Genomic DNA, 115,343 nt, shown 5'->3' with positions numbered 1-115,343 from the left:
TCATGACCAATGCCCTGCCTGTCATGTATCCGGATTCCAAATATGCAGACTGTATGCCAATCGGAAGCCTCGATGTAATCAACAATTTCCCTTATCAGGACATCCGTGACTACTATGCGAAATGGTACCGTCCGGACCTGCAAGGTATCATGATTGTCGGCGACATCAATGTAGATGAAATGGAAGCAAAGCTGAAAAAGGTATTTGCAGACGTGAAAGCTCCGGTGAATCCGGCTGAACGTATCTACTATCCGGTAGCAGACAATCAGGAACCGCAAATCTTTATCGGTACGGACAAGGAAATCGAAACTCCTTCCATCAGCTTCTTCTTCAAGAGCGAAGCCTTCCCGGATTCACTGAAGAATACAATCAACTATTACGGCATTCAATACATGATTAGCATGGGAGTTACAATGCTGAACAGCCGTTTGGCAGAAATCCGTCAGCAAGCGAATCCTCCTTTTACAGGTGCAAGTGCAGGTTATGGCGACTTCTTCGTAGCCAAGACCAAAAATGCTTTCGGAGTAGACGCCAGCAGCAAAATCGATGGTATCGAACTGGCCATGAAAACGATTCTCGAAGAAACTGAACGCGCACGCCGCTTCGGATTCACCGAAACTGAATATGACCGTGCCCGTGCCAACTATCTGCAACGCGTAGAATCTGCTTACAATGAACGCGAAAAGATGAAAAACGACACTTATGTCAACGAATACATCAGTAACTTCCTTGACAATGAACCGATGCCGGGCATTGAATACGAATATGCTATGATGAATCAGCTGGCTCCAAACATTCCGGTAGCGGCTATCAATCAAGTGATGCAACAGCTGATCACTGACAACAATCAGGTAGTACTGTTGGCAGGTCCGGAGAAGGAAGGTGTAAAATACCCGACGAAAGAAGAAATCGCTGCTTTGCTGAAACAAATGAAATCTTTCGATCTGAAGCCTTACGAAGACAAAGTTTCTAACGAACCATTGCTGAAAGAAGAGCCGAAAGGCGGAAAGATCGTTTCTGAAAAAGCCGGAGATATTTACGGAACAACAAAACTTGTTCTGTCCAACGGTGTGAAAGTATATATCAAAACAACCGACTACAAAGCTGACCAGATTCTGATGAAAGGTACCAGTCTTGGTGGTAGCAGCCAGTTCCCCGACAAAGAGATTCTGAATATCTCTCAAATCAACAGCGTAGCAATGGTTGGTGGTATCGGTAACTTCAGCAAAGTAGATTTGAGTAAAGCACTTGCAGGCAAACGTGCTTCTGTAGGAGCCGGTGTGAGCGCAACAACAGAAACGGTTTCCGGTAGTTGTTCTCCGAAGGACTTTGAAACAATGATGCAGCTGACTTATCTGACTTTCACTGCTCCCCGCAAGGACAACGAAGCATTCGAATCATACAAGAACCGCATGAAAGCCGAATTGCAGAATGCTGACGCTAATCCGATGACCGCATTCAGTGATACAGTCTCTTATGCATTGTACGGCAATCACCCACGTTCTTTCAGCATGAAAGAAAACATGGTGGACAAGATCGACTATGACCGTGTAATGGAAATGTACAAAGACCGTTTCAAAGATGCGAGCGACTTTACATTCTACTTTGTAGGAAACATTGATGTTGAGAAAATGAAACCGATGATCGCCAAATATCTGGGTGGTCTGCCATCTATCAATCGCAAAGAGACTTTCAAAGATACGAAGATGGAAATCCGCAAAGGTCAATACAAGAACGAGTTTGCCAAGAAACAAGAAACACCGATGGCAACCATCATGTTCCTGTTCAACGGTACTTGCAAATATGATTTACGCAACAACCTTACTCTCAGCATCCTCGATCAGGCATTGGATATGGTTTACACCGCAGAAATCCGTGAGAAAGAAGGCGGTACTTATGGCGTAAGCTGCAGCGGAAGCCTCACCAAATATCCGAAAGAACAACTCGTGCTTCAGATTGTATTCCAGACCGATCCGGCCAAGAAAGACAAACTATCGGGCATCGTCATCGAACAGTTGGAAAAAATGGCCAAAGAAGGTCCGTCTGCCGAACACATGCAGAAGATCAAAGAGTATATGCTGAAAAAATACAAAGACGCCCAAAAGGAAAACGGCTACTGGCTGGGCAATCTGGATGAGTATTTCTACACAGGTATCGATTATACAAAAGACTATGAAACGTTGGTCAACAGCATCACAGCAAAAGATGTACAGGAATTCCTTGCCAAGCTGATGAAACAGAACAACGAAATCCAAGTCATCATGACCGTACCTGAAGAAGAAGCTAAATAAACTTTTATAGCATACCAACAGTATGATGATATTTAACGAATTACGCAAACATGGACGGCTCGCCTCCAAACGGCATCCGATGTATGAAAAGAACAAAGTTGCCAAAATATTCGGATATATCGGGGTTGCTTTTTGGGCAGGATACCTGATATTCTTCGGTACGACGTTTGCATTCGGTTTTGCAGATATGGTTCCCAACCGGGAACCATATCATGTAATGAATGCCGTTGCCCTGATATTTATTCTGGCACTTGACTTCCTCTTGCGTATTCCGTTCCAAAAGACACCGACGCAGGAGGTAAAACCTTACCTCCTGTTGCCGGTTAAACGAAATCGGATCATCGATTTCCTGCTTATCCGTTCGGGACTTAGTCTGTTCAACCTGTTCTGGTTGTTTATGTTCGTCCCCTTTTCCTTCATTACCATTACCAAATATTTCGGTATCTCAGGTGTACTCACCTATCTCATAGGCATCTGGCTTTTGATCGTTGCCAACAATTACTGGTACTTGTTATGTCGCACACTAATCAATGAACGTATTTGGTGGGTGCTGCTTCCCATCGCTTTCTACGGTGGACTGGGCTGCCTTGCCTTTATTCCCGAAGACAGTCCCCTGTTCTACTTCTTTATGGACCTGGGCGACGGATATATCAACGGGAATATTCTCTGTTTCCTCGGTACCATTCTTGTCATAGCCATCTTATGGCTGATTAACCGCAAAATCATGTCCGGCCTCATCTACGCCGAATTGGCAAAAGTAGATGATACCCGCATCAAGCATGTTTCAGAATACAAATTCTTCGAGCGATACGGAGAAGTTGGTGAATATATGCGGTTGGAATTAAAAATGCTTTTGCGCAACCGGCGTTGCAAAGGTGCATTGCGCAATGTTCTCCTTGTAGTCATCGCCTTCTCCTGCATACTTAGCTTTTCAAGCCTTTATGACACGAGCACCATGACTACCTTTATCTGTGTTTACAACTTTGCCGTATTCGGCATGATCATCCTTTCGCAACTCATGTCCTTCGAAGGCAATTACATCGATGGACTAATGTCCCGCAAAGAATCCATCATGAGTCTGCTGAAAGCAAAATATTATATCTATACTATCGGCGAGATCGTCCCATTTGTCCTGATGATTCCCGCCATTGTAATGGATAAAGTTCCCTTACTGGGTATCTTTGCCTGGTTCTTCTATACCACCGGTTTTATCTATTTTTGTTTCTTCCAACTGGCTGTTTACAATAAGCAGACCGTAGCACTGAACGAGAAAGTGACAAGCCGCCAGACCAACAGCGCCATACAAATGGTTGTCAACTTCGGAGCTTTCGGTATCCCGTTGATCCTGTATTCTGTGTTGAATGCGTTTCTGGGTGAAACGGCCGCCTACTCTATCCTGTTCGCCATCGGGCTTGGATTCACACTGACTTCTCCGCTTTGGATCAGAAACGTCTATAAGCGTTTCATGAAACGGAGATACGAGAATATGGAAGGCTTCAGAGACAGTCGCCAATAAGAGATTTACGATTGAACCGATTAATCATTTACGATAAAAATACCAAGACAATGATAAGCATCAATAATCTTCAAAAGAAATTCGGCGAAAAGTTAGCCGTGAACATAGATCACTATGAAATCAATCAAGGCGATATGCTCGGATTGGTAGGAAACAACGGTGCCGGTAAAACAACACTTTTCCGGTTGATGCTCGACTTACTGAAAGCGGATAATGGGAATGTCGTCATTAACGAAATTGACGTCAGTCAAAGTGAAGACTGGAAAAACTTCACAGGTGCTTTCATTGACGATGGATTTCTGATAGACTACCTTACCCCGGAAGAGTATTTCTATTTTATCGGGAAAATGTACGGACTGAAAAAAGAAGAGGTGGACGAACGCCTTCTGCCGTTCGAACGTCTGATGAGCGGAGAAGTGATCGGACAAAAGAAACTGATCCGTAACTACTCAGCCGGTAATAAACAGAAAATCGGCATCATCTCCGCCATGCTTCATTATCCTCAGTTGCTGATACTCGACGAACCGTTCAACTTCCTCGATCCCAGTTCGCAATCCATTATCAAACATATGCTCAAAAAGTACAGCGAAGAGCATAATGCAACTGTAATCATTTCCAGCCACAATCTGAATCATACGATAGATGTATGTCCGCGTATTGCCCTGCTGGAGAATGGCGTCATCATCCGGGATATTATGAATGAGAATAATTCAGCTGAAAAAGAACTGGAAGACTACTTCAATGTAGAAGAATAAAGTTACTTATAATTTTACGATATACGAAAAGAAAGATAGCCGATGGGAGTGAACTTCAAACTAATCTTCATACTGACAGGACTGATCTTTATCCTTAGTTCCTGCCGCACGTCTGCTCCCCGTCTGGATTACCAGGCACTGGCACGCGCCTCCATCCTGCTGGGCGTGGACATCAATATGGAAGATAACCACAAACTCTATCTGGAATCGGCCGAATGGATTGGTGTTCCTTATCGTGGAGGCGGCGATTCAAAACGCGGTACCGACTGTTCGGGACTCACCTACCAGATATACCGGAAAGTATACCGTACTCAGGTTCCGCGAAATACCGAAGACCTGAGAAAAGAAAGTACCAAAGTCGCCAAACGGAATTTGCGAGAAGGCGATCTGGTATTCTTCAGCAGTAGCCGTTCCCGAAAAAAGGTAGCTCACGTAGGTATCTATCTCAAAAATGGGAAATTCATTCATGCCAGTACCAGCAAAGGAGTGATTGTCAGTCGACTGAGCGAAGACTATTACACCAGACACTGGATATCCGGAGGAAGAATACGCTGATTATCAACTTAAAAACATATAGAATCATGAAATCGTTTATTGGAGCAGTCATATTTATCTGCGTAGCGTTAAGCGCAAACGCACAGCTTTTATGGAAAGTATCTGGTAACGGACTTAGCAGCCCTTCATACATTATGGGGACTCACCATCTCGCTCCGTTGAGTGTCAAAGACGGCATTACCGGACTACAGAAAGCGATGGATGAAACACAACAGGTATATGGAGAACTGAAAATGTCGGATATCCAGTCTCCGGCCACCATCCAGAAGATGCAGAAAATGATGATGATAGAAAGCGATACGACTCTGACTACCCTCCTCTCACCGGAAGATTACGAAACCGCTAATAAATTCTGCAAGGAGAACCTGATGATGGACCTCAACATGGCACCCAAAATCAAACCGGCTTTCTTACTGAACAACATAGCAGTAGTGGCGTACATCAAGCACATCGGAAACTATAATCCGCAAGAACAGCTCGATACTTATTTCCAGACTCAGGCAACACAAAAAGGAAAAAAAGTGGATGGACTGGAAACTCCGGATTTCCAGTTTAACCTGCTATACAATGGAATTTCCCTGCAACGCCAAGCCCAACTGCTCATGTGTACCCTCAATAACATCGACAAAGAGGTGGAAAGCCTCAAAAGACTGACAGATGCCTACATGAAACAAGATTTGGAAACCATGTTGAAAATCAACGAAGAGCGTAAAGGAAATCAATGTGATGCACTTCCCACAGAAGAAGATGCCCTAATTTACGACCGCAATAAAACATGGGCACAGAAACTACCGGCTATCATGAAAGCCGCTCCTACCTTCGTTGCAGTCGGCGCTTTGCACCTGCCGGGTAATAAAGGCTTATTAAGCTTACTGAAAAAACAGGGATATACAGTAGAAGCAGTAAAATAATGAATTATAAAACTTATTTATTCGATTTCGACTATACACTAGCCGATTCATCACGGGGTATCGTTACTTGTTTCAGAAATGTACTTAATCGTCACCAATATACGAATGTCACTGACGAAGCGATCAAACGTACCATTGGTAAAACATTGGAAGAATCTTTCAGCATACTGACCGGAGTCACCGACTGGGAACAGCTCACCGCTTTTCGACAAGAGTACAGACTGGAAGCGGATGTTCACATGAACGTGAATACCCGCCTTTTTCCTGATACACTCTCTACTCTGAAAGAACTAAAAGAGCGAGGTGCCCGCATCGGCATTATCTCTACTAAATACCGTTTCCGTATACTTAGTTTTCTGGATGAGTATCTGCCGGAAAACTTTCTCGACATAGTGGTAGGCGGAGAAGATGTACAAGCTGCCAAGCCTTCACCGGAAGGAATAAAATTCGCTCTCGAACACTTGGGCAGGACTCCGCAAGAAACCTTATACATCGGAGACAGTACTGTGGATGCCGAAACAGCACAAAATGCGGGAGTAGATTTTGCAGGTGTCCTTAATGGAATGACTACCGCTGACGAACTCAGAGCATATCCGCACCGGTTTATTATGGAGAATTTATCCGGTTTGCTATATATCTGATTATCTTCTGTTACAACAGCAAAAAAATAAAGGAAATATTTGTCTGAAACAAATAAAAGAAGTACTTTTGTGCCCGATTATTCCGCAACGGGTTCGATAAAGAGCTCTTTAAGTGATTAAAGACCACCCGCCGGAGCTAACTTATACATTATATATAAGATGTACGCAATTGTAGAAATTAACGGTCAGCAATTTAAAGCAGAAGCTGGTCAGAAACTGTTCGTTCACCACATTGAAGGTGCAGAAAACGGTTCAACTGTAGAATTTGAAAAAGTTCTTTTAGTAGACAAAGACGGAAACGTAACTGTAGGTGCTCCGACTGTAGAAGGTGCTAAAGTTGTTTGCCAGGTTATTTCAAACTTGGTTAAAGGTGACAAAGTTCTTGTATTCCACAAGAAAAGAAGAAAAGGTTACAGAAAACTGAACGGTCACCGTCAGCAGTTCACAGAGTTAACAATCACAGAAGTAGTAGCTTAATCATTTAAAAAGTAAGAAGAAATGGCACATAAAAAAGGTGTCGGTAGTTCTAAGAACGGCCGCGAATCACATAGCAAAAGATTAGGCGTTAAGATATTTGGTGGTGAAGCTTGCAAAGCAGGTAATATTATCATTCGTCAAAGAGGTACTGAATTCCATCCGGGTGAAAACATCGGAATGGGTAAAGACCACACTCTTTTCGCTTTAGTAGATGGTACAGTTAAATTTAAAGTAGGTAGAGAAGACAGAAGATATGTTTCTATCATCCCTGCTGAAGCAACAGAAGCATAACCTGTACAACTGAAAATATTCAAGAAAAGGAGATGTAATCCAAAGGATTGCTTCTCCTTTCTTTTTTTATGCAGATTTTCATTGCTCGCTTATTCGTTTTTTCTTTATCTTTGTAGCCTTAATAAAGAAAGTTCATAAAAAGTATAGATATGCTTACCATTAAACAAATTACAGAAAATACAGAAGCGGTACTCCGCGGACTGGAAAAGAAGCATTTCAAGAATGCAAAAGAGACGATTGATGAAGTCATCGCTCTCAACGACAAGAGACGTACTACGCAAAACCTATTAGATAAGAACCTGGCAGAGGTTAATTCACTTTCCCGCACGATCGGTCAGCTGATGAAAGAAGGAAAGAAAGAAGAGGCCGAAGCTGCACGTGCACGTGTTGCCGAACTGAAAGAAAGCAACAAAGCGCTGGACGCTACCATGACACAGGCTGCTACAGACATGCAGAATGTACTTTATACGATCCCCAACATTCCTTATGACAGCGTACCCGAAGGCGTAGGTGCCGAAGACAATGTCGTAGAAAAGATGGGAGGCATGGAAACAGAACTTCCCAAAGATGCACTGCCTCACTGGGAACTGGCTAAAAAATACGATTTAATCGATTTCGACCTAGGTGTAAAGATTACAGGTGCAGGCTTCCCCGTATACAAAGGAAAAGGTGCCCAACTGCAACGTGCCCTGATCAACTTCTTCCTGGACGAAGCACGCAAATCCGGATATACTGAAATCATGCCGCCGACAGTAGTCAATGCCGCTTCAGGTTATGGTACAGGCCAGCTTCCCGACAAAGAAGGACAGATGTATCATTGCGAAGTAGATGATCTCTATCTGATCCCGACAGCCGAAGTACCTGTCACTAACATCTACCGTGATGTTATCCTGGAAGAAAAACAGTTGCCGATTATGAACTGCGCATACACACAATGTTTCCGTCGCGAAGCCGGTTCTTACGGTAAAGACGTACGCGGGCTGAACCGTCTGCACGAATTCTCCAAAGTAGAATTAGTGCGTATCGACAAGCCGGAACATTCTAAAGAATCCCACCAGCAAATGCTTGACCACGTAGAAGGCCTGTTGCAGAAACTGGAACTTCCATACCGTATACTCCGCCTTTGTGGTGGTGATATGAGCTTTACTGCTGCGCTTTGTTTCGACTTCGAAGTATACTCCGAAGCACAGAAACGCTGGCTGGAAGTAAGTTCCGTATCTAACTTCGACACTTACCAGGCCAACCGGCTGAAATGCCGCTACCGTAGTGCAGAAAAGAAAACAGAACTCTGCCATACGTTAAATGGATCAGCACTGGCACTACCACGTATCGTCGCCGCTTTATTGGAAAACAATCAAACCCCCGAAGGAATTAGAATTCCTAAAGCATTGGTTCCATACTGCGGTTTCGACATGATAGACTAAGAAACTTTCTACTCCTGTAAGGATGAGATATCTCTGCCCCTTACAGGAGTTTCCTTTATTAACCTTTAACACATTTACCCCCATGACAAAAAACACAAAAAGTTTCGTATTGCCATTGGCATTCATTGGCGTTATGTTCTTTTCACTGGGCTTCGCCCTTGGTATCAACTCAGTATTAGTCCCCGTATTGAAGGGATCACTGGAAATCAGTTCGGCCGAATCATATCTGATCATTGCCGCCACTTTCATCCCGTTCCTTATTTTTGGTTATCCGGCAGGCCTTACAATCAAAAAAATCGGATACAAACGAACAATGGTCCTTTCATTCCTTATGTTTGCCATAGCCTTCGGACTTTTCATACCATCGGCAAGTTATGAAAGTTTTCCTCTGTTTTTATTGGCTTCCTTTATCAGCGGAAGTGCCAACGCTTATCTGCAAGCTGCTGTAAACCCGTATATCACGATTCTGGGACCGATAGACAGTGCTGCCAAACGTATCAGCATTATGGGTATATGCAACAAACTCGCATGGCCGATTCCTCCTTTATTCCTGGCTTTCCTAATCGGAAAAGAAGTGACCGATATTACAGTAGCTGACCTGTTTCTGCCATTCTACGTTATTATCGCCGCATTCATCGCACTAGGTATTATCGCATACATGGCTCCCCTACCGGAAGTCAAAGCCGTCGGTGAAGACGACAGCGAAGAGGCAGCCGAAGCCTGTCCGTACGCCGCAAAGAAAACCTCCATCTGGCAATTCCCGCATTTATTATTAGGATGTCTTGCTCTCTTCTTATATGTAGGTGTAGAAACCGTATCACTGGGTACATTAGTAGATTATGCCACCAGCCTTCATTTGGAAAATGCAGCAATGTATGCCTGGATTGCTCCGATAGGCATTGTGATCGGTTACATCTGCGGCATCATCTTCATCCCTAAATATATGAGCCAGGCTACAGCACTGAAGATTTGTTCAGTGCTGGCTATCATCGGTTCCGTACTAGTAGTACTTACACCTGCCGATATATCCATCTATTTCATCTCATTTATGGCATTGGGATGTTCTTTAATGTGGCCTGCCCTATGGCCTTTGGCTATGGCAGATTTAGGAAAGTTTACCAAATCCGGTTCATCTCTTCTGATCATGGCAATGGCAGGCGGTGCTGTTATTCCGACCTTATTTGGCTATCTAAAAGACATTTCCGATATTCAGAAAGCATATTGGATTTGCCTTCCCTGCTTCCTGTTTATTCTATATTATGGGGTAGCCGGATACAAAATCAGAACGAAATAAATAAAGATATTCACATGGATATGGAAAGTCACTCATCAAAAGAGTGACTTTTCTTTTTATATTTCGTAAATAAGCCGTATCTTTGCCGAAATTTATAACATTCTGATAGCAGTTACGTAATAATACCAACAAATTAATTAGATAATGAACAAAATCATTAGCAAAGAACGCTTTTCTGAGAAAGTGTTTAAACTTGAAATTGAAGCTCCTTTAATTGCTAAATCCCGCAAAGCCGGCCACTTCGTCATTGTACGTGTAGGCGACAAGGGAGAACGTATGCCTCTGACGATTGCCGGTTCTGATTTGAAGAAAGGCACCATCACTCTGGTGATACAGGAAGTCGGGCTCTCCTCTACCCGTCTTTGTGAATTGAACGAAGGTGATTATATCACTGATGTAGTAGGTCCGCTCGGACAAGCTACTCATATTGAGAATTTCGGAACAGTTGTTTGTGCTGGTGGTGGTGTAGGTGTTGCTCCGATGCTTCCTATCGTACAGGCTTTGAAAGCTGCCGGAAACAGAGTGATCACTGTATTGGCAGGACGTAACAAAGACCTTATCATTCTGGAAAAAGAAATGCGCGAAAGCTCCGATGAGGTGATTATTATGACGGACGATGGCTCTTACGGGCGTAAAGGTCTGGTAACCGAAGGCGTGGAAGAAGTCATCAAACGTGAAAAGGTAGATAAATGCTTCGCCATCGGCCCTGCTATCATGATGAAGTTCGTTTGTCTGCTGACAAAGAAATATGAGATTCCTACCGACGTTTCATTAAATACCATCATGGTAGACGGAACCGGCATGTGTGGTGCTTGCCGTATCACGGTAGGAGGAAAAACGAAGTTCGTTTGTGTTGACGGTCCCGAATTCGACGGTCATCAGGTGGACTTTGATGAAATGCTGAAACGTATGGGTGCGTTCAAAAAAATTGAGCGTGAAGAGATGAACAAACTCCAGCCCGAATGTGAAGCAACGAAAGAGATAGATGAGAAAAGCCGCAACGCAGCCTGGAGACAGGAACTGCGCAAATCGATGAAACCGAAAGAACGTACAGCTATTCCACGTGTCGAGATGAACGAACTCGATGCCGAATACCGTTCACATAGCCGCAAGGAAGAAGTAAACCAGGGTCTGACCGCTGAGCAAGCAGTTACAGAAGCCAAGCGTTGTCTGGACTGCGCTAACCCTGGATGTATGGAAGGGTGTCCGGTAGGCATCGACATTCCGCGCTTCATTAAGAACATTGAGCGTGGCGAATTCCTCGAAGCAGCCAAAACACTGAAAGAGACAAGTGCGCTTCCGGCAGTATGCGGTCGTGTCTGCCCACAGGAAAAGCAATGCGAATCCAAATGTATACACTTGAAGATGAATGAAAAACCGGTAGCTATCGGTTATCTGGAACGCTTCGCTGCTGACTTCGAACGTGAAAGCGGACAAATTTCAGTACCTGTCATTGCCGAAAAGAACGGCATCAAAGTGGCGGTGATCGGTTCGGGTCCTGCCGGATTATCATTCGCAGGTGATATGGCAAAATACGGTTATGATGTAACAGTATTCGAGGCACTCCACGAAATCGGCGGTGTATTAAAATATGGTATTCCGGAATTCCGTCTGCCAAACAAGATTGTAGATGTAGAAATAGACAACCTCGTTAAAATGGGCGTTACTTTCATCAAAGACTGCATTGTAGGAAAAACAATCAGTGTGGAAGATTTGAAGGAAGAAGGTTTTAAAGGAATATTTGTCGCTTCCGGTGCCGGTTTGCCTAACTTTATGAATATACCGGGCGAAAACTCGATCAATATCATGTCTTCCAACGAATACCTCACTCGTGTCAATCTAATGGATGCTGCGAGCGAAGACTCTGACACTCCGGTAGCTTTCGGCAAAAATGTGGCTGTCATCGGTGGTGGTAATACTGCTATGGACTCTGTCCGTACAGCCAAACGCCTGGGTGCTGAACGTGCTATGATCATCTACCGCCGTTCGGAAGAAGAAATGCCTGCACGTATCGAGGAAGTGAAGCATGCCAAAGAAGAAGGAGTCGAATTCCTGACATTGCACAATCCGATTGAATATATTGCCGACGAACAAGGTTGCGTGAAACAGGTCATTCTCCAGAAGATGGAATTAGGAGAGCCGGATGCTTCCGGACGTCGCAGTCCTGTAGCCATTCCGGGAGCTACGGAAACAATCGATATCGATCTGGCCATCGTCAGTGTCGGTGTATCTCCGAACCCGATTGTTCCAAGTTCCATTAAAGGACTGGAATTAGGACGCAAAGGAACCATTGCCGTAGATGACAACATGGAATCATCTATTCCGATGATCTATGCCGGCGGAGACATTGTGCGCGGAGGAGCTACCGTAATCCTTGCCATGGGAGATGGCCGTAAAGCCGCCGCTGCCATGAATGAACAACTGCAAAGCAAGTAAAAGGACAAGCTTATTATAACAGAAAGCCCCGTCTGCTGAATGCAAACGGGGCTTTCTTATCACAAGATACTTCTTACTTCACTACGCTATTCGTCGCAGGGTCCGGGAAAATCACGGTCGGTTTAAACGACTTCGCTTCCTCAAAATCCATCAATGCGTACGACATGATAATCACAATATCATCCGGTTGCACCTTGCGGGCGGCAGCACCGTTCAGACAAATCTTACCGGAACCGCGTTCACCTTTGATTATGTAGGTTTCAAAGCGTTCGCCATTGTTGTTATCAGCGATGTACACTTTTTCTCCCGGAATCATGTTGGCAGCATCCAGCAGGTCTTCGTCAATCGTGATACTACCCATGTAGTTCAAATTTGCCTCTGTGACACGTGCACAATGAATTTTCGACTTCAACACTTCAATCATCATAAGGTTTCGTCTTTTTTTAATTTAGATTTCTTTATACTTGATATTATCAATCAGTCTGACCTCTCCGCAGAACACTGTGATACAGCCTACTACATACAGAGAATCCTCCCAACTGCTTACCTTTTGCAGCGTGTTTCCGTCAACGATTTCAAAATACTCCAAACGCAATCCCGGAGCATCCTCTATCGCTTCTTCTACCATCTTCTGCGTCTCACTCACTGTATGAGATGCTGCAAAGGTACGACTTTTAAATAATGTCTGAGAAATATTTAAAGCATTTTCACGTTCTCGTGCTGATAAACGTTTATTCCGACTGCTCAGAGCCAATCCGTCCTCTTCACGAACGATAGGACAACCTACAATTTCCAGTTTATAATCCATCTGACGAACCATCTCCCGAATAATCGCCAGTTGCTGGAAATCTTTCTCTCCGAAATAAGCACGATCCGGTTGCACCGCGTCAAACAACTTGCTGACAATCTGGCAAACTCCGTTGAAATGTCCCGGACGGAAAGCCCCTTCCATCACCGTATCCAACGGAGCATAGCTGAATTCACGCGTATCCGGCTGTGGATACATCTCTTCTACCGAAGGAGCAAAGGCAAATGCTGCCCCGCAATCTTCCAACAAGCGGCAGTCAGCATCCAATGTACGCGGATACTTTGCTAAATCGTTTTTATCGTTAAACTGAGTGGGATTTACAAAAACACTCACTACTGTTACACCATTCTCACTTACGCTGCGCTTTACCAGTGATGCGTGTCCTGCATGTAAAGCACCCATTGTGGGTACCAGTCCTACCTTCTTACCCTGGGCTCTCAGTGCCGTCAATTCGGCCTGTAAGTCCTTGATAGTGTGTATTACTTTCATTTTTGTTAATTGGTTTATGTTTTGGTCGTTTGCAAAAACTCTGCAAAATAAACTAATATTTGCCACATAAAGAAAGAATATGGTATTTAAAGTTCCTTTTTTTTGCTATCTTTGCAGAATATTATAGTGAACTATTGTTATTATGACAAAGGCGAATAAAGTTTTATTTATTACTCAAGAGATTACACCTTACGTTTCAGAATCCGAAATGGCCAATATAGGTAGAAACCTTCCACAGGCAATACAAGAAAAAGGCCGTGAAATCAGGACATTTATGCCTAAATGGGGAAACATTAACGAACGCAGAAATCAACTGCATGAAGTAATTCGCCTCTCCGGTATGAACCTGATCATCGACGATACTGATCACCCCCTTATTATAAAAGTTGCTTCTATTCAATCCGCACGTATGCAGGTATATTTCATCGATAATGATGATTATTTCCAGAATCGCTTGCAGACAGCGGACGAAAATGGTGTGGAATACGATGACAACGACAGTCGTGCTATCTTTTATGCACGCGGTGTGCTGGAAACAGTGAAGAAGCTTCGCTGGTGTCCCGACGTTATCCACTGTCACGGATGGATGACGGCATTGGCTCCTCTTTATATTAAGAAGGCCTACAAGGACGAACCATCGTTCCGTGATGCCAAAGTTGTATTCTCGGTATATGAAGATGATTTCAAGAATACGCTCAGTGAGGACTTTGCAACCAAACTGATGTTGAAAGGCATCACCAAGAAGGATTTGGCTGGTTTGAAGGAACCGGTAGACTATGCGGCACTTTGTAAACTTGCCGTTGATTATTCTGACGGAATCATACAAAACAGCGCAAAGGTAGACGAATCAATCATTGAGTACGCCCGCCAATCAGGCAAACTGGTACTTGATTATCAGGATCCGGAAAACTACGCAAACGCTTGCAACGAATTCTACGATCAGGTATGGGAAACCACTACAAATAAAGAAGAAGAATAAAAATCTAGATACGACAATCATGAAAGCAAAATATGCCTTGATAGCTTTACTGGCAATCACATTTTTCGGATGCGATGATAATACAGGCGGACTGGGATTAGGAATGTTCCCGGGCAATGACCAAAATATCAAAGGAAAGTTATCCACGTTTGATGTAACTACTGAATCTGTTAAGACAGGTGACATTTATGCGAAAACTAACATCGGTTATATTGGCAAATTCACTGATGAAACATTTGGCACTTATCAGGCTGGATTCTTGGCTCAGCTAAATTGTCCGGATGGACTAACTTTTCCTGAACCATACAAAGAAGTTACAGATGCAAGTGGTAATGTTATTTCAGCCACAGGAAGAATGGTTGTCGATGATAAAGATCCAGAAAATAAAGATGTTACTTTTATAAAAGACGGAAATCAAATCATAGGAAACATACGTGCAGTCGAACTCTACCTGTGGTATGACAGCTACTTTGGAGACTCATTGACAGCTTGTAGATTAAGTGTATATGAACTGGGAGGCAATGGGAAAGAGACATTAAATCTTGATAATGCTTACTATACCGATATTAACCCTGAGGATTTTTACGATAGTCAGAATATATTAGGAACCAAAGCATATACAGCCGTAGATCTTTCAGTAAAAGATTCTATTCGTAACCTAAGCACATATGTTCCAAGTGTGCATATTGCTTTCAAAGAGGATATAGCAACAAGAGTAGGTGGAAATATTTTAACTGCGGCAAGAAAAGCTAAAAATGCTGATAAGGAATTCAATAGCCAATTATTCAGAGAAGCTTTTCAAGGAATCTACGTTAAGAGCGACTATGGTGATGGAACTGTACTCTATATAGATCAGCCACAAATGAATGTAGTATACAAATGCTATGCAACAGATTCTATTACCGGAAAAAAATTACAGAAGAAAGACGGAAGTGGTAAGGACTCTACTTATTACTCTTATCGTGTGTTTGCTACAACTCGTGAAGTAATCCAAGCCAATCAATTAAAGAATGATCCCGAAAGGATAGATGCATTAATTAAGGAAGATAAAAACACTTATTTAAAGAGTCCGGCAGGTATTTTCACCGAAGCTACACTACCCATTTCAGATATACAAAACGAATTGACAGGCGATACCTTAAATGCAGTAAAACTGACATTCACTAATTACAATCAAACAGGTGATAAGAAGTTTGGTATGGCTATACCATCTACTGTAATGCTTGTACGTAAGAAATTCCAGGATAGCTTCTTTAAAGACAATAAGCTGAGCGATGGTGTATCTTCTTATCTAACTTCACACACAAGTAGCACGAACCAATATGTATTCAGCAACATCACCAAATTGGTAAATGCTTGTATTGCAGAAAAGGAAGAGGCTAAAAAGAATGCTGGTAGTTCATGGGATGAAACTAAATGGTTACAAGAAAACCCTGATTGGAACAAAGTAGTCCTTATACCTGTACTTGTGACTTATGACTCTTCAAATACTACAACTGGTCAAGCTAATATTATTAGAATACAACATGATTTAAAACCAGGTTATGTACGGCTGAAAGGTGGAAGTCTAGGCAAAACAAATCCTGATTACAAGTTGAAACTTGAAGTTATTTCTACAGACTTCGGATTAACAACTAAGTCAAACTAAAAAGATATATAAAATAAACAGCGCGGGTTACTTCGGTAATTCGCGCTGTTTTTTTATATGTACCTGTACCTTCCAATATATAAAAAAACAACCGTGAGGTGATTCCCATCTCCCCACGGTTACAACCAGTTAATTTATTATTATCTTATTCTTCTTTCTTTGCAGTAGCTTTCTTGCGAGTAGCTTTAGCTACCGGTTCCTTTTTCGCAGCTACTTTCTTGGTAGCTTTTGCAGCTCCTTTTTCAGCTTTTGCCTGCCATTTGGTTACTTCCTTTTGCAGTTCGGCTATCTCCTCACCCTGATTCTTAATAGTAGTCAGCAGAGAGTTAAGCTCTTCATTATCTACATCAACAGGATACAGTGAATCTACTCGTTTGATAAAGTCGCCCAAGATATTCATGTAGTTAGTGAAGGCATCGTAAGGAGAGTCATAGATGCCACGATTCAGCCAGATACCTGTATTCTTGGTAGTCATGAAACGGAAGTTGTTGCTGGCTTGCAGATAATCCCAGTCCTGCTTGATACGACGGTCGTCACACAGGTGAACACGTTCTGCTACGCTATACAACTTGTTGAAAGCCTCACGCTGCAGGATATTACCCAGCCAACTGCTTGTATCTCTTTCTTCGTCCACCCATGACATTGGATAAGGAACATCCAGTTGAGATACAGATTTCAATTTAGATACAATCTCTGTTGGAGTAGAGAACGTGATACCCTTTGATTTAGCACATTCGGGCAATGCTTTCAGGAATTCCAGGATATTGGAAGAAAGCGGCTGAGCCATACCCAATGCACTTAATTCCATAAAGATATTAATCACTTGCTCTTCTTGTGGCAACGCATCAATCCAGTTAATATACTTATCAGCAAATAATGGATATTCCGGCCATTCCGAATTGGAGAAACGCAATCCTATATCATCAGAAAGTTTAAAGTCTCTCAACAGCAATTTGAGACTTGGAGCCTGATTGCAGTGATATACATAGTGCGGGCTCTTCCATCCCAATACATGTTTTGCACCTTCCGTCAGCATTCCCTTAAAGCCCATAGAAGCTACCAGTCCACCTATTTCATCCGAATAAATCAAGCTGGAATTGCGGAACACCTTCGGTTCTTTGCCAAACATCTGTTTCATTTTATCACGCTGGCGAAGCACTTCTTCACGGAAGCAGTCTTCGTTAGCCAAAGATGACAAGCCGTGTGAATAAGGTTCGCAAAGGAACTCACAACAACCGGTATCATTCAACTGATGCAGCAAGTCAATCACCGCCGGAGCATGAATTTCAAGTTGCTCCAATGCCACACCGGAAATAGAAAGCGCCACTTTGAAAGCTCCTCCCGAGTTTTTCACCATCTCGATCAACGTGCTGAGAGCAGGTATATAAGATCGTTCGGCAACCTCATTCATACCGGTTTCATTTGCATAGTCATCATAGTAATAATGATCGGTGCCGATATCGAAAAAACGGTAGCGTTTCAAGTGTATAATCTGATGTATTTCGAAATAAAGACAGATCGTTCTCATAGTCTATATCATTTTATTGTTTACCATAATTTTTAATAACCTCATCATAGATACCGCGAACTTTATATCCCACGTTCTCCCATTTAATCTCATCCACTTCTTTCTTACCCTCTTCTTTCAGGTACTCGTACATAGCCGGGTAAGTACAGATAGAATAAATGGCATCCGCCATAGCGTGAATATCCCAGTAGTCAGTTTTAATACATTTATCCAAAATTTCGGCACAGCCGGATTGCTTGGATATAATGGAAGGTACACTGCATTGCATGGCCTCCAACGGAGAGATACCGAATGGCTCAGATACAGAAGGCATAATGTATACGTCACTGGCTTTCAGCACTTCGTACACCTGCTTTCCTTTCATAAAACCGGGGAAATGGAAACGGTCCGCAATACCGCGTTCGGCTACCAGACGAATCATTTGATCCATCATATCACCACTACCGGCCATTACGAAACGGACATTGCGCGTACGGTGCAATACCATTGCTGCAGCTTCTACAAAGTATTCCGGTCCTTTCTGCATGGTAATACGTCCCAGGAAAGTAACGACCTTTTCGCTCGGATTCTTTTGAGGAACAATATCCTGTATCTCTTGTGACAAAGGAGAAACGGCATTATGCACAGTAGACACCTTCTTCGGGTCCTGGAAATACTTATGGATCACAGTCTGACGGGTCAGTTCGCTCACACACATGATGTGGTCGGCATTGTCCATACCATTCTTCTCAATGGCATACACTGTCGGATTGACATTGCCGCGACTACGGTCGAAATCAGTAGCATGCACATGGATCACCAATGGCTTACCAGATACTTGCTTGGCATGTATCCCTGCCGGATAAGTCAGCCAGTCATGAGAATGAATGATATCAAACTCCTGCTGACGTGCTACCACCCCGGCAACGATCGAGTAGTTATTGATCTCTTCGTGCAGGTTGTCCGGATAGCGTCCGGAGAACTCGATACATCCCAGATCATTCGTATTGAGATAGTTGAAGTCAGCGTAGATATGATCGCGCAAGTCATAGAACAATTGCGGATCCATATAACTGCCTACGCGTCCTTTCACATAGTCCCAACCGACATTTTTCCACACTACCGGCGTGCTGTTCATGCCGATAATTCTTAAAAAGCTCTGATCTTCGTCTCCCCATGGTTTGGGAATACAGAATGTAATCTCCAGATCATCCTGCTGAGACATTCCTTTTGTCAGACCATAACTGGCAGTCCCTAACCCTCCTAAGATATGCGGGGGGAACTCCCATCCAAACATTAAAACTTTCATTTTCGTTCCTCCTCTTTTTAATAATACTTAGACAGTAGCTTTAGAATACGCAGTACTTCGGCGACATTCATGGCAAACGATACAGCTCCGCGTCCTTTAAAAGGCGGATTACCATCGAAAAGTTCAGGCAACGAACTGATACAATGAATTGTCAGTTCATCTTCGAGACCAATAAGCTGGCGTTCAATGAACGACAGGCCACTCATCTTATAAATTCGCAGATAGGCTTCCATATAGAATCCCATCAGCCAAGGCCAGGCTGTGCCTTGGTGGTAAGCGTAGTCACGCTGTATCTGAGGACCAACATAGTTAGGGTTATAGCCCCCGCTCTTCGGACTCAAGGTACGGAGTCCCTTGGGGGTGAGCAACTCTTTGGTTGCGATGTCGAGCACTTGCTTCTTTTGTGCCCGGTCCAACGGAGAATAATCGAATGCTACGGCGAATATCATGTTGGGGCGTACGCTCCAGTCCATCATATTTCCGTCTACATAGTCAAGTAAATATCCATATTCGTTGCGGAACACTTCGATAAATGATTTTCCCGTCACTTCCGCCTGTGCGTCAAGCGCATCGGCCAAAAGAACGTTTCCATCTTCACGAACCAGATCGGCAACGAAACGAAGCGCATTATACCACAAAGCATTAAATTCTACGATATATCCCGTACGGGGAATCACCGGATGTCCGTTTACGGTGGAGTTCATCCACGTAATCGCCTTATCGGTGCCATTGGCATAAAGCAGACCGTTTTCATGCAGGAAGAGGTTCTCATGTTTCCGCTGACGGATAAATTCGATGATATCTTTCAGCAGTTCGCCATATTTCTGACGGCATTGTTCGCGAGAGGTCTCCTTGGCATACTGTTGCAAAGCCCATACGGCCCAAAGCAGTACATCCGGATGCTCCATCTCGTAAATCTTGTATCCTGCCGGCTCATCATTGATGAAGCTTCGAATCGCTTTTTCCGCTGTCTTCATCACATCTTCAAACTGATCCACCTCGTCCAGCGCAAGTGTCAGTCCCGGCAAGGATATAAACATATCGCGGGCACGGCACTTGAACCACGGGTAACCGGCAAGGATATAATGTTCTCCTTCCTGCTGGTTGTGGAACTGATGGGCTGAGTTTTTCAGACAGTGATAGAAGCTATCGCGAGGCGTACGGTCAGCCACTTCGGCTTCGAACGTCTGCTTCAGTCTGCGCGGAGTAACTTCGGAAGTACCCGCAGAGAAAACGATGCTTTCTCCTTTCTTTATATCCACTTCAAAATATCCCGGAACATAGAGGTCTTCATTGAAGTCGTAGCCTCGCTCTTGTTCTTTCGGATATTCGAATCCACGATACCAGTCGGGCTGGAAATGGAACTCACAAGCCTTGTTCAACTGCATGAACAGTTCCGGATAACCGGGATACATACAAGTCTTGATACCATTTTCCACAAGCTGATAATCGCGGCTTGCCTGCGCATTCTCGTGAGTGTACTCTCGCACGCTCCGGAAAGCGAGGAACGGTCGGAAGCGCAAAGTCGTCGCCGAATGTGCGTCCAACAAAGTATAACGAATCAGGATTCTGTTTTCATGATGTACAAAGATTTTTTCTTTGCGTAACACTACTCCTCCAACACGGTAAGTTGTCGCCGGGATATGCTCACAATCGAATTCACGGATATACTTATGTCCATTCGGACTAAAGTTGTTTCCCTGATATTTATGCAACCCCAAGTTAAACTCAGCACCATGTTGAATTACCGTTTCATCAAGAGAAGATAGCAGCACATGATTTTCATCGTCGATATTGGGAACAGGAATTACCAACAGTCCGTGATATTTGCGTGTGTTACAATCAACAATCGTTGTACAATGATAAGCTCCTGCTTTGTTCGTCCGGAGAATCTCCCTTTGGAGACTTTCTTCCAGATTCGTCATGAGGGTCTTGTCAAATCGTAAATAACTCATAGTTGTGCATTATTTAAAGGTTAATTATTGGTCACTATATTCCTTATATATATCTATTGCTGTTCTGTATATATACCAGCCTGAGCATTGTATATATAGGTATAATGCCCAAATGTACAAATTCTAGATAAAAACAAAAATAAAAAGGCTTTTTATTTTCAGTTTTTGTGCAAATATTCGTAGTATTGCGTAAAATATCTAAAGAATAGAAAGTAATGAAGCGAGATATTCAGCGTATCATGCTGGCTACAGCGGTGCCGTTGTTCCTAATTTTTATCCTATTTCTGCTAAAGATCGTTGAAGTCGGCATGGACTGGGACTTCTCTCACATGGGAATATACCCTCTGGAAAAGCGAGGAATAACGGGTATTCTGACTCATCCGCTGATACACAGCGGGTTCAGCCATTTGCTGGCCAATACGTTGCCGCTATTTTTTTTATCATGGTGCTTGTTCTATTTCTACAGGGGGATAGCCGGACGTATTTTTATGATCATCTGGATCGGAGCCGGACTGCTGACCTTCATTATCGGCAAACCGGGATGGCACATCGGTGCCAGCGGACTGATTTACGGACTTGCCTTCTTTCTTTTTTTCAGTGGTATCCTGCGGAAATATGTTCCTCTGATTGCCATCTCACTGCTTGTCACCTTTTTGTATGGAGGAATCATCTGGCATATGTTCCCCTACTTCTCTCCCGCCAACATGTCATGGGAAGGACATCTCAGCGGAGGAATCATGGGAACACTCTGTGCATTCGGTTTCTTGAATCACGGGCCTCAACGACCAGAACCTTTTGCGGACGAAACGGATGAAGAAGAAGAGGAATCTCCGGAAGAAGATATCAACAATACAACCGACTCTACGGATATTACCTCATAAATCCCGGTTACGACTTATGCAATGCCTCAATCAGCAAGGTGATATTAGCAGTAAACAACCTTACTGAGATAGCGAGCAGGATGATACCGAAAAACTTACGGATGATATAGATCCCCCCTTTCCCGAGGAAACGTTCCACACGTCCGGTCATGCTTACTACAAAGTAGACCCATAGCATATTCAGTATCAAGGCAATAATAATGTTAACACTGGCATATTCGGCACGAAGCGAAAGAAGCGTAGTAAAAGCTCCGGCCCCTGCCAGCAGCGGGAAGACAAGCGGAACGAGTGTCGCTTCCTTTATCGGCCCCTGATTTTTGAAGATTTCTATATCCAGAATCATTTCCAGAGACATGAGGAAAATAACGAATGCGCCCGCCACGGCGAATGATTCGATATCTACATGAAAAAGTTTCAGCATCATATCACCCGCGTAGAAGAAGCCTATCAGTAAGGCAAAGGAGATGACAGTAGCCTTTGTTGCATTCACATCTTTCCCCTTTTCCTTCAGGTTAATAATAATAGGTATAGAACCGATAATATCTATTACTGCAAAAAGTACGATAAACGCACTGATCATTTGCTGCCAATTAAAACCCGTGAACATAATTCCTCCTTTTTTTTGCAAATATACTCTATTTTTATGCATTCAAACAATAAAAAAAACAAAAAGAAAGGGGATATGTGGATAGCAGTGTTGTATTATGAGTAAATTTGTACGATTAATAAGAGATTACAACGTATGGAAACAATGTTCGATACTTTGCTCCAATTACCTTTATTTCAGGGGCTTTGTCATGAAGATTTCACTAGTATTCTGGATAAAGTCAAGCTGCACTTTATCAAACATAAAGCTGGGGAAACCATCATAAAGAGTGGTAATCCCTGTACCCAGCTTTGTTTTCTGTTGAAAGGTGAGATTTCTATTGTCACCAATGCAAAAGAAAACATTTATACGGTCATCGAACAAATCGAAGCTCCCTATCTGATAGAACCTCAGTCTTTATTCGGTATGAATACCAACTATGCTTCTTCTTATGTGGCACATACGGAAGTGCATACTGTTTGTATCAGCAAAGCATTCGTACTCAGTGATCTGTTCAGATATGATATTTTCCGCCTCAACTATATGAATATCGTCAGCAACCGGGCGCAAAATCTCTATTCCCGTTTATGGGATGAACCCACGCTGGATTTAAAAAGCAAAATTATCCGTTTCTTTCTGTCACATTGCGAAAAACCGCAAGGGGAAAAGACTTTCAAAGTAAAGATGGACGATTTGGCGCGTTGTTTGGATGATACTCGATTAAATATTTCTAAAACACTGAATGAACTACAGGATAATGGTTTAATCGAGTTGCACAGAAAAGAGATCCTGATTCCGGATGCTCAAAAACTACTTTAAGAGATTGACAGTTTGGGTAGAACAATCTAATATATATAAGGTAGAAAAAAGTCAAAAGAACAGTCTTCTAATTATTTTCAAAGGAAAAATCGACCTAATTATTTAAATTAATTGCATTACTTTTCATCCTGGAGAGCAATAGAGACCTTATGCCAAATTGAATAATTTTGAAGAAGTCGTAATAGGACTTGGTATTTTTATACCCCAAAGTATATTTTCTACTGTTTCCATAGGCTATTCAAAGGTTATTAAGTGCATGTACTATTCTAAGACGGTGTAAAGTTATTAATAAAATCGAAAAATACAATATCTTTTTTATTTTAATTATCAACAAACACCATTTTTTTAGAATCTCAATTCTACTATATAGTTCATAAATTGTCATCCCAAGCATTCATCAACCAATTAATCAATTATATATAAGACACTTATATACACACATACCAAGTCCTATTACGACTTAGCCCCAATTAATCAATATGATTACAACCTTAAATTAACATTTATGAAAACTCTTAGCAACAGCCCTCCGCCTTTCAAAATCGGAGAATTTGATCTCATTCTTTACTTTTATTTCAGCACAGATCAGAATAGGTATAATATGTATTCTGAGTTCATTATCAACTTCAATACCCCCAATTTAAGAAGATGAATAATAGCAGTCAAACACACCCATATATTTTCAAACTTACTCATACATACAAAAACAAACGTATACCCCTTGTATGCATACCCTAGTTCTACCCACATAGTAGACACACAAGAGTAGGTTTCCCTATCACTTTTTTTTAACCAATCTAATTATTAACCTTTTATCACAGAAAAACAATGCGAAAAAGAAGAGTTTATTGGACGCTGTTCATTACAGCTTTCGCGTGGTTAGCTTCCTGTTCAGATGACGACATCAATGGAAGCAGCGGGTTCAACCCAAACCAGCCTATTGAGATTACAGAATTTTATCCTGATTCCGGAGGTATAGCCACTCCGATGATCATCGAAGGCCGCAACTTCGGTACAGACACCACTGGCATGAAAGTCTATTTTGAAGATGTAGACGGGATCAGACATCCTGCCGGATTAGTCAGCAGTAACGGTAGCAGAATCTATGCATTTGTTCCCAAAGGACTCACCTTCAAAAGAGAGATGAATATTCTTGTAGAAAGAAGAACGCCCGACGGTCAAGAATACATAGGCAAAGCACCAGACCAATTCCTATACAAGACACAAACCAGTGTTAGTACGGTAGCAGGACTTGCATCACCGGACAATAATATAAACACCGTTGGTGGTGACCTTGCCACATGTACTTTCTCCTCTCCTTTCTATCTCTGTATAGACGGTGAAGACAATATATTTGTGGTAGACCGTAAAGGAGACAGTGGAAAAGACAAACAACCAAACACAACCTGCCGTAATGAAAAAGGTGAAGGCGTAAACGGAAACATTTCAATGATTTCCATCGCCAGCAATTCTTCCATTGTATTAAAATATGGAACTGCATATATTAATGCACCGGCTTATTCTGATGAAAAAGATGTTGAAGCTGTTTACATTCCGGATGATGCCGGCATGAAATATTATGATATGCAAAAACTTCTAAATTATGTTCCCCGATATAGAACAGTCTTGAAATCAGAAGAACTCAGCACCGTAGACGAAAACAACTGGAAGCATTGCTTTGTAATCAACAAGCTGGATCATATGATCTATACGGTCATGTGGAAAGGGCAATTGGTTCGAATCAATCCTAAAAACCGTACAGCAGAAATTTTGCTAAAGAAAATATCTAATGTAGCAACAGGCGACGGCGGCAAAGCAGGAAGTGACTCCTATATCGCATTCAGCCCTATTAAAGGAGAAGAAAACGTACTCTATGTATCTCTTGCAGATTTTCACCAGATTTGGAGAGTGGACGTATCCAAGATCACTCCGGAAGATAAAGACACTTATAACGGAGAATCATACGCAGGAAAAGCAATCTACGAAGGAGTTATGAACGGGAAGGGCTGGGAAGACGGCTTGCTGAAGAACGCCAAATTCAGACACCCGCGCCAGATTTGTTTCACCGACGACGGAAAAATGTACATTGCTGACAGTGGTAATTCCTGCATCCGCGTAATAGATACTACTATGCCGAAAGAAAGAGCAGCCGTAACCACACCTATCGGTCTGCCGGGAGCGGAAGGTTATAAGGATGGAGGTCCGGAAATTGCCAAATTCCACTTCCCTTGCGGAGTAGCAGTCAACAGTGATGGAACTATTGTATATGTAGCCGACACACAGAACAAAGTGATTCGTAAATTATCCATTGAATAACCTTATACAAAATACAATATGAGAAATAATTTTCTACTGATTGTACTGATCATGGCGCTTATACCGCTGACGAGTTACAGTCAAGACAATAAGAAAAAACAGTTTACTGTAGCGGGGGTCGTAATAGACAAAACCGGTGAACCGCTACCGGGTACTACCATTTATGTTAAGAATGCACCGGGAGTGGGAACCTCAGCAGATATGGATGGTAAATTCAGTATCAAAGTAGATGCCAACCAAATATTAGTCATTCAGGCTATTGGAATGAAATCTATCGAGAAACTGGTGACTAAAGATGAAATGACACTCAAAGTTACATTGGAAGAAGATGACACCAAGCTTGACGAAGTAGTGGTCACAGGTATGACTTCACAAAAAAAGATATCAGTAGTAGGTGCAATCAGTACCATTGATGTAGCCCAGCTCAGTACTCCCGGTACTTCCCTCAACAACATGATCGGCGGACGGTTGGCTGGTGTCATCACCATGCAGAGTTCGGGCGAACCGGGAAAAAACATCTCCAACTTCTGGATTCGTGGTATCAGTACTTTCGGAGCCAGCTCCGGTGCATTAGTGCTGATTGACGGTATCGAAGGCCGCCTTGAAGACATTGATCCTGATGATGTAAAATCGTTCAGTATCCTGAAAGACGCCTCCGCCACCGCAGTGTATGGTACCCGAGGTGCCAATGGCGTGGTCTTGGTTACCACTAAACGTGGAGAAACAGGCAAACTTACCATCACAGGACGAGCAACATTAAAAGTATCGCACATCAAACGTCTGCCCGAATACCTGGGAGCTTATGACTACGCTCTCCTTGCCAATGAGGCACGTGCCATGTCGGGTGAAGACGACCTTTACTCCCGTCTGGAACTGGATCTGATAAAATACAATTTGGATAAAGACCTCTACCCGGATGTTAACTGGATAGATGAAATAATGAAACGCACATCTATCCAACAGAACTATTACATCAATGCACAAGGAGGAGGCGACATAGCCAGATATTATCTTTCATTAGGGTATCAGGATGAAGGAGCGGCCTACCGGCAGGAAGACAACCTGTTCAAAAAGCCTTTGTCATATAAAAAAATAACATATCGTGCCAATATTGACATGAATCTGACCAAAACAACCAAAGTTTATTTTGGTCTGGACGGATATATTTCCAACTATACCAGCCCGGGTGGACAAAACACGAATACGGTATGGTCAGCAGTCCGTCAGCTAACTCCACTGATGTTTCCTAAAACCTATTCAGACGGTACCTTCCCTTCTTATGGAAAACATGACCTTGCTTCTCCGTATGTCATGCTAAATAACACCGGATACACGCAAGATGAAACTCAGCGTAATATGCTTACACTCAAACTTGAACAGAAATTCGGAGGATTCCTGAAAGGAATGACAGCGTCGGTACAAGCGATGAGCGAAAATATCAATTATTTCAATGAAGGACGTTACATATGGCCTGACCTCTACCGCGCTACAGGAAGAAGTTCACAAGGGGTACTCATCAAAACATTACGTACTGCCAAAGAGAACATGAAATATACACAAAATAACAACAGATACAGAAAATACTACATGGAAGCCAAAGCCAACTGGGACCGTACATTTGGTTTGCACTCACTAGGAGCATTGGCTTTATATTACATGGAAGATGTTCATAACACCCAATGGAAGTATGACGCGATGGGTATCAATGCCATTCCTCAACGGCGTCAAAACTTATCAGGACGTGTTTCCTATGGCTATAACAATTGCTATTTCATTGATGCAAACTTCGGTTACACAGGTTCTGCACAATTCGAAAAAGGAAAAAGATTCGGCTTCTTCCCTTCCATTGCTGTAGGCTGGGTACCGACATCCTATAACTGGGTCAATGAGGCCATTCCCTGGTTAAGCTTCCTCAAGTTCCGCGGCTCCTACGGTCAGGTAGGTAATGACCAGATCAGTGGTGACCGGTTCCCTTATTTGACATTAATCAATGACAATGCCGCCTCTTACTGGGGATATCGTGAACGGGGTATTACAGAAACTGTGAAAGGAGCCGACAACCTTCAATGGGAAGTAGCAAAGAAACTCAACTTTGGTATCGATGCCAAGTTCTTCCACGACAAGCTCTCTGTCACTGTTGACTTTTTCCGCGATACACGTGATCACATCTTCCAGGATCGTGTGACGCTGCCTAAGTTTGTAGGTATGGTTACCGTCCCGAAATCAAATGTAGGAAAAATGCATAGCTATGGTTCTGACGGAAACTTCGAATTCTTCCACCAGATCAATAAAGACATGAGCTTCACTGTACGCGGCAATTACACTTTCTCTCAGAATATTATTGATTACTATGAAGAAAACAAGTTACCTTATGATTATCTGAGTGTAACCGGAAAACCCTTTAACATCCTTCGCGGATATATTGCAGAAGGTCTCTTCTCCAGTAAAGAAGAAATCAACACAAGTGCCGACCAAAGCGGATTCGGCCGCATTCGTCCGGGAGATATCAAATATCGTGACGTAAATGGAGACGGTATTATCAATGACAATGACAAAGTACCTTTGTCTTATTCCAACCAACTCCCCCGGGTAATGTATGGGTTCGGAGCCGATTTTCATTGGAAAGACTTAACCCTCAGCTTCCTTTTCAAAGGTTCGGCAAAAGTAGACTACTACCGTTCGGGACTCGGTAATGACGCAGGATGGATTCCCTTCTATAACGGAGAACTCGGCAACGTTATCAAGCTGGCCAACAATCCCAAGAACAGATGGACGCCCGCATGGTATTCAGGCACCACCGCTACGGAAAATCCCCATGCAGAATTCCCACGTCTCTCCTACGGAGGTAATACGAACAACTCCCAGCTTTCCTCTTTCTGGAAACGGAACGGTTCTTTCCTGCGCTTTCAGGAACTCAGTCTGAAGTACAACCTGAAGACTCCATGGATAAAAAAGACAGGACTATCTTCTGTCGATCTGGAGTTTGTTGCCAACAACCTTTTTACTATCGACAAAGTGAAGTATTTTGATCCGGAACAGGCATCTGCAAACGGGGCCGCTTATCCGATACCGGCAACTTACACGTTCCAGGTTTATCTTAAATTCTAAAAATAATATAGAACACTCATGAAAAAGTTATTCAAAATAATATTGGGAGCAACAGTAGGAAGTACACTACTACTCAGTTCCTGCAATTTTCTGGATGTAGACCCATACTTCGAAGCTACTTTCAAAGAAGACTCCATCTTTCACAGCAAGAAAAATGCTGAAGGTTATCTCTGGAACACTCCGAAAGGTTTTCCCGACGCAGGGGCTATCTGGGGAAATTCCTGGAATCCGGGGGAATCTGCTTCGGACGAAATAACACTTAAATATCAGACAAATGAATTTTGGGGACTACAATTTTCCGTAGGTACCATCAACAGCAGAAATCTGCCTATCCAAAACCAATGGTACGACATGTATGTCATTGTAGCAAGATGTAACAAAATGCTTAAAGAAGTCTACAATGTACCTGATATGAACGAAATGGACAGAAGACGTTATATCGGATATGTTCACTTTATGCGTGGGTACGCTTATTATCATCTTTTGATGAACTGGGGACCGTTGATTATCGTGGGCGATGAAGAACTGAGCACCTCCGAACCTGCCGAATATTATAATCGCGAACGGGCTACCTATGATGAGTCTGTAGATTATATATGCGATGAATTCCGACTGGCAACTCAAGGCATCTATTCGGCGGATGAGCAAAGCGTCAACTATTATCAACGTCCGACCAAAGGAGCAGCCATGGCACTCATCGCCCGTTTGCGCCTCTTCCAGGCTTCACCGCTTTTCAATGGCGGAGCTGCAGCCCGTAAATGTTTCGGGACCTGGAAACGTAAAAGCGACGGAGCCTACTATGTCAATCAAGAGTATGACCCGAGACGCTGGGCCGTTGCAGCAGCTGCCGCCAAACAGCTGACCAAAATGGGATACGAGCTACATACAGTGGAAGCAGATGCCCAGAACCCATATCCTCTGGCCTCCAATGTCCCTACTGCTAACTTCCCTGACGGAGCAGGCAATATCGATCCTTATCACTCTTACTCCGACATGTTCACAGGAGAAGGTATCATACAGACTAATAAAGAATTCATCTGGGCGATGGAATCCAGTAACGTCACTAACTATACCCATCACTCATTCCCTGTCAAGTTTGGCGGATGGGGTTCAATGTCTGTGCCGCAGAGGGTAATTGATTGCTATCTGATGGCAGATGGGCGGACTATTCATAATTCATCGGCAGAATATCCATATGAACCGGACTTCAGCAGACTCACCGGCGAATCCAAAAAACTGGGGACATACCTACTGAGGGAAAACGTACCTATGATGTACGCCAATCGTTCGGCACGCTTCTATGCCTCGATAGGTTTTCCGGGTCGCTACTGGCCGATGAGTTCAGCTTCTACCGACGCCTCCTACGTCAATCAGCAATTCTGGTATTCTCACGATGATACCAATGCCGGAATTGCCGGTGCCGGAAATAACGTAAACGACTACAGTGTCAGCGGTTATGTTCCCGTCAAATACATTCATCCGGACGACTCATGGGCTAACGGCAAAGGGAGTGTAAAAGGCGCATTCGTCACCAGCCCTAAACCGTTCCCTATCATTCGTTATGGTGAAGTGCTACTGGAATATGTAGAAGCATTGAACCGTGTAGAAGGTACAGTGACCGTAGAAGTATCCGACAATACAGGTACACTTATTGAGGAAACCGTTAGCCGTGATCCGGCAGAAATGACTAAATATTTCAACATGATACGTTATCGCGTCGGCTTGCCGGGAGTAGATGCCAACGACATGGCAGAAGCAGACAATTTTGAAAAAATCATCCGCAATGAACGTCAGGTAGAGCTCTTTAACGAAGGATACCGATATTTCGATACGCGCAGGTGGGGAACCTATCTGGACGAAGATGCCAACAGCTCCAACTGGCGGGGACTGGATGTGACAAAAGACCGTACAAATGCCAACGGTAATGAAGGATTCTGGAATATTGTGACGATCAATACACAAAATGTGCGAGACCGCATTGCACTGCCTAAAATGGTATTCTTACCGATCCGCCATGATGAATTGCTGAAGGTTCCCAATGCCGACCAGAATTTCGGATGGGACAGATAATATCAAAACATGAATAACAGACTGAATATGAAAAAGAAATTTAATATAATGCTCTGCACCCTTATAGGTGTATTGAGTGCTTGCAATGAATACGATTTCGACCAGGAACAATACCGGAACGAAGTAGGCTTACTCAGTAATTCGAGTCTGATCTACGACCGGCAGGTGGCTAATGTAGGACAAGAAAAAGATACGATCTATCTGGTTGCCACGGTTAGCGGCTCACAAATAAGCCCTAACACACACCATGTAGCTCTTCTGGAATCGGATTCTTTGCTGAAAGCATACAACAAATCCAACTTTGATATAGAAAAAGAAAAATTTGCCAAACTGCTTCCCGATGAATGCTATGATTTTCCCAATAAGGAACTGGATATTCAGGCAGGCACTTCCAAAGTAATGTTTCCGATCTATCTGAAAAATCTGGAAAGGATTTCACCGGATTCTATTTATTTTCTGGATTACAAGATAGATCCGGAAAAAACACCTAATTATAATCCGGATAAAAGTCATGTATTATTGCGTATCTATAAAGAAAACTATTACGCAACGACAAAGACTTCTACCTACTACAATTATACAAGCAGTACGATTGTAATTCCTAACCCCAGTGGTAGTCCCGAAGTCCGTAGACCGACAAATGCCAATCAAGTATTCCCGATCGGTGCCAATTCGGTACGCATGATGGCAGGTGATGAAGATCTTGGCGATTATAAGACAGCAAGAAGCAGAATTGTATCTAAGAGTATCATTCTGGAAATTGGCGAGCAGCAACCGGAGAATCCTCAGGCCAGAGAACTTACCATCAGAGCGCATGACAGAGTTAATGATGTGGAAGTGGATCCGGTCGATGTAGTACAACTTACCCCAATCGATGATTACGACAACACATTCCTGTTAAACGCTATCCGTACTCCCGACGGACGTGCCACTTATTACAAAGAGTTCCGTCTGCATTATAAATATCGCCTGGAATCCACCGCCCCTTACCGGGAAGTGAAAGCCAAACTACGATATGAATTTAACCCAAGAGTAGATAACTTGTAATCAAATCAAATGAGTATGAAAAAAAATATATTAATCATCGGGCTCGCAAGCATATTCGGAATTGCTTCCGGACTTATCTCTTGTTCGCCCGATTACGAAACCGAGTTTAAAGTAGAAACGCTGGTAGTTCCTGATAAAAGTCAGGCACCTATCACTTTCCCACTTCTGGGAGGAGAACATGAAATTGAAGTGCAGACCAATGTACCACTCGACAGATGGAGTGCCCAGTCCAATGCAGAATGGTGCAAGGTAGTACAACACGAGGGCAAAGTAGTCGTATCTGCCAGTGCAAACAATATATACAAACAACGCCGGGCAGAAATCACTGTAGCCTATGGTCATCAAAGCTATTCCATCACTGTCTCGCAGTTTGGTAAAGAACCGGCCATCCTGATAGGTGACAAGCTACAACAGGAAGGATATGTAGAAATAATAGATGCAGAAAGAGAAACATTGACAATTCCTGTAGCGACCAACCTGAATCTGGATAATATCATTATACCAGACACTTGCAACTGGATACGTCTGGCAGAGCAACCTGCCACATTTGATGCAAAGACGCGTGCAGCGGAAGACGTAAACAAACAGGAACTGAAATTTACGCTGGATAAAAGCACCGAGACTGACGTACGTTATTGTACGATTATCCTCCAGTCTTCCCAGAATTACAGCTATACAGCTTCTTTCCTGATAAAGCAACAACCTAGAGGTTATATAGTCGAAATCGATGAAGACAAGAAGATCTATGAAGTGAAAGCAATGGGAGAAACAATCACTATTCCTTTCAAAGTAAATTCTCCTGCCGGTGAAGTGTCATATACCTATGAAGTCGAAGAATCCGCCCAATCCTGGATCACTCCAGTATCATTACCCGCTTCAAGAGCACTGCGTGATGTCTCCGAAAGCTTTATCATTAAAGCCAACACTGAAGTTGAGAATCAACCTCGTGAAGGAAAGATAACCTTCAAGAGTACCAATAGCACCGACAAAGTACCAAGTCAGTTCGTAGTCACAGTAAAACAGGCCGGATTTATCGCGACACCTCCTTTAAATGTGATCAATGCTACTGCTACTCCGGGAGCCGGAAGTATTCAGCTGCAATGGGAGATACCTGAAGATGTAGACTTCAACAAGATAAAGATTACCTATTACGATAAAGTCACGAAAGAAAATAAAGAGATCTTAATAAATGACTATAAGACAACATCCTATATCATAGATGATACTTACCAATGTGCAGGTGAATACTCATTTACTATCAACACCTATGGTCCGACTGGTATGGAGACAGATAGTCCGGTAACAATAACAGGCATTTCCGGCGAAGCTTCCGAAATGGAACGTGTTACTCTTACTATCGATATGCTTTCCGACAATGCTAATCATGTCGGAGACGGAGGCGGTTTACCGGCATTGATTGACGGGAAGGTGAATACTTATTATCATACCAAGTGGAATGCTCCTGTTACAACAGAAGCACATTATGTCCAGATCAAACTGAACAAACCATTAAAGGACCTTTGTTTTGAATATGATGCACGTCAAAGCAGAGTGAATAACGGAGGTGACGTAAAAGCCGCAACAATATATGGAAGTATGAACGGTGAGTTCTTTGAAAGTATGGGTAATGAAGAATTCAATCTGCCGACAACAAACGGTGGCCATGCCACAGCTAAAAACAATGTGAGTGGAAAGCAAGCTTACAACTATATCCGATTTACTCCTACGGCTCGCCGTGACAAAGATCCATTGGATTATACTGTCGCAGGCAGCGCATGGTGGAATATGTCCGAAATATACCTTTACAGAATAAGACATGATGAAGCCTGGGCAAGAGAGCAGCTAGGCATTTAACAAAACAAGAAAAGACTGACGAAGAACAAAATAAGATCAGATTAGACACATTTTCTTATCGAGTTCTTCGCCAGTCTTACTTTTTATAAAATTGGATGATAAGAATTATGAATATGAAACCCAAGAAATTAAGCCTCTTATTAACTATCTTGCCAATGATTATTGCAGCTACAGGTTGCCATTCCCGGCAAGAGTCTAAAGCAGACATCACTCCTCATTGTATCAATCTTCAGGCAGACAGCCTCTACCAACAAGCAATAGCCCTGATGGAATCTTCCTATGATGTAGACTCCACCCGAAAATGCATCCGCTTTCTGGACAAAGCTTTGGCAATCGACAGTTTAAATCCCGACTATTATGGCATGAAAGCCAAACTTTTATCTGAAATGGGAGAACTGGACTCCGCCCTATACATACAAACACTTGCTATGGAGAAAAACGCAATTACCGGTGAGTATCTGTTCCAACTGGGACTACTTCAAGCTGCCAAAGATATGCACGCTGAAGCCCACGAAAGCTTTGGAAAAAGCAAGGTTTTCCTTCAAGCAGTACTAAAACAATATCCCGACAGCTTGGGAGCTTTTATCCTGGCAGAAGCCGCCAATTCTCTCTACGAAAATAAAGATTCACTTTTCATGAGAAATATAGATGAAATCCGTAAACGCTTTCCCGAAAGGTTGCTGGAAATAGAGATGACCCGAAGGGTGAAACCGCATTCGCTGGTCAATCAAATAAGAAGGATTCAAATAGAAAAGGATTATAATATTGATTTTGATATGGATAGTCTCGTTGAGGCGACTGTAGCGAAATAACTTTTTTCCAAATGAAAAATGACAGCACTTTTGCCCTCACGCTCTCATTTCCGCCTCAATCTCCCCTATTCATCGAAGTTACAGCGATTAGAGATCCAATGGTAGCAACGTGAGAGCAACCGTTTGCCCTCACGTTGCTACCAATCATTCTATTTTCAGCAAATGATAAAGTGTCCCCTTACCGGACTTCCGGCAGGGAATATTCAGCTTCTGAAGCGCACGGCCGAACACAGCTACCTTATTGATAGCCAACCTGTCCCGTGTCTTCGTCTGCAAATAATTCAGAATCTGCATGGACGTCATCCATTCGCCTCCCTCCTCTTCTTCCGCCGGACGGAGATAACAATGGAACAACTGTTCCAACGGGCTCGCCTGCTCAAATTCACGGTTCGTCTGCTTCAAAATCTTTTCATCCTCATCATCCAGCCAGTAACGCTCACCCTTATAAATGGCTTCCATCGCCTGAGCATAAAGCTGTTTGTAATTGATGGTAGCATTGGTTTTGATAGGAGCTATCACCTCAATACAGATAAAACGACGGCTGCCACTTGGATCGGCAAGCAAATCTTTCTGATTGCTGGTGCCGATAAAGGAAGCATAACGACGCATTTCACGAATAGTATTGCCATGAGGCTTGCGCAAGTTAGCAACAGGCTTTTGCAACAAATGCTTCAGAAACCCCTGCTGGCTGACATTGATCTGATCGAACTCATCAATGTTGATCAGAAAAAAACGTCCTAAATAACGCTCCGCTTCCTGCTTACTCTTGAAATCGATACTGTCCGTATAGCCGAAACGCAATTCAGGCGGCAGGATAATCCGGCAAAATGTTGACTTACGATACCCTTGCGGACCAACAAGCAAAGGTGACGTACTGTTTCCATGCTGCCGATCTACCCCTCTCCAATGTGCCACCATGCTCAGAAACCAACGATAAAACAACTCCTGCCAGTACGGATTCGTGCATGGAACCAATCCTGCCAATGCACGGATACGGTCTTTCCCGTCCCAACGGCCGACATCATAAAGATATTCTTCTACAGGATTGTACAAAGGAACATATTCCGAATTCAGAAAACGGTCTACATCACGATCCCAGGCATTGATCCCTTCTTTCAAGGCACAGATAGAGATACTGTTGCGCACACGTTTGTCCACGGGCTTAAAGTAAAAGTGGATGGAATCACGCTGGCGGTATTCCAGATCATCCAACACGGTGTTAAAACGAAATTCATAACGACGGTTCATAAATTCTTCCAGCAGAAAAGCCGTCTCCTGCTCCCTTCCGATACTGTTTTTCTTACCAAAACCCTTACATTCCTGATAAAGATTATGAATCGTCGAGCGTATGATTCGCTCATCCTCTTCCCGATAGTAATGAATGAGTGTCTGCCGGACCGCTTCTTCTTCGGGGATACCCGCTTTGAAACAATGCTCGGCAAGGTGTACAAGCAAAGGTTGCAAATCATCTCCACGCTTCCAGTCTTCCATTTCCTGAAATGCCCTGTTCAACGCCGCTTCATAAATCTTCGTGAAAGTTTTTGCAGACTCATATCCCGGTTTCAATCGCAACAACAGATTCTTTTCACCCTGCTTGCGCTGCCGGAAAGTTTCTTCACCGGGCATAGCGAGCGGTTGTTCCAGACAGAACGGCACTGCATCGGGATTGTAATATGGAGATTCGTCCAGTGTCATGCGACACTTCTGTGTCAGCACCGGTGCTTGCAGATTAATATCATAAGGAAGCATCGGCTGGTAGCACTTTACCGCCAGCCAGTAGGCATGAGCATGAAATAATTCCGCTTCCGCTTCTTTTTCGGGCAGTCCTCTGTCATCCGGCAGGGCAAAACGCACCCATATCTTCACGCTACGGCCACTGGAACCACAGAATGCGGCGAAAGTCTGAGGCAAGAGTGCCGCCTGCCGTTTCACATATTCCATTTCGGACGGGCCTGCCAGCCGGTTCACTTCCAACTGCACCAGTCCGTTATATTGTTTCATTTTTCGTTCGCCTTCTTTAGTGCGGGTACATTCTACGGCAGAATAGATATATGGCAGTTTGTCTATATGTTCGTACTGGCTGTACGTACCTTCCAGCATCGGTATCAGGTTTCGCAAAGCCGTAATGTGTCCCGATTTTGTCTCCGTTTTCATTTTGTTGAATAATGTACCTGCTTCGCATATGCTTAGAGCTTCTTTTCCACTCCCGCTGTCTTGTCTGATTAAAGTTATTTTCATTCTTTTTTGTCTGTTTATCTACCAATATTGTTTATCGCTTAATTCCTGTAAAGGTACGATATTATATTACGGCATACAAACTTTTCCTCTAATAAAAACAGACTTTTTGCTCGCATTAACCTTATAATAAAATACGACATCAATCACACGTAGATGGTTCATTTCTTACCATGATTTCCCTATATCATTGTATCTGAATGGCTTACAGTTTCCTTTAATTTCTTATTTTGGAAACGAGCGTTCCCTATATCGGAAACGCTCGTTTCCTGCCTTGGAACTGGCGTTCCCTTATAAGGGAACGCCAGTTTCCCAAGCAGGAAACTGGCGCTTGACTTATATGATTGGATTGATTTGACCGCATGAAATGTTTCAATCAACCTGATCTTTCAGGAAGCATTCAATCATATATCGGTCAATAATGCGTGAGTTATCAGCTATTAACACCTGATTTCTCAGTTATTAATGGCTGAAATATCAATCGTTAATAGTTGACACTTCAGATATTAATACTCTGTAAATCAAATAATAGCAGCAAAAAACAACATATAATGCGACGGAACTGAGTGAGAGCAACCGTTTGCTCTCATACTTGCCACCACACTTGCTACCACACCCGAAACCACGATGAATAAAGGGATACAGACAGACTGTTAGAGCGTGAGGGCAAAAGTCGTGTTGAATTCCTATGGAGCGTAAATTTGAGTATGAGCTTTATTTAGTCCGATATCTTAAATTATCAAACAGGCGTTCTATCAACCGTCTGTCTTTTACAATAATATCGGCGGTTCCTCCCAACTCATATTTAAAGTCGAGAGTCTCTTCATAATTAGTTGTTAATCCGTTGGGCAATTCAACGTTAATCAAATATGTTTCAATGGTCTTTTCTCCTGTTTTCTGCGTTTGGGTGACCAAAGAGATAGAAGATACATATCCTTCTATATATCCATACTCCATGTAGGGATAGTTCTCTAACTTAATAACGACTTTACTGTTTTCTTTTACATTTCCGGCTCCATTGGCCGGAAGCAACACCTGACCATATATATGGTTTTCCTTGGGTATCACTCCAAATACCGCTTCTCCTGCCTGCACAAATTGACCATCTGAAATAAATTTCAGGAACTCTACTTTTCCATCAAAAGGAGCTTTGAAAACATATTTCTGTTCCCATGCGGCCATATTTGCTATCAAGTTCTGATGAGTGGACAAAAGTTCCACTTTCAGTTCCCGTTCTTTCTCCAGTTGTTCCACTTCCAGTTGCTCCAGCCGATGGTATGCTTCTGTGATTTGCATGCGGGTCGAGGCAATCTCCCTATTTATGTTTTGTACCTCCTGTACTGTTGTCAGGTAATTATTTTTAATCTGATCGGTCTCATATTCATAAGTCGCTATTTCCTGCTGATCAAGAGAGACATAACGTTTAAGCCATTTCCGGGCAACATCCATTCTATCTTTTGCAGCTTTCTGCGAGTCCTCCGCTTCTCGGACAATCTTCTTTTTCCATTCAATGCTCGTCGTGATATTCTCTCTTTGCTTTTCGTAGACATTCTGCTGCAGATAGTCACATTGAGCTTTCAGAGCTGCAAGAAAGGCATAGTATTGAGGGTTGATTTCTCCTAAATATACCTTGTCGGGAAATGTATCTTTAAGAGCAAGCAAATGGGTGCCATCGAAATCTATTCGATTTATTAAATCCGCAATCTTCCGCACATCCTCTGTAGAAGCAGGATTTTGCACGACCGCTATATATTCCCCCTTCTTCACCTCCTCCTGTGCTTTGTGCGAAAGAAGCAGCAAATTCCCCGTACTGTTGGCAACAAGCCTTACGGTCGGGTTCTGCGCATTAATTTTAATTTGCCCGGTCACCATATCCGGGTATTTGATAATCCATCCGAACAATAGAAATAATGCTGCAAATACAATGACCGCCAGTGCCACCCATTTTCCGAAAGCCATGGGCATCCGGTCAATAATCTCATCCAGTTCTTCGCTTCTTCCGGATGATTTAGTCTGCGCTTTCTTCTGTGGAGAAGGTGTTTGTTTCCGGTTCATATTGGCTTTGAATTAAGTTGTAATAATACTGTTTGTTTGTCATCAGGCTTTGATGATTGCCTGTCTCTATGATCATTCCCGCTTTTAATACGATGATTTGGTCTGCCCTGCGAATCGTACTTAGCCGATGAGCTACCACAATGACTGTCCTGTTTTTGAAAACGTTATTTAATGCCCTTACTATCTTTTGCTCATTAATCGTATCAAGTGCATTGGTAGCTTCGTCCAGAAACAGATAGTCCGGATCCTTGTAGAGCGCTCTTGCTATCAGTACACGCTGCCGTTGCCCTCCACTCAAACCTCTGCCCATTTCTCCGATCATTGTCTGGTATCCCTGCGGCATAGCTTCTATCTCGTGGCTGATATTGGCTACTTCAACAGCCTTCTGCAATGCCTCATAATCAATATTGGCATCATCCAGTACAATATTGTTCTGTATGGTGTCATTAAACAATTTCCCGTCCTGCATCACGCAGCCGCATTTAGCACGCCAATTGCGAAGACTGATATTATTCACGTTCATATCTCCCATACAGATTTCTCCGTAAGAAGGCATGTATAGACGCAACAACAGTTTGAGTAAAGTAGATTTGCCGCATCCGCTGTCTCCGACAATAGCGGTCACTTTTCCTTTAGGAATCTGCAAGGTGATGTTTTTCAAAACCAGCGGAGCATTTCTCGAATACTGAAATGATACGTTCTTCAGATATAAACTTTTGTCTACAGGCAAACTCAGACTGTTGCTTATCACAGGCGAAGAATCGTCTTCATCTTTCAGCTGATGAATTTCATTGATACGCATAAAGCTGATTTTAGCATACTGGGCAGATTGTATAAAACTGACTAACTGTGCCACAGGTCCGTTCAGCATCCCTATAATAAATTGCGTTGAGATCATGACTCCGAAAGTGATATCTCCATTGATAACGGCGATGGCACAGTAGAACGTGACGGCAATATTCATCATACTATTGATAAATTGCGCCCCAAGCGACTGTGCATTATTGATTTTCAGCACTTTCAGATTCAACCGGTATATCCTTGCCTGTATAGCTTCCCATTTCCAGCGTTTAAGGTCTTCGTAATTGTTTATTTTAATCTCCTGAACATTTTCGATGGTTTCCACCCAGTAACTTTGGTTCTTGGCATTCAGTTCGAAATACTCCCAGTCGAGCTTTTTACGTATGCTCAAAAAGGTGAAAATCCATGCTACATAAATCCCACTGCCCGCTATAAAAATAAAAAAGATCATAGGATTATAAATCAACAGTATAATGCTGAATACAACGAATGTAATGATAGAGAAGAACATCCCCAAGGAGTTGTTCATCACAAAGCTGCGTATTCTTTCATGATCGCCCGCCCGTTGAAGGATATCACCGACCAGTTTGTTTTCGAAGAAAGTCACCGGTAATTTCATTAATTTGATCAGATAGTCCGATATGAGGGAGATATTGACACGGGTAGAAACGTGCAGCAAGACCCAGTCTCTTAATACATTTGACAGCGTTATACTAAGTAAAAGAACAATATTGCCGATTAGCATCATGTAGATGAAAGATATATCCTGAGTATATATACCTATATCTATTACAGATTTTGAGATAAACGGAAGTACTGCTTGCAGTCCGGTGGCTATCAACATGATAGCGAACAATATGCCGAATGCTTTTTTATATGGCGTAAAATAGTTGAGAAGGTTTTCGAAACTTTTGAATCTTTCGATCCGTTCATGAGCTTCTATTTGCTTGAAGTTTGCCATAGGCTCCAGTACCATCAGCATCCCGAATTCTTCCCCTTCCTTATACCATCTGTCTTTGAAATCCTCTTCCGGATAGGAAAGCAAGCCTTTGGCAGGATCGGACACATATATCTTCCCTTTTTTTGTTTTATACACAACTATGAAGTGGTGCTGGTCCCAGTGTATGATACATGGCAGTGGAATCCTGTTGGTCAGATTCTCCATAGTCGCCTTAACCGCTACAGTTCTTAGCCCTATTTTTTCGGCAGCATAGCTAATATCCAAAAAGGAAACTCCTTCTCTGGTTATCCCACATAAATCCCTCAAATATTGCAACGAATAGTATTTGCCGTAGTATTTTGCTATCATTTTGATACATGCTGGGCCACAGTCTTTTGCATCCATTTGGTACTCCCAGGGGAATTGTCTTGTTTGCATAAAAAAAGATTTATATTTCTTGCAAAGATGCGAAATTTATTTCTATATTTGCAGAATCACACAAATAAAATTTAATACTTATGAAGCAAAAATTAACAAGAGCACTCATTGATGAGATTCGGAAAGAGATGCCAGTACTGACAGAAATGGAAATGAGATGTTGCAACGGTGGAGATGGTGGAACTACAAGTTGGGATTGTTTATTCAATTGCATGCACCATATGGATCCCTCCCGATCTGCGCAAGATTATGCTAATGATTATAAAGATATTTATGGTCTTGATCCTACAGCAATGGGAGGAGTTCCCAATGAATTAATTGGAAATGTCCTTAGCGTTATGGGATTTGGTAATACAGTTCCAGGTTCAATGACTTCTAACAGAGACTATTATCAAGTTGCAACTATGGTAAATCCTGATGGCACAGGACATACTATTATAGTCTTTGCAGTACCAGATGAAAACGGAAAAATCTCTTATTTTGACCCAACCCTAGAGGGGGAAGATGGGAAAAAGGTAAGAAAAGTAGACATTTCGGATATATCCACAATATATCGAATAAAAAAAGCCGACATTGATACTACCATTGGTGCTCATGAGGAAAGCTACGGCTATGCCTATGGTTATTTTGGTTATGGTAATTACGAAGATAGTTATGGCTATGGTAATAGTTATTACGGGAATTATAATTATGAAAATATTAGTGACTACAATGGTACTGCTAACAGTGATTACAGTTACTATAATTAATACTACAATTAATAAAAAGCTATGCGAGTTCTGCAAGATTTAGTCTTGTTATCATTATTACTTTTGAGTATATCAAAAGTATATTCTCAAGAAGATAAAAAAACTAAAGAATTATTCAATTCTGGTGGATATATATCTGATGGATATGCATTGGATAGAAACCAAGTACGATTTAATCAGTCCAGCGATTTTGTATTCCATTATATTCCCGGCGGTGATCGATTAACATGCATTACTTCAAAACAAGTTAGAGACTACAATCGACATTATAATTGTATACTATCAAAAGACAGTAATTTTATTGCATACGTATCTGTGCCTCCCATATTTTGCGGGGATAAAGATTCCATTTATGCTGACTTTAGTTTTAAAACAGGATTTATGATTGAAGTGAATACTTATCATTTAGAAATAATCAAAGGAGATTTTTTTGTAAATACAGGGGAAAGAGTGACCTCTTTATGCGACCTTCCTCTCACTTATAAATCTTTAAAATATGCTCGTAAAGCATATAATGCGGATACTGTAATTACATATCCTTTAAGAATGTGGGAAAATTTAGAAAATAAGTATAATCATTGCCAAGTAATGATTATTCAAAAAAAACGTCGCGGATGTATTGTTCTGTATTGCTTTTATAATGACAAAGGTGCTAGAAAATTAAGTCAATATATAAGATCATTAAAAAAGGTATTTTGGTATAGAGAGCCTAAAGATTATATTGAAGTAATAGATCCACCAATCATAGAAGAATACGAAATACCTCATTTAAAAGCTAAAGAAAAGTCCGCTGATAATTAAGATGCAAATAAGATGGGGATTTATCCCATCGTTTCTATATTTGTGAAATCACAAAACTAAAATCAAACACTTATGAAACAAAAATTAACAAGGGCACTTATTGATGAAATTCGAAAAGAAATGCCTGTATTGAGTCAAAATGAAGAAAAAGGAGTAATCGGAGGTACTTTATATGTAATTGGAGTGGATGGGCGTGTACTTTACTCTAACGAAACAAATACAGATGAGGTTCTTGTATCAATGGGATCATGGGATGGGGCTCCAACAATGGAATTGCCTAAAGGTACATCTTTTCAAATATCTTCTGGTCAATTGGTTATTGAAGGTACTAGTGAACAGAATCGAGATATCTATAGTTTTTTAACTCAAAATACTTCTGTAGAATGGTCTATGTGCGTGGATAGTTCAACTTATCATTTTTTCGCAGGTACCAATCATCAAGAAAAAGAAGTGTCAATGGCGTATAGTGGATGTGATATAAAATATCATAACCATCAGAGTGAATATGCTAACTATCCAAGTGATGCAGACTATGAAACAAAGAGTAAATTACAAGAAATTGGATATAAAGAATTTTATATTTATCATGAGCCAACTGATACCTATATTCCATATTGAGAACAACAATTATGAAAAATAGAATTATATCACTTTTCATATATTTATTGCCTAGTTTAATCTATGCTCAAAATAATGCAGACGACAAATATGAGATTCTGTCTCTAACTGACATGTTTAGTCTTTTCAAAGATAGTAAAAATAGTGTTCCTCAAGATTATGACGAAATATATGTTCCCGGTTACTTCTATGAGCCTTCCTTTATGTATCCTTCACCTTTAAAGAAAGAATTTTGTTGTGTAGCTCAATGGAGAATCCCAAACAGAAACTGTAAGTATCTATTTTTAGAAGATATATTTCCGCAAAACAAAGATTCCTTAAAACAAGCTTCTCTTGAATTACAAAAAATAAAAGAGAAATATGGAATGAGAGAATCAGCTATGTATCAAGATGTGCCCGCAGGTTATAATGGTATAATTGCCAAATGGTTCACTGGTAGATTATTCGTTTTGCATTGCCCAAGAAAGCTATTTAATACAGTTGTATCAAAGAAAGCTTCACTCATATCCATTCATAAAGGTAGGATATCTGACGAAAAACAAATAACTCCAGATGAGGGTAAGTTTGAATCTTCTTGTTTTCCACAAAAAGGAGGCATGATATTAATACGCGAAGACGGATGTTGGTATGATGACATTAAAAGGAATATAGATTTTTTAATCTCTCCCCTAATTAATGAAAATTTTTCTACAGAATTTAGCAAACATGTTGGGAGGGAATATTCATTTCTATTGGAAGTAGTCCCTAAAACAGGACAAATTATTCCACACCTCTTATTGCCGAAAACATTATCTACCGACGAGAAAATGATTGTATCTTATTTAGAAAAACAAATAAGGAAGTTTCCTGAAAACAGTTTTGGCCCCCTGATAACCATTGACAAGAAAATATTATATGGTCGATATTTAAAATTTATTGTAAAAGATGAAAAGTTTAAGATTGAAGACTACCTTGAATATTGATATTAAGTCAAGAAACAATACTAAGTCACTGATTTCGAACACTGCTTATTGAAATTGCCACAAAGAAGGACTACAACCATTCTGCCATAGTACAATTCAATATTGAAGATTTCCCTATTAAAGCGAGTTAATATAAACGAAGTATGAAAAATAATTTTTTGGTGAACTTTATATTATTACATGGATATTCATTAGACAACTCTAGTCTGATGTTTGGTAAAATGGGGTATTCTTTAATTCTTTTCGAATATTCTCACTATTTTAAGGATGCTTTAGCTGAAAAACATGCTTTTGAGTTATTGCAAGAGGTACTAGCTTCTCCTATGAAAAGCAATACATTTAATGAAGGAAAAATGGGAATAGCATGGTCTCTTATTCATCTTATTGAAAAAGAATATATTGAAGCTGATTATCTGGAATTATATGGTCAAGAACATAAAGAAATAGTAGCATTCATAAAACAATTAAAAACAGATATGAACAATATTGTATCTAAAAACGACGCTATATCGTTTTTAATAGCTTCTAAATCATATATTCAGGAATCTGATTTTGATGAAATACTTCCCAATTTAATAGAGAACCTCTATGATTACCTAAAACAAATTCCTAAAAGTTTGTTTGAACGTAATTTGTTCTATTACCATGCTACGAAAATGCTCTGTCTCTATAATCTTTATGAAGAATTAAGTATTCGAGGAGAAACATTAATTGACATAATAGTACAAACACATAAAAAATTAATCAGTGATAAACATGTTTGTACTAATATATCATTTGGGGTCAATCTTTTGCAATATGGTTTGTGCCATAAACGCAAAGATATCATAAAGCTGGCAAATGCGATTATAAAATGCTACTTTTCAAATATGGTTTTGGAAACCCTAAACTTAAAAGAATCAATTGATGCTATTTACAATCTGAATAAATTACAACTTCTTAATAAAGAAAGTGAATGGACATCTTTAAAGAAACAATTGTCAAGCCTCTTGTTTAATAAAGAATCTTATTTATATAAAGAAAATCGGCTGACATTAAGTAGACTAAAAGGAGGAATTCCCCAATTGTTACTTATGGAATGTCTTAATTTCCAAGATATAAAATCCACCGGACACTATATAATGCTGAAATGATAGAAAAAAATGTTGTAATCCTCAGAATAGAAACTGGCAATCCATCCGGTGTTGTACGCTATATTCAAATGTTAACAGAAGGTATGAAACATATGAACGGCATTAAAGTTCATATTATTTGTTTAAATACCAGTCTGATCTTTCCCAAATTTGAAGTGACAGAGGATAGGATAATTGCTAATATCCCATATCCTTCTAAATCCAAGCCTCTGAGAAATGAAATATATTGGCTTACTAAGTATTTTAACGTCGTATCCGACTTAATATCTCCCTATTTTAAAAACAGGAAACAATTAATTTGGCATGTGCAAGAATTATTACTAGTAAAATTAGCGGATATTTTAAAGTTATCTTTAGGCGGACATATTTTAACCCATTTACATATCATTCCTTGGAAACTAAGTCTTGAATATAATGAAAGTCTGTTTAAGAAACAGTACTCTCAATGGTTGAATAACACATTCAATTTAATAAATGAAAATCAACTAGAAAAGATTGCATATCCTTTATCTGATAGAATTATATGTGTTTCTTATTCCGCAATGAAACACATTATTTCAGCATATGGTATCCATCCAGACAAAATATCTGTTATATATAATGGTATGGATGATACGGGAATCACCTTGCAGGAAAGAAAATCTAGAACACCAGAGATCCTTTTCGTAGGCAGAATCAGTCGTGAAAAAGGAGTGATTTGTTTACTTAATGCATTAAATAAAGTAGCCAGTAGAGGGTATTTTTGCAAACTGAAATTAGTTGGGCAATGTACCGGATATATGTCATCTCATATCCGCAAAGCATACAAACAACTAAAGATTGACATATTAGGGACTGTTTCTTTTAATGAGCTGAAAGAACTATATACAACAAATACTATAGGAGTCATTCCTTCTTTACATGAACAATGTAGCTATGTGGCTATTGAAATGTCCATGTTTGGTATGCCAATGATCGTATCAGATGTAGATGCACTTTCCGAAATGTTCGAAGATGAAGTAAACGCTTTGAGAATCCCTTTAGTGTTTGATGAAGATTTTGGTTTAGAGCTAGATGAAGAGAAATTAGCAGACGCCATCATCCGCTTGATAGATGATGAAGCCTTAAGGCTAAAACTGAGCACAAATGCAATCAAGAACTACCAAGAAAGATTCACTCTGGAAAAGATGATAGAGAATACGATTAATGTATATGAACAATTAATAGAACAAGACAATGCCTGAAATAACAGTTCTAATGCCCGTCAGAAATGGTGAGAGATATATAAAAGAATCTATTGATAGTGTTTTGAATCAAACACTGACCGACTTTGAGTTTCTTATTATAGATGATGGTTCAACAGACCGGACAGTAGAAATCATTCAAGGATATACAGACAAAAGAATACGTTTAGTCAGAAAGGAGCATCAATTTATTCAAAACTTAAATGAAGGATTAGAGTTGGCTTCCGGCTCTTATATTGCACGCATGGATGCCGATGATATAATGCATACAGAACGATTAAGAATTCAATTAAAACGTATGAAAAAAAATCCGGATATTACAGTTTGTGGAACATGGGCTAAGATTTTCAGCGATAAGGGCAACGAAAGAAATGTTTCCCACCTTGGATATGGAATCATACACGAACCTGTGTTGGAATTACTAAAATACAACATGCTACTTCATCCTAGTGTGATGATTAAAAAAGAGTTTCTGCTTAATCACCATATTGAATATCAAAATTACCCCTGTGTGGAAGATTATAAATTGTGGTTTGATATAGCGAAAGCTGGAGGAATATTATTTGTAGAACCACAAGAACTATTAATGTTTAGAAGAAGTGATACGCAGGTCACCGTAACGAAGAAAAAGGAAATGTCTTTAGGTTCTATCCGTTTGAGAAAGGAAATTCTTCTCTATCTTCTCTCTGTATATAATAATAAAACATTAAATAGCCTATTATCCGACTTTGAAAATTTAGAAAAGAATAAATGGATGTCTAATGAAGACATTTTTCGTTTTTTTGTGAATCTATTTAATAGAATACAACGCGATACAATGGTTTAATCTTTCAATTGAAAATTAATAAATTATTTTAGATAGAATTAGAACAACCATGAATATCGCTTTTTTATCTTCATCAAACCCTAATGATCAAAATAACTGGTCAGGTACTCTTTACTCTCTATACACTTCACTTCAAAAGAAACATAGGGTGATATGGGTAGGCGAAACTGTGTTTGCTGAGGTTTGGGAATTCCACAAAGCCAATTTCAAAAACAATGAAACATTCTTTCCTGAAAATTATGCGTTGCTTTTTGGTAAATTGTTTTCTGACCTATTGAAAAAGGAATGTTATGATGTAATTATATGCCGAGATTATTTCTTTGCCGCATATCTCGTTTCGGATATACCACTTATTTATATTGGAGATACTACATTTCATCTGTTTAATCAATACATGAACTGGCAGGACAAAAGTCTTACCAAACTAGCCGAACAACTGGAATCACTCGCTATACAAAAGGTGGATAAAATTATTTATTGTTCGGAATGGGCAAAACAGAGCGCAATGCAGGATTACAATGCTGATGCCGAGAAAATAGAAGTGGTTGAATTTGGAGCGAATATCACAGAGAACATCCCGATTCCAGATAACGTATCGCCGATAAATGCACCATGTAACCTCTTATTTATCGGAAGAAATTGGAATATGAAAGGTGGAAATAAAGTACTTGAAATTTATCATAATCTAAAAGGAAGGGGATTTCAATGTACGCTTACTATTGTAGGAAGTGAACCTCCAATGTCCTTACCAAATGATCCGAATATTGAAATATACCCTTTTATCGACAAAACAAACTCCAATGACAGGTTAAAATTCCATGAGATCCTGACACGATCGCATTTTCTGATTCTGCCCACTCGCTTTGATTGTTTTGGAATAGTTTTCTGCGAAGCATGCGCCTATGGTATTCCATCGTTAGGCACTAATGTAGGAGGTGTATCACAGGTTATCAAAGAACGAGAAAATGGATTTCTGTTCAACATCGATGCTTCTTCACTGGAATATGCTGATAAAATAGAAGAGATATTCAATAACCATATAACATATTCCAAACTAAGGAAAACTGCACGAAAGGATTTTGAAGAACGTTTAAACTGGGATATATGGCTCGATAAAAGCAATAAGATTATAGAACAGCTTGCATCCGAGCATCAACCGGATTTTTATCTTCCGGTTTATGTTATCAATATGAGAGAAAGAGTGGAACGTAAACAACATATTACTAAGGAGTTCGACAACAAGGAAGAATTCGAGTTAAATTGGGTAGAGGCTTCGGCCCATCCTATCGGTGCAGTAGGTTTATGGAATAGTATGATCAAAATCATAAAAATGGCAAAAGAGAAAGGAGATGACATCATTGTCATTTGCGAAGACGACCATTATTTCACGGAAAATTATTCTCCCAAATTACTGTTCAAAGAAGTTACAGAAGCTTATATACAAGGAGCGGAAGTACTTTCCGGTGGTATTGGAGGATTTGGACAAGCGATCCCTGCAGGATATCATCGTTATAAAGTTGACTGGTTTTGGTGCACACAGTTCATTGTTATTTATAATCGTTTTTTTGATAAGATGCTGGATTATTCGTTTCAGAATACTGACACAGCCGATGGAGTAATATCCAAACTAGCCACAAACATAATGGTTATCTATCCTTTTATCTCAGAACAAAAGGATTTTGGGTACTCGGATGTTACTCAGAGTAATATGGAACAGCAGGGTAAAATAAGAGAGCATTTTGCAAGAGCGAATAAACACATGAAATCAATAAGTCTGAAATAAAAGAAAGATTGATGACAATGATAAACTTATTATTTATACAAAATAAAATAGTCTAATGGAAAATCTCATTTTTGATATAGGTTTTCATAAAGGAGAAGATACCCTTTTTTATCTTTTGAAAGGGTATCGGGTAATTGCTGTGGATGCTGACCCTAATTTAATAAATGAATGGCAGAATATTTTTAAGAAATACATAGAGAATGGAAAGCTATTGTTGCTAAACTATGTGATTTCTGACACAAATGACGTAGACACCGATTTTTATATCGGTCCAAATACCATTTGGAGTTCAACTAAAGTTTCTATTTCTTCAAGAATGTGCTGCAAGGCTATTAAAAAGAAGATTAAATCAAAACGGCTGGACCATTTGTTTCATGAATACGGTACTCCTTTTTATTGTAAAATAGATATAGAAGGAAATGACATCATTGCACTGCAAACGATGGAAAAAGTGAGTGAGAAACCTCTATATATATCAGTAGAAACTGAATGCATAGGAGAAGATGAAGATATAGCAGGACACGAATTGGACACTTTGAATGCTTTATATCAGCTAGGATATAGAAAATTCAAGTTAGTTGATCAAAGAACACTTACCGTACTCGACTATAATTGTTTTTATAAGAATAATTCTGAACATAATTGGTTCGAACAAATAGAAACCAATTGTAAGTATGCCGAAGAACTGATAGTTCTCTCCGATACTGATCAACGAGTGAAATTTACCGATTTCTTCCCCGGTTCTTCAGGACCATTTGGAGAAGAACTAGCCGGCAAATGGTATGATTACCCTCAAGCAAAGGAAATGCTTAAAAAGCATAGAGAAGACAAAATGAGACTGAACGAACCGGCATGGACCTTTTGGTGCGATTGGCATGCAACGTTTTAACAAATATAGTTACACATAAAAACAATAGAACTATGAAAATACTACAAGCAATAACCTTGTCAGCATTATTACTTTTGAATATATCAAAGGTATGCTCTCAAGAAGATAAAAAAACTAAAGATTTTTTCAATTCTGGTGGATATATATCTGAAGGATATGCATTGGATAGAAACCAAGTACGATTTAATCAGTCCAGCGATTTTGTGTTTCATCATATTCCTAACGGTAATCTAATATGCATTACTTCAAAACAATTTAGAGCACATGCATTTAGTCGACATTATAATTGCATACTATCAAAAGACAGTAATTTTATTGCATACGTATCTGTGCCTCCCATATTCTGCGGGGATAAAGATTCTATTTATGCTGACTTTAGTTTTAAAACAGGATTTATGATTGAAATGAATACTTATCATTTAGAAATAATCAAAGGAGATTTTTTTAGGAATACAGGAGAAAGGGTTACTTCTTTGTGTGATCTTCCTCTCATTTATAAATCTTCAAAATATGCTCGTAAAGCATTTAATGCGGATACTGTAATTACATATCCTTTAAGAATGTGGGAAAATTTAGAAAATAAGTACAATCATTGCCAAGTAATGATAATTCAAAAAAAACGTCGTGGATGTATTGCTCTGTATTGCTTTTATAATGACAAAGGTGCCAAAAAGCTAAGTCACTATATCAGATCATTAGAACATGTCTTTTGGTATAGAGAACCGAAAGATTACATTGAAGTAATAGATCCACCAATCATAGATGAATATGAAATACCTCATTTAAAAGCTAAAGAAAGATCCGCTAATAATTAAGATGCAAAAATAAGATGGGAATTTATCCTATTACTTCTATCTTTACAGAATCACACAACTAAAATTTATCAGAATGATTATAATGGCTACAATTATTAAAGTGTAAAACAATGAGAATACTACAAACAATAATCTTATCATCATTATTACTTTTGATAGCATCGAATGCTTATCCTCAAAAAGATAAAAGTCTTCAAAATGTTTTTATCCCAGAAGGTTATGCACTAGATAGAAATCAAGTACAGTATAATCAGCCTAAAGATTTTATATCCTATATCGATTCTTTAGGAAAAAACAAAGTTTATTTAGGATGCTTTCTTGCAAAAGAATCTAAGAGATTACCAAGCTACTATCGCAAATCCTTTCTATCCAAAGATAGTAATTTTATTATACTCACTGCTATTCCCAGTATATTTTGCAGACGCAATGATTCAGTCTATGCAGATTTTGATTTGCTTCCAGAAATGAAAGTTGAGATGAATACTTATCATTTAACCCATATTAAAGCGGACTTCCTTAAAAATACGGGAAAACGAGTCGCTTTTTTATCTGAATTACCTATAACTTATAAGTCTTCCAAATATGCCCGTGAATCCTTCAATGCAGATACTGTTATCACATACCCTTTAAAAATGTGGGAAAAATATGAAAATAAATATACTCATTGCTTGGTCATATTAATTCAAAAACGATATCGTGGTTGTATCCCTCTTTATTGCTTATACACTGACGAAGGAGCTAAGAAACTCAACCACTATATCAAATCATTACAAAAGGTGTTTTGGTATAGAAATCCGAAAGATTATATCGAAGTAATAGATCCTGTCCCAGAGACAGATAATATATTTATTTTGCCAAAGCGAAATGAATCAGATACCGTACGTATAGTTGGTCAATTATGAAAAATAGAATTATATCACTTTTCATATATTTATTGCCTGGTTTGATCTATGCTCAAAATAATGCAGACGACAAATATGAGATTATGTCTCTAACCGACATGTTGAATCTTTTTAAGGACAGTATCAAGACGTACCAGCAGGTTATAATGGTATAATTGCCGAATGGTTCACTGGCAAATACCTTGAATATTGATATTGAGTCAACAAGCAATATTAAATCATTGATTGTCTATGCAACAATGCGTTTTTATTTCTATATTTGTAGAATCACACAACTTAAATTTAATGCATATGAAACAGAAATTAGTACGAATAGGTATTAGCGGGATACAGAAACAAAAAGAGAGATTTTGCCTTATATTTCCTGTACTATTATTTATATTTATCTTTCCCGCATCATCTATTGCTCAAACTATCGCAGAAGAATATAATTTCAATTTTAAGGGAGGAGAAGAACAAAAGTGGTCTTGGATAAAGAACCAAACCGGATGCTTTACTTATATTGAATCAATGCAAATAAAGAAAGATGATAATATAGTTTATAAAATATCATATACTCCACCTCCATCAAAAAATAAGAATATGATATTTATTACATCTTGCACTATCATGATACCAGAACAGATAAATGGAGATAGCTGCCAAGTATCTATAAAAAGTAAAACAAGAGAGATAACTAATGCATGGCTTACAGTTACAGCTCTCAACAGTAATGAAGTGGCAGTAGCATCTGAAGACAAAAAGCTGGAACATCCGGAATGGACGGATAATGTACTATCATTAAAATTGACGGACGGGAAATATAAAGCCAAAGCATTACGAATTAATATCTTTTATTTTGGAAATAGTAATCCGGATCAACAAATATGTTTAAGTGACCTGCAAATCAATATTGATGGAAAAGATCTGGGGAAACAATCTATTGAAGATCAAACTGTCATTAACACAAACATTCACAAAAGACTTATCAAAAATAAGATTATAAAATTATCTCATGACAATGATAGTACTCTGCTTACGCGAATAAATGAATTGAAAGATAAAAAAATCATAGGATTAGGAGAATGTACTCATGGTTCGCAAGAATTAAAAACTGCGGTTATTCAATTTTCAAAGAATCTCATTCAAAATGGAGATTGCAGGTTTGTTCTGTTAGAGGCTCCCGTTGATGCCTTACTACTGGTCGATGCATATATACAAGGAATTATATCATCACCCGACATTGAAAAACAAATAAAAGAAATCATGCAGATGTTTTTTACAAACAATAGCGAGCTTATGGGCTTTGTGGATTGGTTAAAGGAGTATAACAAGACATCTCTTCGTAAAGTACACCTATCTGGTATGGATTATAAAGACATCATAAGTCCATATTTTTATGACTACCTATTAAATCTATTGGATAAAGAAAAAGGGCGATACTATTTATTAAAACTATATGATAAAGAATTTAAAGATATATTGCAATATGCTCATGAGGATGTTTATTTAAAAACGAAGTTGGGAGAAGAGAATTTTTCGCTTTTTACCCAATACATAGAAACTTGTATCAATTTGGGTATTGGCTCCCAATTGCCTCCTCCTGATTATAGGGATTTCTATATGTTTACTTATACCAAACAACTTGCTGATCATTTCTTAAAAAAAGATGAGAAGCTAATCATTCACGCTCATAGTGCCCATCTTTCTAACTTGGAACGTTTTGATAGTTTTCCGTATAAAGAAATCCCAGCAGGGAATCGTTTAAAGAAATATTATGGAGATAAGTATTACTCAATTGGTTTTCAAGTTGGAAAAGGAACATTTACTCAGGAATCCGCTGGTTATTTTAGCAAGCTGATAGCATTACCATTATCCAAGCCACCATATAATAGTTTTGAACATTTAGCTCTAAGCACAAAAGAAAGTTATTTCTATTATCCATCCAAATATATGGATGACGGTATTGTTGAGTTATTAGTTATTCCAAGAATGGCACGTTATCAGAGACAATATCAATTTCATTCTGTGAAAAACTGGTGTGATGCCTATGTCTTTATACAAGAGAGCACGCCGCTCAAAAATGTAACGACTGGAGAATTCGAAACAATGTTCAAACAATTTCTTAGAATAAAGGAGTTGATAAAAGAATTGAAAGCAAACGAAGAACAATATAATTAATTCTGTTATGCCTCTATTTACAAAAAAAACAACTCTATCATAAAGGATTAAAGTTATGAAGAAATTTCTTTTTTTAAGTATTCTATGCTATGCTTGTAATGTTGTTTATGGGCAGCATTATATTCCAGTCAAAAAGATGATATCTAACTATAAAGAGCAAAAAGCTATCGATACTTTGAAGAATCATGATATTATTTATAATATTGAAGAATCTCCTGAAGCAGGAATATTTATGGAACAATCTCTATTACCATCCGACTTACAAAGACCAAAAGATATTCGTGCGGAATGGTGCTTTGAATATTCTTCAGGACAAAAGGCTATGTTATACTTAAAGAAAATATATTCATCAAAAGAAGGAAAGTCGAATGAAGCATCGATCTATAAGAATAAGTTGGCTGAAAAATATGGAAAAGACGATTTAGGGATTCCTGCAATATGGTATTCGGGGAAGATAACAGCCTTATCGTGTCCCAAAGACTTATTTGGAGAAATTGTGACGAAGAATGTAGCTGAGTTTGACATAGAAAAGGGACAGGTTATATCACGAAACTTTTTAGATATTGCAAAAACCGGAACGATGGAAGGTCCTCGTCGTTCTCGTCCTACTATCAAGTATTCGCCTATTGCCAGTACAGATGGTTGCTGGTATAGTAATCTTCAATATAAACTGGATTTATTAGAAGAGTTCGTTAATGGTAATTTGAAAAAGCATAAAACATCAACCACAAAATTTGGCGTAGATATCTTGTTGGTGACGAATAAAAAAGGGAAAACGACCGGATATTTATTATCACCCAATGAGATCATGAATAAAGAGAATCAAGCTCTGACCGAACAATTAATAAAACAGATCAGCAAGTTGCCTCGTTGGAGTTTCGGATGGTTACAGACGATAAACGGTTCAATTTTTCAGGGACGGTATGTAAAAGCAAACTATTCATCGGGTACAGGCTGGAAGTTCGAGGATTATCTTCATTAGAACAAAGAGTAACTTCTACTCAAAAGTAAAAGCTACTCTTCATTCCATATAAGATTGGGGATATTCAGTAAGTTTCCCTATTTATTTGCTTTAATACGTTGCCCGTCCGCCTGAACAGCGTACAGTTCCGCTCCTTCAATGTCTGCTCCGGCAGGTACAGTAAATACAAACCGATTGGCAAACCATACTTTTTTGCCATCCTTGATTAATTCGAAAGCAACCGCCTGTTCGCCATTAGTCACAGTGTATGTTCTTCCGGAAACGGTATAACTTACAGTCTTGGTGATTTTCACATTGTTCTGGAATGTTTCGAAATACCCTACATCTCCTCCATCTTCGGATATACCTTTTTGATTGCCTCCGGCTCCTGCCTGGTATCTTCGGTCTTCAATGTATTCAATAGGCGGACATTTAGTGGGGAATGTTTTCATATAAGCCAGCGTCTGATTAATCATATCCTGTGTCACGGTATATGAAAAGCTTCCGTAAGCATACAACTTGAAACTGACCGGAATAAAGAATCCCCAGGCATCGAAGAATTCGGTCATATCCATATTAGCGGCTTTTGCTACGTTGCGTGCATACATCAGCTGTGCTGCGCCCGGATCATTGAAAGGTAACCAAAATTCAGGGGTACGTCCTTGTTCGAATATCTTACGGATGGTATTCGGTTTCTTGCCGATACGTTCGAAATATGTCCACAATTGCTGGTTGAGGCGCATATGCATTTCGGAGGCTTCTCCTTGATATAATCCATATTTATTGGCATCATCAGATGTCATGTCCTGAGGGGTAAATGCCAACGTGTTCGGGTCGCGCGGATGCATGAATCTGCTCCAAGGAGTCGGAGGCGCATACCGGTAAGTAGCTAAAGTCCCAATGGAGCTTCCACGTGATCCCCACTGGTTTATCTTGTACACCACATAATTAGAAAAGAGATTATTGCTCGATTCCGTAGTACTGGGCCAGTTGATAGCTCCCTGATGCATGTGTCCGAGTTCATGTCCCGGCCCCCATTCATTGTCCTGATTCTTGTCCATATCACGCGGATCGAAGTTGTTTTTGAAACCCCATCCATCTTTTGTGCTTACATCACCCGCTGCCATATTAATGTAATAATTGGTAGCATAAAGTCCGTCGGTGAAAGTCGTGACATGCATCAGTGAATTGAATTCTCCTGTATTCGAATAAGTATCGATGGCAGCCAGTTCCTGCTCCCAATCTATCAGGTTATCCCATCGTTCCATTCCTCTTACTACTCCATACTGTTTGAAGTTGTCCTGATTTTGCAGCAAGTCTTTCAGTGCTGTAAACAGAATCTTCCTACCTTTCAGCACAAATACACATTTGTCAGATCCGTCCAAAGTGACAGATTTTGCCTTCCGGATATATTCACGGAACAGATCATCGGTTTTATCCACAGTCAGATCCCATACATTGAAGCCTACACGCGCATGTTCCGTTATCTCCACATACTGGGGCGGAAAATGTATTTTCACTGCCGGCATGCCACGGGGATCAAGTTTCTGATAGATGACAAACAGATTTCCCGCACGTGAGAAAGAAAACTTGTTGATTCCGTTTTTCAGGAATCGTTCTTCACCGTCGGGCCCCAGATCCGAACAACACCTTAGTGAAATGGATTCACCTTGCGGTATGCCGTCTGCTAAAACGACCATCTCTTCACCCGCATTGGTTATGATACCGGTAGGGTTGCAAAGAGGCGAGTAGTAATTGGTTCTCAATTTATCTCCCCAATATTCGGGCACACTGTATGCCTGATATGACTGTATCCTGAATCTCTTTTCCGCTTCGGGATAAGTATTGCTCTGCAAAGACTTTGCCAGCACATTGAAGAATGCCGGAAGCCGATTGATGGCTTCGTCGGAAGCGTCCGGGAGGAGTTCACTGCATGAACGGTCGGTGAATACTGTTATCAGTTGTTCGTCAAGCGGATTTTCCGCAGCATGGAAAAATTCCATCTCGTCGCAACTGACGAAATCATTTAATCCGCTTTTAACTTTGAATTGAACAGCCGCAGGTACAACCGGATCGTTCAGCAATATCCTATGGCTGCCTCCTGCTCCTTTAAAATCATAATCTTGTATATGAATAAAATCCGTACTTCCTTGAGGCTTGATGTAAAGTTCGAATGCTCCGAAATTACCGTTACCATTCCGGCTGTGATATAGGATATAGTCTAGCGTAAGCTGATTCTGATCGAACTGATATTCAAGAGTAACGGGGAATTTTGCAGATTGACTCCATGTGGAATGGTAACAGGTTCCGCCGAACTGACCGTCATAAGACTTCGATATATCCTGCCCCGGCTGATGGTCGGTGTCGTATCCACCGGTAACTTTCAACTTTATATCCTTCTCCGGATTTACACCCGAAATATCACTCGATTTCTTTTGTTGTTTGATTTCCGACTGGTCATAAATGTTTGTATTTTCTTTGGATACAAACTTGATCGTAGCATTCCTTTCTGTAGTCAGAGGATTGGAAGCAATGGAGAATATTCGTGTACTGGATGCCAGATCGGCTCTTGTATCAGGTACTTCTTTCTCGGTAATCCAGTCTTTGGCTTCCTCCGGAATAACTACTTCATAGTCTGTATTGGAAAGCAAGTTGACTTCCAGATGATCGTTTCCTGTTCCCGCCACCTGAATGACACGGCTCTCTTCAGCCACTTCAATGATCAGGTCACCGCCTGTCTGCACAACTCTGAGTTTAGCAGTCAGCGCATTATTGGCGATAGTAATATTTCCTTCTCTGACTCCTTTTTCGGGACTGGATGTTGCCGAAACCGTCAGTTCTGTATCCGATGCTTTCCTTGCCGTCAGCCATTCTTTTCCCTCAGTTACCGATGCATTCCACTCCCGGTTCGATTTGACAGGTACGGCTACTTCCCCACCCTCTTTCTTGAATCCAATGGATTTCTGAACTTGCAGCACCGGCTCTCCCTGCAGCTCCTTATCATCACTCTTGCAAGCATAGAGAGTAGTGACTCCCACCAGCAGAATAAGAGAGATACATAGTATGTGTTTTACCTTATCCAATAACATAGTATTTATAATTTTTGTTGTTTTTCCATTTCGTTGACCAAACTATCCAAATCGAAGTCAATGTTATATTCATTCTCTATCTGAATCTTTTTGATTTGCTTCACCAGCGAATGCGGCTTCAACCTTCGGATCATCTCTATTTCCAGAAGCCTGTTCGGGAAACGTTTGCGAATGCCATCGATGTCTTTCATATAAATGCTGTCTGCTCCCTGATAAAGCGCATTGGCGGATTCTTCAAGAATAAATGCTCCCAAACTGTCAGGATATTGTTCGAGCACTGCCCGCAGAATTTCCAGACTTTTTCCGAAACTTTGATGCGCATCAGCATTCATATCTTTAGCCGCCTGAAACAATCCTAACTGAAACAGGTATTCTCCTGTTATCGCTTTTCTCTCCATTGCCAAAGTCTGGACATGCAATGCGGAATCCAGCTCCCCCATCTCAGCCAGTAGTTTAGCTTTGGTACCATAATAATCGGGGTTGAGACTGTCAATCGACAGTGCCCGGTCCAGAAGGCTGATACACTTCCGGGTGGAATCGACATCATAAGACGATTGCAGGATGGCTACCGCCTGTTGATAAAAACTGTCGGCACTGAGATTTACGGGATGGGGACGAATGTCCGGTTTCTGCCGTGAATGACAACCGACGGCTGTGCAGATTAGCAGCAAAACAAGTAATATGATATTCAGTTTCTTTGTTTTCATGTACATGATTCTCAATAGTCGGATAATATAAATAAAAAAAATGACTGACAGGGAGTTTTATAGGAAAATGTGTCCAATCTAATCTTATTTCCTCCCCGCCAGTCTTTCTATTAGTTTATCAGATGCCTAACTGCTCTTTGGCCCAGGCTTCATCATGCCTTACTCTGTAGAGATACATCTCAGCCATATTCCACCATGCTTTATTAGCGTTAGTATAGTCCAATGTGGCTTGATTACGGCGACCCGTAGGAGTAAATCGGATATAGTTGTAAGCTTGTTTACCATTCACATTGTTTTTAGCGGTAGCATGACCACCGTTTGATGTCGGTAAATTGAACTCTTCCGTACCCATGCTTTCAAAGTATTCACCGTTGGTACTTCCGTAAATAGTTGCGATCGTTACGTCGCCCCCATTATTTATGCCAGTCTGACGCGCATCATATTCAAAACGAAGCCCTTGCAACGGTTTGTTCAGTTTAATCTGCACGTAATGGGCTTCTGATACGACTGGATCTTGCCATCTGGAATGATAATAAGTTCCACCTTTGCCGTCAATCAAAGCAGGTAAGCCACCTCCATCACCGTCCTGTGTCGCATTAGCAGAAAGCATATCAACAGTGAGAATGACGCGTTCCAACTCGGAAGCTTCACCGGAAGTACCTGTAATGATTACAGGACTCTCAGTCTCCATTCCCGTAGGACCGTAGGTCTTGAAAGTAAAGGAATATTCACCAGCACACTGATAGGTATCATCTATGATAGCCGATGTTGTCTTGAATCCATCTATTTCTATCTCTTTATTTTCTTTTGTGACCTTATCATAATACGTGATTTTCACTTTACTATAATCCACATCTTCCGGTGCTTCCCATTGCAGAGTGATGTGTCCGGCTCCCGGTGTAGCGGTAGCATTCACCACATTTACAGGAGGAACGGGAACGAATCCTGCTTGTTTCACAGTAACTGTAAAGCTGTTTGGATCAACCGGATCTTTACTTGTGAACGTTATCGTTCCTTCACGGGGTTGTTCTACAACTGCGGTGTTAGGCTCTATGATGAAGCTTTCGGAAGCATCACGCAATGCTCCTCTGGTGAGCGGTGCAGTTGCAGGCTTAATCCATGTTTGAGCATTTTCGTCAATCACATATTCATATTCCGCACCCGCAGGACCGTTCACTTTGAAAGGAATCGTGATCGTTTCGCCCATTGCTTTCACTTCAAAGACCTTGTGTGCATCGTCAATGTCAACAATATATCCTCTCGGCTGCTGCTTGATAATGAACGTGCCGACACAGTTGTAATTCTGTGACGACTGAAGGGTGATTGTACAATACCTCACAATGGTATCAGTATTCTGATCCAAACTGAATACCAGATTTTTCTTGACGATATCTTCCGCTTTTACAGCTTTTTGTCCTTTCTTTGCTTTCAGCTCTTTCGGTTCGTTAAAGCGTACCCAGTTACAGGTATCCGGTACAGTGATGACATCCAGATTCAGATTGGTATTCACCTGGATAGAAAGTGAAGTCGCTTTAGCATCCACCGCCTTCATTCCATCATCCGTCAATCCGGGTATATCGATCACCGGTTCCAAGCCGAACTGTTTCACACTTATGGAATAACTCTGGTGACCGTATGCTATCGTAACTTCTGCTATACGCTGTTTATAGCCTTCATTCTGATCGGCAGAAACCGTGACTTTACCTTCCTGCTTTTGTAGTTTGCACCATTCGGCATTCGAACTTACCGTCCAGTTATCGAGCGCCACGTTGGTCTCCACTTCTATCTCATGTTCGCCGCCGGAAAGCGGAAAAACAACAGCCGCCTGGCTCTCGCTGGGAATGGTCAATGTCAGTACATTGAACTCAGTTTCATAATCAGGACCACAGGAAGAGAGAGCTACGAAAGTTCCCAGGATTCCTGTCAGTCCGATGATTAGTATATTTTTTTTCATATTATTAGATGCATTACAAGTTTTCTACTCTTGGATTGAATTGGTATCTCAGTTTGGCATTTACCTCCCTGTAGAGGTCGGTAGACTTCAAACGGTATTTGTAATGGAGGCGGAACTCCTTATAATAAGTGGAGCGTCCGTCGGGCGTCCGGATGACATTCAATAAATACGTATTGTCATATTCGCCGATGGGTGTGAGCTGCACTACGTCGATGCTTTGATACGGCAGGATAGTGAGTTCCTTTGCCAACGGATTCTCGGGCAACTGTGCTCCCATTTCCAGAATGATGCTCCCCTTATTGATGATATCCAGCGCAGTGGTATAGTCAGTGAAATTTTCATCACCGGCCATCAAACGTACAGAGTTCTCAGAGATAGGAAATACACGGTTGGAATTGGTCGGACGGCGAACTTCACTATACCCATCCGGATTCGGGATAATGACCGTACTACTGGTGTAATTGTAGTAAGTTGCCGTCTGCGTGGACGCATAGTAATTCTCCTTGTGGATACGAAGCAGCACGTGCCTCTTTTTCGGATTACAGTCCGGTGTTCTCAATGAATCTATCTTATATTCGAGAAAATAGATGGAGTCGGGTGAAATCTTTTCCAGATTTTTCAGATACACCGGAAACATAGCCTTGGAAGAGCCGGCGGAAATGTTCATTTCCATCGTTGGAAATTCATAGCATTCTTCCGGCAAGTACTTTGCAAAACGGGCTTTATTGATATCAAAATTGGATTTGTTGTAAGCCCTCAACAGTGTATCGGAATGTTGCAGCACCACTGTTACCGGTTCGTCGGTAGCCTGCGATCCACTCAACGAAGCTACCACGAAAAGGGTATCTCCTCCCTGCTGCAACTCAGCTACCTGGCGATCATATACCAAGTTGGAATTACTGAGTAAATTTACTTCTTTGCGGAACTGTTCCTGATCGAAATCATACTTATCGCAACCACTTATCATAACCAAAGCAGAGCAAAGAATTATAGTTAATATCTTTTTCATATTATCTTTCTGTTATTCTTGTTTTTCATTATCTGTCCCATCCCGGATTCTGGTCCATGGAAGGTACTTTCAGTAATTCAGAGTGACTGATCGGCATAAATACCATTTTGGGCAGTGCGACGCGATCGCGGATATTCTGTTGGTCAATGGTCACGATGTTCCAGAATCCCGGATTGCCGGCGACGTCCGTACGGTCTTTTTGTACATCCAATCCCTGCCAGTTAGACGTATTGGCATCCTCGGTAAGGTAAGTACCCCATCTACGGGTATCGAAATAGCGGTAGCCTTCGTTGAAAAGTTCCACTTGTCGTTCATTACGGATGATCTGCTCAAATCTCTCCACCTCGTTGAAGTCACCCAAAGCCGGACCGGGTAATCCGACACGATAGCGGATCATATTGAAGTATTTAGCCATTTCCTGAATATCACGGCTGACAGTCACTTCGACATCCGTACCTGTCATATCAGGAGTAGTAACGGTGACCGTACCCGTCACCCGGTTCAACGCTTCTACATATTCAAGAAGTACTTCGGCATAACGGATGATGGCAAACGGTTTAGGCTGAGTAACAAATGCGCCTTTCACACTTCCTTTTCCGCTCGACCATGAATCGTCAGGATGGACAAACTTGACGGGAGTGTAGCCGCTGATATTGTAATCATTGACGTTATTTCCCGCACCGGCCAACCCGGCTTGCGTATCATCATGAGAATACCAGAACTGCTGGTTGACATAGGTTGCGTCGGAAGAAGCGGAACTCATAGTCCACAAGCGTCCGGGAAATCCGATGGAAGCATAGAAACGTGCCGAACGGTTGTCATACATCTTCGGAACATCACCTCTCAACTGATAGTTTCCCAGCACTTTATTCGTACCTATTGTCTGACTGAGATCCGCTACATACGGATAGTCTGCCGATGCATTGTGGATGTCTCTGCCATCCATCATCAGGAAGCAATCGACCACTCTCTGAGGTACGGACATGCCGCCCCAGCCTCCGAATTTAACAGGGAACGAGTGGTGCGTGTAATTAGTCACATTTTGGGATGCCATTGCCCAGATAAACTCTTTATTGGTTTGAATAATACCTTCACCGTTGAACATATCGGCAAAAGAATGGTAAGGGTCGATACCACCCGCACCATCGGGGAAAGGAGCCGTAGGAACATTATCTGCCAACGGATAAGGGTATTGATTGTCCGGTGCCACTGTGAACAGTGAATAGTATTCCATATTGATCACTTGCTTTGCGGCAGCGGCTGCTACCGCCCAACGGTCGGGATCATAAGTCTGGTTTACGTAATCGGCACCGTCGCTTTTGCGCTTCCAATTGCTAAAGCACAAGCGGGCGGCATCACCGCCATTGAACAACGGAGAAGCTTGGAACAGGCGCAGACGGGCAATCAACGCTAAAGCTGCCCCCTTGGTAGGACGGTCGGAATAGCTGATACTCTGCTCGGTCGGTCCATAAATACCTTGTGTGGCAAGCTTGAATTCATTGCAAATATAATCCACCGATTCATCGTATGTAGACCGTTCCCTGTCATAGTATTCCGCAGATTCGGAAGTACCTAGTACTTCGTCTCCGACAATGAGCAACGGACCGTAGTTCATCAGTAAATGGTAGTAGGCATAACCGCGCATAAAGTGTACGTATCCGATGTAACGTCTTCTGTCGGCTTCTGTCATATCAGACACTTTATCGATATTTTCCAGCATCCGGTTACATCTTGCCACTACTACATACATGCTATACCATATATCCTGCCGCAGGTTTCTTCCGTTGACAGTACCAACACTGAATTGCGCTCCCCAAAACTCGTTGGTCTGCCATCTGACGGCAATCTCGTCCGAGGCAGTTTCTCCCGGATTCCATGAGTTTCCCCAAATGGCACCCGCGTCGGGAAAACGGGTCGGGGTGTTCCAAAGGTATCCTTCGGCATTTTTCATGCTGTGGAAAATGGAATCTTCCTTGAATGTAGCCTGAAAATAATTGTCTACATCCAGAAAATTGCAGGAACTGAGCAGCAAAGAACTGCCGATCACGGCTCCCAAAAGTATTTTAATTCGATTTTTCATAAATTTTTCAATGTTATGTGATTAGAATCTTAAGTATACCTGGAATGAATAGGTAGCAGGTATCGGATAGACAGCACCATTTGCCGATGCTTGTTCGGGATCGAAATATTTCACATTGTCGAAAGTGCACAGGTTATTCGCCACAAATTCCAGATCGACGGAAGACAATCCTACCGCTTTAATCCATGGCAGATGTTTCAGGCTGTATCGCAAGCTAACTTCCTGAAGGCGCAGGAAAGAACCGTTCCGCCTCCAGAAGGAGGACAATTGAGAATTGTTCTTATTACCTCCGTAAGAGAGACGTGGAAATTCAGCATTCGGATTTTCCGTTTCAGTAGTTCCCGAATACCATGCGGGCGTCCATCTGTTCTTGGGATTGTTGGCTAGTTTGATCACATTTCCCAAGTCTCCATTATAGAACGGAATCCATCCGTTGTCGTTTCCAAGCCCTGCACGATAGTAGTCTACCTTGGCGGAACCCTTGAACAAGACACTAACAGTCAGATCTTTCCACTGGAAGTCACCACCGAATCCATACATCACTCTTGGTAACTGGTTGGAATAAGACAATGGCACCTTATCGTCTTCATTGATAATACCATCGCCGTTGACATCGCGATATTTGATGTCGCCCGGGCGTATCTTTCCGAATCCGCTTTGATCGGGGCTGGTATTGATCTCATCTTTGCTGGCGAATAGTCCCTCGGAGATATATCCGCGTAAGATGTTAAAGGGTCTGCCGGTCACACTGAGATAGTCGTAAGGTAATTTATTCTCTTCAAAATAGTCGATGATATTTTGTGAGAATGTATAATTGGCACGAACCGTAAAACTCATATCCTTATTAATAGTATGGAAAAACTCAATATTTCCGTCCGATCCTACACTGTGCATACGTCCGACATTCGACTTCGGATAAGTCACCATACCTACGTAAGAAGGTAACGTCACACGGTCCTGGAAGATGTGGTCACGAGTATCCCGGAATATGTCGACTGTCAGGGACAACTTGTCGTGAAAGAACTTGGCATCGATACCAAGATTCGCCTTCTTTGCTACTTCCCATTTCAAATTGTCGGCTCCGGTATGGGTTTCTGTGATACCCGCATAACGATATCCCCAAGCAGATCCGGCATGATTGTCTATCAGGGTCAGGTAAGGGAAGCGTCCCTGGCCGGTATAATCGTTGGTAGAAACAATCTGGTCGTTACCTACGATACCGTAAGAGCCGCGAATTTTGAGGAACGTAAACCAAGGTAGTTTCTCTGTCCACCATGCATAAGAGGAAGGAACCCATCCTGCGGCAATGGAAGGAAAGAAACCGAACTGTTCTCCTTTTTTGAACTGTGCAGAACCTGTATAACCGAAATTCGCATCGATGAAATAACGGTTTTTATAGTCATAGGAGATACGTCCGGAAAGGTTCTGATGGCGTTTGGGGATGCTGGCGATACCTAAATCATCATATTTGCCCCATAGAGAGTTTTTCTCATCTTTCATATAGTATTCGAGCAACGCGCCAAAGGTATGGTCTCCGAACGACCGGTTCCAGTTGGCTTTCGCCTCCATATAGTATTGCCTGTAAGAGTTTTCGCCACTTCCGTATGCCATACTTGATTGTGCTGAGCGCAGCGCTTTAATCAAGACTCCCTGTGCGGTTCGTCCGGTAGCACGGTAGAGGTCGGGCCAAATCCTGCGGTATTCGCTGAAGTAGCCGATATGTTCCGTCATCGCTTGTACCGACATCGTCAGTCCTTTCAGAAATCCTCCGAATTCTTGCGTCAGCTTCAGCGTCAGCATGTTTCGGTTGTCCTCGCTTTGCATGTATCCGGTATTATTCAGCATAACATATGGAGAAGCCAATTCACGTGATCCGCCATATACGGGCAGCGTGCCGTCAGAGTAAGTGACCGGAAACAGAAGGGGGGTCAACTGCTGGACGGCTGACCATACCAGATCTGTGTTCCCTCCGCCCGGACTGACATAAGAATTGACATATCCATCTACACCGAAGTATAGCTGGGTCGTCTTGGTCAAATTCATATCGATATTGGCACGATAATTCAGCTTGTTTACGCTCAATGGCTTTTTAAACAGATTTTCCTCTTGGCGATAGGCGGCTCCTTCATCCTGATACCCCAGCGACAAGAAGTATCTGGCAACGTCACCTCCTCCTTTAGCACTGACATAGTAGTTCTGCTGAATAGAATTCCTTTTCATGATTTCATCTATCCAGTTTACATCCGGATAAAGATCCGGGTCCAGCCTGTTTTTGATCAGATCCAGTTCAAGACGGGTGTACAGATCGTCTTCCCCAGACATCGCTCTGGCTTCATTGGCAAGGAGTGCGTAATCATATGCTCCCAGGTATTCGGGCAGACGTTTGATATGTGATATTTTCATCGTAGCACGTCCGGTCACCTCTAATTTTCCACTGGTACCACGTTTGGTAGTCACCAATACCACGCCATTTGCTCCGCGTGTTCCGTAGACAGCCGTTGCTGCGGCATCTTTCAGGATACTGAACGATTCAACGTCGTCGGTATCAATATCTTCCAATCTTCCTTCGAGACCATCGATCAGTACTAAGGCTCCACTGCTGGCTCCGAAAGTACTGATACCGCGAATCCAGAAGTTGGAGATATTTTTGCCCGGTTCACCCGAACTCTGCATAGTGATAACACCTGCCATTCGACCTCCGATCATATTATTGAGGGAAGTGGCGGGAGTTTTTAGCTGCGCAACGTCAATGGTGGTGATGGCACCTACCACAGATACTTTTTTCTGGGAACTCATACCCGTTACCACTACTTCGTCAATCTTAGTCTCGTCTTCTTTCATGACGATCTTAAGCTTTTCTTCGTTTTTGGTAATCAGCATCTCGACATTCTTCATACCCACTGACTGGAATATCAGTGTAGCGTTTTTCGTTACTTTTATCTTGAACTTTCCGTCCAGATCCGCTACTACGCCGACTCCCGGTTCGTTCTTTACATAAACAGCCGTACCTACCAATGGCTCGCCGGTTGCATCCACAATCACGCCTGCCACTGTAAACTGTGTACTCGTTTCGTTCTGACTGTAGCCTGCCAATGGAATCAATGTCATAAGCAGTACAATCAATAAAAGATTTTTTTTCATATATGTATTATCAAAGGTTATTGTATAGACAATTTACGAATCACTTTATTTCCGGTATCTGCGACATATACAATTTGTCCGTCGGCACTAACAGCTACACCGAACGGATGATTGAACAACGCGATATCCGGACCGCCGTCTTTATAGCCCTTCATGCCCGGAAGTCCGATAGGAGTAGTTACCATAGCTCTATCCAAGGGCAATTTGGTATCGATTACTCGTATACAATTGTTACCACAATCAGCGATATACAATTTACCGTCTTCGGTAAAGCAGATTTGATGGGGATTATCAAACTTGGCATTCCTCAGCAAACCGTCTTCCCATCCTGCTCCTGCTACCTGTCCTTCCAATATGGCCTTTCCGGCATAACCTTCACCGGGATAGGTGTTTTTGTCTTTACCTTCCAGATTTCCCACATCCACTCGCCATATCTGATTTCCTTCTGCCATCGCGACATAAAGCATATTTTCCTGTCCTTTGACAGGGCTGAAAGCAAGGTATGAGTCACATGCATCAGGTCTGGTAGAAGTTCCGACTTTCTTGAGTAGGAGTTCACAAGTACGGGTGTTCGGTTTTATCCGCACCAGTTGTCCCTTAACCATCACTGTATAAATGTAATGATCCAGCTTATTCACTACAAAGCAGTGCTTATAGTTACCATCGGCAACGTCTTTAGTTTCATCATTCAGCAGCACCGTCAGGCGGCGCGGCGCATAGCTCACGCTTTTGGCCAAAGAATAATATCCCATACCGCCATCTTCAGGAGCGTACATCGTACCATCCAGGTCCGAAAAAGCAGGAGCATTCAGGATGGCTGACGTACCATACTGAAGTACCAGCACAGAATTACTCTTAATGGAAGCCATGACAATATTTCCGTTAGACTGCGCTCCTTTATCATTTTGACAGGTTACAGATGGATAATTGTTTCCTCCGTGCCATACGTGGCGTTCGGTGATAAAGATATTATCCTCGTCATCCAGACTAATGTAGTTGGGCGCCGACAATGTAGAAGTAGCGATGTCTCCTCCTACCGTAGGCTGGTTAGCGTCCGGCGAAGCTTGTCCTACAACGGTAGTCACGCTCGTCTGCGTCTTGTAGATAAATTGCCTTCCGGCTTGTCCTTCATATTCTGTTCCGTCGGGCATTGTTCGGGCAACAAGAAGATTCATTTCTTTCTTGTACGTCAGTCCCGAAGGAACATACAAGTAGATTTTGTTACCATTTGAACTCACCAAGCCCGCCTGGTGCTTTATCCCATCCGCATCTTCGAAATAAACTTTCAGATTGGTAGTGTCTGATCCGAAGTTGCTGCCTTCGACGATCATAGGGGTAGCGATCCCACCGGAATCCGGATAAAATCCGGTCACCTCAATAGGTTGATCCGGATTGAATACTGCACTTCCTATATTCTTACTATCCGAACATGAAGTCAGATAGACAAATACGGCGGCAAAAAATGTCAAAAAAATAGTTCTTTTTTGCATTGTTTTTCTGTGATTAAAGGTTAATAATTAGTTGGGTTAATATGGATAAGTAGAAAACTTACTATTCTATATCTAGGCATTATGATAATGTGGTAGAAATAAGATGTGCATTTTTACTCTAATACGTTTGTTTTTGGGTGTGTATGCTTTATCTTAATATTTAGTAAGTTTAGGAATATATATAGTTGTGTTTGACTGTTATCATTCATTTGTTTTTCTTGGGGGTATTGAAATTTTTAATGAATTCAATCTCTCTTCAGCACTGTTCTGATCTATGCTGAAGAAACGATAATAAAAATTTAATCACTGCCCGGAGGCGGCCTACAATTTCGCATTATCATAAATAATTATTAAGAAATATAGTCGTAATTGACCGATTAGAATAAGTCGCTCTAGAACTTGGTAACCAAAACAATAAAATCATGATAATCAATAATATACATCAATAAAAAGATTATATCTATCTTATTACGATCTGAGTAGTAGAATGAAAAATCAAAAAAAATACCGTTTGCCGATAATTAAAATAAAAAAAACATTGCGTTTACCAATTTTATTAATAACTTTACACCGTCTTAAGTGGCACACAAACTTAATAACCTTTGAAAAGCCTATGAAAACAGGAAAAAATACACTTATTGGTATAAAATTACCAAGTTCTAGAGCAACTTATCCCAATCTGTTAAATATAAAAATGAATCATAACAGCCAAGCACAACTATATATATTCCTAAACTTACTAAATAAAAAAGGTAGTAGATCCCCAAAAGAATAAATGCATAAGAAATAAAATGCACACCTTAATTTCTACCATATATAATAATATTTTCTCCTTCACCAACAATCTCTGGCGAATAGGCCGTAATAAGAAGTAAAGGGTATATTACATAAAAAAAATTCCAGTAACTTGCGATACTGGAATTTTATATAAATCAAGAAAATCTCTTATTCCCACTCAATAGTTGCAGGTGGCTTAGAACTGATATCATAGGTTACGCGGTTTACACCTTTCACCTTATTAATAATATCATTCGAAATCTTACCCAGGAATTCATATGGCAAATGCGCCCAGTCGGCAGTCATGGCATCAGTAGAAGTCACGGCACGCAATGCTACCGCTCTTTCATAAGTACGTTCATCTCCCATGACACCTACAGACTGTACCGGCAGTAAGATAACGCCTGCCTGCCATACTTGATCATACAATCCCCAGTCGCGCAATCCCTGAATGTAAATATCATCAGCATCTTGCAGGATACGCACTTTCTCACGGGTGATGTCTCCAAGAATACGTACAGCCAAACCCGGGCCAGGGAATGGATGACGAGTAATCAGATGTTCCGGCATACCCAACTCGCGACCTACACGACGAACTTCATCCTTAAACAACAGACGAAGCGGCTCGCACAACTTCAAGTGCATTTTTTCGGGCAGACCACCTACGTTATGATGACTCTTGATCACTGTACCTGTTATAGACAATGATTCGATGCAGTCTGGATAAATAGTGCCCTGAGCCAGCCATTTCACATCTTTTATTTTGTGAGCTTCCACATCGAATACATCGATAAAGCCCTTACCGATAATCTTACGTTTACGCTCCGGTTCCGTCACACCTGCAAGCTCTGCAAAGAACTTTTCGCTGGCATCCACGCCAATTACATTCAGCCCGAGGCATTCGTAATCGTTCATCACATTCTTGAACTCATTCTTACGGAGCATACCGTGGTCTACGAAGATACAAGTCAGATTCTTACCGATAGCTCTATTCAGCAAAACAGCAGCAACCGATGAATCTACACCACCGCTCAATCCCAGCACCACTTTATCATCACCTAACTGAGCTTTCAACTCAGCAACCGTACTCTCGATGAAAGAAGCCGGTGACCAGTCTTGCTTGCATCCGCAAACATCAACTACGAAATTCCTCAATATCTGCGTCCCGTCTTCGCTATGGAACACTTCCGGATGGAACTGAACGCCCCATACCTTCTCACCCTCAACCTGATAAGCAGCGATATCCACTTTATCAGTTGAAGCAATCTTCTTAAAATTATCAGGGATAGCAGTGATTGTATCACCATGACTCATCCATACCTGCGTATTCTCACGAACTCCTTTAAACAGCACATTATCCTTGCAGAAAGAAGTCAGATGTGCACGGCCATATTCACGTGTACCGGCCGGTTCTACTTTTCCATTGTTAGTATACGCCATAAACTGTGCACCATAGCAGATACCCAAAATAGGATATTTACCACGAATCTCACTCAAGTCTACTTTGAAGGCATCTTTATCATAAACCGAAAAAGGACTTCCGGAAAGGATGACTCCTTTAATTGTCGGATCTTCTTTAGGAAACTTGTTATAAGGAACAATTTCGCAATACGTGTCCAGTTCGCGTACGCGACGACCAATCAGCTGTGTTGTCTGCGAACCGAAATCAAGAATTATTATTTTCTCCTGCATATCAATGGTTGGATTTTGAATAAATGATTTGCAAAAGTAGAAAAAAGTAGGCAAAAAGATAGAAGAATAAACAGAAAAATCGAAATTTACGAGAGAAATATATCATCGGACAACATAAAATCCGAAAAGGGAAACGATGTCAGAGAGACTTATATATAATAAATAGGAGACTCAAAACAGAATCTCCTATTCATTATACAAGTACTTATTTCTTCTCTTTCAGCAAGTCACGAATCTCAGTCAGCAACACCTCTTCTTTAGTAGGAGCAGGTGGTGCAGGAGGAGCAGCCGGGGCTTCCTCTGCCGCCTTCTTCGTGGTCAGTTTAGTGATCAGACGTATAAATAGGAATATAGCAAAAGCTATAATCAGAAAGTCAAAAGTTGCTTGCAGAAATTGTCCATAATCCAGAGATACGGCAGGAGCAATCTCCTTACCGTCTGCTCCAACTTCAGCCGCTTTCATTACCCATTTCAGATCTGTAAAGTTCACACCACCAACCAATAAGCCTATTGGGGGCATAATAACATTCGCCACCAGTGACGATACGATCTTCCCAAACGCGCCGCCGATAACTACACCGACAGCCATGTCAATGACGTTCCCTTTCATGGCAAACGCCTTAAAGTCTTGTAAAAATGTGCTCTTTCCCATCTTTTTTCAATATTTAATGTGAATTTAATATGCGAATATAAAAACATTTTTGTAATTTTGCACCGCATTTGAAAATAAAACAAATGCGCGAGCTGAGAGATATTTGAACAAATATTATAAAACCCTTAAAAGTTTAAACAAAATGATTAAAGTAGGTATTAATGGATTCGGACGTATCGGACGTTTCGTTTTCCGCGCTGCAATGAAAAGAAACGATATTCAAATCGTAGGTATCAACGACCTTTGCCCGGTAGACTACTTGGCTTACATGCTGAAGTATGACACAATGCACGGTCAATTCGACGGTACTATCGAAGCAGATGTTGAAAACAGCAAATTGATCGTTAACGGTCAGGCTATCCGCATCACTGCAGAAAGAAACCCGGCTGACTTGAAATGGGATGCTGTAGGTGCTGAATACGTTGTTGAATCTACAGGTTTGTTCTTGAGCAAAGACAAAGCTCAGGCTCATATCGAAGCTGGTGCAAAATATGTTGTAATGTCAGCTCCTTCTAAAGATGACACTCCGATGTTCGTTTGCGGTGTAAACGAAAAAACATACGTGAAAGGTACTCAGTTCGTTTCTAACGCTTCTTGTACTACTAACTGTCTGGCTCCTATCGCTAAAGTATTGAACGACAAGTTCGGTATCCTTGACGGTTTGATGACTACAGTTCACTCTACAACTGCTACTCAGAAAACAGTTGACGGTCCTTCTATGAAAGACTGGAGAGGTGGTCGTGCTGCTTCTGGCAACATCATCCCTTCTTCTACTGGTGCTGCTAAAGCTGTAGGTAAAGTAATCCCGGCTTTGAACGGTAAATTGACTGGTATGTCTATGCGCGTTCCTACTTTGGACGTTTCTGTAGTTGACTTGACTGTTAACTTGGCTAAACCGGCTACTTACGCTGAAATCTGCGCTGCTATGAAAGAAGCTTCTGAAGGCGAATTGAAGGGTATCCTGGGTTACACTGAAGATGCAGTAGTTTCTTCTGACTTCTTGGGTGACGCTCGTACTTCTATCTTCGATGCTAAAGCTGGTATCGCTTTGACTGACACTTTCGTAAAAGTTGTATCTTGGTATGACAACGAAATCGGTTACTCTAACAAAGTTCTTGACTTGATCGCTCACATGGCATCAGTTAACGCTTAATTAGAAATCTAAACATATAGGAAACCGCTGCGGAAAACCGTAGCGGTTTTTTTGTCTTCATTTTATATATTGTTAAAAAGCAAGGTATTATCCGTGGTATAACCTACAATTTTAGTAGTTTTGTACTTCTATGAAGAGAATTATGAAGAGATTATTAATAACATTGATACTAGTTTACACCATGAACAATATACTGAACGCTCAGAATCCTTTCTTCGGTCAGTATCAGACACCGCATGGGACTGTGCCCTTTGACCGGATCAAGACAGAGCATTATGAGCCTGCCATCCTCGAAGGAATCAAACAACAGAATGCGGAACTTGATGCGATCATACAAAACCCGGAGAAGGCGACATTTACAAATACAATAGAAGCCTACGAACAATCCGGAAGGCTGCTGGACAAAGTAACTGCCGTATTCGGCAATATGCTTAGTGCTGAAACCAATGACGACTTACAGGCATTGGCTCAGAAAATCATGCCACTACTCAGCGAACACAGCAACAACATCACACTGAATGAGAAGTTGTTTGCCCGCGTGAAAGAAGTGTACGGACAAAAACAATCTCTGCAACTGACCCAGGAACAGAATCGCCTGCTAGACGATATATACGACAGTTTTGTACGCCACGGTGCCAACCTCGAAGGAGAAGCCCGTGAACAATACCGACAACTGACCAACGAACTGAGCAAACTGACACTCGACTTCAGCGAAAACAACCTGAAGGAGACAAACAGGTATCAAATGCTTCTGACAGACAAAGCCAGCATTGCCGGACTGCCGGAAATCATCGTAGAAGCTGCTGCCGAAACAGCCAGAAGTGAGGATAAAGAAGGATGGGCTTTCACCCTGCACGCTCCAAGTTATGTGCCTTTCATGACTTATGCCGACAACCGCGAGTTGCGCCATAAGCTCTACATCGCATATAATACAAAGTGTACACACGATAACGAATTCAACAATATCGAAATCGTAAAGAAGCTGGTTAATACACGCATGAAAATAGCCCAGCTACTAGGATATAAAGATTATGCGGAATATACCCTCAAAAAACGAATGGCTGAAAACAGCGATGCCGTATATAAGCTGCTCAACCAACTATTGGAAGCCTACACTCCCACCGCACAGAAAGAATATCTCGAAGTACAGGAACTGGCACGTGAGGAACAAGGTGATGACTTCATTGTCATGCCCTGGGACTGGAGCTACTATTCCAATAAGCTGAAAAACAAGAAATTCAATATCAATGAAGAAATGCTCCGTCCTTACTTCGAACTGGAACAAGTAAAAAAAGGAGTATTCGGACTGGCAGAAAGACTCTACGGAATCACTTTCCGGAAAAATACGGAAATCCCGGTTTATCACAAAGATGTTGAAGCCTACGAGGTATTCGACAAAGACGGTAAGTTCCTGTCCGTACTGTACACTGACTTCCATCCCCGTCCCGGAAAACGCGCCGGAGCCTGGATGACCAGCTACAAGGAACAATGGATAGATCCCGTAACCGGTGAAGACAGCCGACCGCATATATCTGTAGTGATGAACTTCACCAAGCCAACCGAAAGCAAACCTGCTTTGCTGACTTTCAACGAAGTGGAGACATTCCTGCATGAGTTCGGGCACAGCCTGCATGGCATGTTTGCCAACTCAACCTATCAGAGCCTAAGCGGAACAAACGTATATTGGGACTTTGTGGAACTTCCTTCACAGATCATGGAAAACTTTGCCATCGAGAAAGAATTTCTTAATACCTTTGCCCGTCATTATGAAACCGGAGAAGTGCTTCCGGACGAACTGATACAGAGACTCGTGGATGCTTCGAATTTCAATGCAGCCTATGCCTGCCTGAGACAAGTGAGCTTCGGGCTGCTCGATATGGCATGGTACACCCGCAACACTCCTTTCGAGGGCGATGTAAAAGCCTATGAACAGGAAGCCTGGAAAGACGCACAAGTATTGCCGATAGTCAAAGAAGCCTGCATGAGTACACAATTCTCCCATATCTTTGCCGGAGGATATTCCGCAGGATATTACAGTTATAAATGGGCAGAAGTGCTGGATGCGGATGCATTCTCACTGTTCAAACAGCAAGGAATCTTCAACCGTGAAGTAGCAGATTCGTTCCGCAACAATATCCTGTCGAAAGGAGGTACAGAACACCCGATGTTGCTCTACAAGCGCTTCCGCGGGCAGGAGCCTACCATTGACGCATTGCTGATCCGAAACGGCATAAAGAAACAATACAATTAAAAAAGGAGAGAATTGGACATGAAGAAGAGATTGATACTTAAAGTATTAGGATTGCTGTTATTGCTTCCGATGTTTTCCGGATGTAATGATACGGATGATGTAGCCGGCATCTTCACCGGCAAGACATGGAAACTGACTTATATCACAGTCAAAGATAGCCATCAAATGTTTAATTTTTGGGGAAACGACAACAAAGCCCGCGAACAAAGCATGAAATTGCTTGACGAAACAGGTAGGTATGTAATTACCTTTAATGGAATGGAAGAAAGCAATATCATCATCGGGACCTTAAGTGGCACAGTGATAACCTCTACTTTCACTGGATCATGGTCCGCCAATGGAAAGGACAACCAATTCAATGCATCTATCCAAGGAGGTAATGAATCATCAGATATATTAGCAAAGAATTTTATAGAAGGGCTGAACAACGCAACCTCTTACGGAGGAGATGAGCGAAATCTATACCTTTACTATAAACCTTCCGGTAGCCAGCAGACACTTTCTTTAGTTTTTCACGTTGTAAAATAAAAGACACTCTCATGGACACGGAAAAGAAACAATTGGAACTGGACAAACGTTACATACGTATGGCAAGCATTTGGGCGGAAAACTCTTATTGCCAGCGCCGTAAGGTAGGAGCGTTGATCGTCAAAGACAAAATGATTATCTCCGACGGATACAATGGTACTCCTTCGGGCTTCGAAAACGTATGCGAGGACGAGAATAACCTGACAAAACCTTATGTTCTCCATGCGGAAGCAAACGCTATCACCAAGATAGCACGCTCGAACAACAGCAGCGACGGTGCCACGATGTACGTCACCGCCTCACCTTGTATCGAATGTGCAAAGTTAATCATACAGGCAGGAATCAAACGGGTAGTCTACTCCGAACATTACCGCCTCGAAGATGGAATAGAACTATTAAAACGGGCAGGAATCGAAGTTATCTATACAGAAATGAACGAAGATTCTTCTCCAAACAAATAATAAAACGAACGTTTTAAAAAAAAGGAATAGACATGAGTACAAGAAACTCTTCACGTTTTACGCCTATCATCATAGCTATCAGCGTGGTGGCCGGTATTCTTATCGGTACATTTTATGCCAAGCACTTCGCCGGCAACCGTCTGGGTATCATCAACGGTTCTTCCAACAAGCTGAATGCGCTGTTGAGAATCGTAGATGATCAATATGTAGACACCGTAAACATGACCGACCTCGTGGAGAAGGCTATGCCACAGATCCTGGCAGAACTGGACCCGCACTCCACTTACATCCCTGCACAGAATCTCGAAGAAGTCAATTCGGAACTGGAAGGCAGTTTCAGCGGAATCGGTATCCAGTTTACGATACAGAATGATACGATTCATGTGAATGCCGTTATCCAGGGAGGCCCATCTGAAAAAGTGGGACTCATGGCGGGCGACCGCATCGTTAATGTAGACGACAGTTTATTTGTAGGCAAAAAGCTGAACAACGAACTAGCCATGCGCACACTGAAAGGTCCTAAGGGATCGCAGGTGAAACTGGGTGTCAAACGCGTAGGAGAACCGAAATTGCTGGACTTTACCATCACCCGCGGAGACATTCCTCAAAATACAGTAGACGCTGCCTATATGCTGAACGATGATATCGGTTATGTAAAAGTCAGCAAATTCGGACGGACAAGCCACGTAGAATTGCTTAACGCCTTGGCTCAGCTCAATCATAAGAAATGTAAAGGACTGATTATTGACCTTCGCGGCAATACAGGAGGATACATGGAAGCTGCCATCCGCATGGTGAATGAATTCCTGCCCGAAGGTAAACTGATTGTATATACACAAGGACGTAAATATCCCCGTGCGGAAGAATTTGCCAACGGTACGGGCAGTTGCCAGAAAATGCCACTCGTTGTATTGATTGACGAGGGTTCTGCTTCTGCCAGCGAAATCTTTACCGGAGCAATTCAGGATAATGATCGCGGTACAGTGGTAGGACGCCGTTCCTTCGGAAAAGGACTGGTACAACAACCGATTGACTTCAGCGACGGCTCTGCTATCCGCCTGACTATCGCCCGCTATTATACTCCTTCAGGGCGTTGCATCCAACGTCCTTACGAAAGTGGTAAAGACAAGAATTATGAACTAGACATATACAACCGCTACGAACACGGTGAGTTCTTCTCACGCGACAGCATCAAGCTGAACGAAAACGAACGCTATCTCACCAGCCTGGGACGCACTGTTTATGGTGGTGGCGGTATCATGCCGGACGTATTTGTACCACAAGATACTACCGGAGTCACTTCTTATCTCTCATCAGTAATCAACCGCGGACTAACTCTTCAGTTTACTTTCCAGTACACGGACAATAACCGGAAGAAACTGAGCCAGTATGAAACGGAAGAAGACCTGCTGAATTATCTTCGTCACCAAGGTTTGGTAGAGCAGTTCATCCGCTTTGCCGACTCGAAAGGTGTAAAGAGAAGGAATATTCTGATCCAGAAATCGTATAAACGACTGGAAGCGAATATATACGGCAACATTATCTATAATATGCTGGGACTGGAAGCTTATCTGAAATACTTCAATAAATCGGATGCTACAGTACAACAAGGTATAGAACTGCTCGAAAAGGGAGAAGCTTTCCCAAAAGCACCCGCCGAGACAGAAGAGGAAGTGACGAAAGATAATAAAGATGGAAAGAAAAAAAGAACTGCGCAAGCTTATGGCATCACTGAAGATCCGACACGCATCTTCGACTTTGCAGAAGCTTCAATCAGCTAAAATACTTGCCGCCCTCGAAGCCCACCCGGCTTTCAGGGCGGCAACTACTGTATTGCTCTACCATTCGCTCAAAGATGAAGTAGACACGCATGCGTTTATCCGGAAATGGAGCAATGAGAAACGGATATTGCTTCCGGTAGTTGTCGGTGATGAATTGGAATTACGCCTCTATACCGGTCCCGAGGATATGGCAACCGGCACTTACGGTATTGAAGAGCCTGTTGGAGAAACATTTACGGACTATGCAGACATAGACTTTATTGCCGTTCCCGGTGTAGCTTTCGACCGGAAAGGAAACCGGCTGGGGAGGGGAAAAGGCTATTATGACCGTTTGCTGCCACGTATCCCCGCAGCTTATAAAGCAGGCATCTGCTTCCCATTTCAAATAGTAGAAGAAGTTCCGGCAGAAGCATTCGACATCTGCATGGACATAATTATAACAAGTAATGAGGACGAATTATCACACCCACACCACCCGCTGCCTCCATGCGACAGGGAGTGACGAAGAATTTGTTTTAAGTGCCATCAAAGGCGGCTATCAGGAACTTGGTTTCTCTGACCACACTCCATGGAAATACCATACCGATTATGTATCCGACATCCGGATGATTCCCGAAGAACTGCCGGAGTATGTAGAAAGCCTCCGCTCGCTACAAAAGAAATATAAAGATCAGATCAGCATTAAAATCGGCTTGGAATGTGAATATTTTCCGGAGTATATTCCCTGGCTGAAAGGAGTTATCAAGGAGTATCAGCTGGATTACATCATCTTCGGCAACCACCATTTCCATACAGATGAGAAGTTTCCTTATTTCGGGCGAAATACCCATACGTTAGATATGCTTGAACTTTATGAAGAGAGTGCGATTGAAGGTATGGAAAGCGGTTTGTTTGCCTATCTGGCACATCCCGACCTGTTCATGCGTTCATATCCTGAATTTGACCGTCATTGTAAACTTGTCAGCAGACATATCTGCCGAACGGCCGCCCGCCTGAACCTGCCCCTGGAATATAATATAGGCTACGAAGATTACAACGACGAACATGGAATAACAACCATTCCCCACCCTGATTTTTGGGAAATAGCAGCGCACGAAGGCTGCACTGCCATTATCGGAGTGGATGCCCACAACAACCAATATCTGGAAACTCCGTTCTACTATGACCGGGCAAATGAGACGCTCCAAAAGCTGGGGATGAAAGTGACAGACAGAATTCCTTTCCTCAACGAAAAATAATGTTTGTGATAACCGTAGCCCCTACTCTCTGATTCAGAGTACGCACCAAAAGTTCCCGTCCCATCATCAGTTCCTGACGAAGGGCGGCGGAAGTGAGATGTACATACAGCGTCTGGTTACGGATATAGAGATTACTGGTATAGCTTGCCGCCGGTCCCAACACCTGCGGCCAGGCATCCAGCAACCGCTGCTCATTGAGAGGAGACTCCAGACTCTCCTGACGCAGGTATTGCTGAATCAGTTTTCCTATCTGCTCGGCATCGTTACGTTTCATTGTTCAGCTCCCATTTCATTAATTACACCCTGATCTACGCGAAATACTTTATAATCGCTGCCTACCTTCTGCAGAATACGATCCAGATGTTCACGGTTAGTATCCGTAATAAATATCTGTCCGAAGTTATCACCAGCCACCAGCTTGACAATCTGCTCTACCCGCGAAGCATCCAGTTTATCAAAAATATCATCCAACAGCAATAAAGGGACGGTCTGCCCCGTACGTTTCAAGAAGTCGAACTGTGCCAGCTTCAACGCTACCAGATACGTTTTATTCTGTCCCTGCGAACCTTCCTTCTTGATCGGAAAGTCGCCCAACAGCATATTCAGTTCATCTTTATGAATTCCCCGCAAAGAGAATCCCATAATCTTATCCCGTTCCCGGCTTTGCTTCAGAACTTCCAGTAAAGAAGCATCCCGTGCATGCGAATCATAAGACAGCCCCACCTGTTCTTTATCCTGGGAAATAAAAGAATAAAACGACTGGAAAATAGGAATAAACTCTTCGATAAACGCCTCCCGCTTGCGAAAAACAATTTCACCCGCTTGCGCCATCATCTCCTCCCAAACCAGGAACAATTCCTCTTCTACCGGAAATTCACTTTTTAATAAGGTATTACGCTGTGCCAATGCCTTATTATAGCGTATCAATGCTTCCAGATATTCCTTATCATACTGAGAGATCACGACGTCCATAAAGCGGCGCCGTTCGTCACTTCCTCCGGCTATCAACTCCGAATCGGCAGGCGAAACCATCACTAACGGCAGAAAGCCGATATGATCGGAAAAGCGGCTATACTCCTTTTTATTCCGTTTGAATTGCTTTTTCGAACGACGCTTCATTCCGCAGTAAATCTCCTCTGGTGTGCCATCTTCCGCCTCATAAAAGCCCTGAATAACAAAGAAATCCTGTTCGTGCCGAATGTTCTGCGAATCAATCGGATTACCCGAACTCTTGCAGAAAGATAAAAAGTACACTGCATCCAGCAGATTCGTCTTTCCCATCCCGTTCTGTCCGAAGAAACAATTCAGTTTGGCGGAGAATCCGATCTCTACCTGTTCCAGATTCTTATAGTTTAATATGGATATCCGTTTCAGTATCATTGTATACGCGTTAATTTGTTCACAAAAGTAGCAAGTTTTTCGAGGTTTTCGAGCGTAAAACAAAAAAAGATGCCTCTAAATTTCGTTTGTAGATATAAAAAAACTACTTTTGCGAGTCGAATTATCAAACGATGAATAATAACAAAAAGAATCATATAAAAATGGCAGAACAAAAGAATCAGAACGAACATCTGAACGTAGAAGATGCACTGACACAATCGGAAGCATTTCTTGTTAAGTACAAAAACGCAATCATCGGCGGTGTTGTAGCCGTGATTATCATCGTAGCAGGTTTTATCATGTACAAGAACCTCTATGCTGAGCCACGTGAAGAAAAGGCACAGGCTGCTCTTTTCAAAGGACAGGAATACTTTGAACAAGATGCTTATGAACAAGCACTGAACGGTGATAGTATTGGTTATGTAGGTTTCCTCAAAGTTGCCGACGAATATAGCGGAACAAAAGCCGCTAATCTGGCAAAAGCATATGCAGGAATCTGCTACGCACAACTGGGTAAATATGACGAAGCAGTAAAGATGCTCGACGGCTTCAACGGAGGCGACCAGATGGTAGCTCCCGCTATCCTCGGCGCAACAGGAAACTGCTACGCACAACTGGGTCAGCTGGACAAAGCCGCTTCTACCCTGCTCTCTGCAGCAGACAAAGCTGACAATAACTCATTAAGCCCTATCTTCCTGATGCAAGCCGGTGAAATCCTGGTGAAACAAGGAAAGTATGATGATGCCGTTAATGCCTACACTAAGATCAAGGACAAATACTTCCAGTCTTACCAGGCTATGGACATCGACAAGTACATCGAACAGGCTAAATTGATGAAGAAATAATATACCTTATTATATATAATAGAAGGTTAGGCACGGATTACACGGATTTCACGGTTTTTAGTACGCACAATATGTACTAATGCAATTATGCGAAGCTACCGTGAAATCCGTGTAATCCGTGCCTTTTTAAAATCATGTATTTATAACCCACTTTAATTACTACAATTATGGCAACAGCATACCATAACTTATCCGAATACGATTTCAACTCTGTACCAAACGCTGAAAACATGAAATTCGGCATCGTCGTATCCGAATGGAATTTCAATATTACCGGAGCCTTACTGAACGGCGCAGTCAATACATTAAAAAAACATGGAGTGAAAGACGAAAATATTCTGGTGAAAACTGTACCGGGAAGTTTCGAACTAACTTTCGGCGCCAATCAAATGATGGAAAATTGCGATGTGGATGCAATTATTGCAATTGGTTGCGTAATTAAAGGAGATACTCCACATTTTGATTATGTTTGTATGGGAGCAACTCAAGGAATTACCGAATTAAACGCAACTGGCGACATACCAGTCATTTACGGATTAATTACCACCAATACAATGGAGCAAGCAGAGGATCGTGCCGGTGGCAAACTGGGTAACAAAGGAGATGAATGTGCAATTTCTGCAATAAAAATGATCGATTTTGTTTGGAGTTTAAATAAATAGTTGTATCTTTGCACCGCAATTGAGAAACAAACCTCCTCAAAAGCACAAAAGGGCAAATACCAGAGTGGCCAAATGGGGCAGACTGTAAATCTGCTGGCTTACGCCTTCGGTGGTTCGAATCCATCTTTGCCCACAAAAATTGCGGAAGTAGCTCAGTTGATAGAGCATTAGCCTTCCAAGCTGAGGGTCGCGGGTTTGAGCCCCGTCTTCCGCTCTTCAAAGAGAATCTGAGAAATTAGATTCTCTTTTTTTGTATAACTTTAAACCTCTAAGAACATGGAAGATTCTCCAACGCAATCACACGTACTGCAATTGGCACACCCCCCTATCCCAATTGTCCGCATCGGAATCATAGGATTGGGGAATCGAGGGCTACTCACCCTGCAACGTTATCTGCAAATAGAAGGAACCGAAATCAAAGCTCTCAGCGAAATCAGGGAAGGTAACTTGAACAAAGCCCAACTCATACTCAAAGAAGCAAAGCACCCCGAAGCCACGGGATATACCGGACCAGGCGGCTGGCGAAAGATGTGTGAATGCAACGATCTGGATTTAATTTTTATCTGTACAGACTGGCTCACTCACACCCAAATGGCAACCTATGCAATGGAATGCGGCAAACATGTAGCTATCGAAGTTCCTGCCGCCATGAATATAGCCGAATGCTGGCAACTGGTCGATACAGCAGAAAAGACAAGACGCCACTGTATCATGCTGGAAAATTGCTGTTATGACCCTTTTGCCCTGACTACTCTCGAAATGGCACGTCAAGGTGTACTCGGAGAAATAATGCATGTAGAAGGAGCATATATTCACGATCTCCGTTCCATGTATTTTGCCGAAGAGAGCGAAGGCGGTTACCACAATCACTGGGGAAAAAGATACAGTATCGAACATACAGGCAATCCCTACCCCACCCACGGACTAGGGCCTGCCTGTCAAATCCTCGACATCCACCGCAATGACAGGATGGAATATCTCGTATCCATGTCCACCCATCAGGCCGGCATGAGCGAGTATGCGCGGAAAAGATTCGGAGAGAACTCACCGGAAGCCCGTCAAAAGTATAAACTGGGAGATGTCAACACCACGCTTATCCATACCGCCAAAGGGAAAACGATCATGCTTCAGTATAATGTTTCGACTCCCCGCCCTTACAGTCGCCTGCAAACAGTATGCGGCACACTCGGCTTTGCACAAAAATATCCGGTACCATGCATTGCCCTGGATTCTCATGAAGATACTCCGCTTGAAGGCGAAGCACTTGAACAAGTATTAACTCTCTATAAACACCCTTTTAGCGCCACCATCGGCGAGGAAGCACATCGTAAAGGATTACCGAACGAAATGAACTATGTAATGGATTATCGGTTAATATATTGCCTGCGCAACGGACTGCCCCTTGACATGGACGTTTATGATGCAGCCGAATGGTCGTGTATCACCGAATTAAGCGAGAAGTCGGTATTGAACGGAAGTATTCCTGTAGAAATACCGGATTTCACCAGAGGTGTCTGGGAAAAACACAAACATTAGATTTTACCTATTTACCCCAATTAAACTATAAAAACACATGAGAACATTCCTATCATTAAAGACATGCTTACTATCTGCACTTTTACTTTGTGCAAACAGCATTTCGGCAAGCAAGATTATTTCCGTATCCGATTTCGGTTTGAAACCCGACAGCCGTATCAACGCAGTGCCATTTATACAAAAGGCAATCGATGCTTGCAAGCAATATCCAGGTTCCACACTTGTCTTTCCAAAAGGAAGATATGACTTCTGGGCACAACATGCTATCGAAAAAGATTATCACGAAACGAACACCTACGATGTTAATCCCAAAATTCTCGCCGTGCTATTGGAGCAGATCAATGATCTGACGATTGACGGTAATGGTTCTGAGTTTATTATGCATGGCCGGATGCAGCCATTCACTTTGGATCATTGCCGGAACATTACCTTAAAGAACTTCTCCGTCGATTGGGAAATCCCATTAACTGCGCAAGGTATTGTCACTCAATCTACCTCCGGATACCTTGAGATCGAAATCGACTCCCACCAATATCCTTATATCATAGAAAACAAACGACTGACTTTTGTCGGTGAAGGATGGAAAAGCAGTCTTTGGGCGATCATGCAGTTTGATCCCGACACCCATCTCGTCCTGCCAAATACAGGTGACAACTTAGGCTGGCGCTCATACGATGCAACAGAAGTAAAACCTGGATTAATACGCTTATCCGATCCTAAAAAGGAGGCTGATAAATTCTTCCCTGCGCCGGGTACGGTCCTTGTGTTACGACACAGCACCAGAGACCACGCCGGTATCTTCATTTACCACAGCATGGACACAAAACTAGAAAACGTAAAACTATTCCATACCTGCGGACTGGGAATTCTGTCACAGTATAGCAAGAATATATCTTTCAATGATGTACATATCATCCCTAACACTTCCAAGAAACGTGTGCTGAGCGGACATGACGACGGTTTCCACTTCATGGGATGCAGCGGATTACTCAAGATTGAGAACTGCAGTTGGGCAGGATTGATGGATGATCCTATTAACATCCATGGAACATGTTCCCGTATTATGGAAGTTCTTTCTCCTACCCGTATCAAATGCAAATTCATGCAGGACATGAGTGAAGGGATGGAATGGGGACGTCCGGACGAAACAATCGGATTTATAGAGCATAAAACCATGCGTACCGTAGCTACTGGTAAAATGAATAAATTTGAAGCACTAAATAAAGCTGAATTTATCATCGAATTATCAGCACCACTTCCAGCCGGAGTGGAAGCCGGATATGTAATAGAGAATCTGACCTGCACACCTGATGCAGAAATACGCAACTGCCATTTCGGAAGTTGCCGGGCACGTGGTCTGCTTGTATCTACTCCCGGCAAGGTTATTATTGAGAACAATGTATTCGAATCCAGCGGCTCTGCCATTCTGATTGCCGGAGACGCAAATGCATGGTACGAGTCAGGAGCTGTCAGAGACGTGCTGATACGTAACAATGATTTCCGTTATCCTTGCAATTCTTCGATTTATCAGTTCTGTGAAGCCGTGATCAGCATTGATCCGGAAATTCCGACATCGGAACAGAAGTACCCCTATCATCGCAATATCCGCATTGTGGATAATACCTTCCACCTATTTGATTATCCGATTCTCTTCGCACGGTCGGTAGACGGACTCACCTTCTCCTCCAATACACTCATACGTGATACGACTTACCAGCCTTATCACTATCGTAAAGAAGGTATTACGCTGGAAGCATGTAAATCTGTGGTTATTTCAAACAATAAGATTGAAGGGGATGTATTAGGACGTACTGTTAAAATTGAAAATATGAAACCTTCGGATGTCAAGATTAGCAAGAACCCTTTCTTTAAACTGAAAAAATAAAAAACACCATATAGGCAATTAAACGTATTCAGGCTCAAGCATGAGCATGAATACGTTTGAGTCTTTATCCCATAAATACAACAAATAAAGGAAGGTTCTCTTTGATGAACTTCAATGCTAAGGTAATCTGCCGTTCTATTGCTTTTTCACTGACTGCACAACGTTCCGCGATTTCCCGATTAGATAGATGCTCTTCGCGGCTCATTCTAAAGATCTGCTGCCGTCTGGCCGGAAGTTGCGAAATCAATTTATCAATATAGTTCTTCAAATCAGCAGCATCCAATTCCTCTTCTATATCATAAGAATTTTCAAGTCCTTTCAGAACTGTCATTTTAAAATTCAGCTCATTAAAATGTCTACGCGAATAATTGAATATAATATTACGGGTAATCATAAAAAGCAACCCATCAAAATTCTTGGTAATATCAAGAAACTCTTTGGACTCCCAAACTTTCACAAAAACATCCTGAACTACTTCTGAAATCACGGAAGATGAAGTGACATAAAGTCGTGCAAAGTTATAAACCTTCAGCCAATAAAGGTCATACAGCAAAGAAAATGCAGCCGCATCTCCCGCTTTTACCTTTTCCAGAATTATTGTCTCCTCCATCTCTTTTCAATTGTGTTACAAAAATAAAGAAATAACCATTAACCACAACATTTTTTTTGATTTTTATTTATAATAAAGTTACCTTTTTTCCTTTAATAATGTCTTCAAAATCTATTCTAATTATTAAATTCAACTAAGTTCTGTTAGAACTTTGTTTCTTTTCCTATCTACACATCTTGCTTTTACTCTTTCCCATATCTGTTCTTTTATTTTAAAATCTATAGCTTTATTTTCTGATTCATTCCATTGTATTTTAAGTTCTCTATCCACTGATTCCAGGTCAGCATAGCTTCTCCGCTGCTTTTTAGTCAGCCGTCCTGCCAGCAAATCTTTAATCAAACTCATCTTTGTATCTTTATCCATCCTATCTTACTTTGTTATTATTCTATTTATTATTACTCGTATATTATAAATACACTTGAGTTAAGTCTACCCCCACATCCCTTCGATAAAAAAAATAGAAAAACTATCATTAAAATCACAATGAGCTAATATTCAATAAATTAACCACTAACCAAAAAGAAGTTTTTTTTTCAAAAAGTCATTTTTTTATCTTAGTTCTAACAGAACTAAGATGGTATTTTGCCGTAGCTTCACTCGCTCTTTTACTAACAATAGGAGGATTTTGGATGAATTCAGTCAGAGATAATATTAACGACGAATTTATAATGGTGATAGCACAACAAAACCAAATGCACGTTTTACCGGACAGTACAAAAGTATGGATGGAATCAGGTAGTTCCATTAAATACACAAAAGCCTTTAACAAAAAAAGAGAAGTATGGCTAGAAGGCAACTCATTTTTTGAAGTATATAAACATGAAGGCAGTTTCTTCCAAGTACATATTAATAAAGCTTTTATAGAAGTAAAGGGAACCTGTTTTCAAATCAAGCAAACTAATGCTGAAAAAAATGAAATCACGCTGTTTCATGGTAAAATAGAATTTAATGTAGAATCTACAGGAGAGAAAATTATCATGTCTCCATCGCAAAAGGTAATGTATAATCCAAACAATGCACAAACATTAGTTGAGAATGTAATGGATATCAATTGGAAGGACGGAAGATACAACTTCAAAGAAACCCCATTACCCCAGCTCATTTCAATTGTAAATCAAATATACCAATCAAATATAATTCTAGAAGGAAAGTTTACTAAACAATCTTCATTCACAGGTAGCATCCGTTATGATGAAACATTGGATGACGTAATAGAGAAGCTTTGTTTCAGCCTTAACCTCACATACAAAAAACAGAATAGTAAAATAGTAATATATAATTAACCATATTTCTAATAATTAACCCAATATTTAACCTCACAACAAGTTAAATCATGAAAAAAAATCACAGTTGTTACCGGAGGCGATATCTGAAGCATATCGCACTCGTTTTGCTCTTTTACCCCTTGTCCGCTCTTGGAGCTCAGGGACACATATCTATCAAGGGGCAATCAATCACTATTATGCAAGCTATCCAGCTTATAGAAAAAAACAGCGACTACACGTTTTTCTACAACGCAGCAGATCTCGAAGACAAACAACGGAAAGACATTAATTGTAATGGTCCTATTGACGAGATTCTGGATGAAGTTTTCAAAGACAGCGGTATTAGCTATATCGTAAAAAACAAAGAGGTTATTCTTAACGTACAAAAAACGAATAACACCCAACAAAAGAAAAAACGTACTGTAACCGGTACTATTATAGACGCAGTGGACGATAGCCCCATCATTGGAGCTAACATCACGATTAAAGGTGACAAGAACACCGGTACAATCTCGGATATTGATGGTAATTTTAGTCTTTCCATACCCGACAATAAGACGATCCTTGTCGTAACTTACATCGGATATAAAACTCGCGAAGTTCCTGTAGAAGATCTAGGGAATATCAAAATTGTACTGGAAGGAGACGATCATACCTTGAATGAAGTTGTCGTAGTCGGTTCCGGTACCCAAAAGAAGGTCAGCGTAACAGGAGCTATCACAAGTATAAAAGGTGCCAGCCTCAAGCTGCCGTCATCTACTTTATCCAATTCATTTGCCGGAAAGTTGGCGGGTGTCATCGCAAAAACAAATTCCGGAGAGCCTGGCTCCGGTGCCGAATTTTACATTCGCGGTATCGGTACTTTCGGTGGACGAGCAACTCCTCTGATTTTACTGGATGATGTAGAAATATCATCCGGTGACCTTAATTATGTGCCGGCCGAGAATATTGAAAGTTTCTCTATCCTTAAAGATGCATCTGCCACCGCTATCTATGGTTCACGCGGAGCTAACGGTGTAATGATCGTCACAACTAAAGGCGGAGAATACAATAGTAAAACATCCATCAACGTTACAGCAGAAAATTCTTTCAACTACTTAGACAAGTTCCCGGAATTTGTGGACGGAGCTACTTATATGGATATGTATAATAAAGCTTCATTAGCCAGAAACTCTTCCGCTACACCCAAATACAGTGCTACAGACATGGAACGTACGGCATCCGGAGTCAACCCATACCTATACCCCGATGTAAACTGGCAAGACGTATTGTTTAAAAACATGAGTATGCGCCAACGTGCCAACGTCAACATTTCCGGTGGTGGTTCTAAAGTTAAATATTACATGAGTTTGGATGTCAGCCATGATTCAGGCTTGCTGAACACAGGGAAAGCATATTCATGGAACAACAATATTAATATAATGAACTATACCTTCCAGAATAATATTGCTTATAAACTGACGCCGACGACGACAATCAAAATGAATATGAACGCTCAGATCCGTCAGAAAAAAAGCCCGAATGTATCAAGCGAGGATTTGTTCAAACAGATTCTGACTACTACCCCCATAGAATTTCCGGTTACTTATCCAAGTCAAGACGGGCGTATCATGTACGGCAACAACATCATCTCAGGAAGTACCTTATACACGAACCCCTATGCCAGGATGATGACATCATTTGCCGAAACGAACGAAAATACACTTAACACAGTTATCAAGATAGATCAGGATTTGGATTTTATCACTAAAGGGCTTAAAATTAATGCTTTTGTAAATTTCAAAACCTGGTCAAGTTCTTACTTTGATCGTAGCATTGCTCCTTATTATTATCGCATAAAAAGCGGAAGCTACGATGAAACCGACCTGGAAAATACGAATTATGAATTGGAACTGCTAAATTCGAATGGCAGCGATTATATCAGTCAGTCGGCTATCGGAAAGTCTTCCGACCAAACATTTGAATTACAGTTCAACCTAAACTATGCCCGTCAATTCGGTCTGCATAATGTAGGTGCCATGTTACTCTACAAACAACGCGAATACAGAAGCGATGTGTTACCCAACCGTAATCAAGGCCTTTCCGGACGTCTTACTTATGATTACGGACAACGCTATCTGTTTGAGTTTAACTTCGGTTACAACGGGACCGAACGTCTGGCCAAAGAAGACCGTTTCGGATTCTTCCCTGCCGTGTCTTTAGGATGGGTGATAAGCAATGAAGCTTTCTTCGAACCAATGAAAAATGTAGTGGACAATCTCAAAATCAGAGGTTCCTACGGTCTTGTAGGTAGCGACGATCTGGCAACAGCCGGCGGAAGTTATTACCTGTATATAGACAAGATTACAAACAACGACCTGTCTTATCTGAAATGGACTTCCGGACAAAATATGGACTACCAATTAGGAGGTCCTCAGATGGCATACTACGCCATGTCCGGTTTGGGATGGGAAAAAGTAAAAAAGCTCGATATCGGTATTGATTTTACATTGTTCCGAAACTGGACATTTACCTTCGATTATTTCTACGACAAGCGTTATGACATCTTCATGAACCGTGAAGCATGGCCACAATCGCTGGCTTATCATATTGCCAAACCTTGGAGTAATATTGGTAAAATGGATAATAAAGGAGTGGAATTCAGTATTAATTATGCCAATAACTTCTCCAGAGATTTGTCTGTCAGTCTACAGGCAAACTTCACCTACAACAAAAATAAAATGGTCTATGTGGATGAACCGGAATATCCGACTATATGGAAGTCAGAAACCGGAAAACCTTATTCACGCATTACCGGCTACATAGCAGAAGGCTTATTCAAGTCACAAGAAGAAATAGATAACAGCCCTGCCCAGAATTTGGGTTCTACACCCAAGGTCGGAGATATTAAATATCGTGACCTTAACGGTGATGGTATCATTGACTCGGATGACCAGACGATGATCTCCAAATATGGAAGTACCCCACGCTTACAATACGGATTTGGCGGAACTGTCAACTACAAGAAGTTTGATTTTGGTGTCTTCTTCAGTGGCTCTGCCCTGCGTTCTATCATGACAAACGGTATTGACCCTTTCCAAGAAGGAATAGCCGTCGGTAACAGAAATGTATTAAAATATATAGCCGATAATTACTGGTCAGAAGAAAAACTGAATTGGGATGCAAAATATCCTCGTTTGGGACTACTTGCAACAGACGTTGCCAACAATACAGTGAACAGTAGTTACTGGTTGAGAAATGGTTCTTTCCTCCGATTGAAGAATGTAGAAGTAGGATATAAAATACCTTATGGACGTATTTTCGTCAGCGCAGCCAATCTATTCACCTTTAGTCCGTTTGACCTTTGGGATCCTGAACTGTCTTCTTGGAACAGTTATCCTATGCAAAAGACTGTCAATGTCGGAATTCAACTTCAATTCTAATTTATTATGAGAAAAAATATGAAACTAACACGCATCTTTCAAAATATAAGTATAGCAGTTATTATCACTGCATTGGGCTTAACCTCATGTGATTATCTAGACGTTGTTCCACCCGAACAACCCAATATCGATGACGCAATGTCAAGCCCTACCCGAGCTTTAGGATTTCTTTATTCCTGTTATGGAGGTGTCAGTACAGACTTACCCAGTGCCTATTTGGGGGAAATAAACTCTACGACAGACGAATATGTATTACCTTATTCATGGAACAAAGACGGTTATTGGGGCGCCTATGCATTTAACACTGCATCATCCACTAACCAAGACTGGCTATGGGGAACTACTTACCAATATATAGGACAATGTTATCTGTTTTTGCAAAAGTTGGAAAATGCGGGAAGCGACATTGCATCTGATGCAGAAAAGGAACAATGGAGAGCCGAATGCCAATTCCTGGTAGCTTATTACCACTTCGCTACTTTAAGAAGATATGGTCCCATCCCAATTACAGACTCGTACATCCCGATGGATACCCCAACGTCAGAGTATAATGGACGTTTTCACTTTGACTATTGTGTAGACTGGATTGCGAACCAGCTGGATGAAGCCGCCAAAGTACTTCCTGCCAACCGCACCGTTACCAATGAATGGGGACGCGCCACATCTACTATAGCCAAAGCTGTAAAAGCCCGTTTACTACTTTATGCCGCATCTCCTTTATGGAACGGAAGTTTCCCCTATCCTAACTGGCAGAATGAGAATTTCGAGACTCCGGGTTACGGTAAAGCTTTAGTAAGCAATACTTATGACAAGAGCAAATGGGAAAGAGCACTGGCCGCATGTCAGGAAGCACTTACATTAGCTACAACTTCCGGTGACCGTGAACTTTACGATGACGACGAATATTACTCCCGACAATCCCTGAACTTACCTTTTGTTCCCGGAGTAGCAGACGTGGAAGATAATAGAGAATTCCTGAAAAACGTAATGAAGATGCGCTATGCCGTAAGTACACGTGAATCTGAAGGAAACAAAGAAATTATCTGGGGATTATCCAATCAGTTTGATTTTTATTCCCGTTATCCGCTTCGTATTCTGAAGAAATCGGATGGAACATGGCATGCTGGTTATAGTGGTGTATCTCCTACATTATATACGTTCGAACATTTCTATACAGCTAACGGGAAACTACCTGAAAAAGACCTTGACTTTACTCCTTCCTCTGAATGGTTTGAGTCAGCAGGTATCTCTTCACGGGAAGACATTATCAAACTGAATGTGGGTCGTGAACCTCGTTTCTATGCATGGATGGCTTTTGACGGTGGTGACTACGGAACTAAATTTGCGGCCGGTTCTCCCCTGAAACTGGAAATGAGGAATTCGGAAATGCACGGTTACAATCCGTCTCTATTCAATCGTGACCATAGTGTCACAGGGTTCCTGACACAAAAGTTTGTTGATCCGGTAACTGAATTCTATACAGCCGGCGGTTCTACAAGCGGAACAAGCGCACCTACTATCTTATTCCGCCTGGCCGAACTCTACCTAAACGTAGCAGAATGCCATGCAGCATTAGGAAATACGCAGGAAGCCATTGATGCACTAAATCCTGTTCGTGAACGTGCCGGAATCCCTAAATTAACATTGGCTGATGTCACAAATAATATGACAATAAAAGACTGGGTACACAATGAACGTTTTGTTGAATTATGGAACGAAGGTCACCGCTTCTTCGATGTCCGCCGTTGGGCAGAAGGAGCCAAGTACTTTGGAGCAAACAAACGGGAAGGATTGAATGCAGAAGTTCAAAGTCCCACATTCGAAGAATTTAATAAACGAACTACAGTTGATGCACCTTATGTGTGGGAAAACCGCATGTACCTGAATCCGGTATTCTACAACGAAGTATACAAAAATCCGCAAATGGTACAAGCACCCGGATATTAATTATTTTTTATTCATTCATAACAATATAGAATATATATGAAACATATATCAATAGCATTGTGTTTGTGCGGGATGATTCTGATGAATACTTCCTGCGACAATTATGACGATACCTATCCGCAGGAATATGAGAAAATACTATCACTGCAGACCACCGGTGAGCAAGCCGTAGATCTTTATAAAACAGGAGAGGCTACTAACTATTCAATAACGGTCATTAAATCCGGAAGTCAACCCACATTGACAGCTTCTGCCCATATCGGTGCAATGGATGCAGTCAATTTTGAGAAGTATATCTCCGAGAGAGGTTTGGACTATGTGGCAATGCCTGCCAATTGTTATTCGTTCAACATAGAAGAACTCGATTATTCTTCTGCTGAAACCTATAAGATCATCAATTTACAGCTGAATACCAACGAGATAGAAATCTTTGAGCAGACTCTTGAAGAGGGACAAACGTGTGTTCTTCCAATCATGCTGACCAGTACATCCGATTCCATCCTGGCGGATAAAAACACATTAGTTCTGAAACCGGAGATTATTACTCCATCTCTTTCAGTCACTGAATCCAGTTCAGGAACCGTGACTAAATATCTGCCCCAAAGTGGAGGCACCATTGCTCTTGATTTAGGATTGCAAGTCGAAAACCAATGGAATTTCACCTGTAAAGTAGCAATTGATGAAACTACTACTACCTTAGAAGGAGCAACGTTAGTTTCGGATATCATCTCATTTGAGCCTGGAAACACATCTTCTGTTCAGGTTAATATCCCTAAGTTTACGAAGACCTCCGGAAATGTGGGTATAAAGATTCTGGAAATTAATGGAAAAGACGGTTTCGAATTCGACACGAATCCATTTATACTTGTTGCATCTGTTGAAAAATACAGTCTGACAGCGGACATGCTTTCCAGTAATGCAATAGAACCGTCAGAGGGTTCCTTAGCTAATTTATTGGATGGAGACGTAGGTACCTACTTCCACAGCGCGTGGAGCGTATCGGTTGTCGGCAAGCATTATGTTCAAGTAAAATTGCCCGTATCAACTAAGACATTCCGTTTCACCTATACAAACAGATCAAATAACGGAAATGCCGCTTTGGCATGGTTCAACTTATATACAGGAACGAATGAGAGCAATTTACAACTTTACAAGCGTTTTGCGTGGGATGAAGATGGTCTCCCGTCAGGTGCTGCAGGGGTTTATGTTTCTCCCGATGTTTCAATAGACAATGCTGCCAACACCTTACGCTTCGAATGTGAAAGCAACTGGACCGGTGGTTCCTTCTTTGTATGGAGCGAATTTAGTCTGTTCATACTGTCCGAATAATAAATGAGAGACAAAGGGTGAGTCAGACTTTTGACTCACCCTTTTATACCTCATCTATCTTAAAAACTAATACAGCAAAAAAATGACAATAAAAAGATTCATTACTAACCTATTAGCCCTTTTTACTCTATTCACAGTTTCACTGGCATGCAAGGATAGCGAAAAATCGATTATAAATAGCTCCTTCAGTATCAGTGAGGAATATCTGACACAAAATCTGGATAAATCAAGTACATCTGTCCAGATTCCAATTAACACATCTATGGAGTTAGCTCAATGGAGTGTCTCTTATGAAGCAAACTGGCTACAATGCTCAAAACAAAAGACAGCAGCAGAAGGAACTTTCCTGAAAATCACAGTGAATGAAAATACAGGCGAAACCAAAAGAACAGCCAATATAAAAGTAACATCAACTACTGCTACCTATACTATCACCGTTAATCAATATGCCAAAGGCGAAGTAATTGTTGAGGGTGACATCAAGGTTACACCAACCGGAGGCAAAGCGAGTGAGCATCAGGAGGGACAGGATATTGAAAATACATATGATGGCAAATTTTCAACTGATGGAGCTGCCCCTTTCCACACTCCGTGGGGACAATCCGCCAAATTCCCTGTCACGCTGGAATACTATTTTAAAGGAGATACGGAAATAGACTACTTAATTTATTATACACGATCCGGTAATGGAAACTTCGGAAAGGTCAAAGTATATACAACAACCAATCCTGACCGATCAGATTATACATTACAGGGAGAATATGACTTTAAAGAGCAGAATGCTCCTTCCAAAGTTTCATTTTCAGAAGGCATAAAAGCGACCGGAATCAAATTCGAAGTATTAAGCGGTCTGGGTGATTTTGTAAGCTGTGATGAAATGGAATTTTACAAAACAAATACGGATAAAACACTGGATAAACAACTTCTTACCGTATTCACCGACATAACTTGTACGGAAATAAAAAACAACGTCACCAACGAACAGATACAAGCTCTGCCAGACTATTTCGTCAGAATAGCAGAAGCGGTTCGTGACAATACATACGACAAATGGGAAAAAGAATTTCGCATTCGCAGCTATGAACCATACAGTAATATTGCCGAATGGGCGGATAAATTAATGACTAAGAAATATAGTGATCTCGACAATCCGACTGGTATATCCGTCAAGGCAGGAGACGATATCATCGTATTGGTTGGTGACACATACGGACAGAATATTTCAATGCAGTGTATTTGGGAAACAGGAACAGAATACAAGCAAACAGCTTCTTCAGGCGATGTCTATATGCTAAATCCCGGAGTCAACAAACTGACTATGAAAGGAGAAGGACAATTGTTTGTCATGTACAACACCGAACTGACTTCAAATACAGCAAAACCCATCAAAATTCACATACCACTCGGAAGTGGCACAGTGAACGGTTTCTTCGACCTGAAAGAACATAAGACAGACGAAAAATACGCTGAATTATTGAAAAAATCAACACACAAATACTTCTGCATACGCGGTGAAAAGATCATGTTCTATTTCCACCGCAACAAATTATTGGAATATGTACCCAACAACATCCTCTCAGCCATCCATCTATGGGATAACATTGTCGGCTGGCAACAAGAATTAATGGGAATTGACGATGTACGCCCATCACAAGTCAACAACCATTTATTTGCCATCTCACCGGAAGGAAGTTATATGTGGGCTTCTGACTATCAAATCGGATTTGTCTATACCTACTTAGGCAATATCTTGTTGGAAGATAATGTAATGGCGGCGGAAGATAACGCGTGGGGACCAGCTCATGAAATTGGCCATGTTCATCAGGCAGCTATTAACTGGGCCAGTTCTACCGAATCATCTAATAATCTGTTCTCTAATTTCATTATCTATAAATTAGGAAAATACAAATCGCGTGGTAACGGGTTAGGAAGCGTTGCAACCGCCCGTTATGCCAACGGGCAGGCTTGGTATAATATGGGAGACGCAACCCACCAGAACGAAGACACAGAAACGCATATGAGAATGAACTGGCAATTATGGATTTACTATCATCGATGCGAATATAAAACTGATTTCTGGCAGACACTTTTCAAACTGATGCGTGAAGTGAATATGACCGAAGGTGAAGATCCCGGGAAAAAGCAACTTGAATTTGCCAAAATGGCAAGTAAAGCCGCCAATCAGAACCTGACAGACTTTTTCGAGATGTGGGGATTCTTCGAACCTGTCAATACGACTATCGAACAGTATGGAACATACAAATACTATGTAAGTGATGCGATGATTCGGGAAGCAAAAGAATACATGGCACAATTCCCTGCCCCGAAACATGCTTTCCAATACATTGAAGACAGAAAGAAAAGTGAGTTTCCACAGAACGACTACCGCTATTCGGCAGTTGGAGATGTCGGATATTACACTCAATTCAAAGAAAATCAGAAGATAACCAAAGCTATCAAGGCAGAGCTGGCAGGACGCAAGGTCTCCATCCAAAACGGAGATGAAGCTGTGGCTTTTGAACTCAGAGAGAATGATGAAAATGGAAAATTACTTTATTTTTCTACCTTCACGACTTTCGAGATTCCTTCATCTATATTGATGGTGAATGCCAAATTATATGCCGTACAAGCTGACGGAAAACGTATTCTGTTATAAGAATAATTTAACTTAACACACATTACAGATGTAGAAACGGCATCGCTCACTGTTCGGGCGATGCCGAAAATATCATTATAACATAGCGAATAGTGCGACTCTTTTTCTACCAAAAATATAGACGGGCAATGAAAATATCTACAATAATTACACTGGATTGATTAATTAATTAGTATTTTTGACACCGAAATGAAAAACCAATTAATAACCCCCAATTAAAAATTAAAAGAAAGATGAAGAAACTACTACTTAGCACACTCGTCGGTCTTGCATTGTTGACCTGCCAGACCAGTTTTGCTCAAAAGACAAAAGGAAAATTCTCTCCTATAAAAGTAGAAACTCCGGCCCGTCCGGCAAATCAGCAAGATGTAATCCAACTCGTTACTCCTAAACTTGAAACGGTCCGTGTAGGCTTTATCGGATTGGGAATGCGCGGTCCCGGTGCAGTTGAACGCTGGACACATATTCCGGGAACTCAGATTGTAGCTTTATGCGATCTTCTCCCCGAACGTGTTGAAAATGCTCAAAAGATACTGGAGAAAGCCGGTCTGCCGAAAGCAGCTTCCTACACAGGAGACGAGAAAGCATGGAAAAAGCTCTGCGAACGTGACGATATCGACGTGGTATACATAGCTACAGACTGGAAACACCATGCAGACATGGGTGTATACGCTATGGAACATGGCAAACATGTAGCCATCGAAGTACCTGCCGCTATGACACTGGATGAAATCTGGAAGCTAATCAACACTTCCGAAAAGACTCGCAAACACTGTATGCAACTGGAAAACTGCGTATATGACTTCTTTGAACTGACTTCACTCAATATGGCACAACAAGGTGTATTCGGTGAGGTACTTCACGTAGAAGGTGCTTATATACACAATCTGGAAGACTTCTGGCCGTATTACTGGAACAACTGGCGTATGGATTACAATCAAAAACATCGTGGTGATGTATATGCAACTCATGGTATGGGCCCGGCTTGCCAAGTACTCAATATTCACCGTGGCGACCGTATGAAAACTCTCGTAGCTATGGACACCAAAGCTGTGAACGGTCCGGCATACATTAAAAAGTCTACCGGAAAAGAAGTAAAAGACTTCCAGAACGGAGACCAGACCACAACCCTCATCCGTACGGAGAACGGTAAAACAATGCTGATACAGCACAATGTAATGACTCCCCGTCCTTACAGCCGTATGTACCAAGTAGTTGGAGCTGATGGCTATGCCAGCAAATATCCGATTGAGGAATACTGTCTGAGACCTACACAAGTAGACTCTAATGATGTGCCAAATCACGAAAAGCTGAACGCACACGGTTCTGTATCTGAAGATGTAAAAAAAGCATTGATGGCTAAATACAAAGATCCTATCCACAAAGAACTGGAAGAAACTGCCAAGAAAGTAGGTGGACACGGCGGTATGGATTATATCATGGACTATCGTCTAGTATACTGTCTGCGCAATGGTTTGCCACTGGACATGGACGTTTACGACCTCGCAGAATGGTGTTGTATGGCCGAACTGACCAGACTCTCCATCGAAAACGGTTCTGCTCCGGTAGAAGTTCCTGATTTCACCCGTGGCGGATGGAACAAAGTGCAAGGTTACAGACATGCTTTTGCCGAATAAGCCATTATACCTTATTAATATATAAACTTACGGATAGCCAGACTGGGAAAAAGTCAGGTTATCCGTAAGTTCATGTTCGGCACTTTACTGATTATTATAATCACCTATATGAAAGCAGATATTTTAAAACCCTCTAGACAGACTATCCTTCGGGAAGCCAAAGATTATGTGATGATCGCCGTAGGTATGATACTTTATGGCATCGGATGGACCGTTTTCCTACTCCCCAACGACATTACGACGGGCGGAGTGCCGGGTATCGCATCTATTGTATATTGGGCAACGGGATTCCCGGTACAGTATACATATTTCAGCATTAACTTTTTCTTATTGTTGCTTGCGCTTAAGTTATTGGGATTAAAGTTCTGTATTAAAACTATTTTTGGAGTATTCACCCTGACTTTCTTCCTGTCCGTTATCCAGCAACTGGCATCAGGCGTTTCCCTTCTTCGCGACCAGCCTTTCATGGCATGCGTCATCGGAGCATCGTTCTGTGGCGGCGGTATCGGAGTTGCGTTCTGCGCCAACGGAAGCACCGGCGGTACGGACGTCATTGCCGCTATCATCAACAAATACCGGGACATAACCTTGGGAAGAGTCATACTGATCTGCGATATGATCATCATTACCTCCAGTTATTTCGTTCTGAAGGACTGGGAGAAGGTGGTATACGGATTTGCAACACTTTACATTTGCAGTTTCGTCCTCGATCAGGTAGTGAACAGCGCACGTCAGTCTGTCCAGTTCTTTATCATATCCAATAAATATGAGGAGATAGGACGACACATCAACGAATACCCTCACCGTGGAGTGACGATCATCAATGCAACCGGCTTCTACACAGGCAGAGAAGTGAAAATGATGTTTGTGCTTGCCAAAAAACGGGAGTCTACCATCATCTTCCGACTGATTAAAGATATCGACCCCAACGCATTTGTATCGCAAAGTGCCGTTATCGGAGTTTATGGGGAAGGCTTCGACCATATCAAAGTTAAATAAAAAAAGAAACAAGATTGAAAAACATGAAATACAGATCATATCACCTATTACTGGCAGGAATATTCTCTCTGTTAACAACAGGCGCTATGGCCGAAAAAACATCCGACAAGCCTTACTGGCAGGATGTGCAAGTTGTATCGGTCAATAAAGAATATCCGCGTACTTCCTTCATGACGTACGATAACCGGACTGATGCACTTAGCGGGAAGTTTGAAAAAAGCAACTATTATCAGTTGCTGAACGGTACATGGAAGTTCTTCTTCGCAGACAGCTACAAAGACCTTCCCGCCAATATCACCGACCCTTCCGTAAGCACGGACTCCTGGAATGACATCAAAGTTCCGGGCAACTGGGAAGTACAAGGGTATGGAGTGGCTATCTACACCAACCACGGTTATGAGTTCAAGCCCCGTAACCCGCAGCCTCCCACCCTTCCGGAAGCCAATCCCGTGGGAGTCTACCGTCGGGACATCGATATTCCCGCTGATTGGAAAGAACGGGATATCTACCTCCACCTCGCCGGAGCGAAATCAGGTGTATATGTATACATCAACGGACAGGAAGTAGGATACAGCGAAGATTCCAAGAACCCTGCAGAATTCCTGATCAACAAATACGTGAAACCGGGTAAGAATGTACTTACACTGAAAATCTTCCGTTGGAGCACAGGTTCTTATCTGGAATGTCAGGATTTCTGGCGTATCAGCGGTATCGAACGGGATGTTTATCTATATTCACAGCCCAAAGCTGCCCTGAAAGATTTCCGCATCACATCGACACTGGATGACAGTTACAAGAACGGAGTATTCGCCTTGAACGTCGACCTGCGCAATCATCGTCCGGCTGCAACCAATCTGACGCTGGCATATGAACTGCTCGATGCTCAAGGAAAAGTAGTTGCTACTGAAGAGAAGACAACTTATGTCCCTGTCAACGAAACACGTACCCTTTCTTTTGACAAGAATCTGACTGATGTACACACATGGACATCGGAACACCCGAACCTTTACAAGTTGGTGATGACTGTCAAAGAAGAGGGTAAAATCAATGAGATTATTCCTTTCAACGTAGGATTCCGCCGCATCGAGATCAAACCAATCGATCAGAAAGCCGCTAACGGAAAACCTTATGTATGCCTGTTTATCAACGGACAACCGCTGAAACTGAAAGGAGTCAATATCCACGAACATAATCCGGAAACCGGACATTACGTCACCGAAGAACTGATGCGTCGTGACTTTGAACTGATGAAACAGCATAATCTGAACAGCGTACGTCTCTGCCATTATCCGCAGGACCGCCGTTTCTATGAACTTTGCGACGAATACGGACTTTACGTGTACGATGAAGCCAATATCGAAAGCCACGGTATGTACTACGATCTCCGCAAAGGCGGATCATTAGGTAACAACCCCGAATGGCTGAAACCACACATGGATCGCACGATCAATATGTTCGAACGCAACAAAAACTACCCCAGCGTAACTTTCTGGTCGTTAGGAAATGAAGCCGGAAACGGATACAACTTCTACCAGACTTATCTTTGGTTGAAAGAAGCTGACAAGAACATCATGCAACGTCCCGTCAACTATGAACGTGCACAATGGGAATGGAACACCGATATGTACGTACCCCAGTATCCGGGTGCCGGCTGGCTGGAAGATATCGGCAAGAACGGCAGCGACCGTCCCATTGCCCCGTCAGAATATGCACACGCAATGGGCAACTCTACCGGAAATCTCTGGGGACAATGGCAGGCTATCTATAAATATCCGAACCTTCAGGGAGGATATATCTGGGACTGGGTAGATCAGGGGCTGCTCCAGAAAGACAAGAACGGAAGAGAATACTGGGCTTACGGAGGTGACTTCGGAGTAAATGCACCCAGCGACGGTAATTTCCTCTGCAACGGTCTTGTCAATCCCGACCGGGGCCCGCATCCGGCAATGGCAGAAGTGAAATACGTGCATCAGAATGTCGGCTTCGATGCGATTGACGCAGCCTCGGGCAAGTTCAACATCACGAACCGTTTCTACTTCACCAATCTGAAAAAGTATCAGATACATTACAGCGTACTGGCCAACGGAAAAACCGTCAAAAGCGGAAAGGTATCACTGGACATCGCTCCGCAGGCTTCAAAAGAATTCACCGTACCGGTAAGTGGTCTGAAAGCCCGTCCGGGAACAGAATATTTCGTAAACTTCAGCGTGATAGCCGTAGAACCGGAACCGCTGATTCCCGCCGGATACGAGATTGCATATGACCAGTTCCGTCTGCCCGTCGAAGCCGAAAGGAATACGTACAAAGCCAACGGCCCCGCATTGCAAACTCAAACACAAGGAGACGAACTGACTGTTTCTTCTTCAAAAGTAAATTTTGTATTCAACAAGAAGAGCGGTCTGGTTACCTCATACAAAGTGGATGGAACCGAATACTTCAAAGACGGATTCGGCATCCAGCCCAACTTCTGGCGGGCACCTAATGACAATGATTACGGAAACGGTGCTCCCAAACGCCTCCACGTATGGAAAAAGTCCAGCAAAGACTTCCACGTGACAGACACGAAGGTAAGCACAGAAGACAAAGCCGTCCTGTTGCAGGCAACTTATCTGCTGGCAGCCGGCAATCTGTATGTTGTCACCTATAAGATATACCCAAGCGGAATCGTTCATGTAAATGCCAAATTTACTTCTACCGATATGCAGGCTGCCGAAACAGAAGTCTCCGAAGCTACCCGCATGGCTACCTTCACTCCCGGAAGTGATGCAGCCCGCAAAGCCGCTTCCAAGCTGGAAGTCCCCCGCATCGGTGTACGTTTCCGTCTGCCGGCGCAGATGAACAATGTACAGTATTTCGGGCGTGGTCCGGAAGAAAACTACATCGACCGCAATCACGGAACCATGGTAGGCGTCTATCAGACAACCGCCGATAAGATGTACTTCAACTACGTACGTCCTCAGGAGAACGGACATCACACGGATACGCGCTGGCTTAACCTGTCTCCCGATAAAGGAAACGGCCTTGTCATCGTTGCCGACAGCCTGATCGGTTTCAACGCACTGCGCAATTCCGTCGAGGACTTCGACTCGGAAGAAGCGCTACCCCACCCCTACCAATGGAATAACTTCAGCCCGGAAGAAGCTACCAACCACGACGAGAAGGCCGCCCGCAATGTATTGCGCCGGATGCATCACGTCAACGACATCACTCCAAGAGACTTCGTCGAAGTTTGTGTCGACATGAAGCAACAGGGAGTAGGCGGTTATGACAGTTGGGGGGCACGTCCCGAACCTTTCCACCAGATTCCCGCCAACCGCGAATACAACTGGGGGTTCACTCTGGTACCGGTCCGTTCCGGCAGTCAGGCTACCGAAGCCACCAAATATGATTATCGATAACCTTAGTATAAATTTTAAAGAAAAGACCCATGAAAGATTTATCAAGTATTGTAGCCAAGTTCAACACCCAAGGTACTATCACAGAGATCAAGCCTTTGGGAGCAGGACTTATCAACGACACATACAAAGTTAACACACAGGAAGCAGACGCCCCCGACTACGTTCTGCAACGCATCAACCATGCCATCTTCCAGAATGTAGAAATGCTTCAATCCAATATTGCCGCAGTCACCGGACATATTCGCAAGAAACTGACCGAAGCCGGAGAAGCCGACATCGACCGCAAAGTTCTCTCTTTCCTCGTCACTGAAGAAGGAAAAACTTATTGGTTTGATGGAGAAAGCTACTGGCGTGTCATGGTATTCATTCCGCGTGCCAAAACGTACGAGACTGTCAATCCGGAATATTCCAATTATGCAGGAGAGGCTTTCGGAAACTTTCAGGCTATGCTTGCCGACATTCCGGAAACACTGGGAGAAACCATCCCCGACTTCCATAACATGGAATTCCGTCTCAAACAGCTACGTGATGCAGTCGCTGCCAATGCTGCCGGACGAGTAGCCGACGTACAGTATTATCTGGACGAGATAGAAAAACGTGCGGACGAAATGTGCAAGGCAGAACGCCTGTTCCGCGAAGGAAAGCTTCCGAAACGAGTATGCCATTGCGATACGAAAGTAAACAACATGATGTTTGATGAAGACGGGAAAGTGCTTTGCGTCATCGACCTGGATACGGTAATGCCGAGTTTCATCTTCTCCGACTACGGTGATTTCCTCCGTACAGGTGCCAACACCGGAGATGAAGATGACAAAGACCTGAATCGTGTGAACTTCAACATGGAGATATTCAAGGCATTCACCAAAGGATATCTGAAAGGTGCCAAATCGTTCCTCACTCCCATTGAAATAGAGAATCTGCCTTATGCTGCCGCTTTATTCCCCTATATGCAGTGCGTACGGTTCCTTGCCGATTATATCAACGGAGATACTTACTACAAAATCAAATATCCCGAACATAATCTGGTGCGCACCAAGGCACAGTTCAAACTACTTCAAAGCGTAGAAGAACATACACCGGAGATGGTGGCATTCATCAATGAGTGCTTGGTTAATGGATAATGGAGAATGGAAAATGGATAATTAGTGGAAATGGGGCGGAGCTGTTTATTTGGTAAACGCTCCATTCTTCCACTGATAAACAATAGGACGGCGGAGAAACGGTTTAAGTTTTTCTGCCGTTTCTTTTGACATATAGTCGGGAGTGGACAGAGTGACAGCCAGTTCTGTATTTTCCTTGTTCATATCCACTTTCATCAATAAGATGTCTGCAGAACGGGAGGCCTCGTCAAATTCGTATATCGCAGTGGAGTCCGGAGTAAGCAGAAAATCGTTCATGACCGGCAGGGTGATGAATGAATCGGCAGTCAGAGGTTTCCAGTCTGTAGTATAGAAGCGGATGCTGCTGTCACAAGCCGGAGCACATGCCGTAGCTACCGTACAAATCACATTCGTGGTATCATTCAAAGCCAATACTTTCATCTGCCAAGTGGTTTCCGGAGTCATCTGCATCCGGATATAGTCCTTACTCAGATCGGTCATTTCCGATTTCTGTCCGAAGCGGTTTTCCACTTGCGCTTTCATTTTACTGCTCAGAAAGTCGATGCAGTCTTCACGGTTCACCTTCGTAAGCAAGGGACAAAGTGAATCTGGTACGTTGATAAAAAGAGTCTTTGCTTCCTGCGCCTGTGAAGAGACAAAAGTAAACAGACCGATGATGAAAAATGCGATGGTATAAGTGATTTTATTTGATTTCATATTGTACTTTTTATTTAGACCCCAAATATAAGAATATCATTCCGATTAACACGAGGATAAGGTCAATCGCTTTGCTTTTTAAATTCTTTTCACGGAAGAAGAGCGCTCCGAAAATGAAAGATACGATCACGCTTCCCCGACGAACCATCGAAACGATGGAAATCATGGAGTCATCATAGCTCAGTGCATAAAAGTAAACAAAGTCCGCAGCCGAAAGAAATACGGAGATCAGAATGATGGTCCAGTCCCAGCGGAAAGGAGTGGTCGTCTTCCGTTTGGGCCACCAGAGGAGAAAGATAATGGTTCCCATGATAAAGAACTGGTAGACATTATACCACGATTGCACCAGCATCGGATTCAACTGTTTCATCAGAAACTTGTCATACAATCCGCTGACAGCTCCCATGACTGCTGCCAGTATAATAAAGAGAATCCATTTGTTATGCTTGAAATCGATCCCTTCTTTCTTCCCCGAACGGCTCAACATAAAGAAGGAAGCCACTGCCAGCATCACTCCGATCCATTGGTAGAGATTCAGACGCTCGCCAAACACCAGCATCGCTCCTACAAGCACCATCACCGGACGGGTGGCATTGATAGGCCCCACAATAGTAATAGGCAAGTGTTTCATCCCGAAGTAACCGAATATCCACGATGACAGAACGATAAACGACTTGATGATAATATATTTATGCTGCTCCCATCCTGCAACGGGAACATTAAAGATGGTTCCCCCAAGGAGATCAGGTTCAAATGCCGATACCAAAATGAACGGCAGAAAAATTAGACTGGAGAAAAGCGTATTCAAAAACAATACAGGCAACACCGCATTATCTTTCAACGACTGTTTCTTGAATACATCATAAAATCCCAGCAAGGTAGCCGAGAGAAAAGCTAATAATAACCACATGTTGAAATAAGTAATAAGTATTAAGTAATAGGTAATAAGTAATAGGTGTCAAGTAACAAGTATCAGGTAATAGGTAATAAGCACTGGGTAATACTTATTACCTATTACTTAATACTTATTACCTATTACTTATTTCCTCTTCCGGATATTCTACGTTGACAAGGAAGAGCGCATTTCCCGGAGCGGAAGTTCCTGCTTTGCAACGATCCTGTTGTTCTATCACTTTACGGAAACCTTCCACGGTCAGTTTGCCGCGTCCTACCTCGAGCAATGTTCCTACGATGGCACGCACCATATTACGGAGAAAGCGGTCGGCACGGATAGTAAATACCCAGGTGGTGTCTTCTCCTTCCATCTTCGTCCATTCGGCATGGGAGATGTGGCAGATGTTTGTTTTTACATCTGTATGCAGTTTGCTGAAACTTGTAAAATCGATGTATTCGAACAGGGTACGTGCAGCCTCGTTCATCCGTTCATAATCCAATGAACCATAGACACGGTAGCGGTACTGGCGGTTGAAAGGATATTTGGCGGTAGTCACATAGTACTTATACGTCCGGGCAGTCGCGTCAAAACGGGCGTGCGCATCCGGTTTCACCTGACGGACACGATAGACAGAAATATCAGGAGGCAACAGACGGTTCAGCTTGTCGGCAACGGTCACCGTATCGAGCACGTCTTCATGATCAAAATGTGCCACCATCAGCGAGGCATGTACCCCCGCGTCCGTCCGTCCGGCACCTATCACTTCCACATCACGACGCAGAAAAGTAGACAAAGCCTTCATCAAGCATTCCTGCACACTACTCCCGTTGGGTTGTATCTGCCAACCGTGATAGTTGGTTCCATCATAAGCCAAATAAATAAAATACCTTTGCACGCCGATTCCTCATTTTAGGGTTTTCGACTGCAAAAGTAGTCATTTTTTTATTCATACGTAGAAGGAGTCGTACCAAATGCATCCACAAAATGTTTGCGGAAAGTCGGAATGTCATTATACCCCACCATTTCGGCAACTTCCTGCACTGCATATTGTTTCGTTTTCAACAGCACTCCCGCACGGCGCATACGTACTCCTCTGATCAGTTCTATAATGGTATAGTCTGTACTTTGCTTCACTTTGCGGTAGAGGGTAGGCTGACTCATATTCATTTCCGCTGCCAGTTTCTTCACGCTAAAGTCCGCCTCGCAAATATTTTCTTCCACAATTTTGATAACAGCTGTGATAAACGGATCTTCCGTCTTCACTTCCTCACCCGCCTGTTCCGGTTCGCTCACGACAATTGTATCCGTTCCCGGCAATTTGAACAACTTCGTGTACATCTGCTTCAACGTCTGACGACCATTAATCAGACTGCTGACTTTCGCCTTCAGAATGCCCGGAGTAAATGGTTTCAGTACATAATCATCCGCACCCAGCTGTAGTCCGTGAATAATATCGTCGTCTTCTACCTTTGCCGTCAGCATGATAAAAGGAATACTGCACGTTTCCGGATTCTCCTTCACCTCCCGGCAACATTCGAAACCGTCTTTCACCGGCATCATGACATCACAGATGATCAAGTCCGGCATCTCTTTCATTGCCGTATCGACTCCCTCCTGCCCGTTGGTTGCCATCAACAAGTTATATTCATTGCCGAAGAGCACTTTCAGATACAGGCGGATATCCTTATGATCTTCTACAATCAATATCGTCTTTTTAACTCCGCCCGCTACGGGGGATGCTACTTCTTCGGCAGGCAATGCCTCCGCAAAAAGCGGCAGTTGCTGATCCTGTTGCACCACAGCATCCTCTACTGCCAAATCCTGTTTCTGTGTTTCTGCCGATTCGGGTTCCGGCTCTGCTACTTCTGTCAGTTCTTCCGGATCAATAAACTGAATATTCGGATTGTTTTCAAAGACATCTCTGTCGGCGGGAAGATTGACCGTGACCTTCGTCCCCTTTCCTTCAGTACTTTCAAGAGTAATCGTTCCGTAATGAGCTTCGATCATCTGTTGCATGATGGTGAATCCCATTTGCGCAGCCGACATATCACGTTCCGATCCTTCATTCTCGCTCATCAACTGCTCAACGGTTCTTACCTTTTCTTTTCCGTCATCTTCTACTATCAGGCAGACATAGTGCATATTGTCATTCACGACCTCACAAACAGATAAAGAAACCGTTCCCGCATAATGCGTATGGGTGAAAGCATTTGTCAACAGATTATGAATGACGAATTCTATTTTCTTTTTGTCCACATAAAATTCCATCTCCTTCTTGATTCTCTTCTCGCAATGGAAATCAATGGTATACACCTTCAACAAGTCCCGGACACCAAAAAGAGAACTGTCGATCATTTTATCCACCGAATACGGAGCAACTTCCAGTTTTGATTCCATATTGCCCTGCCCGTATACTGCCAGCAACTGGTCGCAGGCATCCACCATGCGGAGTGAGTTCCGGTACGCCACCTGTAGAGAAAGCTGAGAAGTCTGAGAGTCATCCTTCTGCAATTCCTTCAGCGGAGCGATGATGAGTGACAACGGTGTACGCAACTCCTGTACAAAGAGCATCAGCAACCGGTTCCTCATCGCTTCTATCTCTTTCTTTTGTTCCTGTTTCAGCTTTTCGAGATTCAGATTCTCCTTCAGTATCATCTCACGGTCACGATGAATCTGTTTGCGCTGATCTTTCTTTCTGAAATAAGAATAGAAGAAATAAGATAATCCGCCAAGTAACAGAACATACATGATATACGCCCATATAGTCTGATACCATTTGCCCTTCACCACCAGAGGAATCTCTATTACATCTCCTTCTTTACCATCCGGAAAGACCAGTTTTGCCTGCAAGGTATATTTTCCGGCAGCCAATCCGTTGAACCACAGTCCTTCTGCAAGCGGTATCATCTTCCACTCTTTATCCACAGGAAGCAGACGGTAGGCAATCTTGCGCTGCGCCAGTCCGTAACGCAAATCGGAAAAGAACAAATGAAAGTCGTTGTTATCGGAAGCAAACACCAGCTTCTCCTGCTTTTCCGGAGAAACAGACAGAATCATCTGGCCGTTCCGCTTCTCTCCTGCCAGCACCGTTTCGCCGCCTACTTCCACATCGGTCAGCATCAAGCACTTTTTGCTGCTATCCCCTTTGGTAGCGGAAGGATCAAAGAAAATCAGTCCCCATGAATTCGCCCATAACAAGCGTCCGTCATTCAAACGACAGACCGCACTGCAGTTTCCCACCGACAGATAACTATAGAAAGCCTCCTGTCCATTCCTGATGGTCATCACACCGACATTGTTTCCTGCCCATGTGTTTCCGATATGGTCGTCGACCATGCAACCGACATGTCCGTCCGTCAATCCACTCTGCAGTGTATAGACAGATTCTATCTTATCCTTCTCTCTTCCGTCGATGCGAATAACGACGTTCAGATAGGCTGCATAAATCTGATTATAGTTATTCACATACAGGGTTCGCACTCCGGCTTCTTCCAGCCCGTTCTCCTTTTCATAGTTTCCTTCCACCCGTATCTGGTCACCGTTCGTTTCAAGTCTTTTCAGCCCTTTATCCGTACCTACCCATACATTTCCTTCCTTATCTTCAGTGATGGCAAATACATTCTTGATTTCACCGGGCAGCTTTATATTTTTGCATCCGTGAGTTTTAGGATCTACCTGTACCAATCCATTCGAAGTACCTACCCACAAACGATTCCACGAATCCAGACAGAAACAATGGATAACAGCCTGCATCCTCCCGCCTTCGTTGTTTTTCAACTGGAAAGATTCCACATCTTCCGTAAGCGGATTGACAGAGATGATCTCTCCAAAATTGTTGCCCAGCCAGATGTTTCCGTCTTTACCTTTATATATATGATAACGTCCGGAAAGACCGGATACTTTTGTCCACGGCTCAAAATGTGTATCCATCGAAAATGACGGAGTATCACTTCTCATGATTCCCCCGTCGGTCACCGTCAGCCAGATATACCCTTTTGCATCTTCGACCATGCCATCCACTCTGGATTTGAAATTCTGCCGCACCCGGCTGTACATACTGTCGCTGATATCAAACTTTACCACTCCGCCGCCAAAGGTGCCTACCCAGAGAATCTGCTGCTTATCATCCCATAACAGACTGGTCATCTTATTTTCGATTCTTGAATGGAATGCTCTTTCCCCCTGTGTCAGCAGTGTCAATGTAAACGGGCTCTCACACAAATTCTGATTCTCAAAACGCAATTTGTATAATCCGTCCCATGTCGTCAGATAAAACGTCTGCTTATCTTTCATCACCATATCCGTAACATACGAGTTGGAGAAATCCGACTGGTCGCCCCCTTCGAGAGAGACTACACGTTCCTTATGCGATTTAAGGTCATAGCATACGATGTCATTCCATAATCTGCATATCCATAAATTCCCCTGTCGCAAAAAGAGTCTGTTCACCACATCATATTCTCTGATCACAGAACTCCTTTTCGTTACGAGATCATAATGCATCACCCTTTCGCGGTCAACGGCAAAATACAGATTTGTTTTTCCATCCGTGCAAAGATTGGTAATCTTTCCTTTTATCAAAGGCTCGGGATTTAATATACAATAGACGAAATCATCTTTTCCTTCTTTCTTGCGGATAGGGCGTGATTCAAACAACCCCTGTGAAGTAGCCAGATAGAGATTTCCGTCATTCCAGCAGAAATCCTGAATCTCTTTAAGTTTCAACGGCCTGTCGAAACGTACGGGCAAAAACTGTTCAATCTCTTTGTCAAAACAGGTAATTCCCCCCTGATAGAGTAATGCATAAAATAAACCGCCGGAACCTTCCTTCAACATTTTTACAGCCTGATGCAGAGGGGTGGAAAGGGAGTCAATACTCATAATGAGAGGATAATCGCGAAATCTGAAGCCATCATAACGGGAGATTCCCTTGTCGGTAGAGAACCACATAAATCCTTCGCTTCCGTAACAAACATGATAAATAGTATTATTTCCGACTCCGTTTTGAATTATTTGCGGTTCCAGGTCCCAGTGGGTATCTATAGAGTATGACGGAAAAAAAACCGTCAATAGCAACAACAGAAAGAAGAACTTCCTCATATCTTAATTGTATTTTGTTCATGTGTATTGGCTGATAAAGATAGATAATTAAATCATTAGCAAATCGGATAACAAATATTTTTTAGCAATAATTCACAATAAAGTAAAAGCCCGCTGATTCGTAAAAGAATCGGCGGACCTCCCATTGTTTGTTTCTTCATTGCCTGAATGACCAAAGCTATATTGTTTGCTGTCTGGTTCCTCTTTTAGCTTGATGGAATCTCCATGCACGACGCATAGAGTCCTTTTATATATGTTGTATATATTGTAACGTAATACCTTAAATCAATAAATTCCTGTTGTATTAATTAGCTGCTTTGGAAAGAGTGAAGCTATAAGTTCCCTTATTATCCTTAAAGTTGTAGCTACCTTTAAAGCTTACAGGTACTTTTACCAGACAATCACCCTGGTCGCTTACACGGAAATAGAGATAAGAAGTCGAGCTGAATACACTGTTTCTTTCAGCAGTAGTAGATAAGGAAGCTCCGTAACCCTGCCAGTTGAACAGGTCAGTCGAGGAAGAGTATGTAGTACCTATATAAAATACTCCGCCGTTATTATCAATATTAAAGTTGATGGAAACACACAATGCGAATTGTTCTACGAAAGCACCGCTTCTGGTACGGGCCTGATATTCTGCGATCATCTTCACTTCTTTTCTGTCACCACTTTCGTAGTATCCTTCCAAAGTTTCCGATTCACAGTTACGGATGGTATTACCGTTCTGACGAAGCGCTTCAAGCACACTTGCCATTTCTTCTGCAGTCACAGAGGGTACATCGTCTACTTTAGAGTCAACAGTTGCAGATTGTATACCATATAAAGATATCATGGATTCAAAGCTTGAAGAGTTGTCTTCAAAACTATCACTTTCAGCATTAGAACATGCTACAAAAGTTAATGCCAATACACATGCGAAAAAGAATTTAATTGATTTCATATTAGTTCCTCCTAAATTTTATTTGTTTTTTTAATTTGTTTACGAACTGTTGTTTGTTATTTCGTCCGCTTCTTACACTTCATATTGTTTATCTGTTCATGTTCCTTAGGAGGGAATCTTTTAAACTTAACTTGTCTTATTTATCTTTTCTTGTTTGTTTGTACACTGCAAACATAGGCGTTTTATTCAATAGAAAAAACTTTTTAGGAGGCAAAATGAATGAATTACCACTCTTTAACGAACGAAATACAGCTTATTCAAGCACTTGAATAAGATATGCAAGTTCAAATTACCACTCATACGTAATTCATTCAACACAGACAATAAAAACGCCACCTATCATCAATGAATGATATGCCACCTATAAAAAGAATAATATACCACCCTACTTATTAATTTCCATTGAAAGGAAAGAGAAGAAAGATGAATCCACCAATTAACGTCTATTCAGATAACCGCTACTTTTGTAGCATCAACAAACAAAACCCATCATGCGATGAAAAAGAAAAGAATCTTATTTTTGTTCGTTACCTTGTTTGCTTCTACCTTATTATATAGTCAGGTAGTCGGAGTGAAAACCAATCTCGTAATGGACGCGATGAAAATTATCAATCTCGGAGCCGAAGTCGGTCTGAGTAAGAAGTTAACGCTGGACTTGTATGCCAACTATAATCCGTGGAAATACAAAGATCAGAAGATGATGAAGATGCTCGCCATCCAGCCGGAACTCCGCTACTGGTTCTGCGACAAGTTCAATGGACACTTTGTGGGATTCCATGTGCATGGAGGCGTCTATCAGGCTGCCGCCATCAATATGCCCTGGGGCATCTGGCCGGAACTGGAAGACCACCGCTTCAAAGGCAACTTCTTTGGTGCAGGTATTTCCTACGGTTATCAATGGATTCTTGCCAAGCACTGGAATCTGGAAGGGAATATCGGTGTAGGTTACGCACGTGTCAAGTATGAGCAGTTCGAATGCAAGACGTGCGGTGAGAAGGTTAGCGAAGGACATAAGAACTATTTAGGTCCCACGAAGGCTGCTATCAGTTTAATCTATTTATTCTAAAACAAAACAAATATGAAAAAGATATTATACATACTCTTCTGCCTGCTGCCTGTATTGGGCGGGAAAGCGCAGACACTCTATAGAGATCAGGTGCGTATAGAGAAAGAATCTATCACACGCAATGAAGATAACAATGTGCTGAGCATCGATATGGATATCGTGATGCAGGAAAATCTGAAGCTCTCCTCCAATCATGTCGCCACCCTCACTCCGTTCCTTGAATCGAATGGTCGCACTAAGATATTACCGTCCATCGTAGTTTACGGTCGCAAACGGGAAGTAGTGAACCAACGCAATAACATCACTCCGGTTTCGGAGAATACTTACAGCGTAATCCGCCGTAAACACAATAAGGAACAGATTATCAACTACCACCAGCAATTCCAGTTCGAAGCCTGGATGCGTGATGCGGAAATGAAACTGAATATTGATGTATGCGGCTGCTGTGACCTGAAAGAGGAGACCAGCGGTGAATTAATCACCCGTTTGAACATTTCACCACTGGTGATACAGCCGTCTATTTCTTATATAACACCACAGGCAGAAGCCGTCAAGCACCGTGCCATAGAAGGAAGTGCCTTCCTTGACTTCCCGGTGAATCAAATTATCATCCGACCGGAGTACCGTCGCAACACAGTAGAACTGGCTAAGATACGTGCAACGATTGACAGTGTACGCAATGATGACAAGACCACCCTCAGCAGCATAAGAATTCACGGTTACGCATCACCGGAAGGAAGTTACACCAACAATACCCGACTGGCAAAAGGTCGTACACAAGCATTGGTAGATTACGTGACCAGTTATTACAAGTTCGACAATAAACTGATCACTTCAGAGTATACTTCTGAAGACTGGGAAGGATTCCGCAAGTTTATCGCAGCCTCTTCATTGGAGAAGAAGGACGAGATACTGAAACTGATGGATGACTCGACACTGGACATAGACAAGAAAGAACGTCAGATTGCTCAATTGGCAGGTCCGCAAACTTATAAATATATATTGGAAGAATGTTATCCGGCTTTGCGTCATTCTGACTATACCGTCAACTATACCGTACGCGGATTCAATCTGGAAGAAACCAAAGAGATTATCAAAACACGTCCGCAACTGTTGAGCCTGCAGGAAATCTACCGTATTGCGGAAAGTTGCCAGCCGGGAAGCGAAGAGTTCAACCATTCATTCCAGGTAGCAGCCACCATGTTCCCGGATGATCCCATTGCCAATCTGAATGCAGGAGCCATGGAAATACAGAAAGGTGGAGACCTGACAACAGCAAAGAAACATCTTGCCAAAGCTGATCAGAAAGCAGCGGAAACGCTGAATAACCTGGGAGTCATCGCACTGTTGGAAGGTGACTACGATGCGGCAGAGAAATATTTCAATGCAGCAAAAGCCGGTGGCCTTGCCACTCAGGCTGACACCAATATGAAGCAACTAAAAAGCATCAGAAATTACCCCAAAGAATAATAACAAACAATTTTACCCCAAAACACAGACGCACTACCTGAGAAGGCAGTGCGTTTTTTTTATTATAATCATCATATCATCGGCTTAACAATCTCCATTTTTAAGCCTAGTGCATCAATGATACGAAAGAAAAGTCCGACTCCCGGCTCAATCGCTCCTTTCTCAATTCTAGATATATAGGACTTGTTGGTACCTACCTTTTCTGCCAATTCAGCTTGTGTCATTCTTTCTTGTTTCCGTGCATCACTGATCAATTGCCCCACACAATAAGAATATGCCTCTTTACGAAATTCCTCTCTTTCGGGGGTACCTACCTTGCCGTACAATTTGTCTAATACAGCATCCATACTTCCAACGTCAGGGTTTACTTGCATAATATTCATTTTTAAGTGCAATTTTTAATTCTTTTATTTATGGCATTTAACACCCACCAACATAAATATTCATGGAATGTCTTTTTTATTTTCAAGCGTTTCAGCCCTTCCAGCCATCCGCCACAACCGCCTGCCAGCAGGCGAAAGCGGCTGAAAGCCGCCCCCGAAAAAGCAGCCTTTCAGCCTTCAGTCCTTTCAGCCGGAAAATCACCGGAGCGTCGGCTGATCTCTGGATGTCCCGTAGAATCCGGGAACAGGAACATAGATCGGCTGATTACGCAATCCGATATTCTGCAACTTTCCTTCCTGGCAAATCCTCCGGATATGAATCATAGCTGTAGAACGTACCATGCCGCACAAAGACTGGAAATCTCTGCGCTGCATCATCTGATGCGTACTGAAATACTCCTTCAGTAATATATCAATCTCTACTTCCGAAAGTTTGGACGAATGAAAATTCTTCTTCAGTTGCTTTACCTTGATTAATCCGATAGAGTTTTTCAGTTTCTGATCCGAACGAAAGCGGATAGCCTTCAGTTTGATTTTCATATTCCGTCGTGGAGTGTCGGCGGCTATTTCTTCCGTAGCAGTCAGCGTGGGGTAAAAATAACCGATGCCGTCCAAATGCACCTGCCGTCCTTCTCCCAACTCCTCTCCCATCACTTGCGAAAGTGCATCCAGTACAGCAGTCACATCGACTTCATTCAGCGTACAACGGGATTGAATCTTACTCCTCATTTCGTCCGTATCTACCTGACCATTGTAAGCAATGCGGGGATGAAATCTTTTTTTCTTCGGTTGATCCGGTGATACCGGGTTCTCATACCAGTCAAATAATATAGCCATAGCTTCCTCTTTTATTAAATAAGTACTTCTAATCTGTTATTCCTACGAAAACTTCCGATGAAAGAAGCTCAGGGAAAACGCATTATAAATCATGTAAAATAAGTTCCCATAAGAATTCATTATCCCACCCTGCTATTAATCTTTTTCTATTGATTGGTATCTCTCTTTTGTTGTTTCTCAATGTGGCCAAT

General features: G+C 41.9%; 87 protein-coding genes and 2 tRNA genes (1 of these 89 running past the window's edge). 60 read left to right on the top strand and 29 right to left on the bottom strand.

Annotated features, from left to right (window positions below):
* The 11 genes from NBH01_RS07025 to NBH01_RS06975 all read left to right on the top strand — a co-directional run.
* Positions 1–2,291, top strand: the 3' portion of a protein-coding gene (locus NBH01_RS07025; RefSeq protein WP_008759990.1) for a M16 family metallopeptidase. It extends 550 nt beyond the left edge of the window; only the last 2,291 of its 2,841 coding nucleotides appear in the window; its start codon lies off the left edge, out of view; its stop codon occupies positions 2,289–2,291.
* A 22-nt stretch (positions 2,292–2,313) separates the two neighbouring features.
* A complete protein-coding gene (locus NBH01_RS07020; RefSeq protein WP_225679732.1) occupies positions 2,314–3,807 on the top strand; it encodes a DUF5687 family protein in 1,494 nt (497 codons plus the stop codon).
* 50 nt (positions 3,808–3,857) lie between these two features.
* The gene (locus NBH01_RS07015; protein WP_008759988.1) at positions 3,858–4,562 is read left to right on the top strand and encodes an ABC transporter ATP-binding protein; all 705 of its coding nucleotides are present in this window, start codon (positions 3,858–3,860) and stop codon (positions 4,560–4,562) included.
* A gap of 42 nt (positions 4,563–4,604) precedes the next feature.
* A complete protein-coding gene (locus NBH01_RS07010) occupies positions 4,605–5,117 on the top strand; it encodes a C40 family peptidase (protein ID WP_008759987.1) in 513 nt (170 codons plus the stop codon).
* 26 nt (positions 5,118–5,143) lie between these two features.
* Positions 5,144–6,028, top strand: coding sequence for a TraB/GumN family protein (locus NBH01_RS07005; RefSeq protein WP_008759986.1), 885 nt, complete (start codon positions 5,144–5,146; stop codon positions 6,026–6,028).
* The gene (locus NBH01_RS07000; RefSeq protein ID WP_008759985.1) at positions 6,028–6,669 is read left to right on the top strand and encodes an HAD-IA family hydrolase; all 642 of its coding nucleotides are present in this window, start codon (positions 6,028–6,030) and stop codon (positions 6,667–6,669) included. Before NBH01_RS07005 ends, NBH01_RS07000 begins: the two co-directional genes overlap by 1 nt.
* Positions 6,670–6,828: 159 nt before the next feature.
* Positions 6,829–7,146, top strand: a complete 318-nt coding sequence (gene rplU, locus NBH01_RS06995) for a 50S ribosomal protein L21 (RefSeq protein ID WP_008759984.1) — start codon at positions 6,829–6,831, stop codon at positions 7,144–7,146.
* Between the two features lie 21 nt (positions 7,147–7,167).
* Positions 7,168–7,437: a 50S ribosomal protein L27 gene (gene rpmA / locus NBH01_RS06990; RefSeq protein ID WP_008759983.1), complete on the top strand. Its 270-nt coding sequence runs from the start codon at positions 7,168–7,170 to the stop codon at positions 7,435–7,437.
* Positions 7,438–7,586: 149 nt separating this feature from the next.
* On the top strand, positions 7,587–8,861 hold the full coding sequence (gene serS, locus NBH01_RS06985) for a serine--tRNA ligase (protein ID WP_008759982.1): 1,275 nt from the start codon (positions 7,587–7,589) through the stop codon (positions 8,859–8,861).
* Between the two features lie 82 nt (positions 8,862–8,943).
* Positions 8,944–10,155, top strand: a complete 1,212-nt coding sequence (gene gluP, locus NBH01_RS06980) for a glucose/galactose MFS transporter (protein WP_008764497.1) — start codon at positions 8,944–8,946, stop codon at positions 10,153–10,155.
* A 144-nt stretch (positions 10,156–10,299) separates the two neighbouring features.
* A complete protein-coding gene (locus NBH01_RS06975; protein ID WP_008764496.1) occupies positions 10,300–12,591 on the top strand; it encodes a bifunctional dihydroorotate dehydrogenase B NAD binding subunit/NADPH-dependent glutamate synthase in 2,292 nt (763 codons plus the stop codon).
* A 73-nt stretch (positions 12,592–12,664) separates the two neighbouring features.
* On the opposite strand, the gene panD is transcribed toward NBH01_RS06975, so the two are convergent.
* Complete coding sequence (panD, locus tag NBH01_RS06970) at positions 12,665–13,018, bottom strand: aspartate 1-decarboxylase (protein ID WP_008759980.1); 354 nt, start codon at positions 13,016–13,018, stop codon at positions 12,665–12,667.
* A 21-nt stretch (positions 13,019–13,039) separates the two neighbouring features.
* Positions 13,040–13,888: a pantoate--beta-alanine ligase gene (gene panC, locus NBH01_RS06965; protein WP_008764495.1), complete on the bottom strand. Its 849-nt coding sequence runs from the start codon at positions 13,886–13,888 to the stop codon at positions 13,040–13,042.
* Between the two features lie 142 nt (positions 13,889–14,030).
* On the opposite strand from panC, the gene NBH01_RS06960 reads away from it, so the two are divergent.
* Together NBH01_RS06960 and bamH are read left to right on the top strand one after the other, a co-directional pair.
* A complete protein-coding gene (locus NBH01_RS06960) occupies positions 14,031–14,867 on the top strand; it encodes a glycogen/starch synthase (RefSeq protein ID WP_008759978.1) in 837 nt (278 codons plus the stop codon).
* Positions 14,868–14,886: 19 nt separating this feature from the next.
* Positions 14,887–16,515, top strand: coding sequence for a BamH family beta-barrel-assembly machinery protein (gene bamH / locus NBH01_RS06955; RefSeq protein ID WP_008764494.1), 1,629 nt, complete (start codon positions 14,887–14,889; stop codon positions 16,513–16,515).
* Positions 16,516–16,660: 145 nt separating this feature from the next.
* On the opposite strand, the gene NBH01_RS06950 is transcribed toward bamH, so the two are convergent.
* From NBH01_RS06950 to NBH01_RS06940, 3 genes are read right to left on the bottom strand one after another with little or no spacing between them, the layout of a single operon-like run.
* On the bottom strand, positions 16,661–18,043 hold the full coding sequence (locus NBH01_RS06950) for a glycoside hydrolase family 57 protein (protein WP_008759976.1): 1,383 nt from the start codon (positions 18,041–18,043) through the stop codon (positions 16,661–16,663).
* A 13-nt stretch (positions 18,044–18,056) separates the two neighbouring features.
* Positions 18,057–19,331, bottom strand: a complete 1,275-nt coding sequence (locus NBH01_RS06945) for a glycosyltransferase family 4 protein (protein WP_008759975.1) — start codon at positions 19,329–19,331, stop codon at positions 18,057–18,059.
* A 17-nt stretch (positions 19,332–19,348) separates the two neighbouring features.
* On the bottom strand, positions 19,349–21,286 hold the full coding sequence (locus tag NBH01_RS06940) for a glycogen debranching enzyme N-terminal domain-containing protein (protein WP_008759974.1): 1,938 nt from the start codon (positions 21,284–21,286) through the stop codon (positions 19,349–19,351).
* A 215-nt stretch (positions 21,287–21,501) separates the two neighbouring features.
* Here NBH01_RS06940 and NBH01_RS06935 point away from each other — a divergent pair, with 215 nt between their 5' ends.
* On the top strand, positions 21,502–22,167 hold the full coding sequence (locus NBH01_RS06935) for a rhomboid family intramembrane serine protease (RefSeq protein WP_008759973.1): 666 nt from the start codon (positions 21,502–21,504) through the stop codon (positions 22,165–22,167).
* Positions 22,168–22,174: 7 nt separating this feature from the next.
* On the opposite strand, the gene NBH01_RS06930 is transcribed toward NBH01_RS06935, so the two are convergent.
* The gene (locus NBH01_RS06930) at positions 22,175–22,774 is read right to left on the bottom strand and encodes a MarC family protein (protein ID WP_008759972.1); all 600 of its coding nucleotides are present in this window, start codon (positions 22,772–22,774) and stop codon (positions 22,175–22,177) included.
* Positions 22,775–22,909: 135 nt separating this feature from the next.
* Between NBH01_RS06930 and NBH01_RS06925 the strand changes: the two genes are divergently transcribed.
* The 7 genes from NBH01_RS06925 to NBH01_RS06895 all read left to right on the top strand — a co-directional run bounded on the left by NBH01_RS06925 (position 22,910) and on the right by NBH01_RS06895 (position 34,779).
* Positions 22,910–23,572, top strand: a complete 663-nt coding sequence (locus NBH01_RS06925; RefSeq protein WP_008759971.1) for a Crp/Fnr family transcriptional regulator — start codon at positions 22,910–22,912, stop codon at positions 23,570–23,572.
* Between the two features lie 828 nt (positions 23,573–24,400).
* Complete coding sequence (locus NBH01_RS06920; RefSeq protein ID WP_250700052.1) at positions 24,401–25,888, top strand: hypothetical protein; 1,488 nt, start codon at positions 24,401–24,403, stop codon at positions 25,886–25,888.
* Positions 25,889–25,906: 18 nt separating this feature from the next.
* Positions 25,907–28,996 carry a SusC/RagA family TonB-linked outer membrane protein gene (locus NBH01_RS06915; protein ID WP_062695569.1) on the top strand — a complete coding sequence of 1,030 codons (3,090 nt, stop codon included), beginning with the start codon at positions 25,907–25,909 and terminating at the stop codon, positions 28,994–28,996.
* Positions 28,997–29,014: 18 nt separating this feature from the next.
* Complete coding sequence (locus tag NBH01_RS06910; RefSeq protein WP_008759969.1) at positions 29,015–31,066, top strand: RagB/SusD family nutrient uptake outer membrane protein; 2,052 nt, start codon at positions 29,015–29,017, stop codon at positions 31,064–31,066.
* 27 nt (positions 31,067–31,093) lie between these two features.
* The gene (locus NBH01_RS06905) at positions 31,094–32,113 is read left to right on the top strand and encodes a BT_3044 domain-containing protein (RefSeq protein WP_008764488.1); all 1,020 of its coding nucleotides are present in this window, start codon (positions 31,094–31,096) and stop codon (positions 32,111–32,113) included.
* 9 nt (positions 32,114–32,122) lie between these two features.
* Positions 32,123–33,967 carry a BACON domain-containing protein gene (locus NBH01_RS06900; RefSeq protein ID WP_008759967.1) on the top strand — a complete coding sequence of 615 codons (1,845 nt, stop codon included), beginning with the start codon at positions 32,123–32,125 and terminating at the stop codon, positions 33,965–33,967.
* Positions 33,968–34,080: 113 nt separating this feature from the next.
* Positions 34,081–34,779: a tetratricopeptide repeat protein gene (locus tag NBH01_RS06895; RefSeq protein WP_016268369.1), complete on the top strand. Its 699-nt coding sequence runs from the start codon at positions 34,081–34,083 to the stop codon at positions 34,777–34,779.
* A gap of 144 nt (positions 34,780–34,923) precedes the next feature.
* On the opposite strand, the gene NBH01_RS06890 is transcribed toward NBH01_RS06895, so the two are convergent.
* From NBH01_RS06890 to NBH01_RS06880, 3 genes are all read right to left on the bottom strand, one after another.
* Positions 34,924–37,017 carry a BT4734/BF3469 family protein gene (locus NBH01_RS06890; RefSeq protein ID WP_061474384.1) on the bottom strand — a complete coding sequence of 698 codons (2,094 nt, stop codon included), beginning with the start codon at positions 37,015–37,017 and terminating at the stop codon, positions 34,924–34,926.
* Between the two features lie 711 nt (positions 37,018–37,728).
* A complete protein-coding gene (locus NBH01_RS06885) occupies positions 37,729–39,069 on the bottom strand; it encodes an HlyD family secretion protein (RefSeq protein ID WP_061474383.1) in 1,341 nt (446 codons plus the stop codon).
* Positions 39,023–41,248, bottom strand: a complete 2,226-nt coding sequence (locus NBH01_RS06880) for a peptidase domain-containing ABC transporter (protein ID WP_008759963.1) — start codon at positions 41,246–41,248, stop codon at positions 39,023–39,025. The genes NBH01_RS06885 and NBH01_RS06880 overlap by 47 nt, the downstream gene beginning before the upstream one ends.
* Before the next feature lie 80 nt (positions 41,249–41,328).
* On the opposite strand from NBH01_RS06880, the gene NBH01_RS06875 reads away from it, so the two are divergent.
* The 14 genes from NBH01_RS06875 (at position 41,329) to NBH01_RS06810 (ending at position 55,091) form a co-directional block, all read left to right on the top strand.
* Positions 41,329–41,997: a hypothetical protein gene (locus NBH01_RS06875; RefSeq protein WP_008759962.1), complete on the top strand. Its 669-nt coding sequence runs from the start codon at positions 41,329–41,331 to the stop codon at positions 41,995–41,997.
* A 21-nt stretch (positions 41,998–42,018) separates the two neighbouring features.
* On the top strand, positions 42,019–42,798 hold the full coding sequence (locus NBH01_RS06870; RefSeq protein ID WP_008759961.1) for a hypothetical protein: 780 nt from the start codon (positions 42,019–42,021) through the stop codon (positions 42,796–42,798).
* A gap of 72 nt (positions 42,799–42,870) precedes the next feature.
* Positions 42,871–43,416, top strand: coding sequence for a JAB-like toxin 1 domain-containing protein (locus tag NBH01_RS06865; protein ID WP_008759960.1), 546 nt, complete (start codon positions 42,871–42,873; stop codon positions 43,414–43,416).
* 11 nt (positions 43,417–43,427) lie between these two features.
* Entirely contained in the window at positions 43,428–44,378 is a 951-nt protein-coding gene (locus NBH01_RS06860) for a DUF5030 domain-containing protein (protein ID WP_074856385.1), read from the top strand.
* A 143-nt stretch (positions 44,379–44,521) separates the two neighbouring features.
* On the top strand, positions 44,522–45,511 hold the full coding sequence (locus tag NBH01_RS06855) for a hypothetical protein (protein ID WP_008759958.1): 990 nt from the start codon (positions 44,522–44,524) through the stop codon (positions 45,509–45,511).
* Positions 45,508–46,734 (top strand): glycosyltransferase family 4 protein, encoded by a 1,227-nt coding sequence (locus tag NBH01_RS06850; RefSeq protein ID WP_008759957.1) that lies wholly within the window; start codon positions 45,508–45,510, stop codon positions 46,732–46,734. Before NBH01_RS06855 ends, NBH01_RS06850 begins: the two co-directional genes overlap by 4 nt.
* Entirely contained in the window at positions 46,727–47,560 is an 834-nt protein-coding gene (locus tag NBH01_RS06845) for a glycosyltransferase family 2 protein (RefSeq protein ID WP_008759956.1), read from the top strand. The genes NBH01_RS06850 and NBH01_RS06845 overlap by 8 nt, the downstream gene beginning before the upstream one ends.
* Before the next feature lie 49 nt (positions 47,561–47,609).
* The gene (locus tag NBH01_RS06840) at positions 47,610–49,343 is read left to right on the top strand and encodes a glycosyltransferase (protein WP_022471528.1); all 1,734 of its coding nucleotides are present in this window, start codon (positions 47,610–47,612) and stop codon (positions 49,341–49,343) included.
* A 55-nt stretch (positions 49,344–49,398) separates the two neighbouring features.
* Positions 49,399–50,232 carry an FkbM family methyltransferase gene (locus NBH01_RS06835; protein WP_008759954.1) on the top strand — a complete coding sequence of 278 codons (834 nt, stop codon included), beginning with the start codon at positions 49,399–49,401 and terminating at the stop codon, positions 50,230–50,232.
* Positions 50,233–50,264: 32 nt separating this feature from the next.
* The gene (locus NBH01_RS06830; RefSeq protein WP_022471527.1) at positions 50,265–51,047 is read left to right on the top strand and encodes a hypothetical protein; all 783 of its coding nucleotides are present in this window, start codon (positions 50,265–50,267) and stop codon (positions 51,045–51,047) included.
* A gap of 110 nt (positions 51,048–51,157) precedes the next feature.
* Positions 51,158–51,949 carry a hypothetical protein gene (locus NBH01_RS06825; protein ID WP_008764468.1) on the top strand — a complete coding sequence of 264 codons (792 nt, stop codon included), beginning with the start codon at positions 51,158–51,160 and terminating at the stop codon, positions 51,947–51,949.
* Positions 51,946–52,104 (top strand): DUF5030 domain-containing protein, encoded by a 159-nt coding sequence (locus tag NBH01_RS06820; protein ID WP_008764467.1) that lies wholly within the window; start codon positions 51,946–51,948, stop codon positions 52,102–52,104. Before NBH01_RS06825 ends, NBH01_RS06820 begins: the two co-directional genes overlap by 4 nt.
* A gap of 136 nt (positions 52,105–52,240) precedes the next feature.
* Entirely contained in the window at positions 52,241–54,109 is a 1,869-nt protein-coding gene (locus NBH01_RS06815; protein WP_172681265.1) for an erythromycin esterase family protein, read from the top strand.
* A 55-nt stretch (positions 54,110–54,164) separates the two neighbouring features.
* Positions 54,165–55,091 carry a DUF5030 domain-containing protein gene (locus tag NBH01_RS06810; protein WP_129655278.1) on the top strand — a complete coding sequence of 309 codons (927 nt, stop codon included), beginning with the start codon at positions 54,165–54,167 and terminating at the stop codon, positions 55,089–55,091.
* Between the two features lie 77 nt (positions 55,092–55,168).
* On the opposite strand, the gene NBH01_RS06805 is transcribed toward NBH01_RS06810, so the two are convergent.
* From NBH01_RS06805 to NBH01_RS06775, 7 genes are all read right to left on the bottom strand, one after another.
* Positions 55,169–58,159 (bottom strand): M60 family metallopeptidase, encoded by a 2,991-nt coding sequence (locus tag NBH01_RS06805; protein WP_195383442.1) that lies wholly within the window; start codon positions 58,157–58,159, stop codon positions 55,169–55,171.
* A gap of 5 nt (positions 58,160–58,164) precedes the next feature.
* Complete coding sequence (locus tag NBH01_RS06800; protein ID WP_054959065.1) at positions 58,165–58,866, bottom strand: tetratricopeptide repeat protein; 702 nt, start codon at positions 58,864–58,866, stop codon at positions 58,165–58,167.
* 118 nt (positions 58,867–58,984) lie between these two features.
* On the bottom strand, positions 58,985–60,820 hold the full coding sequence (locus tag NBH01_RS06795; RefSeq protein ID WP_008764463.1) for a BACON domain-containing protein: 1,836 nt from the start codon (positions 60,818–60,820) through the stop codon (positions 58,985–58,987).
* Positions 60,821–60,833: 13 nt separating this feature from the next.
* Positions 60,834–61,829, bottom strand: a complete 996-nt coding sequence (locus NBH01_RS06790; RefSeq protein ID WP_008764462.1) for a BT_3044 domain-containing protein — start codon at positions 61,827–61,829, stop codon at positions 60,834–60,836.
* Between the two features lie 28 nt (positions 61,830–61,857).
* Entirely contained in the window at positions 61,858–63,909 is a 2,052-nt protein-coding gene (locus NBH01_RS06785; protein WP_008764461.1) for a RagB/SusD family nutrient uptake outer membrane protein, read from the bottom strand.
* A 21-nt stretch (positions 63,910–63,930) separates the two neighbouring features.
* Positions 63,931–67,050 carry a SusC/RagA family TonB-linked outer membrane protein gene (locus tag NBH01_RS06780; RefSeq protein WP_016268476.1) on the bottom strand — a complete coding sequence of 1,040 codons (3,120 nt, stop codon included), beginning with the start codon at positions 67,048–67,050 and terminating at the stop codon, positions 63,931–63,933.
* 17 nt (positions 67,051–67,067) lie between these two features.
* The gene (locus tag NBH01_RS06775) at positions 67,068–68,540 is read right to left on the bottom strand and encodes an NHL repeat-containing protein (protein ID WP_022471522.1); all 1,473 of its coding nucleotides are present in this window, start codon (positions 68,538–68,540) and stop codon (positions 67,068–67,070) included.
* Positions 68,541–69,027: 487 nt separating this feature from the next.
* On the opposite strand from NBH01_RS06775, the gene NBH01_RS06770 reads away from it, so the two are divergent.
* Positions 69,028–69,315 (top strand): hypothetical protein, encoded by a 288-nt coding sequence (locus NBH01_RS06770; RefSeq protein WP_055229305.1) that lies wholly within the window; start codon positions 69,028–69,030, stop codon positions 69,313–69,315.
* A gap of 170 nt (positions 69,316–69,485) precedes the next feature.
* On the opposite strand, the gene guaA is transcribed toward NBH01_RS06770, so the two are convergent.
* Positions 69,486–71,009, bottom strand: a complete 1,524-nt coding sequence (guaA, locus tag NBH01_RS06765) for a glutamine-hydrolyzing GMP synthase (protein WP_008764459.1) — start codon at positions 71,007–71,009, stop codon at positions 69,486–69,488.
* 205 nt (positions 71,010–71,214) lie between these two features.
* Positions 71,215–71,661, bottom strand: a complete 447-nt coding sequence (mscL, locus tag NBH01_RS06760) for a large-conductance mechanosensitive channel protein MscL (RefSeq protein WP_008759941.1) — start codon at positions 71,659–71,661, stop codon at positions 71,215–71,217.
* Between the two features lie 142 nt (positions 71,662–71,803).
* Between mscL and gap the strand changes: the two genes are divergently transcribed.
* The 7 genes from gap (at position 71,804) to NBH01_RS06725 (ending at position 79,073) form a co-directional block, all read left to right on the top strand.
* Complete coding sequence (gene gap, locus NBH01_RS06755; RefSeq protein WP_016268477.1) at positions 71,804–72,814, top strand: type I glyceraldehyde-3-phosphate dehydrogenase; 1,011 nt, start codon at positions 71,804–71,806, stop codon at positions 72,812–72,814.
* A 181-nt stretch (positions 72,815–72,995) separates the two neighbouring features.
* Positions 72,996–75,065: a M3 family metallopeptidase gene (locus NBH01_RS06750; RefSeq protein ID WP_072066208.1), complete on the top strand. Its 2,070-nt coding sequence runs from the start codon at positions 72,996–72,998 to the stop codon at positions 75,063–75,065.
* Positions 75,066–75,083: 18 nt separating this feature from the next.
* The gene (locus NBH01_RS06745; protein ID WP_048692200.1) at positions 75,084–75,593 is read left to right on the top strand and encodes a DUF4847 domain-containing protein; all 510 of its coding nucleotides are present in this window, start codon (positions 75,084–75,086) and stop codon (positions 75,591–75,593) included.
* A gap of 11 nt (positions 75,594–75,604) precedes the next feature.
* Positions 75,605–76,054 (top strand): dCMP deaminase family protein, encoded by a 450-nt coding sequence (locus NBH01_RS06740; RefSeq protein WP_008759937.1) that lies wholly within the window; start codon positions 75,605–75,607, stop codon positions 76,052–76,054.
* Between the two features lie 32 nt (positions 76,055–76,086).
* A complete protein-coding gene (locus NBH01_RS06735) occupies positions 76,087–77,835 on the top strand; it encodes a S41 family peptidase (protein ID WP_048692196.1) in 1,749 nt (582 codons plus the stop codon).
* The gene (locus NBH01_RS06730; protein WP_008764455.1) at positions 77,777–78,337 is read left to right on the top strand and encodes a 5-formyltetrahydrofolate cyclo-ligase; all 561 of its coding nucleotides are present in this window, start codon (positions 77,777–77,779) and stop codon (positions 78,335–78,337) included. The genes NBH01_RS06735 and NBH01_RS06730 overlap by 59 nt, the downstream gene beginning before the upstream one ends.
* Complete coding sequence (locus NBH01_RS06725) at positions 78,282–79,073, top strand: histidinol-phosphatase (protein WP_072066207.1); 792 nt, start codon at positions 78,282–78,284, stop codon at positions 79,071–79,073. Before NBH01_RS06730 ends, NBH01_RS06725 begins: the two co-directional genes overlap by 56 nt.
* Here the strand turns inward: NBH01_RS06725 and NBH01_RS06720 are convergent.
* Both NBH01_RS06720 and recF read right to left on the bottom strand, forming a co-directional pair.
* Positions 79,060–79,347: a DciA family protein gene (locus tag NBH01_RS06720; RefSeq protein ID WP_008764453.1), complete on the bottom strand. Its 288-nt coding sequence runs from the start codon at positions 79,345–79,347 to the stop codon at positions 79,060–79,062. The two genes, NBH01_RS06725 and NBH01_RS06720, sit on opposite strands and share 14 nt — an antisense overlap.
* Positions 79,344–80,453 (bottom strand): DNA replication/repair protein RecF, encoded by a 1,110-nt coding sequence (recF, locus tag NBH01_RS06715; RefSeq protein ID WP_008759932.1) that lies wholly within the window; start codon positions 80,451–80,453, stop codon positions 79,344–79,346. Before recF ends, NBH01_RS06720 begins: the two co-directional genes overlap by 4 nt.
* 161 nt (positions 80,454–80,614) lie before the next feature.
* On the opposite strand from recF, the gene NBH01_RS06710 reads away from it, so the two are divergent.
* From NBH01_RS06710 to NBH01_RS06685, 6 genes are all read left to right on the top strand, one after another.
* Positions 80,615–81,298, top strand: a complete 684-nt coding sequence (locus tag NBH01_RS06710; RefSeq protein WP_008759931.1) for a tetratricopeptide repeat protein — start codon at positions 80,615–80,617, stop codon at positions 81,296–81,298.
* A 167-nt stretch (positions 81,299–81,465) separates the two neighbouring features.
* Positions 81,466–81,960, top strand: coding sequence for a 6,7-dimethyl-8-ribityllumazine synthase (gene ribH, locus NBH01_RS06705; RefSeq protein ID WP_008764452.1), 495 nt, complete (start codon positions 81,466–81,468; stop codon positions 81,958–81,960).
* A gap of 50 nt (positions 81,961–82,010) precedes the next feature.
* Positions 82,011–82,093, top strand: a tRNA-Tyr gene (locus tag NBH01_RS06700).
* Positions 82,094–82,101: 8 nt separating this feature from the next.
* Positions 82,102–82,174 (top strand) — tRNA-Gly (locus NBH01_RS06695).
* Positions 82,175–82,236: 62 nt separating this feature from the next.
* Positions 82,237–83,496, top strand: a complete 1,260-nt coding sequence (locus NBH01_RS06690; RefSeq protein ID WP_250700051.1) for a Gfo/Idh/MocA family protein — start codon at positions 82,237–82,239, stop codon at positions 83,494–83,496.
* 37 nt (positions 83,497–83,533) lie between these two features.
* Entirely contained in the window at positions 83,534–85,381 is a 1,848-nt protein-coding gene (locus tag NBH01_RS06685) for a right-handed parallel beta-helix repeat-containing protein (protein WP_048694274.1), read from the top strand.
* Between the two features lie 64 nt (positions 85,382–85,445).
* Here NBH01_RS06685 and NBH01_RS06680 read toward each other — a convergent pair whose 3' ends face one another.
* The gene (locus NBH01_RS06680) at positions 85,446–85,991 is read right to left on the bottom strand and encodes an RNA polymerase sigma-70 factor (RefSeq protein WP_048694270.1); all 546 of its coding nucleotides are present in this window, start codon (positions 85,989–85,991) and stop codon (positions 85,446–85,448) included.
* Positions 85,992–86,120: 129 nt separating this feature from the next.
* A complete protein-coding gene (locus NBH01_RS06675; protein ID WP_048694267.1) occupies positions 86,121–86,354 on the bottom strand; it encodes a hypothetical protein in 234 nt (77 codons plus the stop codon).
* Positions 86,355–86,620: 266 nt separating this feature from the next.
* On the opposite strand from NBH01_RS06675, the gene NBH01_RS06670 reads away from it, so the two are divergent.
* The 9 genes from NBH01_RS06670 to NBH01_RS06630 all read left to right on the top strand — a co-directional run bounded on the left by NBH01_RS06670 (position 86,621) and on the right by NBH01_RS06630 (position 103,765).
* Complete coding sequence (locus NBH01_RS06670) at positions 86,621–87,274, top strand: FecR family protein (RefSeq protein WP_048694264.1); 654 nt, start codon at positions 86,621–86,623, stop codon at positions 87,272–87,274.
* A gap of 50 nt (positions 87,275–87,324) precedes the next feature.
* Positions 87,325–90,678, top strand: a complete 3,354-nt coding sequence (locus NBH01_RS06665) for a TonB-dependent receptor (RefSeq protein ID WP_008759924.1) — start codon at positions 87,325–87,327, stop codon at positions 90,676–90,678.
* Between the two features lie 6 nt (positions 90,679–90,684).
* Entirely contained in the window at positions 90,685–92,625 is a 1,941-nt protein-coding gene (locus NBH01_RS06660; protein ID WP_250700050.1) for a RagB/SusD family nutrient uptake outer membrane protein, read from the top strand.
* A 36-nt stretch (positions 92,626–92,661) separates the two neighbouring features.
* Positions 92,662–93,954, top strand: coding sequence for a BT_3987 domain-containing protein (locus NBH01_RS06655; protein WP_250700049.1), 1,293 nt, complete (start codon positions 92,662–92,664; stop codon positions 93,952–93,954).
* Positions 93,955–94,036: 82 nt separating this feature from the next.
* A complete protein-coding gene (locus tag NBH01_RS06650) occupies positions 94,037–96,610 on the top strand; it encodes a M60 family metallopeptidase (RefSeq protein ID WP_234140741.1) in 2,574 nt (857 codons plus the stop codon).
* A 233-nt stretch (positions 96,611–96,843) separates the two neighbouring features.
* Positions 96,844–98,247, top strand: coding sequence for a Gfo/Idh/MocA family protein (locus tag NBH01_RS06645; protein ID WP_048694251.1), 1,404 nt, complete (start codon positions 96,844–96,846; stop codon positions 98,245–98,247).
* A 108-nt stretch (positions 98,248–98,355) separates the two neighbouring features.
* On the top strand, positions 98,356–99,246 hold the full coding sequence (locus NBH01_RS06640) for a YitT family protein (protein ID WP_011109173.1): 891 nt from the start codon (positions 98,356–98,358) through the stop codon (positions 99,244–99,246).
* 23 nt (positions 99,247–99,269) lie between these two features.
* Entirely contained in the window at positions 99,270–102,644 is a 3,375-nt protein-coding gene (locus NBH01_RS06635) for a glycoside hydrolase family 2 TIM barrel-domain containing protein (protein WP_250700048.1), read from the top strand.
* 29 nt (positions 102,645–102,673) lie between these two features.
* Positions 102,674–103,765 carry a phosphotransferase enzyme family protein gene (locus NBH01_RS06630; RefSeq protein ID WP_072066204.1) on the top strand — a complete coding sequence of 364 codons (1,092 nt, stop codon included), beginning with the start codon at positions 102,674–102,676 and terminating at the stop codon, positions 103,763–103,765.
* A 45-nt stretch (positions 103,766–103,810) separates the two neighbouring features.
* On the opposite strand, the gene NBH01_RS06625 is transcribed toward NBH01_RS06630, so the two are convergent.
* From NBH01_RS06625 to NBH01_RS06605, 5 genes are all read right to left on the bottom strand, one after another.
* A complete protein-coding gene (locus NBH01_RS06625) occupies positions 103,811–104,461 on the bottom strand; it encodes a DUF3256 family protein (RefSeq protein WP_129655274.1) in 651 nt (216 codons plus the stop codon).
* Positions 104,462–104,471: 10 nt separating this feature from the next.
* Positions 104,472–105,371 carry a DMT family transporter gene (locus NBH01_RS06620; RefSeq protein WP_016268488.1) on the bottom strand — a complete coding sequence of 300 codons (900 nt, stop codon included), beginning with the start codon at positions 105,369–105,371 and terminating at the stop codon, positions 104,472–104,474.
* Positions 105,372–105,489: 118 nt separating this feature from the next.
* A complete protein-coding gene (truA, locus tag NBH01_RS06615) occupies positions 105,490–106,251 on the bottom strand; it encodes a tRNA pseudouridine(38-40) synthase TruA (protein WP_055216836.1) in 762 nt (253 codons plus the stop codon).
* Between the two features lie 47 nt (positions 106,252–106,298).
* Positions 106,299–110,456, bottom strand: coding sequence for a hybrid sensor histidine kinase/response regulator transcription factor (locus tag NBH01_RS06610; protein ID WP_250700047.1), 4,158 nt, complete (start codon positions 110,454–110,456; stop codon positions 106,299–106,301).
* A gap of 304 nt (positions 110,457–110,760) precedes the next feature.
* Entirely contained in the window at positions 110,761–111,396 is a 636-nt protein-coding gene (locus NBH01_RS06605) for a DUF5033 domain-containing protein (RefSeq protein ID WP_250700046.1), read from the bottom strand.
* A 496-nt stretch (positions 111,397–111,892) separates the two neighbouring features.
* On the opposite strand from NBH01_RS06605, the gene NBH01_RS06600 reads away from it, so the two are divergent.
* A complete protein-coding gene (locus tag NBH01_RS06600; RefSeq protein WP_048694237.1) occupies positions 111,893–112,462 on the top strand; it encodes a DUF3575 domain-containing protein in 570 nt (189 codons plus the stop codon).
* A 12-nt stretch (positions 112,463–112,474) separates the two neighbouring features.
* On the top strand, positions 112,475–113,932 hold the full coding sequence (locus tag NBH01_RS06595; RefSeq protein ID WP_234140750.1) for a DUF3868 domain-containing protein: 1,458 nt from the start codon (positions 112,475–112,477) through the stop codon (positions 113,930–113,932).
* A gap of 71 nt (positions 113,933–114,003) precedes the next feature.
* Here the strand turns inward: NBH01_RS06595 and NBH01_RS06590 are convergent, their stop codons facing one another.
* Positions 114,004–114,306: a helix-turn-helix transcriptional regulator gene (locus NBH01_RS06590; protein WP_048694281.1), complete on the bottom strand. Its 303-nt coding sequence runs from the start codon at positions 114,304–114,306 to the stop codon at positions 114,004–114,006.
* 207 nt (positions 114,307–114,513) lie between these two features.
* Entirely contained in the window at positions 114,514–115,152 is a 639-nt protein-coding gene (locus NBH01_RS06585; protein ID WP_048694232.1) for an HU family DNA-binding protein, read from the bottom strand.
* Positions 115,153–115,343 lie beyond the last annotated feature (191 nt).

The sequence above is a fragment of the Bacteroides sp. B1-V-101 genome (assembly GCF_023656585.1).
Taxonomy (GTDB): domain Bacteria; phylum Bacteroidota; class Bacteroidia; order Bacteroidales; family Bacteroidaceae; genus Bacteroides; species Bacteroides thetaiotaomicron.
Note: the sequence above shows the minus strand (reverse complement) of the source record. Positions and strands in the feature narration are given on the sequence as shown.

What these genes read in the sequence shown, in the direction of transcription:
- NBH01_RS06800 (WP_054959065.1), bottom strand. Translation starts at nt 58,866, where the DNA reads ATGAAAACAAAGAAACTGAATATCATATTACTTGTTTTGCTGCTAATC.
- NBH01_RS06810 (WP_129655278.1), top strand. Translation starts at nt 54,165, where the DNA reads ATGAAGAAATTTCTTTTTTTAAGTATTCTATGCTATGCTTGTAATGTT.
- NBH01_RS06625 (WP_129655274.1), bottom strand. Translation starts at nt 104,461, where the DNA reads ATGAAATCAAATAAAATCACTTATACCATCGCATTTTTCATCATCGGT.
- NBH01_RS06670 (WP_048694264.1), top strand. Translation starts at nt 86,621, where the DNA reads ATGAATTCAGTCAGAGATAATATTAACGACGAATTTATAATGGTGATA.
- NBH01_RS06710 (WP_008759931.1), top strand. Translation starts at nt 80,615, where the DNA reads ATGGCAGAACAAAAGAATCAGAACGAACATCTGAACGTAGAAGATGCA.
- NBH01_RS06675 (WP_048694267.1), bottom strand. Translation starts at nt 86,354, where the DNA reads ATGGATAAAGATACAAAGATGAGTTTGATTAAAGATTTGCTGGCAGGA.
- NBH01_RS06850 (WP_008759957.1), top strand. Translation starts at nt 45,508, where the DNA reads ATGATAGAAAAAAATGTTGTAATCCTCAGAATAGAAACTGGCAATCCA.
- NBH01_RS06870 (WP_008759961.1), top strand. Translation starts at nt 42,019, where the DNA reads ATGCGAGTTCTGCAAGATTTAGTCTTGTTATCATTATTACTTTTGAGT.
- NBH01_RS06630 (WP_072066204.1), top strand. Translation starts at nt 102,674, where the DNA reads ATGAAAGATTTATCAAGTATTGTAGCCAAGTTCAACACCCAAGGTACT.
- NBH01_RS06740 (WP_008759937.1), top strand. Translation starts at nt 75,605, where the DNA reads ATGGACACGGAAAAGAAACAATTGGAACTGGACAAACGTTACATACGT.
- NBH01_RS06855 (WP_008759958.1), top strand. Translation starts at nt 44,522, where the DNA reads ATGAAAAATAATTTTTTGGTGAACTTTATATTATTACATGGATATTCA.
- NBH01_RS06620 (WP_016268488.1), bottom strand. Translation starts at nt 105,371, where the DNA reads ATGTGGTTATTATTAGCTTTTCTCTCGGCTACCTTGCTGGGATTTTAT.
- NBH01_RS06610 (WP_250700047.1), bottom strand. Translation starts at nt 110,456, where the DNA reads ATGAGGAAGTTCTTCTTTCTGTTGTTGCTATTGACGGTTTTTTTTCCG.
- NBH01_RS06825 (WP_008764468.1), top strand. Translation starts at nt 51,158, where the DNA reads ATGAGAATACTACAAACAATAATCTTATCATCATTATTACTTTTGATA.
- NBH01_RS06640 (WP_011109173.1), top strand. Translation starts at nt 98,356, where the DNA reads ATGAAAGCAGATATTTTAAAACCCTCTAGACAGACTATCCTTCGGGAA.
- NBH01_RS06750 (WP_072066208.1), top strand. Translation starts at nt 72,996, where the DNA reads ATGAACAATATACTGAACGCTCAGAATCCTTTCTTCGGTCAGTATCAG.
- panD (WP_008759980.1), bottom strand. Translation starts at nt 13,018, where the DNA reads ATGATGATTGAAGTGTTGAAGTCGAAAATTCATTGTGCACGTGTCACA.
- NBH01_RS06720 (WP_008764453.1), bottom strand. Translation starts at nt 79,347, where the DNA reads ATGAAACGTAACGATGCCGAGCAGATAGGAAAACTGATTCAGCAATAC.
- NBH01_RS06650 (WP_234140741.1), top strand. Translation starts at nt 94,037, where the DNA reads ATGACAATAAAAAGATTCATTACTAACCTATTAGCCCTTTTTACTCTA.
- NBH01_RS06785 (WP_008764461.1), bottom strand. Translation starts at nt 63,909, where the DNA reads ATGAAAAATCGAATTAAAATACTTTTGGGAGCCGTGATCGGCAGTTCT.
- ribH (WP_008764452.1), top strand. Translation starts at nt 81,466, where the DNA reads ATGGCAACAGCATACCATAACTTATCCGAATACGATTTCAACTCTGTA.
- NBH01_RS07020 (WP_225679732.1), top strand. Translation starts at nt 2,314, where the DNA reads ATGATGATATTTAACGAATTACGCAAACATGGACGGCTCGCCTCCAAA.
- NBH01_RS06660 (WP_250700050.1), top strand. Translation starts at nt 90,685, where the DNA reads ATGAGAAAAAATATGAAACTAACACGCATCTTTCAAAATATAAGTATA.
- mscL (WP_008759941.1), bottom strand. Translation starts at nt 71,661, where the DNA reads ATGGGAAAGAGCACATTTTTACAAGACTTTAAGGCGTTTGCCATGAAA.
- NBH01_RS06935 (WP_008759973.1), top strand. Translation starts at nt 21,502, where the DNA reads ATGAAGCGAGATATTCAGCGTATCATGCTGGCTACAGCGGTGCCGTTG.
- NBH01_RS06780 (WP_016268476.1), bottom strand. Translation starts at nt 67,050, where the DNA reads ATGAAAAAAAATCTTTTATTGATTGTACTGCTTATGACATTGATTCCA.
- NBH01_RS07010 (WP_008759987.1), top strand. Translation starts at nt 4,605, where the DNA reads ATGGGAGTGAACTTCAAACTAATCTTCATACTGACAGGACTGATCTTT.
- NBH01_RS06905 (WP_008764488.1), top strand. Translation starts at nt 31,094, where the DNA reads ATGAAAAAGAAATTTAATATAATGCTCTGCACCCTTATAGGTGTATTG.
- NBH01_RS06735 (WP_048692196.1), top strand. Translation starts at nt 76,087, where the DNA reads ATGAGTACAAGAAACTCTTCACGTTTTACGCCTATCATCATAGCTATC.
- NBH01_RS06795 (WP_008764463.1), bottom strand. Translation starts at nt 60,820, where the DNA reads ATGAAAAAAAATATACTAATCATCGGACTGACAGGAATCCTGGGAACT.
- NBH01_RS06830 (WP_022471527.1), top strand. Translation starts at nt 50,265, where the DNA reads ATGAAAATACTACAAGCAATAACCTTGTCAGCATTATTACTTTTGAAT.
- guaA (WP_008764459.1), bottom strand. Translation starts at nt 71,009, where the DNA reads ATGCAGGAGAAAATAATAATTCTTGATTTCGGTTCGCAGACAACACAG.
- NBH01_RS06865 (WP_008759960.1), top strand. Translation starts at nt 42,871, where the DNA reads ATGAAACAAAAATTAACAAGGGCACTTATTGATGAAATTCGAAAAGAA.
- NBH01_RS06600 (WP_048694237.1), top strand. Translation starts at nt 111,893, where the DNA reads ATGAAAAAGAAAAGAATCTTATTTTTGTTCGTTACCTTGTTTGCTTCT.
- NBH01_RS06725 (WP_072066207.1), top strand. Translation starts at nt 78,282, where the DNA reads ATGAGGACGAATTATCACACCCACACCACCCGCTGCCTCCATGCGACA.
- bamH (WP_008764494.1), top strand. Translation starts at nt 14,887, where the DNA reads ATGAAAGCAAAATATGCCTTGATAGCTTTACTGGCAATCACATTTTTC.
- NBH01_RS06595 (WP_234140750.1), top strand. Translation starts at nt 112,475, where the DNA reads ATGAAAAAGATATTATACATACTCTTCTGCCTGCTGCCTGTATTGGGC.
- NBH01_RS06920 (WP_250700052.1), top strand. Translation starts at nt 24,401, where the DNA reads ATGCGAAAAAGAAGAGTTTATTGGACGCTGTTCATTACAGCTTTCGCG.
- NBH01_RS06635 (WP_250700048.1), top strand. Translation starts at nt 99,270, where the DNA reads ATGAAATACAGATCATATCACCTATTACTGGCAGGAATATTCTCTCTG.
- panC (WP_008764495.1), bottom strand. Translation starts at nt 13,888, where the DNA reads ATGAAAGTAATACACACTATCAAGGACTTACAGGCCGAATTGACGGCA.
- NBH01_RS06665 (WP_008759924.1), top strand. Translation starts at nt 87,325, where the DNA reads ATGAAAAAAAATCACAGTTGTTACCGGAGGCGATATCTGAAGCATATC.
- NBH01_RS06840 (WP_022471528.1), top strand. Translation starts at nt 47,610, where the DNA reads ATGAATATCGCTTTTTTATCTTCATCAAACCCTAATGATCAAAATAAC.
- NBH01_RS06880 (WP_008759963.1), bottom strand. Translation starts at nt 41,248, where the DNA reads ATGCAAACAAGACAATTCCCCTGGGAGTACCAAATGGATGCAAAAGAC.
- NBH01_RS06890 (WP_061474384.1), bottom strand. Translation starts at nt 37,017, where the DNA reads ATGAAAATAACTTTAATCAGACAAGACAGCGGGAGTGGAAAAGAAGCT.
- NBH01_RS06680 (WP_048694270.1), bottom strand. Translation starts at nt 85,991, where the DNA reads ATGGAGGAGACAATAATTCTGGAAAAGGTAAAAGCGGGAGATGCGGCT.
- NBH01_RS06845 (WP_008759956.1), top strand. Translation starts at nt 46,727, where the DNA reads ATGCCTGAAATAACAGTTCTAATGCCCGTCAGAAATGGTGAGAGATAT.
- NBH01_RS06910 (WP_008759969.1), top strand. Translation starts at nt 29,015, where the DNA reads ATGAAAAAGTTATTCAAAATAATATTGGGAGCAACAGTAGGAAGTACA.
- NBH01_RS06775 (WP_022471522.1), bottom strand. Translation starts at nt 68,540, where the DNA reads ATGCAAAAAAGAACTATTTTTTTGACATTTTTTGCCGCCGTATTTGTC.
- NBH01_RS06945 (WP_008759975.1), bottom strand. Translation starts at nt 19,331, where the DNA reads ATGAAAGTTTTAATGTTTGGATGGGAGTTCCCCCCGCATATCTTAGGA.
- recF (WP_008759932.1), bottom strand. Translation starts at nt 80,453, where the DNA reads ATGATACTGAAACGGATATCCATATTAAACTATAAGAATCTGGAACAG.
- gap (WP_016268477.1), top strand. Translation starts at nt 71,804, where the DNA reads ATGATTAAAGTAGGTATTAATGGATTCGGACGTATCGGACGTTTCGTT.
- NBH01_RS06770 (WP_055229305.1), top strand. Translation starts at nt 69,028, where the DNA reads ATGAAAAATCAAAAAAAATACCGTTTGCCGATAATTAAAATAAAAAAA.
- NBH01_RS06925 (WP_008759971.1), top strand. Translation starts at nt 22,910, where the DNA reads ATGGAAACAATGTTCGATACTTTGCTCCAATTACCTTTATTTCAGGGG.
- NBH01_RS06915 (WP_062695569.1), top strand. Translation starts at nt 25,907, where the DNA reads ATGAGAAATAATTTTCTACTGATTGTACTGATCATGGCGCTTATACCG.
- rplU (WP_008759984.1), top strand. Translation starts at nt 6,829, where the DNA reads ATGTACGCAATTGTAGAAATTAACGGTCAGCAATTTAAAGCAGAAGCT.
- NBH01_RS06950 (WP_008759976.1), bottom strand. Translation starts at nt 18,043, where the DNA reads ATGAGAACGATCTGTCTTTATTTCGAAATACATCAGATTATACACTTG.
- NBH01_RS06590 (WP_048694281.1), bottom strand. Translation starts at nt 114,306, where the DNA reads ATGCAAGTAAACCCTGACGTTGGAAGTATGGATGCTGTATTAGACAAA.
- gluP (WP_008764497.1), top strand. Translation starts at nt 8,944, where the DNA reads ATGACAAAAAACACAAAAAGTTTCGTATTGCCATTGGCATTCATTGGC.
- NBH01_RS06815 (WP_172681265.1), top strand. Translation starts at nt 52,241, where the DNA reads ATGAAACAGAAATTAGTACGAATAGGTATTAGCGGGATACAGAAACAA.
- NBH01_RS06645 (WP_048694251.1), top strand. Translation starts at nt 96,844, where the DNA reads ATGAAGAAACTACTACTTAGCACACTCGTCGGTCTTGCATTGTTGACC.
- rpmA (WP_008759983.1), top strand. Translation starts at nt 7,168, where the DNA reads ATGGCACATAAAAAAGGTGTCGGTAGTTCTAAGAACGGCCGCGAATCA.
- NBH01_RS06745 (WP_048692200.1), top strand. Translation starts at nt 75,084, where the DNA reads ATGAAGAAGAGATTGATACTTAAAGTATTAGGATTGCTGTTATTGCTT.
- NBH01_RS07005 (WP_008759986.1), top strand. Translation starts at nt 5,144, where the DNA reads ATGAAATCGTTTATTGGAGCAGTCATATTTATCTGCGTAGCGTTAAGC.
- NBH01_RS06655 (WP_250700049.1), top strand. Translation starts at nt 92,662, where the DNA reads ATGAAACATATATCAATAGCATTGTGTTTGTGCGGGATGATTCTGATG.
- NBH01_RS06730 (WP_008764455.1), top strand. Translation starts at nt 77,777, where the DNA reads ATGGCATCACTGAAGATCCGACACGCATCTTCGACTTTGCAGAAGCTT.
- NBH01_RS06585 (WP_048694232.1), bottom strand. Translation starts at nt 115,152, where the DNA reads ATGGCTATATTATTTGACTGGTATGAGAACCCGGTATCACCGGATCAA.
- serS (WP_008759982.1), top strand. Translation starts at nt 7,587, where the DNA reads ATGCTTACCATTAAACAAATTACAGAAAATACAGAAGCGGTACTCCGC.
- NBH01_RS06940 (WP_008759974.1), bottom strand. Translation starts at nt 21,286, where the DNA reads ATGAGTTATTTACGATTTGACAAGACCCTCATGACGAATCTGGAAGAA.
- NBH01_RS06690 (WP_250700051.1), top strand. Translation starts at nt 82,237, where the DNA reads ATGGAAGATTCTCCAACGCAATCACACGTACTGCAATTGGCACACCCC.
- NBH01_RS06605 (WP_250700046.1), bottom strand. Translation starts at nt 111,396, where the DNA reads ATGAAATCAATTAAATTCTTTTTCGCATGTGTATTGGCATTAACTTTT.
- NBH01_RS06975 (WP_008764496.1), top strand. Translation starts at nt 10,300, where the DNA reads ATGAACAAAATCATTAGCAAAGAACGCTTTTCTGAGAAAGTGTTTAAA.
- NBH01_RS06930 (WP_008759972.1), bottom strand. Translation starts at nt 22,774, where the DNA reads ATGTTCACGGGTTTTAATTGGCAGCAAATGATCAGTGCGTTTATCGTA.
- NBH01_RS06960 (WP_008759978.1), top strand. Translation starts at nt 14,031, where the DNA reads ATGACAAAGGCGAATAAAGTTTTATTTATTACTCAAGAGATTACACCT.
- NBH01_RS06790 (WP_008764462.1), bottom strand. Translation starts at nt 61,829, where the DNA reads ATGAAAAAGATATTAACTATAATTCTTTGCTCTGCTTTGGTTATGATA.
- NBH01_RS06835 (WP_008759954.1), top strand. Translation starts at nt 49,399, where the DNA reads ATGGAAAATCTCATTTTTGATATAGGTTTTCATAAAGGAGAAGATACC.
- NBH01_RS06805 (WP_195383442.1), bottom strand. Translation starts at nt 58,159, where the DNA reads ATGTTATTGGATAAGGTAAAACACATACTATGTATCTCTCTTATTCTG.
- NBH01_RS06860 (WP_074856385.1), top strand. Translation starts at nt 43,428, where the DNA reads ATGAAAAATAGAATTATATCACTTTTCATATATTTATTGCCTAGTTTA.
- NBH01_RS07000 (WP_008759985.1), top strand. Translation starts at nt 6,028, where the DNA reads ATGAATTATAAAACTTATTTATTCGATTTCGACTATACACTAGCCGAT.
- NBH01_RS06895 (WP_016268369.1), top strand. Translation starts at nt 34,081, where the DNA reads ATGAAACCCAAGAAATTAAGCCTCTTATTAACTATCTTGCCAATGATT.
- NBH01_RS06685 (WP_048694274.1), top strand. Translation starts at nt 83,534, where the DNA reads ATGAGAACATTCCTATCATTAAAGACATGCTTACTATCTGCACTTTTA.
- NBH01_RS07015 (WP_008759988.1), top strand. Translation starts at nt 3,858, where the DNA reads ATGATAAGCATCAATAATCTTCAAAAGAAATTCGGCGAAAAGTTAGCC.
- NBH01_RS06885 (WP_061474383.1), bottom strand. Translation starts at nt 39,069, where the DNA reads ATGAACCGGAAACAAACACCTTCTCCACAGAAGAAAGCGCAGACTAAA.
- NBH01_RS06900 (WP_008759967.1), top strand. Translation starts at nt 32,123, where the DNA reads ATGAGTATGAAAAAAAATATATTAATCATCGGGCTCGCAAGCATATTC.
- NBH01_RS06820 (WP_008764467.1), top strand. Translation starts at nt 51,946, where the DNA reads ATGAAAAATAGAATTATATCACTTTTCATATATTTATTGCCTGGTTTG.
- NBH01_RS06875 (WP_008759962.1), top strand. Translation starts at nt 41,329, where the DNA reads ATGAAGCAAAAATTAACAAGAGCACTCATTGATGAGATTCGGAAAGAG.